112 protein-coding genes, 1 tRNA gene and 1 riboswitch (2 of these 114 cut by a window edge) are annotated in these 115,343 nt (G+C 44.7%); of the genes, 91 read left to right on the forward strand and 22 right to left on the reverse strand.

From position 1 onward, the window contains the following. The 7 genes from QT716_RS00610 to QT716_RS00640 form a co-directional block, all read left to right on the forward strand. Positions 1–1,128, forward strand: the 3' portion of a protein-coding gene (locus QT716_RS00610; RefSeq protein WP_317933730.1) for an aldehyde dehydrogenase family protein. Its footprint begins 351 nt before the window's first position; only the last 1,128 of its 1,479 coding nucleotides appear in the window; its start codon lies beyond the left edge, outside the window; it ends in the stop codon at positions 1,126–1,128. A gap of 15 nt (positions 1,129–1,143) precedes the next feature. Then, entirely contained in the window at positions 1,144–2,310 is a 1,167-nt protein-coding gene (locus QT716_RS00615; RefSeq protein ID WP_317933731.1) for a saccharopine dehydrogenase family protein, read from the forward strand. Between the two features lie 26 nt (positions 2,311–2,336). Further along, positions 2,337–3,527 carry an acyl-CoA dehydrogenase family protein gene (locus tag QT716_RS00620; RefSeq protein WP_317933732.1) on the forward strand — a complete coding sequence of 397 codons (1,191 nt, stop codon included), beginning with the start codon at positions 2,337–2,339 and terminating at the stop codon, positions 3,525–3,527. 53 nt (positions 3,528–3,580) lie between these two features. Then, on the forward strand, positions 3,581–4,852 hold the full coding sequence (locus QT716_RS00625; protein WP_317933733.1) for a serpin family protein: 1,272 nt from the start codon (positions 3,581–3,583) through the stop codon (positions 4,850–4,852). A gap of 185 nt (positions 4,853–5,037) precedes the next feature. Beyond that, positions 5,038–6,141 (forward strand): NAD/NADP octopine/nopaline dehydrogenase family protein, encoded by a 1,104-nt coding sequence (locus QT716_RS00630; protein ID WP_317933734.1) that lies wholly within the window; start codon positions 5,038–5,040, stop codon positions 6,139–6,141. Positions 6,142–6,297: 156 nt separating this feature from the next. Beyond that, positions 6,298–6,867, forward strand: a complete 570-nt coding sequence (locus QT716_RS00635) for a TetR/AcrR family transcriptional regulator (RefSeq protein ID WP_317933735.1) — start codon at positions 6,298–6,300, stop codon at positions 6,865–6,867. Between the two features lie 66 nt (positions 6,868–6,933). Next, positions 6,934–9,138, forward strand: coding sequence for a YhgE/Pip domain-containing protein (locus QT716_RS00640; protein WP_317933736.1), 2,205 nt, complete (start codon positions 6,934–6,936; stop codon positions 9,136–9,138). 281 nt (positions 9,139–9,419) lie between these two features. Here QT716_RS00640 and QT716_RS00645 read toward each other — a convergent pair whose 3' ends face one another. Then, the gene (locus QT716_RS00645; protein WP_317933737.1) at positions 9,420–10,301 is read right to left on the reverse strand and encodes an SDR family oxidoreductase; all 882 of its coding nucleotides are present in this window, start codon (positions 10,299–10,301) and stop codon (positions 9,420–9,422) included. Between the two features lie 135 nt (positions 10,302–10,436). Between QT716_RS00645 and QT716_RS00650 the strand changes: the two genes are divergently transcribed. Both QT716_RS00650 and QT716_RS00655 read left to right on the forward strand, forming a co-directional pair. Beyond that, positions 10,437–11,222: a hypothetical protein gene (locus QT716_RS00650; RefSeq protein WP_317933738.1), complete on the forward strand. Its 786-nt coding sequence runs from the start codon at positions 10,437–10,439 to the stop codon at positions 11,220–11,222. Further along, positions 11,219–12,523 (forward strand): glycosyltransferase family 2 protein, encoded by a 1,305-nt coding sequence (locus QT716_RS00655; protein WP_317933739.1) that lies wholly within the window; start codon positions 11,219–11,221, stop codon positions 12,521–12,523. The genes QT716_RS00650 and QT716_RS00655 overlap by 4 nt, the downstream gene beginning before the upstream one ends. Positions 12,524–12,594: 71 nt before the next feature. Here the strand turns inward: QT716_RS00655 and QT716_RS00660 are convergent, their stop codons facing one another. Next, positions 12,595–14,244: an EAL domain-containing protein gene (locus QT716_RS00660; RefSeq protein WP_317933740.1), complete on the reverse strand. Its 1,650-nt coding sequence runs from the start codon at positions 14,242–14,244 to the stop codon at positions 12,595–12,597. 128 nt (positions 14,245–14,372) lie between these two features. On the opposite strand from QT716_RS00660, the gene QT716_RS00665 reads away from it, so the two are divergent. The 3 genes from QT716_RS00665 (at position 14,373) to QT716_RS00675 (ending at position 19,020) form a co-directional block, all read left to right on the forward strand. Next, positions 14,373–15,275: an EamA family transporter gene (locus QT716_RS00665; RefSeq protein ID WP_317933741.1), complete on the forward strand. Its 903-nt coding sequence runs from the start codon at positions 14,373–14,375 to the stop codon at positions 15,273–15,275. Between the two features lie 189 nt (positions 15,276–15,464). Continuing rightward, a complete protein-coding gene (locus tag QT716_RS00670) occupies positions 15,465–17,237 on the forward strand; it encodes an ABC transporter ATP-binding protein (RefSeq protein ID WP_317933742.1) in 1,773 nt (590 codons plus the stop codon). Then, positions 17,191–19,020, forward strand: coding sequence for an ABC transporter ATP-binding protein (locus QT716_RS00675; RefSeq protein ID WP_317933743.1), 1,830 nt, complete (start codon positions 17,191–17,193; stop codon positions 19,018–19,020). Before QT716_RS00670 ends, QT716_RS00675 begins: the two co-directional genes overlap by 47 nt. A gap of 134 nt (positions 19,021–19,154) precedes the next feature. On the opposite strand, the gene QT716_RS00680 is transcribed toward QT716_RS00675, so the two are convergent. Continuing rightward, complete coding sequence (locus tag QT716_RS00680; protein WP_317933744.1) at positions 19,155–19,625, reverse strand: YusW family protein; 471 nt, start codon at positions 19,623–19,625, stop codon at positions 19,155–19,157. Positions 19,626–19,711: 86 nt separating this feature from the next. Further along, positions 19,712–20,731, reverse strand: a complete 1,020-nt coding sequence (locus QT716_RS00685; protein WP_317933745.1) for a DUF2804 domain-containing protein — start codon at positions 20,729–20,731, stop codon at positions 19,712–19,714. Between the two features lie 120 nt (positions 20,732–20,851). Between QT716_RS00685 and QT716_RS00690 the strand changes: the two genes are divergently transcribed. From QT716_RS00690 to QT716_RS00700, 3 genes are all read left to right on the forward strand, one after another. Then, positions 20,852–20,923, forward strand: a tRNA-Ala gene (locus tag QT716_RS00690). Between the two features lie 93 nt (positions 20,924–21,016). Then, complete coding sequence (locus QT716_RS00695) at positions 21,017–21,502, forward strand: amidase domain-containing protein (protein WP_317933746.1); 486 nt, start codon at positions 21,017–21,019, stop codon at positions 21,500–21,502. Between the two features lie 85 nt (positions 21,503–21,587). Continuing rightward, positions 21,588–22,169, forward strand: a complete 582-nt coding sequence (locus QT716_RS00700) for a nitroreductase family protein (protein ID WP_317933747.1) — start codon at positions 21,588–21,590, stop codon at positions 22,167–22,169. 56 nt (positions 22,170–22,225) lie between these two features. Here the strand turns inward: QT716_RS00700 and QT716_RS00705 are convergent, their stop codons facing one another. Beyond that, positions 22,226–23,623 (reverse strand): dipeptidase, encoded by a 1,398-nt coding sequence (locus QT716_RS00705; protein WP_317933748.1) that lies wholly within the window; start codon positions 23,621–23,623, stop codon positions 22,226–22,228. Between the two features lie 250 nt (positions 23,624–23,873). Here QT716_RS00705 and QT716_RS00710 point away from each other — a divergent pair, with 250 nt between their 5' ends. The 3 genes from QT716_RS00710 (at position 23,874) to QT716_RS00720 (ending at position 27,444) form a co-directional block, all read left to right on the forward strand. Beyond that, entirely contained in the window at positions 23,874–25,124 is a 1,251-nt protein-coding gene (locus QT716_RS00710) for a hemolysin family protein (RefSeq protein WP_317933749.1), read from the forward strand. Between the two features lie 110 nt (positions 25,125–25,234). Beyond that, positions 25,235–25,780: an RNA polymerase sigma factor gene (locus QT716_RS00715; RefSeq protein WP_317933750.1), complete on the forward strand. Its 546-nt coding sequence runs from the start codon at positions 25,235–25,237 to the stop codon at positions 25,778–25,780. A 188-nt stretch (positions 25,781–25,968) separates the two neighbouring features. Then, entirely contained in the window at positions 25,969–27,444 is a 1,476-nt protein-coding gene (locus QT716_RS00720; protein ID WP_317933751.1) for a phospholipase D family protein, read from the forward strand. 88 nt (positions 27,445–27,532) lie between these two features. On the opposite strand, the gene QT716_RS00725 is transcribed toward QT716_RS00720, so the two are convergent. Further along, a complete protein-coding gene (locus QT716_RS00725; protein WP_317933752.1) occupies positions 27,533–27,715 on the reverse strand; it encodes an SE1832 family protein in 183 nt (60 codons plus the stop codon). Positions 27,716–27,743: 28 nt separating this feature from the next. Beyond that, on the reverse strand, positions 27,744–28,805 hold the full coding sequence (locus tag QT716_RS00730; protein WP_317933753.1) for a hypothetical protein: 1,062 nt from the start codon (positions 28,803–28,805) through the stop codon (positions 27,744–27,746). Positions 28,806–29,062: 257 nt separating this feature from the next. On the opposite strand from QT716_RS00730, the gene QT716_RS00735 reads away from it, so the two are divergent. The 8 genes from QT716_RS00735 to QT716_RS00770 all read left to right on the forward strand — a co-directional run bounded on the left by QT716_RS00735 (position 29,063) and on the right by QT716_RS00770 (position 38,380). Further along, positions 29,063–31,015, forward strand: coding sequence for a cation:proton antiporter (locus QT716_RS00735; protein WP_317933754.1), 1,953 nt, complete (start codon positions 29,063–29,065; stop codon positions 31,013–31,015). A gap of 103 nt (positions 31,016–31,118) precedes the next feature. Then, positions 31,119–31,679: an NADPH-dependent FMN reductase gene (locus QT716_RS00740; RefSeq protein ID WP_317933755.1), complete on the forward strand. Its 561-nt coding sequence runs from the start codon at positions 31,119–31,121 to the stop codon at positions 31,677–31,679. A gap of 116 nt (positions 31,680–31,795) precedes the next feature. Then, positions 31,796–33,967: a DNA topoisomerase III gene (locus QT716_RS00745; protein ID WP_317933756.1), complete on the forward strand. Its 2,172-nt coding sequence runs from the start codon at positions 31,796–31,798 to the stop codon at positions 33,965–33,967. 80 nt (positions 33,968–34,047) lie between these two features. Beyond that, positions 34,048–34,626 carry a hypothetical protein gene (locus QT716_RS00750; RefSeq protein ID WP_317933757.1) on the forward strand — a complete coding sequence of 193 codons (579 nt, stop codon included), beginning with the start codon at positions 34,048–34,050 and terminating at the stop codon, positions 34,624–34,626. 67 nt (positions 34,627–34,693) lie between these two features. After that, positions 34,694–35,167 (forward strand): aminoacyl-tRNA deacylase, encoded by a 474-nt coding sequence (locus QT716_RS00755; RefSeq protein ID WP_317933758.1) that lies wholly within the window; start codon positions 34,694–34,696, stop codon positions 35,165–35,167. A gap of 159 nt (positions 35,168–35,326) precedes the next feature. Next, complete coding sequence (locus QT716_RS00760) at positions 35,327–35,959, forward strand: YitT family protein (protein WP_398291840.1); 633 nt, start codon at positions 35,327–35,329, stop codon at positions 35,957–35,959. An 83-nt stretch (positions 35,960–36,042) separates the two neighbouring features. Next, positions 36,043–37,116: a hypothetical protein gene (locus QT716_RS00765; protein ID WP_317933760.1), complete on the forward strand. Its 1,074-nt coding sequence runs from the start codon at positions 36,043–36,045 to the stop codon at positions 37,114–37,116. Between the two features lie 73 nt (positions 37,117–37,189). Further along, the gene (locus QT716_RS00770; RefSeq protein ID WP_317933761.1) at positions 37,190–38,380 is read left to right on the forward strand and encodes a glycine C-acetyltransferase; all 1,191 of its coding nucleotides are present in this window, start codon (positions 37,190–37,192) and stop codon (positions 38,378–38,380) included. Positions 38,381–38,462: 82 nt separating this feature from the next. On the opposite strand, the gene QT716_RS00775 is transcribed toward QT716_RS00770, so the two are convergent. Together QT716_RS00775 and QT716_RS00780 are read right to left on the reverse strand one after the other, a co-directional pair. Next, positions 38,463–38,633 (reverse strand): hypothetical protein, encoded by a 171-nt coding sequence (locus QT716_RS00775; protein WP_317933762.1) that lies wholly within the window; start codon positions 38,631–38,633, stop codon positions 38,463–38,465. A gap of 14 nt (positions 38,634–38,647) precedes the next feature. Continuing rightward, the gene (locus tag QT716_RS00780; protein ID WP_317933763.1) at positions 38,648–39,313 is read right to left on the reverse strand and encodes a hypothetical protein; all 666 of its coding nucleotides are present in this window, start codon (positions 39,311–39,313) and stop codon (positions 38,648–38,650) included. A gap of 187 nt (positions 39,314–39,500) precedes the next feature. On the opposite strand from QT716_RS00780, the gene QT716_RS00785 reads away from it, so the two are divergent. Next, positions 39,501–40,445 carry an L-threonine 3-dehydrogenase gene (locus QT716_RS00785; protein ID WP_317933764.1) on the forward strand — a complete coding sequence of 315 codons (945 nt, stop codon included), beginning with the start codon at positions 39,501–39,503 and terminating at the stop codon, positions 40,443–40,445. Between the two features lie 433 nt (positions 40,446–40,878). Here QT716_RS00785 and QT716_RS00790 read toward each other — a convergent pair whose 3' ends face one another. The 5 genes from QT716_RS00790 to QT716_RS00810 form a co-directional block, all read right to left on the reverse strand. Further along, positions 40,879–42,234, reverse strand: coding sequence for a YjiH family protein (locus QT716_RS00790; RefSeq protein ID WP_317933765.1), 1,356 nt, complete (start codon positions 42,232–42,234; stop codon positions 40,879–40,881). Positions 42,235–42,404: 170 nt separating this feature from the next. Continuing rightward, positions 42,405–43,073 (reverse strand): bacillithiol biosynthesis deacetylase BshB2, encoded by a 669-nt coding sequence (gene bshB2 / locus QT716_RS00795; protein WP_317934225.1) that lies wholly within the window; start codon positions 43,071–43,073, stop codon positions 42,405–42,407. Between the two features lie 22 nt (positions 43,074–43,095). Continuing rightward, complete coding sequence (locus QT716_RS00800; RefSeq protein WP_317933766.1) at positions 43,096–43,446, reverse strand: YojF family protein; 351 nt, start codon at positions 43,444–43,446, stop codon at positions 43,096–43,098. A gap of 128 nt (positions 43,447–43,574) precedes the next feature. Further along, positions 43,575–44,408 carry a bifunctional hydroxymethylpyrimidine kinase/phosphomethylpyrimidine kinase gene (gene thiD, locus QT716_RS00805; protein WP_317933767.1) on the reverse strand — a complete coding sequence of 278 codons (834 nt, stop codon included), beginning with the start codon at positions 44,406–44,408 and terminating at the stop codon, positions 43,575–43,577. A 77-nt stretch (positions 44,409–44,485) separates the two neighbouring features. Continuing rightward, positions 44,486–44,734: a hypothetical protein gene (locus tag QT716_RS00810; protein WP_317933768.1), complete on the reverse strand. Its 249-nt coding sequence runs from the start codon at positions 44,732–44,734 to the stop codon at positions 44,486–44,488. Between the two features lie 144 nt (positions 44,735–44,878). On the opposite strand from QT716_RS00810, the gene QT716_RS00815 reads away from it, so the two are divergent. The 5 genes from QT716_RS00815 (at position 44,879) to QT716_RS00835 (ending at position 47,259) form a co-directional block, all read left to right on the forward strand. Then, entirely contained in the window at positions 44,879–45,661 is a 783-nt protein-coding gene (locus QT716_RS00815) for a DUF4230 domain-containing protein (RefSeq protein WP_317933769.1), read from the forward strand. Positions 45,662–45,666: 5 nt separating this feature from the next. Next, the gene (locus QT716_RS00820) at positions 45,667–46,344 is read left to right on the forward strand and encodes a uracil-DNA glycosylase (protein ID WP_398291849.1); all 678 of its coding nucleotides are present in this window, start codon (positions 45,667–45,669) and stop codon (positions 46,342–46,344) included. A 71-nt stretch (positions 46,345–46,415) separates the two neighbouring features. Continuing rightward, on the forward strand, positions 46,416–46,556 hold the full coding sequence (locus QT716_RS00825; protein WP_398291852.1) for a uracil-DNA glycosylase: 141 nt from the start codon (positions 46,416–46,418) through the stop codon (positions 46,554–46,556). Further along, positions 46,553–46,840: a YwdI family protein gene (locus QT716_RS00830; protein WP_317933772.1), complete on the forward strand. Its 288-nt coding sequence runs from the start codon at positions 46,553–46,555 to the stop codon at positions 46,838–46,840. The genes QT716_RS00825 and QT716_RS00830 overlap by 4 nt, the downstream gene beginning before the upstream one ends. Before the next feature lie 38 nt (positions 46,841–46,878). Next, positions 46,879–47,259, forward strand: coding sequence for a DUF423 domain-containing protein (locus QT716_RS00835; protein WP_317933773.1), 381 nt, complete (start codon positions 46,879–46,881; stop codon positions 47,257–47,259). A 57-nt stretch (positions 47,260–47,316) separates the two neighbouring features. On the opposite strand, the gene gerQ is transcribed toward QT716_RS00835, so the two are convergent. Both gerQ and QT716_RS00845 read right to left on the reverse strand, forming a co-directional pair. Next, positions 47,317–47,706, reverse strand: a complete 390-nt coding sequence (gene gerQ, locus QT716_RS00840; protein WP_317933774.1) for a spore coat protein GerQ — start codon at positions 47,704–47,706, stop codon at positions 47,317–47,319. An 18-nt stretch (positions 47,707–47,724) separates the two neighbouring features. Next, positions 47,725–48,144 (reverse strand): cell wall hydrolase, encoded by a 420-nt coding sequence (locus QT716_RS00845; RefSeq protein ID WP_317933775.1) that lies wholly within the window; start codon positions 48,142–48,144, stop codon positions 47,725–47,727. Between the two features lie 676 nt (positions 48,145–48,820). On the opposite strand from QT716_RS00845, the gene QT716_RS00850 reads away from it, so the two are divergent. Further along, positions 48,821–49,774: a nuclease-related domain-containing protein gene (locus QT716_RS00850; RefSeq protein WP_317933776.1), complete on the forward strand. Its 954-nt coding sequence runs from the start codon at positions 48,821–48,823 to the stop codon at positions 49,772–49,774. Between the two features lie 436 nt (positions 49,775–50,210). On the opposite strand, the gene hemQ is transcribed toward QT716_RS00850, so the two are convergent. Beyond that, entirely contained in the window at positions 50,211–50,963 is a 753-nt protein-coding gene (gene hemQ / locus QT716_RS00855) for a hydrogen peroxide-dependent heme synthase (RefSeq protein WP_317933777.1), read from the reverse strand. A gap of 212 nt (positions 50,964–51,175) precedes the next feature. Here hemQ and QT716_RS00860 point away from each other — a divergent pair, with 212 nt between their 5' ends. Next, on the forward strand, positions 51,176–52,018 hold the full coding sequence (locus tag QT716_RS00860; RefSeq protein ID WP_317933778.1) for a lipoate--protein ligase family protein: 843 nt from the start codon (positions 51,176–51,178) through the stop codon (positions 52,016–52,018). A gap of 47 nt (positions 52,019–52,065) precedes the next feature. Here the strand turns inward: QT716_RS00860 and QT716_RS00865 are convergent, their stop codons facing one another. Then, positions 52,066–52,701, reverse strand: a complete 636-nt coding sequence (locus QT716_RS00865) for an RsfA family transcriptional regulator (protein ID WP_317933779.1) — start codon at positions 52,699–52,701, stop codon at positions 52,066–52,068. Between the two features lie 173 nt (positions 52,702–52,874). Here QT716_RS00865 and QT716_RS00870 point away from each other — a divergent pair, with 173 nt between their 5' ends. Together QT716_RS00870 and QT716_RS00875 are read left to right on the forward strand one after the other, a co-directional pair. Then, a complete protein-coding gene (locus QT716_RS00870) occupies positions 52,875–54,173 on the forward strand; it encodes an HD domain-containing protein (RefSeq protein ID WP_317933780.1) in 1,299 nt (432 codons plus the stop codon). Positions 54,174–54,188: 15 nt separating this feature from the next. Then, on the forward strand, positions 54,189–54,695 hold the full coding sequence (locus QT716_RS00875; protein WP_317933781.1) for a YwgA family protein: 507 nt from the start codon (positions 54,189–54,191) through the stop codon (positions 54,693–54,695). A 55-nt stretch (positions 54,696–54,750) separates the two neighbouring features. On the opposite strand, the gene QT716_RS00880 is transcribed toward QT716_RS00875, so the two are convergent. Continuing rightward, positions 54,751–54,936 carry a 2-hydroxymuconate tautomerase gene (locus tag QT716_RS00880; protein ID WP_317933782.1) on the reverse strand — a complete coding sequence of 62 codons (186 nt, stop codon included), beginning with the start codon at positions 54,934–54,936 and terminating at the stop codon, positions 54,751–54,753. Between the two features lie 68 nt (positions 54,937–55,004). On the opposite strand from QT716_RS00880, the gene QT716_RS00885 reads away from it, so the two are divergent. Continuing rightward, on the forward strand, positions 55,005–55,541 hold the full coding sequence (locus QT716_RS00885; RefSeq protein WP_317933783.1) for a YwhD family protein: 537 nt from the start codon (positions 55,005–55,007) through the stop codon (positions 55,539–55,541). Positions 55,542–55,606: 65 nt separating this feature from the next. On the opposite strand, the gene QT716_RS00890 is transcribed toward QT716_RS00885, so the two are convergent. Further along, positions 55,607–56,221 carry a hypothetical protein gene (locus QT716_RS00890; protein ID WP_317933784.1) on the reverse strand — a complete coding sequence of 205 codons (615 nt, stop codon included), beginning with the start codon at positions 56,219–56,221 and terminating at the stop codon, positions 55,607–55,609. Further along, positions 56,214–58,271, reverse strand: a complete 2,058-nt coding sequence (gene mtgA, locus QT716_RS00895) for a monofunctional biosynthetic peptidoglycan transglycosylase (protein WP_398291863.1) — start codon at positions 58,269–58,271, stop codon at positions 56,214–56,216. Before mtgA ends, QT716_RS00890 begins: the two co-directional genes overlap by 8 nt. A 163-nt stretch (positions 58,272–58,434) precedes the next feature. Between mtgA and QT716_RS00900 the strand changes: the two genes are divergently transcribed. The 22 genes from QT716_RS00900 to QT716_RS01005 all read left to right on the forward strand — a co-directional run bounded on the left by QT716_RS00900 (position 58,435) and on the right by QT716_RS01005 (position 86,009). Continuing rightward, positions 58,435–58,872 carry a DUF1934 domain-containing protein gene (locus QT716_RS00900; protein WP_317933786.1) on the forward strand — a complete coding sequence of 146 codons (438 nt, stop codon included), beginning with the start codon at positions 58,435–58,437 and terminating at the stop codon, positions 58,870–58,872. Beyond that, a complete protein-coding gene (argS, locus tag QT716_RS00905; protein ID WP_317933787.1) occupies positions 58,869–60,536 on the forward strand; it encodes an arginine--tRNA ligase in 1,668 nt (555 codons plus the stop codon). Before QT716_RS00900 ends, argS begins: the two co-directional genes overlap by 4 nt. A 704-nt stretch (positions 60,537–61,240) precedes the next feature. After that, positions 61,241–61,427, forward strand: a riboswitch (cobalamin riboswitch). A 117-nt stretch (positions 61,428–61,544) separates the two neighbouring features. Next, entirely contained in the window at positions 61,545–62,549 is a 1,005-nt protein-coding gene (locus tag QT716_RS00910; protein WP_317933788.1) for an ABC transporter substrate-binding protein, read from the forward strand. An 11-nt stretch (positions 62,550–62,560) separates the two neighbouring features. Next, positions 62,561–63,541: a FecCD family ABC transporter permease gene (locus QT716_RS00915; RefSeq protein ID WP_398292078.1), complete on the forward strand. Its 981-nt coding sequence runs from the start codon at positions 62,561–62,563 to the stop codon at positions 63,539–63,541. Next, positions 63,541–65,010 carry an adenosylcobinamide amidohydrolase gene (locus QT716_RS00920; RefSeq protein ID WP_317933790.1) on the forward strand — a complete coding sequence of 490 codons (1,470 nt, stop codon included), beginning with the start codon at positions 63,541–63,543 and terminating at the stop codon, positions 65,008–65,010. The genes QT716_RS00915 and QT716_RS00920 overlap by 1 nt, the downstream gene beginning before the upstream one ends. After that, positions 64,998–65,966, forward strand: coding sequence for an adenosylcobinamide-phosphate synthase CbiB (gene cbiB / locus QT716_RS00925; protein ID WP_317933791.1), 969 nt, complete (start codon positions 64,998–65,000; stop codon positions 65,964–65,966). Before QT716_RS00920 ends, cbiB begins: the two co-directional genes overlap by 13 nt. Beyond that, positions 65,953–67,608, forward strand: coding sequence for a threonine-phosphate decarboxylase CobD (gene cobD / locus QT716_RS00930; protein WP_317933792.1), 1,656 nt, complete (start codon positions 65,953–65,955; stop codon positions 67,606–67,608). Before cbiB ends, cobD begins: the two co-directional genes overlap by 14 nt. Further along, entirely contained in the window at positions 67,608–68,444 is an 837-nt protein-coding gene (locus QT716_RS00935) for a cobyric acid synthase (protein WP_317933793.1), read from the forward strand. Before cobD ends, QT716_RS00935 begins: the two co-directional genes overlap by 1 nt. Beyond that, positions 68,441–69,202 carry an adenosylcobinamide-GDP ribazoletransferase gene (cobS, locus tag QT716_RS00940; protein ID WP_317933794.1) on the forward strand — a complete coding sequence of 254 codons (762 nt, stop codon included), beginning with the start codon at positions 68,441–68,443 and terminating at the stop codon, positions 69,200–69,202. The genes QT716_RS00935 and cobS overlap by 4 nt, the downstream gene beginning before the upstream one ends. After that, entirely contained in the window at positions 69,175–69,762 is a 588-nt protein-coding gene (locus QT716_RS00945; RefSeq protein WP_317933795.1) for a histidine phosphatase family protein, read from the forward strand. The genes cobS and QT716_RS00945 overlap by 28 nt, the downstream gene beginning before the upstream one ends. After that, complete coding sequence (locus QT716_RS00950) at positions 69,714–70,106, forward strand: bifunctional adenosylcobinamide kinase/adenosylcobinamide-phosphate guanylyltransferase (RefSeq protein ID WP_317933796.1); 393 nt, start codon at positions 69,714–69,716, stop codon at positions 70,104–70,106. The genes QT716_RS00945 and QT716_RS00950 overlap by 49 nt, the downstream gene beginning before the upstream one ends. 14 nt (positions 70,107–70,120) lie before the next feature. After that, a complete protein-coding gene (locus tag QT716_RS00955; RefSeq protein WP_317933797.1) occupies positions 70,121–70,717 on the forward strand; it encodes a cob(I)yrinic acid a,c-diamide adenosyltransferase in 597 nt (198 codons plus the stop codon). Continuing rightward, positions 70,714–71,394, forward strand: coding sequence for an alpha-ribazole-5-phosphate synthase (locus QT716_RS00960; protein WP_317933798.1), 681 nt, complete (start codon positions 70,714–70,716; stop codon positions 71,392–71,394). The genes QT716_RS00955 and QT716_RS00960 overlap by 4 nt, the downstream gene beginning before the upstream one ends. A 511-nt stretch (positions 71,395–71,905) precedes the next feature. Continuing rightward, on the forward strand, positions 71,906–74,056 hold the full coding sequence (locus tag QT716_RS00965; RefSeq protein WP_317933799.1) for a (Fe-S)-binding protein: 2,151 nt from the start codon (positions 71,906–71,908) through the stop codon (positions 74,054–74,056). A 193-nt stretch (positions 74,057–74,249) separates the two neighbouring features. Next, the gene (locus QT716_RS00970; protein ID WP_317933800.1) at positions 74,250–75,443 is read left to right on the forward strand and encodes an acetyl-CoA C-acetyltransferase; all 1,194 of its coding nucleotides are present in this window, start codon (positions 74,250–74,252) and stop codon (positions 75,441–75,443) included. 438 nt (positions 75,444–75,881) lie between these two features. Continuing rightward, a complete protein-coding gene (locus tag QT716_RS00975; protein ID WP_317933801.1) occupies positions 75,882–76,733 on the forward strand; it encodes a 3-hydroxybutyryl-CoA dehydrogenase in 852 nt (283 codons plus the stop codon). A 14-nt stretch (positions 76,734–76,747) separates the two neighbouring features. Beyond that, positions 76,748–77,884 (forward strand): acyl-CoA dehydrogenase, encoded by a 1,137-nt coding sequence (locus QT716_RS00980; RefSeq protein WP_317933802.1) that lies wholly within the window; start codon positions 76,748–76,750, stop codon positions 77,882–77,884. Between the two features lie 216 nt (positions 77,885–78,100). Next, positions 78,101–79,240 (forward strand): acyl-CoA dehydrogenase, encoded by a 1,140-nt coding sequence (locus tag QT716_RS00985; protein WP_317933803.1) that lies wholly within the window; start codon positions 78,101–78,103, stop codon positions 79,238–79,240. Between the two features lie 16 nt (positions 79,241–79,256). Further along, positions 79,257–79,889 carry a TetR/AcrR family transcriptional regulator gene (locus QT716_RS00990; protein WP_317933804.1) on the forward strand — a complete coding sequence of 211 codons (633 nt, stop codon included), beginning with the start codon at positions 79,257–79,259 and terminating at the stop codon, positions 79,887–79,889. 36 nt (positions 79,890–79,925) lie between these two features. Next, positions 79,926–83,195 carry a fused isobutyryl-CoA mutase/GTPase IcmF gene (gene icmF / locus QT716_RS00995; RefSeq protein WP_317933805.1) on the forward strand — a complete coding sequence of 1,090 codons (3,270 nt, stop codon included), beginning with the start codon at positions 79,926–79,928 and terminating at the stop codon, positions 83,193–83,195. Between the two features lie 479 nt (positions 83,196–83,674). Continuing rightward, positions 83,675–84,226: a DNA-directed RNA polymerase subunit delta gene (rpoE, locus tag QT716_RS01000; RefSeq protein WP_317933806.1), complete on the forward strand. Its 552-nt coding sequence runs from the start codon at positions 83,675–83,677 to the stop codon at positions 84,224–84,226. Positions 84,227–84,407: 181 nt separating this feature from the next. Further along, positions 84,408–86,009 (forward strand): CTP synthase, encoded by a 1,602-nt coding sequence (locus QT716_RS01005; RefSeq protein WP_317933807.1) that lies wholly within the window; start codon positions 84,408–84,410, stop codon positions 86,007–86,009. Positions 86,010–86,116: 107 nt separating this feature from the next. Here the strand turns inward: QT716_RS01005 and QT716_RS01010 are convergent, their stop codons facing one another. Continuing rightward, positions 86,117–86,632 (reverse strand): DUF2529 family protein, encoded by a 516-nt coding sequence (locus QT716_RS01010; RefSeq protein WP_317933808.1) that lies wholly within the window; start codon positions 86,630–86,632, stop codon positions 86,117–86,119. 139 nt (positions 86,633–86,771) lie between these two features. Here QT716_RS01010 and QT716_RS01015 point away from each other — a divergent pair, with 139 nt between their 5' ends. From QT716_RS01015 to spoIID, 32 genes are all read left to right on the forward strand, one after another. Beyond that, positions 86,772–87,131 (forward strand): response regulator, encoded by a 360-nt coding sequence (locus QT716_RS01015; protein ID WP_317933809.1) that lies wholly within the window; start codon positions 86,772–86,774, stop codon positions 87,129–87,131. Between the two features lie 113 nt (positions 87,132–87,244). Next, the gene (locus tag QT716_RS01020; protein WP_317933810.1) at positions 87,245–88,102 is read left to right on the forward strand and encodes a class II fructose-bisphosphate aldolase; all 858 of its coding nucleotides are present in this window, start codon (positions 87,245–87,247) and stop codon (positions 88,100–88,102) included. Between the two features lie 111 nt (positions 88,103–88,213). Continuing rightward, positions 88,214–88,861 carry a fructose-6-phosphate aldolase gene (fsa, locus tag QT716_RS01025; protein WP_317933811.1) on the forward strand — a complete coding sequence of 216 codons (648 nt, stop codon included), beginning with the start codon at positions 88,214–88,216 and terminating at the stop codon, positions 88,859–88,861. A 19-nt stretch (positions 88,862–88,880) separates the two neighbouring features. Then, on the forward strand, positions 88,881–90,161 hold the full coding sequence (locus QT716_RS01030) for a UDP-N-acetylglucosamine 1-carboxyvinyltransferase (protein WP_317933812.1): 1,281 nt from the start codon (positions 88,881–88,883) through the stop codon (positions 90,159–90,161). A gap of 103 nt (positions 90,162–90,264) precedes the next feature. Further along, complete coding sequence (gene glpX / locus QT716_RS01035; RefSeq protein WP_317933813.1) at positions 90,265–91,230, forward strand: class II fructose-bisphosphatase; 966 nt, start codon at positions 90,265–90,267, stop codon at positions 91,228–91,230. A gap of 257 nt (positions 91,231–91,487) precedes the next feature. Continuing rightward, a complete protein-coding gene (gene rho / locus QT716_RS01040) occupies positions 91,488–92,771 on the forward strand; it encodes a transcription termination factor Rho (RefSeq protein WP_317933814.1) in 1,284 nt (427 codons plus the stop codon). Between the two features lie 745 nt (positions 92,772–93,516). Continuing rightward, positions 93,517–93,729, forward strand: a complete 213-nt coding sequence (gene rpmE, locus QT716_RS01045) for a 50S ribosomal protein L31 (protein WP_317933815.1) — start codon at positions 93,517–93,519, stop codon at positions 93,727–93,729. Positions 93,730–93,830: 101 nt separating this feature from the next. After that, complete coding sequence (locus QT716_RS01050; RefSeq protein ID WP_317933816.1) at positions 93,831–94,433, forward strand: thymidine kinase; 603 nt, start codon at positions 93,831–93,833, stop codon at positions 94,431–94,433. Between the two features lie 198 nt (positions 94,434–94,631). Beyond that, on the forward strand, positions 94,632–95,708 hold the full coding sequence (gene prfA / locus QT716_RS01055; protein WP_317933817.1) for a peptide chain release factor 1: 1,077 nt from the start codon (positions 94,632–94,634) through the stop codon (positions 95,706–95,708). Continuing rightward, the gene (prmC, locus tag QT716_RS01060; RefSeq protein WP_317933818.1) at positions 95,701–96,552 is read left to right on the forward strand and encodes a peptide chain release factor N(5)-glutamine methyltransferase; all 852 of its coding nucleotides are present in this window, start codon (positions 95,701–95,703) and stop codon (positions 96,550–96,552) included. The genes prfA and prmC overlap by 8 nt, the downstream gene beginning before the upstream one ends. A gap of 48 nt (positions 96,553–96,600) precedes the next feature. Then, positions 96,601–97,185, forward strand: coding sequence for a stage II sporulation protein R (locus tag QT716_RS01065; RefSeq protein WP_317933819.1), 585 nt, complete (start codon positions 96,601–96,603; stop codon positions 97,183–97,185). A gap of 60 nt (positions 97,186–97,245) precedes the next feature. Then, positions 97,246–98,286: an L-threonylcarbamoyladenylate synthase gene (locus QT716_RS01070; RefSeq protein WP_317933820.1), complete on the forward strand. Its 1,041-nt coding sequence runs from the start codon at positions 97,246–97,248 to the stop codon at positions 98,284–98,286. A gap of 118 nt (positions 98,287–98,404) precedes the next feature. Continuing rightward, the gene (locus QT716_RS01075; protein WP_317933821.1) at positions 98,405–98,905 is read left to right on the forward strand and encodes a manganese efflux pump MntP; all 501 of its coding nucleotides are present in this window, start codon (positions 98,405–98,407) and stop codon (positions 98,903–98,905) included. 56 nt (positions 98,906–98,961) lie between these two features. Continuing rightward, on the forward strand, positions 98,962–99,405 hold the full coding sequence (locus QT716_RS01080; RefSeq protein ID WP_317933822.1) for a low molecular weight protein arginine phosphatase: 444 nt from the start codon (positions 98,962–98,964) through the stop codon (positions 99,403–99,405). Then, a complete protein-coding gene (locus tag QT716_RS01085; RefSeq protein ID WP_317933823.1) occupies positions 99,402–100,694 on the forward strand; it encodes a methyl-accepting chemotaxis protein in 1,293 nt (430 codons plus the stop codon). Before QT716_RS01080 ends, QT716_RS01085 begins: the two co-directional genes overlap by 4 nt. A 170-nt stretch (positions 100,695–100,864) precedes the next feature. Then, a complete protein-coding gene (gene rpiB / locus QT716_RS01090) occupies positions 100,865–101,305 on the forward strand; it encodes a ribose 5-phosphate isomerase B (protein WP_317933824.1) in 441 nt (146 codons plus the stop codon). A 16-nt stretch (positions 101,306–101,321) separates the two neighbouring features. Further along, on the forward strand, positions 101,322–101,867 hold the full coding sequence (locus QT716_RS01095; protein WP_317933825.1) for a TIGR01440 family protein: 546 nt from the start codon (positions 101,322–101,324) through the stop codon (positions 101,865–101,867). Between the two features lie 57 nt (positions 101,868–101,924). Next, positions 101,925–103,178 carry a serine hydroxymethyltransferase gene (glyA, locus tag QT716_RS01100; RefSeq protein ID WP_317933826.1) on the forward strand — a complete coding sequence of 418 codons (1,254 nt, stop codon included), beginning with the start codon at positions 101,925–101,927 and terminating at the stop codon, positions 103,176–103,178. Positions 103,179–103,571: 393 nt separating this feature from the next. Then, positions 103,572–104,201, forward strand: a complete 630-nt coding sequence (upp, locus tag QT716_RS01105; RefSeq protein ID WP_025785593.1) for a uracil phosphoribosyltransferase — start codon at positions 103,572–103,574, stop codon at positions 104,199–104,201. Positions 104,202–104,242: 41 nt separating this feature from the next. After that, a complete protein-coding gene (gene wecB / locus QT716_RS01110) occupies positions 104,243–105,346 on the forward strand; it encodes a non-hydrolyzing UDP-N-acetylglucosamine 2-epimerase (RefSeq protein ID WP_398292081.1) in 1,104 nt (367 codons plus the stop codon). 703 nt (positions 105,347–106,049) lie between these two features. Next, the gene (locus tag QT716_RS01115) at positions 106,050–106,421 is read left to right on the forward strand and encodes an ATP synthase subunit I (protein WP_317933828.1); all 372 of its coding nucleotides are present in this window, start codon (positions 106,050–106,052) and stop codon (positions 106,419–106,421) included. 29 nt (positions 106,422–106,450) lie between these two features. Further along, positions 106,451–107,161 (forward strand): F0F1 ATP synthase subunit A, encoded by a 711-nt coding sequence (gene atpB / locus QT716_RS01120; protein ID WP_317933829.1) that lies wholly within the window; start codon positions 106,451–106,453, stop codon positions 107,159–107,161. Between the two features lie 67 nt (positions 107,162–107,228). Then, positions 107,229–107,453, forward strand: a complete 225-nt coding sequence (gene atpE, locus QT716_RS01125; protein ID WP_317933830.1) for a F0F1 ATP synthase subunit C — start codon at positions 107,229–107,231, stop codon at positions 107,451–107,453. Between the two features lie 261 nt (positions 107,454–107,714). Then, complete coding sequence (gene atpF / locus QT716_RS01130) at positions 107,715–108,266, forward strand: F0F1 ATP synthase subunit B (protein WP_398291894.1); 552 nt, start codon at positions 107,715–107,717, stop codon at positions 108,264–108,266. Continuing rightward, on the forward strand, positions 108,263–108,799 hold the full coding sequence (locus tag QT716_RS01135; RefSeq protein WP_317933831.1) for a F0F1 ATP synthase subunit delta: 537 nt from the start codon (positions 108,263–108,265) through the stop codon (positions 108,797–108,799). Before atpF ends, QT716_RS01135 begins: the two co-directional genes overlap by 4 nt. Positions 108,800–108,826: 27 nt before the next feature. Continuing rightward, positions 108,827–110,338, forward strand: coding sequence for a F0F1 ATP synthase subunit alpha (gene atpA, locus QT716_RS01140; RefSeq protein ID WP_317933832.1), 1,512 nt, complete (start codon positions 108,827–108,829; stop codon positions 110,336–110,338). Positions 110,339–110,392: 54 nt separating this feature from the next. Next, on the forward strand, positions 110,393–111,250 hold the full coding sequence (gene atpG, locus QT716_RS01145) for an ATP synthase F1 subunit gamma (RefSeq protein WP_317933833.1): 858 nt from the start codon (positions 110,393–110,395) through the stop codon (positions 111,248–111,250). A gap of 45 nt (positions 111,251–111,295) precedes the next feature. After that, on the forward strand, positions 111,296–112,711 hold the full coding sequence (gene atpD, locus QT716_RS01150; RefSeq protein WP_317933834.1) for a F0F1 ATP synthase subunit beta: 1,416 nt from the start codon (positions 111,296–111,298) through the stop codon (positions 112,709–112,711). A 24-nt stretch (positions 112,712–112,735) separates the two neighbouring features. After that, positions 112,736–113,131 carry a F0F1 ATP synthase subunit epsilon gene (locus QT716_RS01155; RefSeq protein ID WP_317933835.1) on the forward strand — a complete coding sequence of 132 codons (396 nt, stop codon included), beginning with the start codon at positions 112,736–112,738 and terminating at the stop codon, positions 113,129–113,131. A gap of 107 nt (positions 113,132–113,238) precedes the next feature. Further along, positions 113,239–113,472, forward strand: a complete 234-nt coding sequence (locus QT716_RS01160; protein WP_317933836.1) for a DUF1146 family protein — start codon at positions 113,239–113,241, stop codon at positions 113,470–113,472. Between the two features lie 366 nt (positions 113,473–113,838). Beyond that, complete coding sequence (gene murA, locus QT716_RS01165) at positions 113,839–115,140, forward strand: UDP-N-acetylglucosamine 1-carboxyvinyltransferase (protein WP_317933837.1); 1,302 nt, start codon at positions 113,839–113,841, stop codon at positions 115,138–115,140. Positions 115,141–115,311: 171 nt separating this feature from the next. Then, a protein-coding gene (gene spoIID / locus QT716_RS01170; RefSeq protein WP_317933838.1) for a stage II sporulation protein D crosses the window boundary here: on the forward strand, positions 115,312–115,343 show its beginning. The gene runs 916 nt beyond the window's last position; 32 of the gene's 948 nt are visible here — the first part of the coding sequence; its start codon is at positions 115,312–115,314; the stop codon falls past the right edge of the window.

The raw sequence follows: 115,343 nt of genomic DNA on the forward strand, positions 1-115,343 counted from the left end.
CTTTTCGGCGAAACGGTACCATCTGAATTGGACAACAAATTCGCAATGAGCGTCCGTGCTCCAATCGGTGTTGTGGGCTTGATCACTCCTTGGAATTTCCCGGTTGCAATCGCTACGTGGAAGTCATTTCCCGCTATCGTTGCAGGCAACACCTTCATCTGGAAGCCCGCGACGGAAACGCCAATGATGGCGTACGAAATGGCACTCATTTTTGAAGAGGCGGGCTTGCCTGAAGGGGTCGCAAACGTTGTATTCGGAAGCGGAGGCACAGTTGGGACCGCCATGATTGAAAACCCGGATGTCCGTGTCATTTCATTTACCGGATCTACAGAAACAGGACGACGTGTCGCAGAACTGGGCGGCCGTCATTTGAAAAAGGTATCCCTTGAAATGGGGGGCAAGAACGCCATTATCGTCATGGATGATGCGGATATTGACTTGGCCGTTGAAGGCATCCTCTGGAGCGCATTTGGAACCGCCGGACAACGATGCACTGCATGCAGCCGCGTCATCGCACATACAGATATAAAGCAGGAACTTGAGCAAAAGCTGCTGGAAGCGATGAAAGACTTGACGATTGGTGATGGAGCAGACGAATCGAATAAGATTGGTCCGGTCATTAATGCGAAAGCACTCGAGAAAATCGGCTATTACGTGAACGTCGGAAAAGAAGAAGGGGCGAAGTTGCTAGCGGGCGGAAATACAATGACAGAAGGCCATTATACAGGCGGGCACTATTTCGAACCCACACTATTTACTGACGTTGCAGCAGATAGCCGACTTGCGCAAGAAGAAATCTTCGGCCCTGTTATTTCATTGATTGAAATCAGCAGCCTGGAAGAAGCAATTGAAGTGAACAATAGCGTCGTATATGGCTTGTCCAGCTCGATATTCTCTCGTGATGTCAACAAAATCTTCCAAGCACAACGTGACCTGGATACCGGAATCGTTTATGTGAATGCCGGAACAACAGGTGCCGAGATCCATTTACCGTTCGGCGGAACAAAAGGAACAGGCAATGGTCACCGTGACTCCGGTGTTGCGGCGCTCGACGTCTTCACGGAGTGGAAGAGCATTTACGTAGATTTCAGCGGAAAGCTGCAGCGCGCACAAATCGATAACAACTAAAAGGAGGATGATTGGATGAAAGTCGTCGTATTAGGTGCAGGGTTGATGGGGAAAGAAGCCGTTCGGGACTTAGTAAAGAATGATGAGGTAACAGCCGTCTATTTAGCGGATCAAGACGTCCGGAAAGCGGAGAACTTCGCCGATGACCTCCTATCAGATAAACTGAGTATTTTAAACCTGGATGCGCGCAATGAATTGCAGCTGAATGAAGTGATGTCACTCGGTGACGTTGTCATCAACGCACTGTTCTATACGTTCAACGAACAAGTTGTAAAACAAGCTATTGCAGCGGGTGTGCATTGTGTGGATCTTGGCGGTCACATTGGCGGAGCGACAGATGCGGTTCTCAAGTTGCGAGAAGAGGCAGAAGCACGCGGTGTTACAATTATTCCTGATCTAGGAGTCGCACCTGGGATGATCAATATCCTGTCGGGCTATGGGGCTGACAAACTAGACAAAGTCGAATCCATTCGTCTGTATGTTGGCGGCGTTCCTGTTCATCCTGAACCTCCTTTAAATTATAATATCGTGTTTTCTTTAGAAGGTGTGTTTGATCACTATACAGATTCATCACGTGTTATTCGTGATGGAAAAGTCATTGAACTTCCATCGTTGTCAGAAATAGAAACCGTTCATTTCGATGAATTTGGGGATATGGAAGCATTCCACACTTCTGGTGGGACTTCGACATTACTTGAATCCTTCCCGGACGTGCAAACACTTGAATACAAAACAATCCGGTATCCAGGACACGCTGAAAAATTCCAACTGCTCGTAGACCTTGGATTATTATCTAGGGAGTCGACGATTCAAGTCGATGGGAAACCGCTGCGTGTCCGGGATGTGATGCGTGCACATTTAACACCTCAATTGCTGCTAGGAGAAAAGCAAGACGCTGTGCTGCTTAAAGTAGAAGTCAGTGGTGTTGCATCAGGAATGGCAGCAACTTACGAATACAATATGACTGTGAAGAAAGACACGGAAATGAACGAAACCGCAATGGCGCTTGCAACTGCTAATACAATTTCCGTTGTCGCACAAATGATAGGCAATGGTACGATTACGAAACGCGGCGTCTATCCGCCTGAAGCAATTGTTCCAGGTTACTTATATATGGAGGAAATGGACAAAAGAGGCGTTCATATCGCGGAAACAATCCACACTGGAGAGGCTTCACTCTAATCCGAGCACGGTAAGGAGGAACAGAGATGGATTTCAACTTTACAGAAGAGCAGCAGCTGCTGCGTAAAACGGTAAGACGTTATGTTGATGATCGAATCCTTCCGAATATCGCGAAATGGGATGCAGAAGGTGGTTTTGACTCCGAGGTCTGGAAAGAACTTGCAGACCTCGGGTTCATGGGGACGTGTATTCCTGAAAAGTATGGCGGCAGCGGTATGGATTACAATGCTCTTGCCATTTTGTGCGAGGAGCTGGAACGTGGGGACACCGCGTTCCGGACTGCGGTGTCCGTTCATACAGGCCTGAATTCACTGACCCTCCTCCAATGGGGGACCGAAGCGCAAAAGCAAAAGTTTCTTGTCCCCCAAGCCAAGGGAGAGAAAGTGGGCGCCTTCGGTCTGACAGAACCAGGGGCGGGCTCCGATGTAGCAGCCATGGTCTCAACTGCAGTTCGTGACGGAAATGAATACGTACTGAATGGTCAGAAAACCTGGATTTCCCTATGCGACAGCGCAGATCATTTTCTAGTATTTGCCTATACGGATAAATCCAAGAAACACCATGGCATTTCGGCTTTCATTGTAGAACGTACAATGCCCGGCTTTTCATCCAAAGCCATCAAAAACAAATATGGCATCAAAGCTGGAAATACAGGTGAGCTGTTTTTTGAAGATGTCCGTGTTCCTGCTGCCAATTTGCTCGGAGAAGAAGGAGAAGGCTTCAAGATTGCCATGTCTGCACTCGATAACGGACGCTTTACAGTAGCTGCAGGGGCTGTTGGCCTTATTCAGGCGTGTATGGAAGTGAGTGTCGCTTATTGCGCAGAACGCAGTACGTTTGGCAGGCCGATTGGGCAGCATCAGCTCGTCCAGCAAATGATTGCACGAATGGAAGCGGGCTATCAAATGAGCCGACTGCTCGTTTACCGGGCCGGGGAGATGAAAAATGCTGGTTTGCGTAATACACGCGAGACTTCATTGGCAAAATGGCAAGCATGTGATTTTGCCAATCAGGCGGCGGATGATGCGTTCCAAATTCATGGAGCGTATGGATATTCGGATGATTATCCGGCAGCACGATTCTTGCGTAACTCAAAAGCCCCGGTGATCTATGAAGGTACCCGAGAAATCCATACAATTATGCAAGCGGAATATGTTCTTGGATACCGGCAGGACAAGCCGCTCCACAACATGTTGCCGGCATGGCCATTTGAGTGAACTATGTAACCTTTCTGTACTCAAACCGACTCATCTAGTAAAGGAGATGGGTGATGATGAACAAAAAAGCGATACTTTCGACAGTAATCAGTACGGCGCTCCTCTTAACGGCATGCGGCACTGTGAAGGCACCCACGAAAAAGGGGGAACCAGAGCCAGAAAAAATCACCGCTTCTTTCGGAAAAGAGGACTACTTGAATTTAAGTGGGCCAACAAATGATTTGGGGATGAATTTGGTCCCTAAAGCAAAGCCGGATGACAATGGAAATGTCTTCGTGTCTCCTGTCAGTCTATTGATGGCGTTATCGATGCTTCAAAATGGAGCAGAAGGCCAAACGAAGGAAGAGATAATAAAGGCGATGCAAGCGACTGGAATGGACGCTGAATCGATAAATCGCGCGAATGCATCTTTGCTGAATCACATTCAACACTCAGCTGATGATTTGACACTTCAGACAGCAAACTCTATTTGGGTGAATGATCAGTATACACTTCAAGACAAATTCAAGAAAATCACCCATGATTACTATTTGGCAGAGGCCGAAGCCATTGATAGCAGCAATCCGAAGTCTGCAGATCGGATGAATGAGTGGGTTCAAAAAGCTACGAATAATAAAATCGGAGAAATCGTCCAATCGCCGCTTGATGATAGCCTCGTTCTATTTTTGTTAAATGCAGTGTATTTTAAAGCATCATGGACCTATCCGTTCGATGAAAGCTTAACAAAGAACGATGAATTCCAACTCACGGACGGATCAGTAACGGAAGTTCCATTTATGCAGTTGAATGAAGAGCTGCCGTATTTAGAAACGGAGCAGTTTCAAGCAGTTTCACTGCCTTACGGTGAACAAGGAAATATGAAAATGGATATTTACGTTCCTAAAGAAGGTCATTCTATTGATGGGGTTCTATCTTCTTGGACAGCTGAGAACCGTGAAAACTGGAATGACTCATTTGAAGGTCGTCCGGGATCTGTACGTTTGCCTAAGTTTCAGCTCGACTATGAAGTTTTATTGAATGATGTACTTCAGGAATTAGGGATGGAAAAAGCATTTAGTGATGACGCAGAGCTAGGAACCTTAGTAGAAGAGGAAAAAGAACGATTGGTTGTCAGTAAAGTATTACAGAAAACTTACCTATCTGTAGACGAAAAAGGGACTGAGGCAGCAGGGGTTACTTCCATTGCAATCGACACGACGTCTGCGCCAGCCGGAGAACCTTTCGAATTCAATGCAGACAAACCGTTCTTCCTTACAATCCGTGATCAGAAAGCGGACATCTTGTTGTTTGCGGGAAAGATATCCAATCCGGCGTCAAATAATTAAGAGTGAAAAGTCTCGTGCCGTTAGAAGGCGCCGAGACTTTTTTACAGGAATAACTAGTTATCTTTAATTCTGATAAGTCGAACAAAATAGTCTTTTAAGTAAATCTATGATGGTATTAAGTGGTTGGAAGAAATCAACAGTTTTATAAAGAATATGAAAGATTTTCAAGAGAGGGGAAACTAAAATTGAATATTACGATTGTTGGTTCAGGACACGGAGGTTCTACTGCGGCAGCTTGTCTAGCGCGCGATGGTCACCAAGTCAGTATGTTGAAGCTAAGCAATCAGCCAAACGAACATTTTGCTAAATTGGAAGAAACAAAGTGCATTACCTTGAAAGAGGGAGACGGACAGCAAACTTATCCACTTCATGCTGTGACACGCAACCCTGCAGAAGTTATACCACAAGCAGATATTATCCTCATTTATTATGTCTCAAATTACCACAAGTCCCTCGCGAGCGCTCTTGCTCCACATTTACAAAAGCACCAAACCATTTACATTTGTCCGGGGTATCTTGGAAGTGTTTACTTCTTGAATGAATTAAAACGAATCAATAGAACGGAAGACGCACCGCTGTTTGTTGAAGGCGAAACGTTGCCATACAGCTGTAGAATCACAAATTCCGGTGAGGTTACGCTGTACTCAGAAAACTATGGTCATCCGATTGCGTCCATTCCTGCAGATCGGGTACAAGAAGCATGCCATACATTAAAACCGATTCTAGGGAACTGTATTCCGCGTGAGAATATCGCAGAAGTTGCACTGCATAACCCTAATTTGATTATGCACACAGTCGGGATTGCATTGAACGCTGCCTATATAGAGAACTCAGAGGGACAATTTTCGATGTATACAGAAGGGTTCACTCCTTCCACATGGAAAGTGGCGCACCAGTTGGATAATGAAAAAATGGAGATGTTAGAGAGAATTGGTTCTAAACGACGTACGTATATCGAAGAATTCAAAGTACGCACATTTACGGAACCAGAACTCCATTCAGATGACGAAGCATTTGCCATCTACGCAGACAGTGTGAAAGATTTGCATACGAAATCAGTGAACAACCGTTACATCACGGAAGACGTGCCCATGGGTCTTGGGCTGCTTCATTCACTTGGGAAGCACTTGGGCATGCCAACACCAGTTGCCGATTCGATTATTACATTAGCAGGTACAATGGTTGGGGATGATTACTTCCTGGAAGCCCGTACTGTTGAAGAACTCGGATTTACAACTGCAGAAGAATTGTTATCATTCATCGGTGTGAACAAAACTACCGAAGTTTAAAAGTTGTTTTGAAAACGAAGGGAAGAGCCCTTCGTTTTTTATTTTTAGAGTCTAGGCAAAAGTCCCTTGCATTCTATTTAAAGAAAGCGTACTATAGGGATTGACCAAATGACCGTAATTGAATAACGGTCATTTTACAATGAAAGAGGTGGGCACATGGATCGCAGGACGGAGATTTTACAAGCCGCTGCAAAATCCTTCTCACTGTTTGGCTACAAAGCGACCACGATGGACCAGGTCGCTAAAATTGCAAACGTTGGGAAAGGGACAATCTACACGTTCTTTGCAAACAAAGAAGAACTGTTTAACGCCATTGTCGTCGGAATGATAGAAGAGATGAGGACAGAAGCGGAAGCGGCCGCAATTGAAGACGGTACATTTGAAGAAAATGCACATGCTCGCCTAATGTCGATTTTGAAATTCAGAACGACGCACCAACTGTATGCCAAACTAATTGACGAAGGAAAAGAAATCCGGACGCCTGCTGTGCAAGAAGTGTTAGCGGATATCGAAACACAGATTGTAGAATTCATTGCTGAAAAAATCCAAAAAGGCATTGATCGCGGTGAAGTCAAATCATGTAATGTCGAGATGGTTGCCTATTTGTTGTTTAAGTCGTATATGGCACTCGTTGTAGACTGGGGAAAAACCCATAATCATGAAATGAAAGAAACCGAAATTATCGATTTGCTTAGCAGCACCATTTTTAAAAGTCTCTTAATTTGAGACTTCTTTTTTCAAGCATTAATGACCGAAAACCAAAAGTGGTCAACCAGTCAAGGAGGATGAAAGATGAAGAAAACAATGACAGGCGCAGAATGGAAGCAGTTATTGCGCACACGTAAAATGATTGTGCCAATGATTGCGATTTTATTCATTCCGGTATTATATGCAGGAATGTTTTTATGGGCGTTTTGGGACCCTTACGCAAACATGGATGCATTACCCGTCGCGGTTGTAAATATGGATGAAGGTGCAGAATTTGAAGGGAAAGAGTTAGACCTGGGGAATGAACTTGTCGACAAACTTGTTGATAGTAAGCAGTTTGACTTCCAAAGTATCTCTGAATCACAAGCTAAAAAAGGTCTTAGCGACCAAGATTACTATATGACAATAGAAATTCCGGATAACTTCTCGCAACATGCGACTACTTTATTGGACGAAACACCGGAAAAACTGGCACTGGTCTACAAGCCGAACGAAGGATACAACTTCCTGTCCGCTCAAATTGGAGAAACTGCGATGGATCGCATAAAAGCGGAAGTGAACGAAAAGGTTTCATCGACCTATGCAGAACAGCTTTTCGACTCCATTAAAGAAATGGGAGACGGGTTTGGCGATGCAGCAGACGGTGCAGGTAAACTTCACGACGGATCCGGGAAACTTGTTTCGGGAACAGATGATTTAAAAGGCTATTTAGAACAGCTCGCTTCCAGCACGGTGACACTTGCTGATGGATCGAACAAATTGAAAAAGGGTGTTATCGAAGCTGCAAATGGCGCATCTTCTTTAAATTCTGGTCTTGGAACATTAACGCAAGGTGTTAACGAACTCCAAGGCGGTGCGCAAAAAGCATCGGCGGGTGCAAACGACTTGAATGCAGGACTGGCACAATATACACAAGGTGTGAACAAACTTGCAAGCAGTTATCAACAAATTGGTGCAAAAGAAAAAGAGTTCGGAGCAGGTGTGAATAACCTAGCTGAAAAATCAGGGTCATTGAATGCAGCTGCTGGTCAGTTAACTGGCGGCGCGCAGCAAGTTAACGCTGGAATCGGACAATTATCTGAACAGCTTGCACCTATTTTAGCTTCACTTCCGGAAGAACAAAAAGCTGCATTGCAGGGCGCACTTCGCGAATTGCAAGCGGGCAGTGCGCAAGTAGCAGGCGGTCTTGGTGAGTTATCACAAGGAACTGCAGCGCTGCAATCTGGTGCGAAGGAATTGAATGGTGCTGCGGGTCAATTGGCTGGTGCACATGCTCAAGCTCTTGCAGGTGTGAACGAGTTGAACAGTAAATCGGGTCAATTGCTTGATGGGTCATCGGCACTTGCTGAAGGCAATAGTGCATTACAGGCAGGTGCAGGTAAACTTGCTGCAGGTGCATCTGCTGCAAAAGAGGGATCTAGTAAGTTAGTAGGCGGTTTGAACGCGCTGACAGAAGGGTCACAAACGTTAACGGATGGTACAGGTACACTTGCTTCAAAGTCTAAGGATTTAGCAACGGGATCTGCAGCGCTTGCTGACGGAGCGAAAGAATTGAACGAAGGGACAGGGACACTTCAAGAGAAATTGACTGAAGCAAACGAGACGGCTTCTGAAGTAAAACCGTCAGACAAAACGTATGATATGGTAGCAGCCCCAGTGGACGTAGAAAAAGCAGCGGTCAATGAAGTGCCAAACTACGGTACAGGATTCGCACCATATTTCCTATCACTAGGATTATTTGTAGGTGCGTTATTACTTTCCATCGTATTCCCTCTCGTTGAACCGGCAATTTCCCCAACAGGACCGTTCCGCTGGTTTACGAGTAAAGTGTCAGTCCTTGCAGTAGTAGGACTTATTCAAGCATTGATTGCAGTGGGTGTCATTAAGTATGGTCTGGGTATGGATACCATCAACACACCGATGTTCATCTTGACAGCAGTCATTACAAGTTACACATTCATCGCACTTGTGCAGCTATTCGTTTCGGTATTCAGTGACGCAGGACGGTTCATGGCGATTCTCGTATTGATCATGCAGCTTGTCACAAGCGCAGGAACCTTCCCATTGGAATTGATTCCAGAACCGCTTCAGATTTTCAATAAATTCTTGCCGATGACGTACTCTGTTCAAGCATTCAAAGCATCCATTTCTACAGACGACATGACACATCTATGGACGTCGAATGGTATATTGCTTGGGTTCATGGTCGTATGTCTCGCATTGACAGCAGGTTATTTTGCTTTGCTGTTCAACAAACGTCATTCGAAAACAGAAGTTGTAGAAGCATAAAAAACGAGTTAAAGCCGGGAGATGCAACATGCGTCTTCCGGCTTTTGTGGATAAAGAATAAAATGATCTGAAAAGTTATCGACGGATTGGAGTGAAGTTATGCCCGATTGGGGATGGAATCCCACTTATCCACAGTGAATTCTATCGGTAGCTATACAAATTGGATTTTGGTTGTAGGTTATCCACTGAAAAAGTATATGACGTTCGAAAAAAATACAACGCATTCAATTGAAAAAAGCAGCGGCTCCAGTAATTAAAGAGCCGCTGCTTTTTCAATTTAGTTAGGATCCAACAAAATCTCCGCCATCCACGTGAATCGTTTGACCGGTCATATAGCTAGAGTCATTTGATGCAAGAAATACATATGCCGGTGCATTTTCAGCAGGTTCCCCCCGTCGCTTCATAGGAGTATCATCCCCGTGCTTTTCAACCGTTTGCGCATCGAAAGTAGCTGGAATAAGAGGGGTCCAGATTGGGCCAGGTGCGACTGCATTCACACGGATCTTCTGGTCGGCTAAGTTTAAAGCGAGTGAACGCGTGAAGGTAGTAATGGCACCTTTTGTCGCTGAATAATCGAGTAAGCCAGGCGAACCATTATAAGCTGTAACTGAGGACGTATTAATAATTGAGTCGCCTTTTTTTAGGTGCGGAAGCGCGGCCTTAGTTAAGTGGAATAAGCCGAAAAAATTTGTTTCGAACGTTTCGCGCAGTTGGTCGCCGGAAATATCCAGCAGTGATTTTTGTGGGAATTGCTTTCCGGCATTATTAACTAGCACGTCGAGTCCGCCAAGTTCTTTAACGACTGCTGCCACTAATGTTTCGCAATTCTCTTCTTCACTAATATCAATTCGCTTTGCAAATGCTTTCCCGCCATACTTTTCGATAAGCTTCACAGTAGTATTCGCATCGCCATCTTCTTCTGGACTTAAATAGGCGATTGCTACATCTGCTCCTTCTTTAGCGAAAGCTACGGCAACTGCTCGGCCGATTCCGCTATCTCCGCCTGTTATTAAAGTTCTTTTACCCTTCAATTTTCCGGATCCTTTATAGTTTACGTCATCATAGATAGGTTGGGGCGACATTTCCGATTCCACGCCGGGCTGTTGTTGTTGGGTTTGCGGTACTACTTCCTGATCGATTTTTTCATATTTATTCTCTGGCATGTGTCAAATCCTCCTCAATTAGTTGTGTAATCTAAGTATTCCCAAAAGAAAAGCTGGCAAACCGTACGGGTTTCTGAATATACTAGTAAAAAGAAATACTAACTATTGCACTAATCCAATTGAGGAGGAATCGACATGAACAAAGTCTCGGTTTGGCAACGATTTCAAATGCCTTTCGCTGCATCGATTTGGCTTGTTTCTGCAGTTGTGTTACTTTGGCTTCTTCAAGATACTGAAAGCTCATTTTATATAATGATTTTATTTGCAGTTTCTGCGATTGTCTTTTTTTCTGTTTCAGACAGAGCAGCATTCTTCCTTTATATTTTATTAACACTAGCAACGGTCTTTTACTTTTTATATCGGGCATTTGCAGAAGGATGGACGCCCGGAGAGCAAGCAACTGGTATTGCAACTCATTTCTTATTTTTACTTCATCTATTTGCTTTGTATAGCATTGCAAAATACGTTTACGGCTATCGTAAAGAAAACAGTGCGTTGAAAAACAAAGTGCAGGAACTTCAAGAATATATTTCTGAACAAGGTGTGTTGACAAAACGAGAATTCGAGAAGCAATCTGAAATTATTTTATCCACTATGGCGCGTCATAGTGAACGAGGATATTTCATACAAGTGGATCTTTCTGCTATTCGAAAAACAGCACGAAGACAGGCGTTACTCGGTTGTTCTGCCGTTATTTCCGAGACGTTAAGGAAGCATTATGACCTAGTAGGTAAATTGGATGACCAAACAATTGTCTATTTGCTTCAAAATATTCAAGAAGATGGATTTGTCATAGTCCAAAAACGTGTACAAGAAGCGCTGCAGCAACAAATTGAAGAGGATGCGTACAATAGAATTAAATGGAATATCCGCCAAATTGAAGGCCAGCGTTCCATAGAAGAATTGCTGGTGATTTCATGAGCAAGCGACTCATTGGGTTACTCGTGATTACGGGTATCTTTCTAATATGTCTGATTCTGGCGGCAATTTTTAATATTAAAATCGTTTTGTTCTTCACAACTGCCTTATTTTTAGCGTTACTTGGCTATTATTCACTACTGACGCTTGCTGGACTTTACAATCGACTAAAAGGCAGGCAAATTCCTGAACTTGATCATTATCCAGGCGTTGATATATTAATACCGGCGCATAACGAAGGAGTCGTTATTAAAGACACAATTGAAGCAATGATTGCACTTCGTTATCCAGGAGACTTACAAATATATGTATTGAATGATAATTCTTCAGACGAAACCGGTGACATTGTAGGGGATTTTGCCGATACATTCAAAAATGTTCATCACATTCAGGTACCTCCTGGTGAACCGAAAGGGAAGTCTAGAGTACTTAATTATGGACTCAGTATTTCGACAAACAAATACTATTGTGTCTACGATGCAGACAACCAGCCGGATTCAGAAGCGCTTGTAAAACTTGTTGCAACAGCTGAAGAAAATGAAAAGTCCGCGGGTGCAGTCGGTTACGTTCGGACCATCAACGAAAAGAAAAACTGGCTGACTCGAATGATTTCAATCGAATTTCAAGTGTTTCAGCTACTTATGCAATCTGGACGTTGGCAACTCTTCAAAACAGGATCCCTGACCGGAACGAATATGCTTGTGAAACGAAGTGTCATTGAAGAACTCGGGGGATATGATCCGTATGCAATTGCAGAGGATGCTGAACTGACGCTGCGAATAACGAGAGCCGGCTATTATTTGCCGGTTGTTCCAGACTCTATCACTTGGGAGCAAGAACCGGAAACCTTGGGTGTCTACTTAAAGCAACGCACGCGATGGCTGCAGGGAAATTTGTATATTGTCGAAAAAACGTTAACTGAACCAGGTTATTTTAAAGGTAAGTTGCTCGTGCATTCGATTCATCAATTACTCGTATACGTTATTTTTTGGCTGTTCTTGATCATCTCGTATGTATGGTTTGCGCTCGGGATCTTGAATATATTCTATATTGAGTACACATACCCGTTACTGTTCATCTGGTATTTAGCGTATATTGTCTATACGACCCAGCTATTTGCAGCTCAAGCAACGCAGCGAACCTTTACGCCGCTGAATGTATTTATCAGTGTGATCATGTATTTTACGTATGCGCAGCTGTTTTCGTATTTGTTTGTAAGAAGCTTGATTTTATATGTGAAAGCAAAGAAGAACAGACAGGTGATTGGCTGGGACAAAACAGAGCGATTTAAGTCGAAGGATTAGGGTATATCAATAAAAAAGAGCAATTCCGATTTGTCCATGTCAGGATAGCGGAAAAGCTCTTTTTGTTAGGTTTATTTCAAAATGCTCTCAGCTAATACAGGAGTACCGATGTAATATCCTTGGACCGCGTCCACGCCCATAGTAGTAAGTGCGTCGAATTGAGCCTTCGTTTCAACGCCTTCAGCGATTGTATATAAGCCCATCGATTTACCGAAGCGAATCATACCTTCAACTAATTGTTGGGTTTTAGGGTGTGTGAGAAGAGCGTCGGTATAGACTTTATCGATCTTAATTTTAGAGATAGGCAAGTGCTGCATATAACGGAAAGAGGCGTAACCTGTTCCGAAGTCATCGAGAATGAAACTCACTCCCGCATCTTGTAATTCTTTCATCTGCTGAATGATCGATTGTTCTTCCTCAGCTTGGAATGCAAACTTCTCCGTGATTTCTAACTCGAGCTGACTCGGTACACATGCGTTTACCTGGAGTATGCCGAGAATATTATTTTTCATGGGCTGATTGGAAAACTCACGAACCGATGTATTGACGGAAACATGAGGCGCTCCCTTAAAATCATTGAGCTTAACCGCAAGTTGTGCAGCCTCAGTTAATACATAAGAACCAATGTTAGTTATCAATCCATTTGCTTCAGCAATTGGAATTAACTCATCTGGCGACACAGTTCCAAGCTCTTCATCCTCCCAACGGACGAGTGCCTCGTAGACTGTAATAGTTTTTTGAGCAATATCATATTGGGGCTGATATACTACTTGAAGTGCATTATGGTCAAGAGCTGTTAATAGTTTCCGATTAATAAGGGAACGCCTATCCAGCACTTTGTGAGAAGAGGCAGACAATGAAGTAATTCTGCCGCCGCCTTGCAGACGAACTTCTTCTAATGTCATGGAAGAAGCCTCTACTAAATTTACAAAACTCTTTTGGTCTTCTGGATATCGAACGATACTGCCGCTAATTGACAGCGGCAGGGCTTCACTGCCTACATAAATCGGCTGTTGTTTTAGGAAATCTAAAAAGCCTTGCACATACCAATCACCAAAAGGAGTTAACACAACAAACTGGCTGCTGCCTGTACGAGCGATTGGATTGTCTTGGAAGTACCGCTTTAATCGGTTGGCAAACGCTTGAGTCAGCTCTGTTTCAGCGGTGCCTGCTTGAAGTTCTTTAAGTGTATAATAGTGGTCAATAGACAAATAGACGAATGAGAAACTTTTTTCTTCCTGAATCATTTCGTTCACGAGAACTTCTAACCGGTGGCGGCTCATCAAATTTGTCTCTAAGTCGATGAATGCAATTTGTTCGAGGCGTTCCTTCAACTCCACGGATTCCGTAATGTCTAGCTCTAGGAATAAGGCGCTTAACAGCGTATCTTCCTCAGACATCGTTGGAATGGCAAGCATATTTGTATAATAGGTTTCACCTGTACGTTTTGACTTCTTAGCGGTGCCAAACCATGTCTTGCCTTCTTGCAGCTCGCTCCAAATCGTATGCAAGGAAGTTTGTGCCGTTTCCGACTCATCAAACATTTGCCAAATTGTTTTTCCTAAAATGCGTTTTGGTGTCCAACTGCTTGTAGTCAGGAAGTTTTTGTTTACTGAAGTGATGAGACCTTCATCATCAGTTTGGGTTACCATATAGTAATGGTTGAGACTGTGAAGAATATCTGATAAGTTCAGCTGACTGTACTCTTGTAAATTTGTCACGGCAAGCACTCCTTTCGACTAGTTCATAAGACTAGTATATAGGAGTGTAAACAACTTTACACCTATAAATGATAAATAAAAAAGAGTAATTTGATATAGATAGATTTTATAGAAATGAAGGTGAATAGATGGAACGGCTAAAAGGACTAGCAATGATAATTATCGGTGCGTCTTTATGGGGGTTGTCTGGTCCAATGATGGAATGGACACTGGACAATAGTGGTATGTCGGTATCGTTCTTATTAACTGTTCGCCTTCTGGTGGCGGGCTTAATAATTATTGCTTACTTAAAATTGAAAGGTAAAAAAGTTATGCGGCCATGGCGCCAAAAAGTATGGGCTCGTCAAATGGTGATATTTGGTGTTTTAGGTATGCTAGGCGTTCAATTTGCATTTACATCAGCAATTGCTGAAAGTAATGCCGTCATCGCTACACTTTTTCAGTTTCTATCACCTATTTATGTAATCTTATTCGTTTCGTTCCGTCAAAAGTTCATACCGCCAATTGCCCAAATTATTGGTATGGTGGTGACGCTGGGCGGACTGTTCTTACTTTTGACGAATGGTTCGTTATCGGGCTTTTCGTTAAGCACGAGCGCAGTGTTTTGGGGTGTAGCAGTGGGCTTTGCGTTTACATTCTATACACTGTATCCTGTTCGCCTTATGCAAGAGTGGGGTGTTCTGCTATCTATAGGCTGGGCCATGGTAGTTGGCGGTGCTGCTCTTTTTGTCACAAACTTCTTGACAATGTTCCGGGAAATCCCATACTTATTCGATTGGAAAATAGCTTTGATGTTACTCGGGATAATTATTGTAGGAACTGTAGCATTTTTACTGTTTTTAGCAAGCATGAACTTCATCTCCCCTATTGAGACGAGTATTCTTTCAAGCTTCGAGCCGCTGACAGCTATGATTGTTTCTGTAGTCTGGCTAGGCGCTGTCCTAGGGGTGTGGCAACTTGCGGGAGCAGTTACCATGTTGCTTGGTGTTACTGGAATTTCCATAGCCGGTGGCAGAGTTAAAAAAGAATAAATAGAATTCTGCTGTCCTAAAAGTCTTCGTGGCTTTTTAGGGCAGCATTTTTAGTTTTATTGCGCATAAACCAAAACTGTTTCCGGTGCGTCAGATTATTCTGTTCAATTGCTATACAGTCTAAGGAGAATATGGCATACTTATGATAACTAATTCGAGAAACGAAACAGTTCAGGAAGGACGATGCTCATGAAGACTGTGTTTTCCTATGCAAAACCATATAAATGGCCAATTATCATTGCATTAATCTTAATGCTGATCGAGTTAAGTGTTGAACTTATACAACCGTTACTTATTGCAAAGATTATTGATGATGGAATAACAGCAGGCGATCGTGACACCATTATTCTATATGGAAGTATTATGATGGGGCTGGCAATTGTGGCATTAGTGTCAGGAGTTACGAATTCGTTCTTTGCAGCACATGCAGCACAAAGTTTTGGATACGATTTGAGACAAGCATTATTCAGACAGATTCAATCATTTTCAATGGCAACATTTTTACGTTTTCCTACCTCATCGCTGATAACCCGACTAACAAGTGATGTTACAATGGCGCAAAATATATTGTTCATGGGCCTTCGTATTTTGCTGAGAGCGCCGCTTGTTGTAATTGGCAGTTTGGTGATGGCAATGCTGGTTAACGTGAAGTTGGCTTCATTCCTTCTAATTGGTATTCCGTTTCTATTCATCTTCCTATTTGTCATGGCCAGAAAAGGAGTTACCTATTTTGCCAGCGTACAACGACGTTTAGACCGCGTGAACCGTGTTATACAAGAGAATTTACAGGCCGTCCGTCTTATTAAATCTTATTTAAGAGGCGTTTATGAGGGCAGTCGCTTTTCCAAAGTTGCTGACCATCTTAGAAAAGATACAGTGAAAGCATTTCGCATGATGGAATTGATCATGCCTGTATTACTTCTTATTATGAATGGCAGCTTAATGCTGGTTCTATGGTTCGGTGTTGGAGTTGTCAGTACTGGAGATGCCCAAGTGGGTGAAATAGTAGCAATCGTTAACTACGCTTTCCGCATTACGGGCGGATTTTCTATGTTTTCATTTCTAATCGTCGCTTTCTCGCGAGCGCAAGCTTCCTCAGTTAGAATGGAGGACGTATTGTTAGCAGAAGATGACCGGGAAGTTATTGAACCGGGAGTAGTAGAGAATGGCGAAGAAAAGCGGGGGGCACTATCTTTCATTAATGTATCTTTCCACTATCCCAGCCATCCAGAAAGTGTGTTATCTAACGTCTCATTCACTATTGATCCAGGAGAAAAAATCGCTGTTATGGGTGCGACAGGTTCAGGGAAGTCAACGATGCTGAACCTGATTCCGCGGATCTTTACAGCAACGTCAGGAGAAATTTTACTTGATGGAAAAAACATTAATGACTGGCCGCTAGAAGAGCTGCGGAGTGCGATTGGTCTTGTACCACAACAATCTGTTCTTTTTACAGGTACTATCCGCGAAAATTTGGCGTGGGGTGATCCGGAGGCAAGAGTAGATGAACTGGAAGCCGCAGCAGAAAAAGCCCAGATCCATTCTTCCATCCAGCGATTTCCTGCAAATTATGATACCCGAGTGGGACAAAAAGGGGTTAACTTGTCAGGGGGGCAGAAGCAGCGTTTGTCTATTGCACGGGCACTTGTCCGAAAGCCTGCAATTTTGCTTTTAGATGACAGCACAAGCGCGCTTGATGTGAAAACTGAGAATGCATTATGGGAGGCGTTAGAGGACGAAAGGTCTACAATGATTGTCATTACACAAAAAATACACACAGCTCAAGGCGCCGACCGAATTCTATTGCTCGATGAAGGAGAAGTAGCTGCATACGGCACCCATGAAGAGCTTATGGAACTATCGGCACTGTACCGAAAAATTGCCGAATCTCAGTTGGATGAGGAGGTGGCAGAGGATGGAAAAGAACATCAGGAAACCCTTCGGTTACGAACCGATCATTAAACGTGAAGATTTGAAAAAAGGTTCGAAACGTAAAAAAGAAGAGGTAGGGGACTGGAAGAAAGCGCTGTTGAATATTTGGCGTCTTGTGGATGAACAGCGCGGGCTGCTGATTACTGTTCTAGCACTAGTATTAATCAGTTCGATTCTTACATTGCTCGGGCCATTCCTCATTGGTAAAACGATTGATAATTTCATTATCCCTATGAAAACGGAAGGTCTTGCCACTCAAATCGGCTTCTTGCTGGCGATTTACGCAGGAACGTCGCTGACGATGTACTTCCAAAACTTTTGGATGGTTGGAATTGCGCAGAATACAGTATATAAACTGCGTGCTGGACTATTTAATCATTTACAAAAGCTCCCCGTATCTTTTTTCGACAAGCGACAGCACGGCGAGTTAATGAGCCGCATGACGAATGATATTGAAAACATAAGTCAAACATTGAATTCCTCATTCATCCAAGTGTTTTCAAGTATTTTAACGCTCGGTGGAACTCTGGCGGTCATGTTGTATCTCAGTCCATTGTTGACAGCGCTGACGATGATTATTGTTCCCGTCATGTTTATTGCAATGCGGTGGATTACTCGCCGCACAGGAATTCTCTTTAAGGAACAACAGCGTGCAATTGGAGAATTGAATGGGATGATTGAAGAAACCATTTCAGGACAACGAATAGTAAAAGCGTTTTCACAAGAACAACGTATGAAAGAAGAATTTGCAGAAAGAAGCGATAAGCTCCGTCGTACGGCATTTTGGGCGCTGACTTACTCTGGATTCATACCGAAAGTGATGAACATGCTTAATAATGCGGCGTTTGCGATTGTAGCAGGGGTTGGCGGTTTACTTGTACTCCGCGGCGATGGAATTGTGACTATTGGAACAATCGTCGTGTTTGCAGAGTATGCGAGACAATTCACACGGCCTCTGAACGACTTGGCAAATCAGTTTAATACGGTACTGTCTGCCATTGCGGGCGCTGAACGTGTGTTTTCGATAATGGGAGAGGACGAAGAACGTGATACCGCAGAGAACAATGGAGATATCCAATTAAAAGGTGATGTCGAGTTCCGCAATGTTTCGTTCGGTTACGCACCAGATACAGATGGCTATACGATAGATGATGTGTCGTTACATGTGAGAGAAGGAGAGACTGCAGCGCTTCTCGGGGCAACAGGTGCTGGTAAAACGACAATTGTCCAGCTGATTGCCCGCTTCTATGAAGTGGACAAAGGGAAAATTTTGATCGATGGTATTCCGATTGACGAACTTCCTCGAACTACGTTGCGCAGTCAGACCGCATTTGTCTTACAAGACCCGTTTCTGTTTGAGGCGTCAGTTAAAGAAAACATTCGTTATGGAAAACTGACTGCGACAGACGAGGAAATTGAAGCCGCTGCGAAGAAAGCGAATGCTCATGAATTCATCAGCAAGCTTGAAGAAGGCTATGATACGATGCTAACTGCTGACGGCAGTGAAATTTCACAAGGTCAAAAACAGTTGATTTCGATTGCACGTGCATTTGTCGCCGATCCAGTGTTGTTATTATTGGATGAAGCAACGAGCAGCATCGATACGGTTACCGAACTAGAAATCCAAGCGGCATTGGAGAAACTTATGGAAGGGCGTACGAGTTTTGTCATTGCGCACCGATTAAATACAGTAAAAAAAGCGGATACGATTTATGTATTGGACCAAGGGAAGTTAATTGAGTCGGGGAATCAAACGGATTTAATCGCTCAAAAGGGAATTTATTATAATATGTTGCAGCAATCTAAGTTATAGGAAAAGCGCTCTGGGTCTTTTAAAGCGCTTTTTTCAATAGATGGTGAGTTAAACTTATGACAAATCGAGAATGGAGAACTTAAATCTGACACGTATATAAATACTAGAAAAAAACCACCATAAGCGGTGGTTTTTTACTTCTGATCTTTGTAATTTAATTTTTTCCCATCATCGAATTCGATTTCAAGTTCAAACTTGGAATACTCATCGATCTGATAGTATTCCAAAATTTTGTCCCGTGCTTCTTCGCCAGACATATTACTTTCAAGGTTCGTCGTAATGAACATTTTATCAAGCTCGTCCATCGCTTTTGCGCCTTCTAAGTCAACCTTGGTCATTTTGTTTTCATACTCGGGTTTGAAATCCTCTTCGACTTTGTACTCGGCATCGACCGCATCTTCGTTGTTTACATCGATTTCCAGGTTAAAGTCATTAAAACCATATGCATCGCCAGTTTCACGATTTCCGCCTTCTTTTTCTTGGTCGGTAATAATATCCGCTTCTTCTCGATTGTCTTTTTCTGCGTTGTCGCCCATATTTCCGCAACCAGCCACTAACAGCATGCTTGCAAACATTACGGTGCCCATTGATAGCAACTTATTCAACCTATCACGTCCTTTCTAAGAAAGTTCGACTGCTTGATAGTACTTTACCTGTTTTCAAACGATACTAAACAGAATATCGGAAAGAGTTACCATTTCGCTTTAAATGTTTCGCATGATCCAAGAAGTTGCCGGATGGATAAGGATTCGCCTGAATCTAATCGAGCTTTCCCATTGAAATAGCCAAAGGTCTGAACGAAGTCAGCCTTTATGCCCCTCCTGCGTGCTGCTGCTTCTCGTTCGAAAAATGGTGTAAAGGTCAGGTCAATGCAATCTGTAAACTTAGTATGGATCGTCCAAGGCTCCATCATACGCTCAGGATTCAAAGAGAAGATTACGTCTTCGTGAATTTTAGTCATATCACCATCTACGAATACGGCGTTTTCCGTCAACCCTGTTCCGTCAGTCCATTGGCCGCCTAAATTCAGCCCAATTCTTCTCCCGCCAGACCGTTGTGAGGCCATCGCCCATTGCCATTGTGTTTCTTTTGGCCAAATTCCGCGAGTGAAATTAAATACGGTAAAACAATAATCCGGGTTAAAATCATAACGTTTCTCACCGATTTTTAAAAAGCCGGATGTCGGTAATGTATGTTGTTTTGAAGTGAATTGAAACGTATTTCTATTTCTAGGAATCACAACATTTAAAGATGCCTCGTGTGCACAATTTCCAATATGTACATCGGCATGCAGCGTTTCATTGTCAAAGTCGGCAATCGAGACATAAAGATGTGTTGCGTCAACTGTTTGAGTCACGTGAATGGACAGTCGGCTATCTACAAATTTAATATCCTCATGGACGCCTTCCGGCATTTTAACATGGCGGGCAAAAGGCAGTGTAATTCGTTTTTCAAAAAAACGTTCTGTCTCATAATCGAGAAAGTAGACAAGACAGACAGCGCCAATGTCAAAATGAGCGATAGTCGCGGTAAACAACACTTCTTCGCCGAAAATTGTCCATGTATTCCACTTTTTCTTATGGGGGAACTGACCTTTCAGGTTGCTTTGGATGATCGGCTTCTGAGAATAGCCGATAGCATCAGGATTCAATAATCCTTTGGATTCGCAAAGCAATACTGGAGTTGTCAGTTCGCGTTCTGCATGCTGCATATGCCGTCCTCCTGACTATTGTCTTCTATCGCGCTTCTTGCTATACTTCTAATTGTAGCAGAGTAAGGCAAAATTAGCGTTATTCAACTATCATTTTCACTTTCTAAACCGTTTTATAAAGGGGCATTAGTTCAGCGGGAGAATACTTCGCTGGCAGCGAAGGGGTCACCGGTTCGAATCCGGTATGCTCCATATGAGTGGCGTCCGCTGTGCGGGCGTTTTTTATATACAATTCAAGGATGAAATCTTCATGACTTACATAAGATAGGTCAAGGAGGCGAATCGATGTATGACCGCGAAGCCGCAGTATGGTATGCGAACAAATGGTGGGATGGACGTAATCCTCAATACCCTTCATTTGATGTTGATTGTACAAATTACATCTCGCAATGTTTACGGGCGGGCGGAGCACCTATGCACGGTGGACCGGCACGTGATCGTGGATGGTGGATAACGGATTCAAATTGGAGCTTTAGTTGGTCAGTAGCACACTCGCTGCGTTGGTATTTAGCGGGCTCGACACGTGGATTGACCGCAGTCCAAGTAGGATCTGCAGAGGAGCTTGGACTTGGGGACGTGATTGCCTACGACTTTCAAGGGGACGGAAGATTCGACCACACTACGATTGTGACTGCGAAAGATGGAGCGTCGCCTCTCGTGAATGCTCACACGTATGATGCGTTAAAAAGAAGCTGGGACTATAAAGATTCCTATGCGTACCGTCCAGAGGCCAAATACGTTTTCTTTCGAATAAATGATCATTTCTCATGAAATTAAACCAATCATCGCAATTCATATATGATTCTCAGCTTTAAGGTATACTAAACTTATTATCGTTAAAAAAGGAGACACAACAATGGATGAACAAGCATTATCAGTGAGAGACGCAATAATTACTCGCAGATCGATTAAAAGCTTTAATGGACAGCCTGTTGAACAACGTGAAATTACCGATATTTTAGAGGATGCAATATGGGCACCGAATCATGGTAACCGCAATCCATGGCGTTTCGTACTCGCTGCAGAAGAGGAATATCAACAGTTTCTAGATATCCTCCGTGATTTCGGTATTCCGAAATGGAAAGAGTTATCGGATGAAACGCTTGAAAAGCAAATGAGTAAATTTACAAATGCAAGTGCAGCCATGTTTGTCATTGTTCCAGAAGATGCTCGACAAAAACAGCGTCTAGAAGACTTTGCAGCAGCAAGCATGCTTATTCAAAATATCCAATTATTAGCGTGGGATAAAGGAATCGGAACGTGCTGGAAAACACCAGGATTCCTAGACGATCCGAAATTCCGTTCACTTCTTGGTATTCAGCCAGGTGAACGAATGATTAGTATGCTTCAATTTGGTCATTTTGATGAGTCACCGAAAGCAAAACCCCGTACGGCAGTTGAAGAGCTTGTAACCTTTTGGCAGCCGACAGAATCTTAATAGTAAAAAGACCTTCCATCGGATGCTTGCGCATCGGGCGGAAGGTCTTTTTAAAATTATTTCTTTAATTCATCTTTAGACAGCTCGGAAAGTTCTTGGTAATAGTCTCCAAGTACACGCAATCCTTTGTCGAAGTTCTCAAGTGTCAGGTGCTCGTTCGGTCCGTGTAAGTTTTCAGTTTCGAGACCGAAGCCCATGAGGACGACAGGTAAACCAAGAATGTCATCGAAGTCTGCAACAATCGGGATTGAACCTCCACCACGTGTGTACACTGTTGGTACATTGTATACTTTTTCATATGAACGGCTTGCCGCTTTAAGAGCTGGATGATCGAAAGGCGTAATGAATGGAAGACCTTGATCAAATGGCGTTACAGTCACTTTCACACCTTCAGGTTTATGCTTTTCAACGTGTGCTTTTAGTTTTTCTACAATTTCAGCAGGGTCTTGATCAGGAACAAGACGGCACGTGATTTTAGCGCCTGCTTCTGCTGGCAAGACCGTCTTAATACCTTCACCGCTGAATCCGCCGAATACACCATTCACTTCAAGTGTTGGCCGGGCAGATGTACGTTCTAGGAAGGAATAGCCAGCCTCTCCATGTAAAGCAGGAACTTCCATCTCATTTTTCAACTCTTCTTCATCGAAGTTCAATTCTTTGTACGCTTGGCGTTCTTCATCACTCAATGGTCGAACATTATCGTAGAAGCCATCTACAGTAATGGTTCCTTCTTGGTCATGGAAAGATGCTAAGATCTCTGCAATTGCGTGGATCGGGTTTTGAATACCGCCTCCATATACGCCAGAGTGCAAGTCGCTTTTAGCGCCATATACATCAATTTGTACACCGCTCAGCCCGCGAAGTGCGTAACAAATCGCAGGTTGACCAGGTGCATAAAGTGCTGTATCTGAAATGACGATCGTATCTGCTGCTAACTTTTCTTGATGCTCTTTAATGAAAGGAACTAGATTCGGACTGCCGACTTCTTCTTCTCCTTCAATGATGAATTTCACGTTAAGCGGCAATTTGCCATCGAGTTGCATGAGGGCTTCAACTGCTTTAACGTGCATGAACACTTGTCCTTTATCATCAGTAGATCCTCTGGCGAACATCTTGTCATCCCGAATTTCGGGTTCGAATGGCGCGCTCTTCCACAAATGCAACGGGTCGACAGGCTGAACGTCATAATGTCCGTAAATTAAAATTGTAGGCTGACCTTCTGCATGAAGCCAGTCTGCATAGACAACTGGATGACCTTTAGTAGGTTCGATGGAAATATTCTCAAGTCCAGCTTCTTCAAATGATCCGGCCAGCCAGTCCGCAGCTTTCTGCATGTCCGGTTTGTGTTCAGATAAAGCACTGATACTTGGAATGCTCAAAAATTCTTTCATCTGATTAAGATGTGTGTCGCGGTTCTTCACGAAATACTCATTCAATTGATCGATCGTTGCCATGAAATTACCTCTTTTCGATTGATATGTGTTTAGAATCTGCTTATTCCCTAAGTATACCAGAACCGAAACAGATTCTAAAAACAGGAGACTTATGATAGGGGTCCCACTGGTTCTTATGCTATACTATTTCAACAGCTATGAAATCGGAAACAAACCATAGCCTTGTTCGGTTATGCAACCTTAACCTCATGTAGCACGTCATAACATGCAAATCGAAACGAACTAGGAAATTTTTCGGGAGGAATCGCACTTGTTCATCGCACTTGCTTTCTTTTTGGTGATGTCTTTTATCTTATCAGGAAGTGAAACTGCACTAACTGCCGTTAACCGGATGAAAATCCAAATGCGAGCAGAGCAAGGGGACCCAAAAGCGATCCGGCTTCGCTCACTCGTTTCGAAACCCGATCGGATGATTACCGCAATCTTAATCGGTAATAACATTTCCAATATTATGATGCCGACAATTGTGACCATGATTGCCATCGACAAAGGGTTGAATGTAGGTCTTTTAACAGGGATTTTAACAGTTGTTCTCATTATATTTGGTGAAGTTTTACCGAAAACCATTGCTGCCACATTTGCAGACAAGCTAGCTTACACAGTCGCTCCGGGCATTCGAGTTCTTGTTAAACTTCTCACACCGTTAACGTATTTACTTGCTCTCTTTACCAATCTGTTTATACGGATTTTGTCTAAAGGAACTGTGACTGAGGCTACGTTAACAAAAGAAGATTTAAGATCGATGGTCGATATTGCGTCAACAGAAGGAACTTTCCAGCAAGACGAATCGTTACGTTTAAAAGGAGTGCTCGACTTTCCTGAAAAAGACGTTTCTGATGTTATGGGAACCCATAGAACTGATGTAGTTGCCTTACCTTTGGATTCAACATATGAAGACGTTCGCAGTACTGTATTGGAATACTTTTACACCCGTTATCCAATTTATGAAGAAAGCATCGATAAAATCATCGGTGTATTTTATTCGAAAAGGCTGATCGAATGGTCCATTACACCAGAAATTCCTTTTGAAGAAATGATTGACCGTGACCCGCTGTTTGTTGTACAGACAGCAAGTGTGGAAAAAGTGTTTAAAATGATGCTGGCTCACAAAAAGCACATGGCAATTGTTCTCGATGAGTACGGCGGAACACTTGGTATCGTTACACATGAAGACATCATTGAAGAGATGATTGGTCAAGAAATTGAAGATGAAACTGACGAAGCGGAAGACGCGCTCGTATATGAACATACTGAGGACACGCTTGTTTGCCAAGGACGGCTTGAAATCGAAGATGCGGTACAAATGCTTGGAATGGATTTACCAACGGAGAATGATACGATTGGCGGATTTGCTTTCCAAGAGCTTGACCACGTCCCGGAACCTGGCGAACGGTTCACATACGGACCCTTGTTATTTGAAGTAGAAGAGATGGATCGCAATCGAATTGTGAGACTAAGAATAACGCGGCGGCCTGAAGAACTGACAGTAGATGAAACGTAAAGCAGGACAACCTTACACGTTTGTAAGGAAACTGAAAGAAACTCCGATAGTTCAGCCATTTGTTCTAGTGCATACTAAGGGTAACAGCTAGAACACGGAGGCGTTATCGGATGAACCAAACACTTGATGAATTACATGAAGAATATGGAAGATACTTATATCATTTATGTTTAAAACTAACGCGGAATAAAGAAGAAGCAGAAGACTTAATGCAAGATGTATGGGTTAAAGTCGTCCGTACGAGTGACCGAATGGATGGCGTTGACCGTATGAAAGCATGGTTAACCACGATTTGTATGAATACATTCAGAGATCGATACAGAAAAGACGTGCGCCGCAGTAAATATGTGATGAATCAACCGGATACATTGGATATTCCACTTCTCGATCTTGTTCCAAGCGGAAGCCCGCTGCCAGGAGATATTGTCGAGCAGCAAGATCTTCGAGCAGCAGTACGCAGTAAAATCGACGAACTCGATGGGATTTACAAGCTGACGATTGAATACTTTTATGTAAACCAATATTCACTCATTGAAATTGCTGAAAAGATGCAAGTATCGATTGGAACTGTTAAATCTCGTTTGTTCCGGGCGAAAAAGTATTTAAAAGAGTTATTGACACAAGATCAGTCTGTTAATGAATTAGTAATTGCTTAACAAGACTACGGTTGCTCCTGAAGTGAATTTGTTTTAGACAACACCATATAAGTTTTACTAAATAATAAGAGCTATTCTTAAAAGTCACAATTGTGATTTTTAAGGATAGCTCTTTTTTTTCTCAATATTGTTTGTAATGATAGAGGAAGGGAATGTTATACTGATGGAATTGGAGCGGGGGTGCCGTATTGGCGAGAAAGAAACATAAACGAAAGAGATTTACGAAGAGACAGAAACAAATTCTATGGTTAGCCTTGGCTGTTTTCATCCTGATCTATATCGGGGTCATTTTATATCATACATACAAGCCATTACCTAAGGGAATCAGTTACGAAGGTGATGTACATCGAACCGATGACATAGAGATTTTTACAGATTTAACGTATTCAAAAGATAAGAAGAAAGAGAATATGAAACATGACCTGAATATATTTGACGAAGTTTACGCCATTATAGACAGCGCAGAGGAATTCATCGTCCTCGATTTCTTTTTAATGGATCATTATTCAGATGAAAAGCTGGATTTCCCGAAAATTGCTGAGACCATAACAGAAAAACTGATACGTAAAAAGAAAGAGAATCCCGAAATGCCCATTGTATTTGTTACCGATCCCATCAATAACGGGTATGGATCTTATGAATCAAAATGGTTTAAGAAACTTAAGGATGCAGGCATAGACGTAGTTTACACTGAACTGGATCCGCTTAGAGATTCAATGCCGCTTTACTCAGGTTTGTACCGAACGCTGTTCCGCTGGGGGGACATTGGAGGTAAAGGTTGGATTCCAAACGCAATGGCATCAGAAGCACCGAAATTCCGCCTGGCTTCGTATGTGAAGCTGCTAAATGTGAAGGCGAATCATCGAAAAATGATTGCGACTGAAAAGTCCGGACTTGTTACGTCCTCAAACCCTCACGATGCGAGCGGATTTCATGGAAACGTAGCCTTTAAAGTGTCAGGACCGATTATTAACGACTTAATAGAAGCCGAAGAAGCGGTAGTGAACTATTCAACTGGGAAAACAGGCCAGACATTGCCGCGAATTGATGACGAAGAACCAGCGGACGGGGAATATGCCATTCAATATGTAACTGAGAAAAAAATTAAAAGTGTGCTGCTGGACGATTTAGCGGCTGCACAAAAAGGCGATCGTGTCCGAATGGGCATGTTTTTCATCGCAGAACCAGCTGTAGTAAAAGCGATTACAGAAGCGGCGAAGCGCGGCGTTGAAGTACAGCTCATTTTAGATCCGAATGAGAACTCATTTGGTAACCAGAAGTCAGGATTGCCGAACCGTCCTGTTGTACAGAAGTTAGTGGAAGACAGCAACGAAGACGTTGAAGTTCGATGGTACAACACCGTCGCGGGCCAGTATCATACGAAACTTGTGATGATTGAACGCGGAGACAGTGTCTATGTATTAAATGGATCTGCCAACTTAACAGAGCGCACGCTGGATAACTATAACTTGGAGAATGATTTATATGTTATTGCACCTGTGGACAGTGGGTTTGCAAAAGAACTTGATGCGTATTTCAATCGATTATGGACAAATGAGGATGCTCTTTTCACGTTAGATCTAGAAGAGTATCAAGACACATTTACAAGGCCGCAACGTGTTATTTATGCATTGCAAGAGTGGCTGAAGCTCACATCTTATTAACAATGAAATTCTAAGAAAATATAAAAATCCTCTTATCTAATGCGGATAAGAGGATTTTTAGGTTTCATCGGAATAGAGAGACAACCCGTTAAAGTGCGGCTAACTGTTGGTTAAGCTCAGCCAAACGGTCTTCCATTTTAGCAAGCCGAGCTTCTGCTTTTTGTACCGAGTCGCCATGTCCGGTGGATTCCAGTTTTTCGATATCACCCTGTAAACTAATGTAATCCATTTTAAGTTCTGCAATTTCTGATTCAATTTGTGATTTAGTCATGTGTGTTGTCCTCCCTCGACATTTTCCCTCAGTTTACCACATCACGTAACGGTTTGCCGGGGACTGCTCGCTTTGGGTGGTCTAGTAAATAGCGTACAGTTTCAAAAACAGTATCCGCTTCACTTCCTAGTGGTAACGCAAGTTGACGATCGATATCCCGTTTACGAAGCGAATCGTGCAGGAGCGGTTCCATGATGGCATTCAATAGATTCGATTGCTTCACTTTACGTCCCAGTCCTAGATGCGTGAATCCATCGCGATCTACAGGGAATTGCAGTTCTGACTCAAATGTACTTTGCGCCAGAACAATGCAAGGGACACCCAGGGTTGCGACGTCATACGGCATATAGCCTCCTCCGCAAAGAACGATATCTGCTTCTGCTGCTAATTCTAAGAAATCATGAGGCTGCTTTTTAATAGTGGTATTGCGGCGACTAAGTGCCATCATCTGAAGCGTACTTGCATCATGCTCATACGATTTACCGAGTAAGATGGTAACGGCAAGAGGGATTTGTAAATTCATGACGTGGCGGAAAGCGCGAAACGTCAAATTGCCGGGATCTTTATCACCGAACGCAATAAGCAGACGGGGGGGATCGCCGAATGACTGCTGATCACGTTTTGTACGCAAGTCCGCGACTCGCACATCTGGTAAGAACGTACCAATGCCTGTTTTAATATGGTCTGGAACGTTTAACGAAGTTTCATCATATAATGTTTGGATTACGAAGTCGGCTGCTTGTCCGCCTTCTCCAAAATCGTCAAAGTGTAAAATTGAAGGGACGAGGCGGCGAAGTTCTTCTACCTCCTCTTTTACAGAGTTTCCAGTATCACATATGAGTAAATCCGGTTTCAGAAAAGTTACGACTTGAAAAAGGGTACGATGGTTACGGGCCTCCATGGATCGATACTTAGCAGGAATATCGGGAAGTGGACTTTCAGAGATGAAAACGACCGTGGCTTCAGTGGACAGTTCTTCAGCAATTCGTAACGCTCTCCGTAACGGAAAGCCATTTTTTTCTTCTGTAGATGAAAGACAGAGCGCAATTAGCTTATTCGTTTCGTGTGTAATGGGAATCATCCTTTCCATGCAGTCTCTTCACCTCCCACTCTATGAAGAGGCTGCTGAAGTTATGAATGATTCTATTTAAGAGATTGTTAAATTTGAGGAAATACGTTCAGGTTTGCGCTGTGTAGTACTTTTCTGGCCGCATAGGGTATGGAAGAGTGAAAGGTGCTGCGTGAAGAACAAATAGTTCATTGAAAAACTTCAAAAAAGTTGTTTCATAGAACCAGTGTGGTACACTAAAACGAAATTTGAACTCGATAGGAGTGGCGAAACCCTCAATGTTTGGATCATTAACTGCAGATCTCATGCTCGTTGTGCTGATCGGCATACTTTCCCAATGGGTCGCCTGGAGATATCGGCTTCCTGCAATCGTCGTTATGGCGATAGCCGGGTTGCTTGTAGGGCCAGTGTTTGGATTCATCAACCCGAAAGAATCGATGGGAGACCTTTTTAGCCCGATTATTTCGTTCGCGGTTGCCATCATATTATTTGAAGGAAGTCTTAACCTCGACTTCAGAGAAATTAAAGGATTCAGTAAACCGCTCACGCGCATTGTCACATTCGGCGCGTTCATTGCCTGGATTGCAGGTTCACTTGCAGCCCATTACTTAGCCGGTCTATCTTGGGCAGTTGCTTTCATTATTGGAGGACTGTTTATCGTAACTGGGCCGACAGTCATATTACCGATGCTCAGACAGGCGAAACTGAAGCCGCGGCCTGCCGCGCTTTTGAAATGGGAAGGAATTATTGTCGATCCGTTTGGTGCGTTACTTGCTGTGTTTGCATTTGAATTCATAAAATTCATCAATGGGCAAGAAACGTTAGCGGCACTCGGATTATTCGTAGCAGCATCCGTGTTTGCGGTATTTATCGGCTGGGCGTCCGCACGTATTCTTGGCTATGCGTTTGAAAAAGGAAACGTACCGGAGTTTCTTAAAGCGCCTGTCTTGTTTGCGGTCGTTTTATTTGCGTTCGTCATATCAGATGAATTGATGCATGAGACCGGGTTGCTCGCAGTAACGGCTATGGGGATTGTGATGGCGAATATGCACTTGACGTCTATTCATGATATTCGTCAATTTAAAGAAAACATTTCTGTATTGCTGATCTCAGGAATCTTTGTCATGCTGACGGCTTCGCTCAATCCACATATTCTCATCGAGATTTTTGACTGGCATATCATTATTTATGTAGTCGCGATGCTATTCATCGTCCGTCCTTTGTCTATTTGGGTATCGACAATCGGAACGGATTTGTCGAATCGGGAAAAGAATCTGCTTGGCTGGGTAGCGCCACGGGGAATTGTGGCACTCACCGTATCAGGATATTTTGCGTCAATCCTGCTTGAAAATGGCTACAAGGACGCGGAGTTACTTACTGCACTTACGTTTGCGCTCGTGCTTTCTACAGTAGTGCTGCATGGATTCACGATTGGACCATTTGCCCGCCGCTTGAAGTTAACTACTACAGATGAGTCAGGCGTACTGATTGTTGGCGGTACTAAATTTGCGGCAAAGCTCGCCGAGTCCATTCAAGAAACAGGAAATGCTGTATTGTTGATGGATACTTCTTGGGCGGGATTGTCCCATGCGCGGAAACTTGGATTATCCAGTCATGTCGGTGATATTTTAACCGAGCAAACGGAATATCATTTAGACCTGACACCTTATCGCTATATGCTTGCGATGACGAAAGCAGATACGTACAATGCTCACATTTGTGCAGATTTCCTTTACGATGTAGGACGCGAGAATTTATTTCAAACGTCATTCCATGTAGGTGAAGGTGTCGAGTCGTTCAACGTTACTGGCGGCAACACATTATTTACCCCTGCTCTATCGATTTATGACTTAGAAGAACGGATGAACGCAGGTCACGTTTTCCGTAAAACGGTGCTTTCTAAGCAGTATAGTTACACTCAGTATTTAAGGGAGCGTGACGATCGCTCCGTACTCCTGTATATACTAAGGGCGGACGGAAGTGTTGAATTTTATACACCTATTACAGAGCTTCAGGCTGCACCTGGGGATACGATAGTTGCGCTGTCACACCCGGTTAAACAAATTGAACGTGCAAAAGAGAGAATTGCTGAAGGAAAAGGGGAAGATGAAGTATTGCATCATCAAGTCGAAAAACGATTCGTAGAAGAGTCTGGGAAAACGAAATCTTCCTTACCTGGTGCTGCGCCTCCCCCAATTCAAGGAAACCTGCCGCGGAAACAGTCAGACTGACTTCAAGGATCTCTTTAGGAAATTCATCAAGCTAATTGCAAGTCAATTCTCCTTCAATCTGATAGGATTAATAGAGACATTATTATTAGGAGGTACGGTCATTTTGAAAGTTTTGTTTGTGGACGGGACCATTATCGGCAACAAAACGGGTGTCGTGCTCGAAACTGTGCAGCACTATATAAAAGAAACAGGTTGCGGTTTTGAAATGGAGAGATTGAATTTCTCTGATTACGATCACCAGTTTGTCGATGGACGCCCCGCTGAAGAGTATAATGAAGACATGAAACAACTGATTCGGAAATTCGAAGAGGCCGATGGTTATATTATCGCGACTCCCGTATTTCAGGCATCCATTCCAGGGGTACTAAAAAATGCGTTTGATATGCTGCACCCCCGTACGATGCGCTACAAGCCAGTTTCTATCGTAGCAAATGGCGGCACGCATCAACATCATCTCGTTGTAGAAAATCAGATGAAACCGATACTCGATTACTTCCGTTGTCTCGTTACGCCAAATTATGTGTATACGCATCGGGATCACTTCGATGAAAATAGTAAAATCATTGACGAAGACGTTCACGATCGCTTGAAAGAATTGGCGCGCGTGTTCGTGAAGTATACAGAAATGGGTAAAGAACTCACCCACGGTATCATAGACGCATAAATAAGTAAAAACGTCCGTCCGCACGGAAATTCCGCGGGATGGACGTTTTTCGTATGTCAGGACTGAAGAAACTGCGTCAATTGCGTATAATGGAATGAATGAAAGGGGACTGAACGATGTCTAAATCACTAGTACTTGCAGAAAAACCATCCGTAGCACGCGATATTGCGCGTGTGCTCGGTTGTCATAAAAAAGGGAATGGATTTCTTGAAGGAGATCGGTATATTGTCACATGGGCACTGGGTCATCTCGTAACACATGCCGACCCTGAAGGATACGGCAGTGAATTTAAAGAGTGGAAAATGGAGCACCTACCGATTATTCCGGAACCGTTTAAGCTAACGCCTATTAAACAAACAACGAAACAATATAACTCTGTAAAAGCACAGTTGCGCCGTAATGATGTGAAAGATGTCATTATCGCAACAGACGCAGGAAGAGAAGGGGAGCTTGTGGCTCGCTGGATTTTAGAGCTGGCGAAAAATCGTAAGCCTGTTAAACGATTGTGGATTTCATCTGTCACAGACAAAGCTATCAAAGACGGATTTGCGAATTTGAAAGACGGAAAAGCATACGAACATCTTTACCAGGCTGCGGCTGCGCGTGCTGAAGCAGACTGGGTCGTGGGCATTAACGCAACACGTGCCTTAACCGTAAAACATAACGCACAATTATCTACAGGCCGTGTGCAAACACCAACTCTTGCAATGATTGCTGAACGAGAGCAGGCAATTCAAAAGTTCCAGCCAAAACCTTTTTGGGGGATGCAGGCGTTAACGGAAGCGGGACGATTCACTTGGCGTGATGGCAGCGGACAAACGCAGTCGTTCGATGAAGCGTTTATCGACAGTAAAATGAGTGCTTTGGAAGGCGTTTCTGAAGGGAAGATATCAGATTTGAAATCCACTCCTAAATCACAGCCGGCTCCACCGCTGTTCGATTTAACGGAATTGCAGAAAGAGGCCCACCGACGCTGGTCTTGGTCAGCGAAAGAAACTCTATCGACTCTGCAAAACCTCTATGAGCGGCATAAAGCGGTTACGTATCCGCGAACAGACTCGAAGCACTTAACTGCTGATATGACGAGTACGTTAAAAGACCGAGTGAAAGCTGTTGAAATCGGTCCATATCGTAAAGCGGTCAATGCGTTGTTGCGAAAAGGTGCTGTTAAACCGCAAAAAGGTGTCATTAACGATAGTAAAGTTTCGGATCACCATGCGATCATTCCAACAGAAGAAAGCCCATCACTACATGCGCTTTCGGACAAAGAACAACGCTTATATGACATTATTGTAAAACGATTTCTGGCTGTGTTTTATCCGCCATTCCAATACAATCAGCTCAGTGCGGAGTTGCAAGCAGGCAGTGAAACATTTGCACTCAAAGGACGTACGATTACAGACGAAGGATGGAAAGCAGTATATTCGTCAGATGAAGAAGAGACGGATACAGACGCATTGCCAGCATTGAAAAAGGGGGAAACTCTTAAAATCCGTGCGTTTTCAAGAACGGAAGGAAAGACGAAGCCCCCTGCACGATTCAATGAGGGAACGCTGCTTGCCGCAATGGAAAACCCAACACAATTCATGGCAGGTGAATCTAAGGAACTTATTAAAACATTGGGTGAAACAGGCGGTCTTGGAACTGTTGCAACGCGGGCAGACGTGATTGAACGGCTGTTTGGGATGTTTGTCATTGAAAAAAAGGGGAACGATATTTACACTACTTCTAAAGGGCGCCAGCTTTTAGAACTCGTCCCTGAGGATTTGAAATCACCTGCGTTAACCGCAGAATGGGAGAGCGATTTAACGAAAATTGCTGCAGGAAAACTGAAAAAAGAACAATTCATCAGCAAGATGATCGATTTCTCGAAAAAGACTATTGTGGACATTAAAGCAGATGACACCAAGTTCAAGCATGATAATGTAACGGGTAAAATGTGCCCGGACTGCGGGAAGCCTATGCTTGAAGTGAATGGGAAACGCGGAAAGATGCTCGTCTGTCAGGACCGTGAATGCGGTCATCGCCAAACTGTATCGAAACTGACAAATGCACGCTGCCCGAATTGTAAGAAGAAGTTAGAGCTTCGAGGACATGGAGAAGGTAAGATTTTTGTTTGTAAATGCGGATACCGGGAAAAGTTATCTTCATTTGAAAAGCGCAGAGCCCAAACAACGGGTAAAAAGGCTGACAAGCGGGATGTCCAGAAGTACCTTAAGAAGCAGGAGAAAGAGGAACCTGAGAACACCGCAATGGCAGATGCGCTAAAGAAACTATTTGATAAGTAATAATTGAACACTATCGCCTCATGAAGGCACTGCCGATATGCTGTATAATTAAGTAACTAATTTAAGGCGGAGGTGAGTTTATGGTTACCATTTCAATGAACCCTGCAGTGACGGAAACGAATCGCTATGCTTCGTTGAAAAAACGTTCGGCAGAAGCGGCATATACGAAAAATGCGGAATACGCAGGCGGTAATGAGCAAAAGCGCAACGAGGCAGAGCAGCAGCTGACTGCATCTTCTGAACTGATGAGAGCCCGCAAAGCGGATGACTTTCAAAAACTAGGTGCGGGACAGCTGAAACAAATCACCTTACCTCTTGGCAAAACACTAGAAGAAACAATTTCCAGCTGGCAGGAAATTAGACGCGATGCATTGACCGGGTTTGACCCTGCTGAGATGGACCTTCAACTTGCAGCAGCAGCCTCCGCTAAAATCATGGAAACGGAAGGGCAATTGGCACTAGAAGAGCGCATGCGCTCTTTGGAATCACAAGAAGAAAGTGCCGGGGAGTCGAACAGCCCAAATGTCGTTAACGATTTATTTCTGACAGAAACGATGCAAAAGCGTTATAATCACGCCGCCACGGCCTATGCAATACAAGTAAATGCAAAACAGCAAGGATATGAAGTAGCAAGTCCTGCATACTCACTTATTGCATAATGGGAACAATCTGTCCGCCGCTCTTAGCGGCGGTTTTTTGACTTCAAGCTCAAGGGGGGAACTCATTATGGCTAAGAAGAATAAACATATAAAAACGAATGCAATTCGGATTCTAGAATCCGCTGGTATTCCACATGAATTGTTTGAACGGGATTTGTCTGAAGATGTGAATGCGGCGGCGGACGGAGGAGCTGATTCAGATGTTTACAAAACATTGGTGACAACAGCCGGGCCATCTCGTAATTATGTCTTTGTCATTCCGGTTATACGCGAACTTGACTTAAAAAAAGCAGCCCGTGCCGCAGGTGAAAAGAAGTTAGAAATGTTACCTTTGAAACAACTGACAGAAGTAACGGGCTATGTACGCGGAGGGTGTTCAGCAATCGGGCTCAAAAAACCGCTTCCTACATTTCTAGATCATTCTGCGGAGTCAAAAGATGCAATTTACGCAAGTGCAGGTAAACCGGGATTTCAAATGAAACTTCATCCAGTCGACTATGCAAAAGTAACAAGTGCACCATTTGTGGATTTGTGTAAGTAACGTTTGCAGATGTCACTGTTATCGATTCTCTAGCATGAACGTGTCTAAAATTTTTGAAAGCTAGAAACCTTTGCCCGCAATTTGTCGAACCATGCTACAATTACGTAAACGAATTCGTCGCTGATAAGGGATCAGCGGCATGCAGAAAGAAGAATGTGGATGCTTACGTTAAAAAAGTGGCGATGGATCTTTTTCGTAGTGGGTCAAATGATCTTATCCTTAGGTATCGCAATGACGATAAAAGGCCAGCGACTCGGGATTGGCCCATGGGATGTGTTACATGTAGGATTATATGAAAACATCGGGCTTACAATCGGTTCGTGGAGTGTTATTACAGGGTTAATCATTGTGCTGATAACAGCAGCATTTCAAAAGAAATTACCGAAATATGGAACATGGTTGAATATGCTTCTGCTCGGGTCATTCATCGATCTATTCAACTGGTTATTACCTGACGTTTCAACGATGACTGCTCAAATCTTTATGTTTGTCTTTGGTGTCGTGATTATGGCGTACGGTATTGGACTTTACGTTTCACCTAATATGGGGGCGGGTCCCCGAGATAGTTTAATGCTTTTAATCGTGCACAAATTCAATGTGAGTGTAAAAGTAGTCAGAACTTCTATTGAAGTGATTGTTGCGCTGCTTGGCTGGGCGCTTGGTGGGCCGGTTGGGATCGGAACTGTTCTAATTGCTTTGCTCATTGGGCAATTCGTCCACTATGCAATGCCGCAATGTCAGCGTCTTTTACTTCGCGCTGCAGGCGAGCAAAGTACAGAAGCATTATTATGATGAAAAGCAGAGTCTTCGTGACTGTGCTTTTTTTCGTGTTCATTTCATAAGCTATCCTGAAGAGTTAAGAAAGGGTGGTTATAATGAACGGAACACTTACCGAATCAATGGGGACGGCTTATACGGGAGCGGGTCTATCCCATAAATATGAATATCTCATTCAAAATGCAGAGAAAACAATATTCATAAAGTCACCCCCGACGTTTGCGCTATCACATGTACTGAATGAGCTGGCGGCAATGTATGTGAAACGGGGATATGATGTCGATCGATTTAGGAGTCCGCTGCATATCGAAAAAACGGATGGTATATATGTAAAAGGACCAGAACTATTTTATTTGACAGCATCGCATCCAATCTCACTCGAGCCGACACAACTTGGAGAGCGCCATCGCGTTGTAAGTTTCTATGATGTCTATGACGAGAATAAGCTGCGCATGAATAACAGTCAAATTGCGGAGTATATGGAATCTGCTGCAACCTACCTGGAAAAAGCACTCGAATCCCTTACTGAAGCAAAAGCCATTCATGATGAATGGGAAGCTGTCAATATTCGCAGAATGGATTGGCAAGCGCATGAGGCAAAAATCCAAGCATTGGCCAGTGATTTATTCGGATCACTGGATTTACGTAAAAAAGCGCTTGTCACACATCGTATAATTGGATCGCTATCTTCAAAAGGTGCACATGACTTCATACCATCCATTACGAAATCCTTGAAACGAAGAATACTGATTAAAGCGTTGCCAGGTACCGGTAAGTCCACCATGATGAAAGCGCTTGGAGACGAAGCGGAAAAAAGAGGAATCGATGTGCTTTATGGGTGGTGCGGGTTAGATGCAGGAAGTATCGATCTTGTTCAATTTCCTGAGCTATCCGTCTGTTTGTTTGATGCGACAGAGCCCCATGCCTACGACGTGGATCGAGAAGGAGACGAAATTCTTAGTCTTGTAGATATGTGTGCACCGGATGAAGCAGCAGAAATCGAAATCGACGATATCCGAGTACGTTACAAAGAAATGATAGGAAAAGCTGCGGCATATATGCACTCTTACGCTCGCCAAACTAGCCTGATAGATGCTGGGATGGATAGTGCCCTTGACCAAGAATTATTCAATAGCAAAGTAAGCGTACTGACAGAACTTCTTGCGCCGTAGCACCCTTGTCGTTACGGGTTAGGGCATAAATATGCTACACTAGTAGCATCATGTGTCTGAAAGGAAGATCATTTTGTCTAAAATATTAAATGCGTTTCTAGACGAGAATTTGCAAGAACTTCGTGATCAGGGGCTTTATAACGAAATTGAGCCAGTGGAAGGTCCGAATGGTCCAATCATTAAAATCAAAGGAAAAGATCTTATCAACTTGTCTTCCAATAACTATCTTGGATTGGCGACAGATGAGGACTTGAAAAAACTAAACATTGCAGCTGTGAATAAATATGGTGTTGGTGCAGGTGCCGTACGAACCATCAACGGTACACTGGACATCCACATAGAATTGGAAAAGAAATTGGCCGAGTTCAAAGGAACAGAAGCTGCGATTTCATTCCAATCTGGATTTAACTGTAATATGGCAGCAATTTCAGCTGTCATGAACAAAAATGACGCGATTTTGTCGGATGAATTAAACCACGCGTCCATCATCGACGGCTGCCGTCTATCAGGTGCTAAAATTATTCGTGTGAAGCACCAAGATATGGACGATTTGCGTGCGAAAGCAAAAGAAGCGACTGAATCAGGTCAATACGGAAAAGTCATGTACATTACAGACGGAGTCTTCTCGATGGATGGTGATATCGCAAACCTTCCGGGTGCTGTTGAAGTCGCGAAAGAATTCGACCTCATCACGTATGTAGACGACGCACACGGTTCAGGCGTAACGGGTAAAGGGAAAGGTACTGTAAAGCATTTTGGTCTTGAAAAAGAGATTGATATGCAAATGGGGACACTGTCGAAAGCAGTCGGCGTTGTCGGCGGTTATGTAGCGGGTACGCAAAAACTGGTTGACTGGTTGAAAGTCCGTTCACGGCCGTTCTTGTTCTCGACAGCAGTACCGCCAGGCGACGTTGCAGCGATTATGGGCGCACTTGACAAAATCAGTGCATCGACTGAACTGCATGACAAGTTATGGGAGAACGGCGACTATTTGAAAGCGGGTTTGAAAAAACTCGGCTTCAATATCGGAAACTCTGAAACCCCTATCACGCCTTGTATTATTGGAGAAGAAAAACTGACCCAACAATTCTCCAAACGTCTTGCTGAAGAAGGCGTCTACGCGAAATCGATCGTGTTCCCGACAGTACCAAAAGGGACAGGCCGCGTTCGTAACATGCCAACAGCTGCACACACGAAAGAAATGCTCGATGATGCACTTAAGATTTATGAAAAAGTAGGTAAAGAACTTGGTGTTATTCAATAAGTGAACTGATCCTCACCTGATGTAACTTTACAAGATAACTAAAAAGCAGTCTGGAAAAGGAATAATCCTTTCCAGACTGCTTTTATTTTGTTTTTAAACCAACAGGTTTTGAAACCTCTTCATGATATACGGTAATCAGTTCACCATCGGCGAGTTCAAGGTCATATTGAGTACGGTCATCCGCACGAACTAATACAATAAGCCCTTTTCGACCGTCATGCAGCTCAACATAAGTTTCTTCTTCGTAAATCATGGCCATCCCTCCTCTCAGATAATGGGAGATACTTGATCTTGACGTTTGAATAGAGAAACCAATACGTAATACTGAACACCGCGCGCGTGGGAGGTCGCTAATTCAACTTCTCTTCTGTACGCAGTTTGATTACCCGACTGCTTGGCAATACTTGCTTGCAGTGCATGTCTCATCCATGGCTTTTTAATAGCGGGCTGGATAGCTTCAGCGCGCTGCAAGTTGCCTTCTAACAAAAGGGCGCTCGCAGTGTAATAATTTACATAATCGGATGTCGGTAAATGGATCGCAATCCGATGGAGAGCTTCTGCATCCTTCTGCCAGATAGCAAGATTTGCACCATAAATCGCTTGGATTTTAGGCTGTTTTTGTGTCTGTAGAATATTTTCAATTGTGTCGATCACCATTTCATCCGATTCATGCCCGATTGCATAAGCGTAGGCGAACAAGGAATTGAATCGATTCTTTGTTAAAAAAGCATCGAGACGTTTCATATCTTTTGTTCCATACAGGATATAAAGCGGCCACCCAAGTGTTACTGTCAGATATACAATCATGACAATCAAGAATACTGCCCAAAATGGAATATTCGCAAATAATAGGACGATAGTGAGGACGATTCCTCCACCAAATAGTAAAAGCCAGCGAGCAACTCCGCGGATAAGAAATGGATTATCTTTCAAGCGATACACCCTCCAATTATTTATATTATAACACAAAATTCGAATAAAGAGAGCAGATGTTATTCCGATGATTGTATTTATCAGCAGAACAGTTTATAATCAATTTGAGCTAATAAAACTAGAAATTTTATTTTATTGATATAAATTGTCCGCCCCAAAAACACAAACAATCATAGGAGGTATACATATGAAAAAAATCATGGTAACTGGTGCACTTGGTCAAATTGGTTCTGAATTGATTTCGAAATTACGAGCAGAGTATGGAACGGAAAACGTGTTAGCAACTGACATTCGTGAGCCTTTAACGGAAATGGATGGACCGTTTGCAATTCTGGACGTAACGGACGGAGCAAAAATGACGGAGCTTGCAAAAGAATTCGGTGCAGACACGCTTATGCACATGGCTGCATTGCTCTCTGCTAGAGCAGAAGAGAATCCAATGCTCGCTTGGAACTTAAACATGGGAGGACTTGTGAACGCGTTGGAAACAGCACGTGAACTAAATCTTCAGTTCTTCACACCTAGTTCTATCGGCTCATTCGGACCATCAACACCGAAAGACAACACACCGCAAGATACATTGCAGCGTCCAACTACAATGTATGGTGTAAACAAAGTGTCTGGTGAATTGTTATGTGATTATTTTTATCAAAAGTTCGGCGTAGATACACGCGGTGTTCGTTTCCCTGGTCTTATTTCATATGTTGCCCAACCTGGCGGCGGTACAACGGATTACGCGGTGGATATTTTCTACAAAGCAGTGGAAGAAGGCAAGTATACTTCGTTCATCGCAGAAGGAACTTACATGGATATGATGTATATGCCAGATGCGCTGCAAGCGATTGTAGACTTAATGGAGACAGACGCTTCAAACTTGAAACACCGTAATGCTTTTAATGTAACAGCGATGAGCTTCGAACCATCCGAGTTAGCAGCGGCTATCCAAAAACACATGCCAAACTTCGAAATCAGCTATGACGTCGATCCTGTTCGCCAATCAATCGCAGACAGTTGGCCAAATTCGCTTGATACATCTGTAGCAGAATCTGAGTGGGGCTTCAAATCCACGTACGATCTTGATGCAATGGTTGCAGATATGCTAGAAAAAATTCATGAAAAAGTGAATGCTTAATATTGATAGAACCCCTTTGCGCCTTCAGGTGTGAAGGGGTTTTGTATGAAGTGAAAGACGACGGGTAGGGCAGGACAGATATCGGCATGCGCTAACAAAGCTAGAGGAATGCTCATAAGCATGGGAAAGCGCTCATAAAGCTGGAGGAATGCTCATAAACCCGGGAAAGCGCTCATAAAGCTGGAGGAATGCTCATAAACCCGGGAAAGCGCTCATAAAGCTGGAGGAATGCTCATAAGCACGGGAAAAAGTGCTGATAAAGCTTAGAGGAATGCTCATAAACTCACAAATGTGCTCATAACCTCTCGCACCTGCTCCATTGCGAAAGTAAAACTGTTTCCACATTTCTGAATCCAATGGTTGGTCAGCTCTTCCTAATGCAAAAACACCCCCATGCAGCCAAACAGGCGCATGGGGGTGTTTCCAATTTAACTCAAAATAATAAGTGAGCAACGCCTGCAACGATTGGCAGTGCGATCACTGTGCGAAGTAAGAAAATCACAATTAAATCCCAGATGTTGATGGGAATCTTAGTTCCAAGAATCAATCCGCCGACCTCTGACAAGTAAATGAGCTGAATGACTGAAATGGTCGCCACTGTGAATAATGTAATGGGATCAGAAATCATTCCGTCTGCAAGAAGTGCAGGAAGAAACATGTCTGTAATCCCGACAACCATCAGCGAGCCAGCTTCAGCTGCTTCAGGAATGTGAAGAAGGTTTAAGTAGGGAACGAATGGCTTCCCAAGAATCGTGAATAGACTGGTATACTCTGCAAGCATCGTCGCAATCGTCCCAAATGCCATAACAATTGGTGCTACGCCAATCCACATATCCAGAACATTACGGAAGCCATCACCTGCAATTTTACCTGCTGAGCGGTTCTTACCAGCAGTTTCAAGTGCATTCTCAATACCATGCGTGATGACGTTATATCCTTCCGGCAGACTTTCTTCTGTTCCTGTCTGTGGAGTACCATCGATGAATTCATCCGGCTTCTTCGAAAGCGGATAAATTCTAGGCATAATCAAGCCAAGAACAATTCCGATGAATGCTACTGTCAAATAAAAGGGAACGAAGTAGTTTTCAAGACCGACAGTTGTGATGATAACAATAGAGAAGGTGATTGAAACGATGGAGAAAGTCGTTGCTATAACGGCTGCTTCACGTTTCGTATAATGACCGTCTTCATATTGCTTACTCGTCAGCAAGACACCGATCGTTCCGTCTCCAACCCAAGATGTTAATGCATCAATGGATGATCGACCAGGAAGCTTGAACAACGGACGCATAACTTTTACCATCATCGTTCCGAAGAACTCCAGTAAACCAAAATTTAAAAGAAGCGGCAAGAACAAACCTGCAAATAGGAAAATCGTATAAAGGAAGGAAACAAGTCCATCAGGTGAAAGCAAAAGCCCGCCTGTATTTTCACTCCATACAGCTTCCGGTCCAAGTTTAAACGTTACCATAACAGCGAAAATTGCACCGACAACGCGTGTCAGCGTCCAAAATGGTGTTACCTTGAATAATGTTTGCATAAAAGTAGGTTTTGATGTGCGATCTGCCGAAACAAATAAGTATAATACCGACCCAACTGCTGAAATAATGATTAGCACCATCGCAGCGAATGGCATTGCGGGTTCTATAAATCCAGATAGTTTATCTGCAAGAAACGCAATTGGAACTTTCCAGCCATCCCCGATCTTCAGTGGAATCATGAATAATATGACACCAATAATAGATGGAACTAAAAACAATAACCAGTTGGATAATGACGCTTTTTTCATAGAGTAGGCTCCTTCTTAATTAGTTGTGCATACTATGTATATTTATTCATATTAATGAATGAATATCTGAAAGTAAACAAGAAATTTTCTCCAAAGCCTTATATGTATACCCGGACTCACTAGCCAAAAACTAGGAGTCCAGGAACCACCGCATTTGTAAGCGGTTACCTTCACTTAAAGGAATATGTGTAGAAATGTTCTGTCTTTAGCCATTTTAACGCATCAGCGTCTTCCGCGTCCAGACGTTTTTGCATATCTTCGATCATCCAGACAGTCTGAGATGCATGAGCATTCATAGCTCCAAGTTTTTTCTCTGTCACACCGGACACGTCATGGTGCACATCAGGGTGTCCAATTAGCTCAACTGTTTTGTTGTCAAAAGCAATTGTATACAGTTTTGGACGATCCGATTCTGGCATTCTTCCGAGAGCTTCCACTACTGCGCGACCTGTTGCATCGTGATCTGGGTGTACTGATAATCCCGGGTAGAATGAAATGACGAGGGAAGGATGCAATTCGTCTATCAAGTCTGAAACCATTTTAACCATTTTTTCATCGTCTTCAAACTCAACGGTCTTGTCCCGGAGTCCCATCATTCGCAAGTCTGTCAAGCCCATTGCGTCGGCAGAAGCTTGGAGTTCTTTCTTTCGGATTGCAGGCAAAGTCTCGCGGTTCGCAAATGGGGGATTGCCTAAGTTTCTTCCCATTTCACCTAGCGTCAAACAAGCGTATGTGACAGGGACACCCATTTCGATATATGTTGAAATTGTTCCCGAAACACCAAATGCTTCATCATCCGGATGCGGGAAAATGACTAATACATGTCGTTCTTTTTCCATCATGGTTGGTCCTCCTTCTATATTAATACGTAAACGGAGTTTCACTAATTTCAAGTGCGACGGCCAATTTACCATCTGGTCCAAGGCCAGCCATTAGGAGACGTCCGTGTTCGTCTAATTCATAATGTGTAATTCCTTGTGCGTAAATCCATCCTGAAGGCAGTTTTAAGCCGATTCGGTGAGGGGAGTCACCTGCTACTTTTCCAAGTTCATAGTTTACGACAATATTTCGGATGAACGCCCCGGCATTAAAGAACCCTTCTTGAAAATGCGCAGCATAGGAGCCATTTGTGGTCTCTAAATGAATATAAACATCCTTGCCCGCAAAGGAATCGATCAAGCGTTGGAGCTGATCTTGTTGTACAATTTCCACATTACTTCCTCCTCCGGCTAATTTTTTACTCTGCTTTCAATTATATCGGGAAACGGGAGCAATTGCGATTATGCCGTTTCATCCACAAAAAAAGCATCGCGGAATGGATTCCCGCGATGCTTTGGTGATTATACTTCAGTTGTTGTAATTTCAGGTCCGCCAAACCGACTTTTTGCACCGTGCATCACTGGACCTACATATTCGTTCAGCTTCCATCCATTTGCGATGGCAGCTGCAACAAAAGCTTTTGCTTCAATTACGGCTTCTTTAATATCTTTACCATTCGCTAAATTCGCTGTAATCGCTGCAGCAAATGTACATCCTGCGCCATGGTTATAATGTGTATCGGTTTTCTCGGATTCTAATAGAAGATGAGTCTTGCCGTCATAGAACAAGTCTGCTGCTTTATCGTGCTGCAACTGCTTTCCGCCTTTAATGACGACATTACGCGCGCCAAGTGAGTGGATCTTCTCGGCTACAGCTTTCATTTGCTCGACTGTTCCAGGTGTTTTCATACCTGCCAGTTGTCCTGCTTCAAACAAGTTCGGAGTCACGACTTCAGCACGTGGGAGCAAATACTCGATCATGGCATCGACAGTTCCGGGATTCAATACTTCATCTTCCCCTTTACAAACCATTACAGGATCGATGACAACATGTGGGGATCCCCATGCTTTAATCGCTTCTCCAGCTGCTTGAATAACTTCTTCAGTACTCAGCATTCCTGTTTTTACAGCGTCAATGCCTGTTGAGAGAGCAGTCTTAATCTGTGAGTTGACTACATCGATTGGAAGTGAATATACATTATGGCTCCAATTGTTGTCGGGATCCATCGTGACCACAACAGTCAGAGCTGTCATGCCGTAGGTGCCAAGTTCTTGGAAGGTTTTTAAATCAGCTTGTATGCCAGCACCGCCGGAAGTGTCGGATCCTGCGATCGTCAATGTCTTTTTTAATGTCATAATAATAGAAGACTCCTTTACGAATAGGGTATACTTTCAGTGTACTCAAATAGAAAAGCAAATACAAATTGAGTGTATTACGCTCGTGAAATCTTTAGAAGGATGAACCCAAGTCCGCTTCCGCCGAGTAAACAACAGACACTGCCAATATAATGTTCAGACTGTAGAAGACCTATAGTCAGCGCGATTAAAAACAAAATAGCGATACCAAAAATGCCATAAAAGAATAGCATTCCGGCACTTTTAGTGGACTCAGAATACGATTCTCCATCCTTTGCCGCTGCAGTAATACGTTTCACCTTTTCGCGTATAGGAACGTTGGACAAGGCAATCCCTCCCTTAGCGCAATCATACCATGATAGAATCAATACCTGAACGTGAAATTTTCTATATATAATGATGCAGATTGTTTTTATTCAAATGAAAAGATAGATCGATAACTCGAAACGTTTTTAAAAAGGGGGACTTACATGAAGGGCAAAAAAGGTACGAACGATGAGCGGAAATTAGAAGAAATCGAAAAGCTGCTAAAAGAATTAAAATCATCGGACGCAGAGAGTGCGGTAACTGTAGAAGAAGCCTATGGCCGACCGAAGAAAAGACGCAGAAGCTTATGGAGCATTCTGATGTTGTTTTTCTCCTTATGGCGAAAATCATTTCTTATTATAGCGCTTATCGCGATTTTACTTGTAGCGTCTTTACCGTTCATCGCATTCTACTTTGTGAAACAAGGAAGTACGTTCACAGAACAGAAAACCAGTTTCGTAGAACAGATAAAGGATTTGAATGAATTAGCTACAGCGGAAGCTCATACGAAAGTCATCATTGAAAGAAAAGATAATAAACTGTTTGGTCAGAGTATCGGGCTGGATATACCAGGTACAAATCGTCAATTATTAGTAGTAGTGCCAGGTATCATCAAAGCAGGCGTAGATTTTTCAACAGTAAGTGAGAAAGATATAGTTATTAGTGAGACAAACAAAACAGCAAAACTGACGTTGCCCAAACCAGAATTTCTAGGCGGCGCTGAAATTCTCTTTGATCAGGTTGAGGTGTATTCGTATGAGGGGGTATTCCGTCAAAAAGCGGATATTAAAGAGGGGTATGATCTCGCTGAAGAAGCGAAGAAGTTGATTCGAGAAGAAAGTGCTGGACAAGGGGTCTTGGAAACTGCGGAGCGTAATGCAGAACAAACACTGAAAGAAATGTTTTCCTTTGCAGGGTATGACGTGATGATCCAATTTAAGGAGTGAGTCAATTGAAACCACATTTCGGAAATCAATGGGATGAAGAACTGAAAGAAGCATTCGATGCGTCTTCTTATCAGCAATTGCGTCAATTCTTGAAAACGGAATATGCGCATCAAGTCGTTTATCCAGCAATGGATGACATTTGGAATGCATTTAGGCACACGCCTTACGAGAATGTGAAAGTCGTTATTCTGGGTCAAGATCCTTATCACGGTTCAGGACAAGCTCACGGACTTAGCTTTTCTGTTCAGCACGGGGTTCGTACACCTCCAAGTCTTCGTAATATTTTTAAGGAACTTGAAAGCGACGTGGGTTGTTCGGTACCTGAATCAGGATCATTAACAGGTTGGGCCGACCAAGGTGTGCTGCTCTTAAATACCGTGCTGACTGTTAGGGAATCAGAAGCCCATTCCCATCGAAAACAAGGGTGGGAAACATTTACCGATACAGTTATTCGAAAGTTGTCCGAGCGGGATGAACCCATTGTATTTATATTGTGGGGGCGTCCTGCACAGGAGAAAAAACGGCTCATCGATTTGACAAAACATGTTACGATTGAGTCAGTGCATCCGAGTCCATTGAGTGCCAATCGGGGATTTTTCGGATCCCAGCCGTTTTCGAAAACAAACAAATGGCTGAGTTCTTGGGGTGAACGTCAGATTGACTGGTGTAAAACGGAGCGTTAGTAAACATATCCGCAGAAAGGAAAGGAGCTGCTGCCATGACTGTGAATTGCTTTCAATGCCAAAATTTTTATGTGACCTGGGAACCAAGCCACCCGCGTGGCTGTAAAGCGTATGGATTCAAAACACGTGAGCTGCCTTCTGCAGTGGTTTTGCGTTCTTCAGGATTGGAATGTATGAAGTTTGAACCGAAGAAAGGAAGCGGTGGCGCATGATTTCGACTACGCGCGTTCTTGACGAAATGCAACGGCAGCTAACACACGCTAAATCATCCTCAAATGAGGCGGCAGTGCGTGAGTCGATTGCAGCAATACAATCGTTGTGCGGACTGATTTTAGCGAGTAATGGGGAGCAGACACAAACTATTCAAGCATCCCCTTCATTTACTGAGATGAAACCTCGGGAAGGGTCTGTCCCTTTGCAAACGGGTCCTCAATCTCTTGAAGGACAGCCGCTCGAAGAAGAGGACGCAAACGGCGGTTCGTTATTCGATTTTTAAAGTAAATTTGTAAATTATGTAGAGAGAAGGAAAACACAATGCCATTTTTCATTATTGCCGGTGCGGTAAACGGTGCAATAGCTGTAGCGCTTGGAGCTTTTGGTGCTCACGCATTAGCTGATAGATTATCTGCACACTACTTAGACGTTTGGGAGAAGGCTGTCACCTATCAAATGTTCCATGCGATTGCATTGCTGGCTATCGGAATTTTGATGAGTCCTGCATTATTTGGTTCATCGACTGCCTTATCATGGGCAGGGTATTTACTGCTCGCTGGAATCATTATTTTCTCTGGAAGTTTATATGTATTGAGCTTATCTGGAATTGGGATTTTAGGTGCCATCACGCCGATTGGCGGCGTTGCATTTATCGCCGGATGGATCATGCTAATTGTAGCAGCTGCGAAATTTAGTAACTGAAGAACATAAAACACCTGCACCACCTCTGAAAAAAGAGGCGGGACAGGTGTTTTTTGGTTACGGTCGCTGTGGGAAATAATTGAGTTCTTCGTTGAACTCTGCATAGTCGAAGTAAATCATTGGGAAGAGGAACCGTTTGCCAGTACTTTGTTCACTTAGGATTACGTGATCCCGGCCCGCGGCTTCAACCATGCCAGTGACAGCTTTTACGTTCGTTCCAGCCTCCATCGCATTTTCGAACGAAAAATGGAACGTCCCAACTTTCCCTCGGTTTAGCCGTAAGATATTCTCGATGTATGATTCCTCACGAAATGAACCTGCTGGCGGGCGTCCGCTGGGAATAGTGACTTGGGGTGGTACGTTTTGTTGTTGCTGCTGGTGTTGCTGTGGTGGAAAGGCGTATTGCGGTTGCTGCTGGTAGTTCGGTGACCATTGATATTGAACCATGCTGTCATCCTTTCAAAGTTAAATGTTCGGGCAGTCTTGTTCGGTTGGCGAGAAGAAACAATGTGATTTGTAACGCCCCGTATTGTATTGTCCATACCATTGTTCCGGACAATCCCCCTCAGGCATGAAAAACCAAAGCGATCGTTCAGCTGGCCTGAAGCGTTCTCCATTCACCGCACGTCTAGCCAATTTACGATCCTGCTCCCGTGCCCGTTGATAAAAATAGCCTTTCGTTGTTGCTTCAAAGCCGCCGGGCCGTTGAAATACCATATCGTCCAAGTTTCGAATTTCTGTAAAATCGAGACAGTCAGATCGCACTCGATTCACGCCGACATTGCCGACCATCAACATACCGAGCTGGCCCTCGCCCTCTGCTTCCGCACGCATCAAGCGCGCCAGCAAATCGATATGCTTATTAGTCGTCTTAATGACCGCCATACGACAACCCCCTCACACGTATCCTATGAACGAAGTCAGCAAAACATACCAAACAAGACTCTGCTTTTTGGTATGTTTGGATAAAGTCGGTGCGGGAGCATAATCATAAGGAAAATGCATATGAAGTTTTGAATGTATTCATAAGTTGTTGGAAGTGCTCATAAAGGGTAGGGAGCGCTCATAAAGTTTGGAAAGTGATCATAAAAAGTGTGAAGCGCTCATAAAGTTAGAAAAGTGATCATAAAAAGTGGAAAGCGCCCATAAAGTTTGGAAAGTGATCATAAAAGGTGTGAAGCGCTCATAAAGTTAGAAAAGTGATCATAAAAAATGGGAAGCGCTCATAAAGTTTGGAAAGTGATCATAAAAAGTGGGAAGCGCTCATAAAGCTTGAAAAGTCATCATAAAAATTGAAAAACGCTCAGAAAAAATGTCCATTTCCAGATTATCGACCATTTTTCAAACGACTCTACAAAATAGAAGCGTAGCGCCACAAATCAAGTCTTTACAATGTTTTCACAGTCTTTAATTGATGTAAAGATGCCATTTAAGCACTTATTGTAAGTTCCAAATTTCAAGTTTGGACCTCAAAAACAACCCAAAATGCTATCTTTGCAAAATCTATTCCATTCTGGCCGAGAACAAGCTACACTCTATGAAAATGAAAGGAAGGTTGCCAATGCTTTATAAACAACGGACAAAACCAAAACAATTAGAAGGACTACAATCACTAGCGAGAAGATTGACTCCCGCACACGAAAAGTACCGGTTCATCCAGGAAGAATTATACAAGATTCTTGCTGGTCATGGCGGCGAGCTTGAATACGACCGATGTATGAAAGAGGTTCATACTGACTTTCCACATGCAATATTGCATGACCTCAGTCTTAGCCAAAATGGTGTGCAATTCCAAATCGATTCGTTATTCATTGCTCCTGACCGAATCATCATTACAGAAGTTAAAAATATTGCAGATAAAATCATAATCAAAGCAAATCCAACACAATTTCTTAAAGAGTCGCAAACTGGGTCGCGAAACGTATTTCGAAATCCAATTGCAGAAGTAGAGCGTAAGATACACTTCCTAAATAGTTGGCTGCGCGCAAAAGACATTCACTTACCCGTTACTGGCCTCATCACGTTCGCACATAATAATGAAATCCTCATCGAAGAGCCACCAACCATACCGATTCTGACGAATTATGAAGCGCCCGCTTTTTTCCGAGAATTGCCTATTGAATCCACGATATTAGCTAAATCTGACATTCAAAAATTAGCGCATGTCTTGCTAACAGATCACCAAGATTACAATCCGTTTCCACTTGCTGCGAGATATGGCATTCATCCTAACGAATTAAAAAATGGTGTTCTCTGTGACAATTGTCCAAATGAACAAGCGATTGTGCGTGAAAAAGATCTGTGGAACTGCCCCATATGTGGCAATAAAAGCCGGGAACCTTATGAGCAAGCTATCAAGGAGTATTTCATGCTGATTGGGAAGCAGTTGACTAATCGCGAGTTTTGCAGATTTACAGGGCTTACATGCCGCCATACAGCAAAACGGCTGTTGTCCAGTCCGTTACTGCGTAAGGAGGGAACGCGTAAATCGACAAAGTATACGCTCACCACGTAAAACCAATACTGATTGGCCGCGCTTCGCCTTGCGAAGCGTTTTCTGTTTGGACTTTCTTTATCGCAGGGGATTGGTGCTCATAAAAATGGAAAAGCGCTCATAAACTCCGCGGAACGCTCATAAAAATGGAAAAACGCTCATAAACTCCGCGGAACGCTCATAAAAATGGAGAAATGCTCATAAACTCGGCGGAACTCTCATAAAAATGGAAAAACGCTCATAAACTCGGCGGAACGCTCATAAAAATGGAAAAGCGCTCATAACCTCTGCGGAACGCTCATAAAAATAGAAAAGCGCTCATAAACTCCGCGGAACGCTCATAAAAATGGAAAAATGCTCATAAACTCGGCCCATAACCCGCGGCAAACTCCTCACAAAACACAAAAAAGCCATCCTAGGATTCACACCCGGGGATGGCCCAAATTCAACTATATCTTCACACTGTAAAGAAATCAGCGCGTGTATCATCTTGCAAAATCGTGCCTACGAAGAACTCGCCAAACTCACTGTAGCGTGCGCTCACTTCGTCAAAACGCATTTCGTAGATTAGCTTCTTAAACTGAAGTACGTCATCTGCGAACAAAGTAACGCCCCACTCGTGGTCGTCGAATCCGACAGAACCAGAAATGATTTGCTTCACTTTTCCAGCGTAGCTTCGGCCGATTAAGCCGTGGCTGCGCATCATTTCTTTACGGACATCCATGTCGAGCATGTACCAGTTGACATCGCCTTCGCGCTTCTTGTCCATTGGATAGAAGCACACGTACTGACTGCGTGGAAGTTCAGGGTACAAACGTCCGCGAACGTATGGGTTTTGATACGGATCTTCATCCGAATCTCCACCAGCTAAGTAGTTGGAAAGTTCCACTACTGAAACGTATGAATACGCAGGCAAAGTAAAGTCTGCGATTGTGAGCTTGTTGAACTCTGCTTCAAGCTGCTGCAATTCGTCCATTGTAGGACGCAGCGTCATGAGCATGAAATCGGCTTTTTGACCGACAACTGTATAAAATGCATGGCTGCCTGTTTTGTTTTCGTCCGCTTGGTTCAGCTTATCTAGAAACGCGACGAACTCGTCAACCGCATGTTGGCGCTCTTCTTTAGAAATAAGTTTCCAAGAGGTCCAGTCCATTGTGCGGAAGTCATGTAATACATACCAGCCATCCAGCGTTTGTGCTGCTTCAATCATGAGAAATCGAACTCCTTTAAATTGAGATTCGTACGGGTGAACGGAGAAAAATCTCCGAGGCAGCCGTTCTTTTCCAAGTGTATCATATTGCGTAACTGGAATTCAGCCGGGACAATGGATGTCACTATTTTGACACGCAAACTCAAGTGGAAGCGAGAGTCGTTCTGGTGTAGACTGAGGACATTACTTAATCTGCATACAGGAGCTAACTTATGAAAGACATCGATCAGTATTTAACGATTCCAACTTGGCGGTTTTTAGATGAATCGCTTTCGGCTAGAACACGGTCAGCATTAGAGTCATTTGCAGCAGATGATACACTTTGCCAGCTCGTAGGTCAGCAGGTAAGCGTGCCGACCGTTCGCACATGGGTACACGACAATACGATTGTGCTGGGAATTCAAGACCATCGCCTGCCCCACTTAGAACAGGCCTTGCCTGCAATCCATTCAGCAGGATACCGAACAATAGTCCGAAATTCCGGAGGACTAGCTGTTGTTCTGGATGAAGGTGTGCTCAATATTTCCATTGTGCTATCTGAACAAAGCGGCTCAATCGATATTTCAGTCGGTTACGATGTGATGTTAGCCTTCGTTCGTATGCTTTTCCCTGAAGTGGCGGATAAAATCGAAGCATACGAAATCGTAGGATCCTATTGTCCAGGCAGTTATGATTTGAGTATTGACGGTAAAAAGTTTGCTGGGATTTCTCAACGACGTTTGCGGCAAGGGGTAGCCGTCCAAGTCTACTTATGCGTTGAAGGAAGCGGCAGCGCGCGGGCTGCCCTTGTGAAAGAATTATACGGAACAGGGCTTGGCGGTGAAGAGACAAAATTCAAGTATCCAGTTATCCGACCTGAAACGATGGCTTCTTTATCCGAATTGCTCGGTGAACCGCTTACCACAGGTGACGTGAATCTCAGAGTCCAGCAACTTTTGAATGGTCTTGCAGAGAACGTCCAAGCTGGAGGATTCCGGGAAGACGAGATGGAATTGTATACGTATTATTTAAATCGGGTAGTTGAACGAAACGCAAAAATGATTGCGCGAGGCTAAAAAAGTTTCCTTTCATCCTGCCAATCAATTAAAAGAAGAACCGCCTATTAGTGAGTCATAGGCGGTTCTTTCATGATTAAGTTCCCGTTTTGCTCCATTTTGAATGCAGGAGCGGTATGTTCGTTCTCTTCGTTCAATGTAACGAGGCGACGTGCGCGATTCATGATTTCAACAAACTGTTCATAATCATCACGGATCATTTTGTTGTCTTTCTTCAAGAGCTCAACGGTCTTTTCAAGTTCAGCCACCCGCTCTTGCGCGGCTTTAGCAGTTTGCTGCCAACGTAACGCATCATTATTCGTACCGCCTGAGTGATGCATACGAATCAGGAACGCAATGACCGTGTCCATTGATAACGCAGACAGCGGAACCGATGCTGCACGCTGCTCCTCTTCACTTGCAGGTACTGAGTAAAGCGGCGTTGCACGTCTTTTGAAATCTGTGCCAAGTACGCGTAAAGCCTGCTTTCGTTCTTTCTTTGCTTGTGCTAACTCTTTCTCGTAATCTTGTCGGACCACTGCGTTCCAGCGAAACCCGCATGCAGCCGCTGTTCGATTCAACGCATCGCCCACTTCTTCAAATGCACTTAACTGAGTACTTCCTTCTCGTACATGTCGGAGCACCGTATCTGCCAATAACTTGTCGTTTTCTTCTAACCATGCATCTTGTCTAATTTTAACCATCTCCAATGCCTCCCATAATTCGTTCTCTCTTTCTACCGACAGCATGGTCAGTACAAGAGAAATTTATACAGAACAAAAGATTAATACTTTCAACTTTTTTAAATGTGCCATTTGCCGCTGTTGAAAGAACGGAAATTTGGTATACTGGAAGGAACGTTGAACGGAGGTGCGAAATGTCGTACGAGCATGAAAAGCTGGCAGAAGAAAAGGTGTTTAAAGACCCGGTACACCGCTATATTCACGTGCGCGATCGCGTCATTTGGGATGTTATCGGCACACGGGAATTCCAACGGCTTCGCAGAATCCGGCAGCTCGGAACAACCTATCTCGTATTCCACGGAGCTGAGCATAGTCGTTTTCAACATTCACTCGGTGTCTATGAAATTGTCCGCCGCATTATCGATAGCGGATTTGGCGGACGTCCAGAATGGAACGAAGACGAAAGACTTGTAGCGCTTTGCGCAGCATTGCTGCATGATCTCGGTCATGGTCCGTTTTCGCATGCTTTCGAAAAAGTATTCGACCTTGACCATGAGAAATACACCCAAGCAATTTTGCTCGGTGATACAGAAGTAAATGCAGTATTGCGCCGTGTCAGTCCAACATTTCCGCAGCGCGTGGCAGATGTGGTAGGGAAGACGTATAAGGACAAGCTCGTAATTAGCTTAATCTCTAGCCAAATCGATGCCGATCGTATGGATTACCTACAAAGAGACGCGTACTATACAGGCGTTCAGTACGGTCATTTTGATATGGAACGGATCTTGCGAGTCATGCGTCCGGAAGAGGAGCAAGTCGTCATTAAATCGAGCGGTATGCACGCTGTGGAAGATTACATCATGAGCCGCTACCAAATGTACTGGCAAGTTTACTTTCATCCCGTTTCGCGAAGTGCGGAAGTAATCCTTATAAAAATTTTACATCGAGCGAAAGAATTGTATGAAAAAGGGTATGAGTTTAAACAGGACCCAATCGCATTCCGTTCTTTTTTCGATAAAACCATAACGCTTGAAGACTATGTTTCTTTAGACGAAGGCGTGCTATTTACGTATTTTCAACTTTGGATGAAAGAACAGGATCCTATTCTTTCGGACCTTTGCGATCGTTTTATTAATCGTAAACTGTTTCAATATTCTGAGTTCGACCCTGCGAAAGAATACCGTAAAATCGGTCAGCTCGATTCACTTTTCAAGCAAGCAGGGATTGACCCTGACTATTATTTAGTCACGGATTCTTCTTCGGATTTACCTTATGATTTTTATCGGCCAGGTGAAGAGAATGAGCGCGTCCCGATTTATTTACAACTTCCAAATGGGGAGTTGAGCGAACTGTCACGGTCGTCCGATATTGTCGATGCGATTTCAGGTAAACGACGCACGGACCATAAAATCTATTTCCCTGAAGATCTGCTAGAAGCAGGCAAAGAGGAAAATCCTCTATATCAGGAAATTTTACAGCTGGTGAGAGGCTAGAAAGGAGCGTGCGCAATGCTTGCGGAACACGCGAAAATCGTTCAGATGATCTCTTTGGCGGATGAAGTGAACGGAAGAAAAAAGTTGCAGAAGATGGTATACATATTGAAAAAAATGAATTTTTCATTTGTAGAGAAATACGAATTACACATGTACGGCCCCTATTCAGAGGAGCTGACACTGCGCGTTGAAGAGTTGTGTGAAATGGGCTTTTTGCATGAAAAATGTACAGACAAAGGCTCTTACGTCCAATATACGTATCACGCAACCGAAGACGGGCTCAAGTTCTCCGAGACAGGAGATGCTCCAACAGCATCACTTGCACCCTGCATCAGCAAGTTAAATGACCAGAGTTCACGCTTTTTGGAACTCGTGTCTACGTTGCTTTATTTCGATCACTTAGAACGCACTGAACAAATTGAAAAAGTTCGTATCGTTAAAAATAAATTGAACTTTTCAGATGAAGAAATGGATGCTGCGTTTGACTTCATCGCTGAAATGGCAGCGTGTGCTGTCGCATAATTCAATGCACTAAAAAACCGGTTGCCTAAGAATCTCCTTGGGCATCCGGTTTTTCTTATTGATCGCTTAGACGTTTTCCACCAACAGCGTAGTGGTTTTTAGGCATTTCTTCGATGAACACAACGACTTTTTCACGGGGAGCGTTTGCTGTTTCCATCACAGCCTCCGTTACTTTTTCAACCATTGCCTTTTTCTGTTCTTCAGTACGGCCTTCAAGCATTTTTACAGTTACATACGGCATACAATTTCCACCTTTCCAATAATTTCGGTATAGTAGATATACTACCAGATGGAAAGGGGTTTGCGGAAATGGCAGACGAACAACAACCAAAACCTAAACAAAAGTTAGGGTTCACCATTATAAAGAACGACCCGACAGACGGTCATAAAGGGTTCGGCATCGGCTCGTTATCACTAGAAAACGTAACGCCCGTAATGGTCGACAGTGAAGAAGAACTTGCATCTATTGAAATTGGAGCGATGCACGCGAAGAGCGATATTGAGCGGGGCATCAAATTTACAACGAATCGCGAAGACTCTGAAGGCGGAAAGTTATATTGGCTTGTCTGGGTAACGATCGACTTCAATGAAAACGGTCCTTATTATGCAGGCGTGACCTCATGCGAAATGATTGTGAACCGTGAAAAACGGAGAGGCTATAAGCTGCTTGCGGATCACGTAAACTTGATGGACAAATCCATGAAGCGCCGCATTATCGTTGACAATATGGATGAAAAATCTAAAAAGATTTTAGCTGGCTTTTTAAAAGAACACAACGAGCAGATGTGGAACAACAGCGAGCCGAAACTGCACATCGATCTTAGCGAATCTTCCCCTCATTTATGATAGGTTTGTGACAAATTATAATTGTTGGCAACATGTAGTTGAATGTCACAACAAAACGAAGTAAACTAAGAGATAGCTTGCAATTGTAAGCTAGGACACTCGGGTTCGCCCGACATAAAAAGCTTCTTGCCCGTTCGACCCAACAGGCAAGAAGCTTTTTTCGTTGTATAAAGCGATTTGTGATCTTTAATGATGCTGGAAGCGCCCGAAAGCGCGGTCAACCCGCCCGAAAGCGCGGCAAACCCGCCCGATACCGCGGGCAACCCGCCCGCAAGCGCAGCGAACCCGCCCGCAAGCGCAGCGAACCCGCCCGATACCGCGGACAACCCGCCCGCAAGCGCAGCGAACCCGCCCGATACCGCGGGCAACCCGCCCGCAAGCGCAACGAACCCGCCCGATACCGCGAACAACCCGCCCGCAAGCGCAGCAAACCCGCCCGCAAGCGCAGCGAACCCGCCCGATATCGCGGTCAACCCGCCCGAAAGCGCGGCAAACCCGCCCGATACCGCAGGCAACCCGCCCGCAAGCGCGGCAAACCCGCCCGATACCGCAGGCAACCCGCCCAATTCCGCGGACAACCCGCCCGCAAGCGCAACGAACCCGCCCGATACCGCGAACAACCCGCCCGCAAGCGCAGCAAACCCGCCCAATTCCAAAACCCGCGCCCCATCATCACTCAAAAAATGAGAAGGGGAACAACTCAAACTCTTTTTCCTTCTTCGTGCCTTTCATGATGGATTCGCGCAGCGTTTTATCCGTACACAGCTGCTTCGGGAGATCCTTTTCTTTCATGTAGACCAGGCGTTGCTTCGTACAACCTTCAACTGCCAACCCGCCCGTTTCGATGTCCACCGTCACCCCCTTCACACCTTTAGGCGGAAGGAATGGTTCCGAGATTATCCCTTCATGAGCTTTCTCCATGAAGTCAATCCAAATTTGTTTAGACGCCGCTTTATCCGATGAATGCTCTAACTGTTTCCCGACATCGAAGCCAGTCCAAATACCGGCAGTCAACGAGGGGGTATAGCCTATTAAATACTGATCGGATATCGTTGTGCCAGACTTCGCTGCATATGGCCGGGATTGTTTAGCCCGCATGGAAATACCTGTTGAAGTTAAATAATCGTTAAATACAGGGTCAAACATGCCCGTCATCAAGTGAGTCAGAACTGAGGCGTTCTGCTCTGTCATCGCACGTTTTTTCGTTTGTGCAGGGTGCTCGTACACAAGATTACCCCGAGAATCCAAGATGGATAAAATCATAACGGGCTCAATCTTTTTGCCCCCTGATGCAATCCGGTTATACGCCTCAGTCATTTCGAAAAGCGTGACAGAAGACGTGCCGAGCGCAACAGCAGGAGACTCCGGGAACTTCACATGGATACCGAGTTTTTCAGCCATCGTGTTGTATTTTCGATATCCGATCTCTTCAAGCGTTTTGACTGCGTAAATGTTGTCCGAAACTGCAATTGCTTGTGCAAGGGAAATGGGGTGGTCACCAAATTTCCCGTTGACGTTACTCGGTTCATAAGAAGAACGTCCGTCGTCATACGTGAAAATGGTTTGCTCTGTGGAAATATACGTCAGTGGATTAAACCCGTCCTCTAGCGCAGCTGCATACAAAATCGGCTTCATTGCAGAACCAGGCTGACGTTTGGCTTGCGTCACACGGTTAAAAGGACTGCTTGCATAATCACGGCCACCGACCATCGCCGTCACTTCGCCACTCTCCGGTTTCATCGCAACGAAGCCAATCTGTAAATCACTTTTCGGCATCCGATCGGCTATAACTTCCTCAGCCGTCTTTTGGTGCATCATATCTAAAGTTGTTTTGATGGTCCAGCCGCCTTCAGCAGGATATCGTCCTTTGTCCGTTAAAATTTGCTCTGCTTCTTGCCATACTTCGTTTAGAAAGTAAGGAGCGATGTCCTTCGAACTGGGCCAGTCTTCGTTTTTGAGCGCAAGGGTTTGCGCAGCTGCGCGTTCTCTTTGATCAGACGATACAAAACCCTGCTCCTCCATTAATCTCAAAACAATTTTTCGTCTCTCTGTAGACTTCTCCAAATTGGCAGCCGGAGAGTAAATCGAAGGACCTTTTGGAATGGCCGCGATGGTTGCTGCTTCTTCAAGTGTTAAGTCATTCGCTGACTTCGCAAAAAAGTACCGGCTGGCTGCTTCCACGCCATACATGCCGTGTCCAAAATAGACGGTATTCAAATAACCTTCCAATATTCTCTCTTTGTCGTAAAATAACTCCATACGGTACGCGTAAAGCGCTTCGTTTGCCTTGCGGACCCAAGACTTTTCGTTGGATAAATACAGATTCCGTGCATACTGTTGAGTAATTGTACTTGCCCCTTCGACTTTCCTCCGTGCTTTTACATCTTTCAACAGAGCGCCGCCAATGCGTTTGTAGTCAAAACCGTTATGCTTATAAAATTTTTTATCCTCAACTGCAACGAACGCGTCAATTAGAGAGGGGGACATTTCATCGATATCTACCCAATAACGCCGCTCGCCTGAAAAACGGTCTCCAATCTGTCGATCATTGCGATCCATGAAGACCGACGCTTCCGGTACGCTCAAAGAAGGCGGGCCAGCGATTTGTGCATAGACTCGCAGACAGACGAGCACTGTAAACAGCGCAGTCCCAGCAGTAATCGCTAACAGCCCTATGAAACGGTAACGTCCCCTGCGTTTATTCTTTTTCACATAGTCCGTACGCCGCATAGTATCCCATCCCTCTCCACGTTCTTTTGCTCGTAGTATGAGAAAGAATAAGGGAAATTAAACGGAAGACTTCAAAAAAGCGTTTCTCGTCAAGCAATGATTGAAATACTATTAGCAGAAAGGCTATAATAGAGAGATATATGAAACTTAAGGCGGTGAACAGATGGGAACGCAAAACACGGCAGTGCCGGTGAAGATTAAGCTAAAGTCGGCAATCCAACATCCCGGACAGGAATCCGATAAATACGAACTTGAAACAAACGGAACAATCGTTGAAAAAGCAGGGAATCGTTACTTGCGCTATGAAGAAGAACAAAATCGGGAAACCATCAAAACAATGATTAAACTCGATCCGGAAGATGCCCTCATCATGCGTACGGGAGCAGTTCAAATGCGGCTGCCATTCGAATTGAACGGTTCTAAACCAGGCACCTATGCAAATGGACCGCTAGCGCTAGACTTACTTGTAGAGACCAAAGCACTTACTATACAGGCTGAACGAACGAAAGGTAAATTTCACGTGCATTACGACATGCACTCCGAACAATCATTGCTTGGCAGTTACGAACTAACTATTCACTATGCGGAGGGAACACTATGAATGCAGTAGAACAGATCCAGCACGAAGTAAAAACCGCGTTGCACAATGCAGTTGTCGCAACGGGCTTAGTTGAAGAAACAGACGTGCCAGCCGTTATGCTGGAAACACCTAAAAATAAAGAGAATGGCGATTATGCCACAAACATTGCGATGCAACTGACGAAGTTAGCGAAAAAGCCTCCGCGTGCAATTGCAGAAGCAATTCTTGAAAAGTTGGACAAAACAGGGACTTCTATTGAATCCATCGATATCGCAGGACCTGGATTCATGAACATCATCTTGAAAAAAGATTACTTGGATGACGTTGTGAAAACTGTAATTGATCAAGCTGCAGAATACGGCCGCAACGATTCAGGCAAAAGCGAAAAGGTTCAAGTGGAATTCGTGTCAGCGAATCCAACGGGTGACCTGCACCTTGGACACGCTCGCGGTGCTTCGCTAGGGGACTCACTTTGTAACATTCTCGACTTTGCAGGTTATGACGTGTCTCGCGAATACTACATTAACGATGCTGGAAAACAGGTGGAAAATTTAGCGCGTTCCGTGGAAGTCCGTTATTTCGAAGAGTTAGGACTAGAGAAAGAAATGCCGGAAGATGGCTACCAAGGACCGGACATTATTGAAATCGCAAAACAATTAGTTGCAGAAAACGGAGATAAGTTCGTGAATGTGTCTGATGAAGACCGTTATGCATTTTTCCGTGAATATGGATTGAAAGTTGAGCTTGGAAAGTTACAACAAGATCTCGCTGATTTCCGCGTTCCTTTTGACGTCTGGTTCTCAGAAACATCGCTTTACAAAGATGGAAAAATCGATGTCGCATTGAACAAACTTCGCGAAAACGGTCACGTATTTGAAGAAGAAGGCGCAACATGGTTCCGATCCACAGAATTCGGTGATGACAAAGACCGCGTCCTTATTAAAAACGATGGATCGTACACATACTTAATGCCGGATATCGCGTACCACGAAGACAAGTTAAATCGTGGATTCGACAAACTCATTAACATTTGGGGCGCTGATCACCACGGCTACATCCCGCGTATGAAGGCTGCAATCCAAGCACTTGGTTATGATCGAGATACGCTGGAAGTCGAAGTGGCGCAGATGGTTCAGCTTTATAAAGATGGCGAAAAGTTCAAGATGAGTAAACGTACAGGCAAAGCGGTCACTCTTCGTGAACTTGTTGAATTAGTAGGCCTGGACGCAACGCGTTACTTCTTCGCGATGCGTTCTGGCGATGCACAAATGGACTTTGACTTAGATTTAGCTGTGTCTAAATCGAACGAAAACCCGGTGTATTACGCACAATACGCGCACGCTCGAATTTCTTCAATCTTGCGTGCAGCGGAAGAAAAAGGTGTATCTGCATCGATTGAAAATGTTTCCCTGTTAAAAGCGGAAAAGGAAATCGAGTTGCTTAAGAAAATCGGGGACTTCCCGCAACTTGTCAGTGACGCAGCCCGCCTTCGTGCGCCGCATCGCATCACGACGTACATTCAAGAACTCGCTTCTACATTCCACAGTTTCTACAATGCGGAAAAAGTATTGGATCCGGATAACAAAGAGCTATCCGAAGCGCGCCTTGCATTGATCACTGCTGCTCGCACAACAATTGCGAACGCATTGAAACTAGTCGGCGTCGCAGCACCCGAACGTATGTAAACTATATTTTGTTAGCCCTCCATTTTATATGGAGGGTTTTTTGTTGGGAATCAAACAAGTGGCGCTGCCAATTAATCCCTAAAACTAGCTTGAATTGTAGTCTATTACCGATAAATTCACTCACATTGCCGATTCTTCACTTGAAAGTTCCGATATCGTTGTCTATAGTTCCGATACCCATTGCGAAAGTGCCGATACCCACCGTTAAACTGCCGATTCTCCATTCGAGGAGCGATAGCCCAAACAAATCAAGCGAAGCGCTGCCAATTAATCCCTAAAGTCAGCTTGAATTGTAGTCTATTACCGATAAATTCACCCATATTGCCGATTCATCACTTGAAAGTGCCGATATCGTTGTCCATAGTTCCGATACCCATCACGAAAGTGCCGATAACCACCGCCATAATACCGATTTTCCATGCAGGGAGCGATAGCCCGAACAAACCAAGCGAAGCGTTGCCAATTAATCCCTAAAATCTGTTTGAATTGTGTCCAGTTATCGAGAAACTTTGCGTAGTGTCGGAGAAATCAGCCTAAGTGTCGAAGAAATCCAACCGTGAGTCGGAGAAACATCAGCGAGTGTCAAACAAACATGGCTCAGTGTCGGTCAACCTAAACTTCTACCATTCACATGAGATGACAATATTCGCCAACTCCTCTCGACAATTGCAGACACTTCTGTATAATAAGAATGTATCAAATTACATAACAAACACGAAAAAGGTGCCTTGAGTTTTCAAGGTTAAAAGGGAAGCCGGTTCCAATCCGGCGCGGTCCCGCCACTGTACGTGCCAGTTTATCCACAAAAGCCATCGGAACCATCTTCCGCAGAAGGCGTGGAATAAGCGTGAAAGCACAAGCCAGGAGACCTGCCTATTTCGGTAATCACCCGAAATCTACGAGGATAGACATGGTGAAATTTGGCGACGTCTGCCTTATTTCCAATGCGCTCATCCTCCGAAACTAGAACGGGGGATTTTTGTTTGGACAAAACAGGAGGAACTTCCCATGAAAAAAATGTGGCAGCTTTGGCTGACAGCCGTCCTTGCCGTCTTGCTTCTTACCGCTTGCGGCGGAACAGATGATAGCAAAGACAAAGGAACAGACAACAATACAACAACTGAGCAATCCGACAAAGAGAACGGGTCCGACTCAGAAGCAAGCGAAGACACTGACGCCGCTACCTATCCAATGACAATAAAAGATGCGACTGGCGTAGAAATCACTCTCGAAAAAGCACCGGAAACAATCATTTCTACACTTCCAAGCAATACTGAAATTCTATTTGCGCTTGGACTTGACGACGAAATCGTTGCAGTTGACGACTATTCCGACTATCCGGAAGATGCAACTAAAAAAGAAAAAATCGGAGACATGAACCTTAACATCGAAAAAATCATTTCCATGAATCCAGAAATGGTATTTGGGCACGAAATGTCACTTCCTGGTTCTGAAGCTGGTTACCAGCAAATCCGTGACGCTGGCATCCCGGTTTACATCGTGAAAAATGCGATGAACTTCGATGAAACATACAGCACAATTGAAGCAATTGGCGAAGCGACTGGTAAATCAGAAGAAGCAAGTAAAGTTGTAGAAGACATGAAAGCGAAAGTGGAAGACGTCGTTGCAAAAACTGCCGACATCGAAACGCCTAAACGTGTTATCGTAGAAACATCTGACGTGCCTGAAATCTACGTACCTGGTAAAAACACCTTCATGCAAGAAATCCTCGACAAAATCGGCGCTGAAAACGTCGTAACAGAAGAAGGATGGATCATGATCAGCCCTGAAGAAATCGTTAAACAAAATCCGGATGTCATGGTCATCATGCACGACTACACGCCTGACGTTATCAACAGCGTCAAAGAGCGTGACGGTTTCGCTGACATTACAGCTGTCAAAGAAGACCAAATTGTTCAAGTGGACGCTAACTTAACTAGCCGGACAGGTCCGCGTCTTGCAGAAGGACTTGAAGAAGTCGCTAAAGCAGTCTATCCTGAGGCATTTAAGTGAGAAAACCACTGATCGCCTACATCGTTTCAGCTGCCGTTCTCTTGACGGCAGTGGGACTCGGTGTATCTATCGGATCTGTCCACGTGCCAATTAGTACGCTGTGGAACCAAGGAGCAGATGCGATGGCGACTAATATTTTATGGAAAATCAGAATGCCGCGCGTCATCCTAGCTGGACTCGTCGGCGCCTCTCTTGCCATTGCAGGTGCTGCATTTCAAGGGTTACTTAAAAACCCACTTGCAGATCCATACACCCTCGGAGTGTCATCCGGCGCCTCTGTAGGTGCTGTGATGACACTCTTTTTTGGTATTAGCATTCCATTCCTTGGTCTATACACACTCCCTGTTTTCAGTATGGTGGGAGCCGCCATCACAATGTTTGTCGTACTCGGCTTTGCCAAACTCGTCGATCGCGGTCTTAATATGGAAACAATCATTTTAACTGGAATCATTTTCGGCTCGTTCCTCGGCTCCGTGCTCTCACTTATGATTGCGCTTACAGGTGAAGAACTGCGTCAAATCATCGGCTGGCTTCTCGGAAGCGTCTCAATGCGCGGCTGGAATTACATCAACATGATTCTCCCATTCACCATCATTGGTTCTTTTTTATTGTGGATGAACCGCAGAGAACTGAACGCGATGCTATTCGGAGAAGACAGAGCAAAGCACTTAGGAGTCGACGTCAAACGACGGAAACTTGTCATCTTGATCGGCGGATCGATTCTGACTGGTGCAGCTGTCTCCGTTTCCGGGACCATTGGTTTCGTCGGACTCGTCGTCCCGCACATGACACGTCTGCTGTGGGGATCAGATCATCGGCACTTGCTGACACTTTCGTTCATGAACGGAGCAACACTGCTCATCATTTGTGACCTTCTTGCTCGCACAATTATTTCGCCGACGGAACTGCCTGTAGGCGTCATCACCGCATTCATCGGGGCGCCAGTGTTTGCATTCATCTTTTATCGACAACGGAAAGGAGGGACAGCGTAATGTTACAAGTAACTGGGTTAACTGGCGGCTATGGCAAGGAACCGATTGTCAAAAACGTATCATTTAACGTACAGCCTGGAGAAATCTTGGGTATTCTCGGTCCAAACGGGAGCGGGAAATCGACGCTGCTGAAAATGATTTCAGGCATTTTACCGAAACAGGAGGGATCGGTTGAAATCGGTGGAAAAAATGCAGACAGTTACTCACCGAAAGAGTTCGCACGCAACGTTGCGGTTCTTCCTCAAATGCACGCACACGCATTTTCACACACTGTACGTGCGACTGTTGAACTCGGACGTTACCCGTACCAAACCGGGCTTTTCTCCTCGTGGACCGCTGAAGACGAAGCAGCCGTAACTCACGCTATGGAACGAACAGGCGTGACGCGCTATGAGAATACCTTAATCGAATCGTTATCAGGCGGGGAGCAGCAGCGTGTCTTTGTCGCACAAGCCTTAGCTCAGCAGGCCCCGCTTTTGTTACTGGATGAACCCACGAACCATCTGGATATTGCTTACCAGCAGCAATTGCTTGACACCGTCAGAAGTCTCGCAGCAGACGAAGGAAAAACTGTCGTTTCCGTCTTCCATGACATCAATCTGGCGGCGCTCTATTGCGACCGATTGCTGCTCATGGAAAACGGTGAAATTGCAAAAATCGGCTTGCCGCAAGACGTTGTACGGGAACCCATCATCCATTCCGTCTACAAAGCGGCAGTTAAAACACAAGCGCACCCGGAATTACCGAAACCGCAAATGACATTACTGCCATCCCTAAATGGCAACGCAGCAAAACCTTTCCTTGTGGATGAAACCCAGTTCAACGTTACCGCAGACAGTGTTCAATTTCATGCACCCCAATCACTCAAAACGGTTTCATCCGCCGTCCATAACCCTGGAACGGGCTGGTATACGACGTTCGTCAATCGTCATGTGGATGCAAACTATAATTGCGACGACGTGAAAAAGGAAATGGAAGAGTATCTAGAGAAGAGAGGCCATCATCTCACCGATACTGTCGGTATGATGACTGCCGTTCAGACATTGCACGCTGAAGTTGCGACATATGCAGATGAAGACATTTCAATCGTTATCGCTGTCACAGCAGGTGTTGGCAATGCAGTCGATGTCTCCAAAGCCATTACTAGAGAAGCGTATGTAGGCACCATTAACACATGGATAATCGTCAATGGACGTCTTTCCGATGAAGCATTCATCCAAGCAATGATCACCGCAACGGAAGCGAAAACACGTGCACTTCAAACGGAAGAAGTACTGGATCCGCTGACTGGGACTCAAGCAACAGGAACGTCCACAGATAGTTTACTAGTGGCCGCGACGCAGACAGGTCAAGAACTGCCTTACGCGGGACCTGTCACTGCACTTGGTAAATTGATTGGAGCTGGAGTCTATGAATGTACTGTCCGCGGGATCCAGACTTACAAGGAGGCGAAGGGGTGGAAGTCTTGATAGGATCCCATCTGCTTGCCGTAACACTCGGGTTTTTCCTCGATCAGCTTATCGGAGATCCGCCCAATTGGCCGCATCCTGTCCGTTGGATTGGGACGTATATCACGAAACTAACTACCGCTATGAATAAAGGAAGTAAGCGCAATGCCAAAGGGTTCTTCTTATTACTTTTAGTTGTTCTGCCAGCAGTTCTATTGGCTGCGCTTCTGACCGTCACAGCCTATTGGTGGCATCCAGCAGCAGGTGTGGCAGTAGAGGCGATCTTGATTGCAATCGGACTTGCTCAAAAAAGTTTATGCGACGCAGCGCTTGAAGTCGCAAAACCCCTTACAGCCGGAGATATAAAAGAAGCGCGCGTGAAACTTTCATGGATTGTCGGCCGTGATACAGAAGGGCTAGACGAATCCGAAATCACTCGCGGCGTTGTAGAAACGGTATCGGAAAACATTTCAGACGGCATCACGGCACCGTTATTCTTCGCATTCCTACTCGGTGCACCTGGGATTTGGCTGTATAAAGCCGTGAATACATTGGATTCCATGGTCGGTTACAAAGATGAAAGGTTTAGTCAATTCGGGACGGCTTCCGCACACGCAGACGACGTGCTGAACTTCATTCCAGCGAGAATAACGGGTGCTCTCATCCTCATTCTGTCGAAAAATGAAGGCGGCATCCCGCTTCGCGAACGATTCGAAGGCTGGCGAATGGATGCGCAGAAACACCCGAGTCCGAACAGCGGTTTCCTTGAAGCAGCAACTGCCTGGCAGCTTGGTGTTCAGCTTGGAGGAACAAATACATATAAAGGAATCGTGTCGCATCGACCTGAATTTGGACCGAATTTACAAAAGCTCACATCCGTTCATATCAATCAAACTCTCGTCCAATTGAAACGTGCATCCTTTGGCGTTTGGACGCTCGGTATCATCATTGGAGGAATCAGTTATGTCATTGCCTAACCATGGGGCGAACCCGCACAAATTATACGAATCCTTGAATCTTGAACAACCGGCAGCGCTGCTCGATTTCAGCGAGAATTGTAATCCGATAGGTCCGCCGAAAGCGATTCAAACTACCTGGAACAAACTTCTCCCAGCGATTACCCGTTATCCGGATCCGAACGGAGAACCGTTCCGCTCAGCAGCCGCAGCATTTCATGAAATCGAAGTTCATCAACTCATTCTCGGCAATGGAGCGGGAGAAATTCTATCACTCGTTGCCCGTCAATATCGAGGGAAACGTGCAGTCCTCGTCCATCCGACGTTCTCGGAATATGAAGCGACGTTAACCGCTGCAAGTGCACACATCACACATGTCCAAGCGAGCGAAGAAAACGGATTCGCACTGCCGGTTAATGAACTCAGAGTGGCTATGGAAACTGCGGACGTCTTGTACATATGTACACCCAACAATCCGACCGGTGTTTTGCCAAGCCGAACCGAACTGATCTCACTCATTCAATACGCCGAATCGGTTACCTGTGATGTTGTTCTGGACGAAGCATTCATTGACTGGGTAGATGAATCTCTGTCATTCATCTCAGAGGTTGAGAAGTATCCGAATGTTATCGCCGTCCGTTCGATGACGAAATTATATGCGATTCCAGGCATCCGGCTTGGATACGCAGTCGCACATCCGGATCGAATTGAAACACTAAAACGAAGTGCGCCTCATTGGAACATCAACGCGATTGCGGCACAGCTTGGCACGATTTGTCTGCAGCAGGCGGATTACCGCGAGCGTGCAATTCAACAAGCCGCCAAAGAACGACTTAAGATGACCACCTTTTTAAACGAAAATGGCTGCAAAGTCGTCGATTCTGTCGCAAACTTCATTCTATTTCAGCCGCCTGGACAGGGTGCTGCAAATGACATATTCATTGGGCTTCTCAAACAAGGAATTGTCGTCCGTCATACTGAGAACTTCAAAGGGCTCGACGGTCGCTGGCTCCGAATTGGCATGAAATCTGCCCAGGACATGGAAATTCTACGGAATGCTTTAGCTCCTCTATTGGATAAAACCGGTGGCGCATTAACATTCATAAGCGGTGGGGTGCGAAGCGGTAAAAGCGCATACGCAGAACAGCTTGTGCGAACAGAAGCAAAACAGACAGGAGGACGTCTCGTATATATAGCTTCGGGTACCGCAACGGATGACGAAATGGCAGAACGGATTGCACGTCATCGATTAGACCGAACGGACGATGGCTGGACAACAATTGAGCAGCCGACTCATATTGAAAATGCGCTGCTTCATTTGCAGCCAGGCGATCATGTCCTATGGGATTGTGTAACGACGTGGCTTGGAAACGAAGCGTTCGAAGGTTGGGAGTCAGGAATACCTTGTATTTTGAAGCCGGAGTGCATCCAGGAAAAGGTGAATACACTGCTGGAAACAATCGAGCGTATCCGAAAACGTACGAACCAACTCGTCATCGTCTCAAATGAAGTATTTGACGAACCACTGAAAACGGAGGAAATCACCCGGACATACACACACCTACTCGGTAACATCCATCAAGCCATCGTTGCAAAAGCGGATACCGCGATTGAAATGGATAGCGGGTTGGCGATTGTCCATAAGCAAAGGGGGAAAACGTGATGAAAGGAATCATGGTCATGGGAACTGCTTCAGATGTTGGGAAAAGCCTTGTCTGTACGGCACTATGCCGACTGCTTGCGAATGATGGAATACGTGTCGCGCCGTTCAAATCCCAGAATTTATCCCCCTATACGGAACTCACAAACGACGGGACGCCGATCAGCCGCGCGCAATTCATCCAAGCAGAAGCGGCAAGGGTCGAGCCAACTTCGGACATGAATCCGATTATCTTGCAGCCGGGAGCAGAGGGCATGCTGACGGGTACGTTTTGCGGTAAACCGCTTGAGCCTGTTAGCGGTATGGCTTATCGCGACGTCTATTACGAACAAGCCATCCAAGCGATTGAACGGTCACTCGAATCGTTGCGTGAATCATTCGAAGCAATCGTTATTGAAGGTGCGGGAAGTCCTGTGGAGATGAACTTACTCGAAAGAGACATCGTAAATATGCGGGTTGCTGAATTGGCAGATGTTCCAGTCGTACTTGTTGCAGATATAGATCGGGGCGGGGTGTTTGCATCGATTGTTGGAACGCTCACATTGATGCAACCATCGCAGCGAGACCGAGTGAAAGCGATTGTTATCAATAAATTCAAAGGAGACCCCGCCGGGTTTCAAGAAGGTGTCGAATTCATCGAATCCAACACGGGAATCCCAGTGGCAGGCGTGTTGCCATACAAAAGTGACCATGGAATTGCCGAGGAAGATACGAATCGTCTTCAAACACATGCACCGAATGGGATTGACCCATATGAATCGTGGGCAGAACACGTGCTTCAACATGTTGACTGGCCGCTGTTGAAGCGGATTTGCGGCTTGAAAGAGACAAGCCTATGAACGGGATTCTTCTTGCGCTCCAGTTTTTCACAAGCATTCCAATACGGAATGAACTGCCGATGGAACGGCGGCATGTCACAGCGATGTATGGCGCGCTGCCATTTGTCGGTGCATTGATCGGCCTGGCAATGTTCGCAAGTATTTGGCTAAGTGACTGGCTCGGTTTCGGGGCACTTCTAACGGCTGTGCTGACGTTAACCGTTGGGATCGCGCTAACTGGCGGCTTGCATTTGGACGGTGTTGCGGACACGAGTGACGCCTACTTTTCTTATCGTGACCAGCAACGACGCCATGAAATTCTCGCAGATCCTCGAATCGGGGCTTTCGGAACACTGGGACTCATCGTGTTCATCCTATTGAAATTCGCGCTTTTGCAAGAATTAATTGCTGGGAATCATGTTGATCTAATATTCCTCATCGCAGTTCCGTTTTTCGCAAGAGGTGCTATGGTGCTCTACTTTGTGTTGACAAAACCTGCTAAAACGAACGGTATGGCGTACTTCTTTCTCGAAAAGCTGAATCGCGGGCCGCTAATTGGCTGGACGATTGTATGGATGGCTGGAGGATTAATAGCCATCGCAATTGTTCTCGAAAGTATTGTGTTGCCGATAGGAATAGCCGGTGTAATCGTTCTTGCACTACTGCTTTATCGGTCGTGGACTATTCGGAATTTTGGAGGTGTCACGGGGGATTTAAGCGGGGCATTCATTGAAGGAATGGAGGTCGTGTTATGGATCGCGGTATTGAGTTGGTTGTAATCCGTCATCTTCCGACTGTCGGGAATGCAAAACGTCAATACATCGGATGGACGGACGAATCGATTGTCCCTGCCGCTGTCAAGCCGCTCGATGTTGGGTGTGACCTAGTTTACGGCAGTGACCTATTGCGAGCGCGGCAAACCGCTGAATTGTTGTTTCCGAATGCTGGGTACCAAGCGGACGAACGGTTTCGGGAATGTAATTTTGGTGAATTTGAAGGAAAAACGTATGCGCAGCTTGAAGAGAGAGAACATTACCGAAGTTGGGTGGATGATCCGACGACCAGTGCACCGCCTGAAGGCGAATCGTTGAAGCAGGTGGAAATGCGCGTACTTGAAGCGTTCCGACAACTGCCTCCCGGTGCCCGACTCGTAACGCACGGTGGACCGATTCGATTGCTGTTAGCGCGATTTGCACCGGAACAACGCGAATTCTGGTCATGGAAAGTCCCGCATGGCGCTATTTTCCGCTTTCACTGGGACTCAGAAGAACAGTGGAAGGAGGGGGAACGATGCACATCGTTATCGGAGGCGCAGCTAATGGGAAGCGAAAATACGTAAGCGAACTGATGGCTACGGGGTCTCGCTGGTTGGGGGATGAAACCCCTCTTAATCTAGTAGAGATTTCGCAGTTAGATGCCGATCTGCCCGCTGTCGTTTGCAGCGTTGAACAGTGGATGGCGCAGCATCTTGACGATGAAGAACAAGCCATTCAGGATTTCGTGAAAGCCATTTCAGGAAAAAGTCTAACTATCATTTTGACGGACATTGGCAGAGGAATTGTGCCCATGGATGCGAGTGAACGTGCACTACGTGATGCATGCGGAAGGCTCAACCAGCATTTATTGGAAGAAGCAAAAGAAGTCACACGAATCTGGTTCGGTATTCCACAAAAGTTAAAGTAAAGGGGAGAGTTTACATGAGAATCTATACAAAAACAGGGGACAAAGGACAAACAAGTTTAATCGGAGGACGTGTCGACAAGGACAGCCTGCGCGTCGAAGCGTATGGCACGATCGATGAACTGAATTCATTCATCGGAAAGGCAATGGCAGAGCTTGACTTAGAAACGTGCAAGGACATTTTTGACGACCTGGAAGCCGTTCAGAACGAATTGTTCGATGGCGGCGGAGACCTCGCGAACGTGATGAAAGAGCGCCATTACAAGTTGTCCGATGAGCCAATTGAAGTGCTCGAGCAGCGTATTGACGAACTGATGGAAGAAGCACCGCCACTGGAGAAATTCATCCTTCCAGGGGGAACGCATGCGGCAGCATCCCTTCACATTTGCAGAACTGTCACACGCCGGGCGGAACGAATCACAGTGACGCTTTTGAAGAATGAAGAAGACGTTCCTAGTACAGTTCAGCGGTATTTAAATCGTCTTTCGGACTATTTGTTCGTCGCAGCGCGTATTGTGAACAAGCGCGCAAATGTTTCAGATAACGAATACGTCCGCAGTGCAAAAGTTTTCCGGACAGGAACAAAGGACAAGAAAGATAACGCAAGCGAATGATCGCATATCGAAACGCAATTCAGCTTGGTGATTGGATTGTCACGACGGACAATTCAGGCGGCATCGGAGAGAAAATGGATGATCTCGTTGCCGTTCCTGACCAGATCACTGCACGTTTCGCTACCCGAGTCGCTCTACTAGAACAGTGGGCTGCGGGGGCGGAGCCTGTTGCTGTATTGCTCCATAACTTTAGCGGAAATGCGAGTTGGCATCGTTATTGTGAAGGGATCCGTGATGTGTTCGATGAAATCGGTATTACGATGCCACCAATCAGCGGCAGCAGTGAAACGAATATGTCACTGCGCCAATCCGCAGTTGCGGTGACTCTGATGGGGAAACAGAAACTCGAGTCTAGCGAATCAACCGGAGATTGGTATACATATGGAACACCACTCGTAGGTGAAGAGGTGCTCACAAAGGAATCTGAAATCGCGTCGCTGACGGTCCTGGACGAAGCGCGTCGCACTGGTCTCATACAGCGGCTTTGGCCAGTCGGCTCGAGTGGGGTTTTGGCGGAATGGCGAGCAGCCACGGGGAATCCGGATTGCGATGCCGCCAGTCCGCTTGACGTAACTTGCTCGGCAGGACCCGCGACAGTAGTGCTGCTGCAAATTGATAAGGAAAAACTACCGAACGCAAAGCGGCACTTTGGTACGCTGCTGCATGCTTTAAGATGAAACCGTGAGCGCTGCTTCATCACAATCTTGAGGTTCAAAGGATTGATTGGCAGCGCTTCGCTTGTTTCGTGCGGGTTTGTAAGTGAGTTTGTTGGATTCACTGGAAGTTGAAATCCAAGTGTCCGCTCCAAAATAGAGGGATTTGATCATAAATCGCGAATTATGCTCACAAACCTTGGGAAGTGCTCATAAATCAGTGAAAGTGCTCATAAACCAGAGAAAGTGCTCATAAACCTAGGGAAGTGCTCATAAACTTGTAAATGTGATCATGAACTTCAGAAACCACCCATAACACCATCCACACGAAATGCTCGAGGGACAACCTGGCTGCAACTAGTCAACCTAATCCGAGTCCAGTCAGTACTTCATCAGAATTCACCGTTATTTCAAAATTTTCGTTGACTGAATGCTCATTCATATCTTAAACTAATAAGGAACGTATCGACAAACTGCCTCAATTCATCTAGACTAGTAAGAACATTCACTACATACAAACAAAGGGGAGGACATCATGACACCTTTATTAATCGCCAACTGGGTTTTGTTCCTAGGTGTTGTCGCATATGGGCTGGCGCTGTTTACTTACTTAATTAAAACACGCACGCAATTCATCCGACTCGGGCAAAAAGAAGACTTTGATAACAATGTACAAAAGCGCTTGAAAGAAGTTTGGGTTAACGTATTCGGACAAAAGAAATTATTGAAAGATAAAAAGAGTGGCTCCATCCACGTCATGTTTTTCTATGGATTCCTGCTCGTTCAATTCGGTGCAATTGACCTGATCTGGAAAGGATTGAAGCCGGATTCACACTTACCATTCGGGCCCGTGTACCCATTCTTCACATTTTTCCAGGAGATTGTTGTAGCGGTTATTCTCGTAGCGGTCGTGTGGGCATTCTACCGTCGTTACATGGAAAAGCTTGTACGCTTGAAGCGCGGATGGAAATCTGGACTGGTCCTTATCTTTATCGGATCCCTCATGATTTCAACACTTGTCGCTAACGGCATGAATATGATTTGGCATGGCCACTCGACAACGTGGACGGAGCCTATGGCGTCAGGAATTGCAAGCGTTTTCAGTTTCTTGCCTCCGACGGCTGCAGCTGCAATCTTCTTCGTCGCATGGTGGGTTCACTTGCTTACATTGCTCACATTCCTCGTGTATGTGCCGCAATCGAAGCACGCACACTTGATCGCTGGACCTGTCAATACGTACATGATGCGTTTCGACCGTCGCGGCAAGTTAGCGCCCATCGATTTTGAAGCACTAGAAGAAATTGAAGACGAGGATGAAATGCCAACACTTGGTGTCGGCAAAATCACGGACTTCACGCAGCTGCAAATGATTGACTTGTATGCATGTGTTGAATGTGGCCGCTGTACGAATATGTGTCCAGCTACCGGAACAGGAAAAATGCTGTCACCGATGGACTTGATCACAAAACTGCGTGATAACTTGACGAACACAGGGGCATTGACAACGAAACAGAAACCATGGGTGCCGACTTTCATGTTTAACAACACGAAAGGAAACCAGATTGCACTAGCTGCAGGTCTTGAAGGCGCAACAATGGACGACATTTACAATCCATCTTTGATTGGCGATGTCATCACTGAAGAAGAAATTTGGGCATGTACGACGTGCCGTAATTGTGAAGACCAATGTCCAGTAATGAACGAGCACGTCGATAAAATCATCGATCTACGCCGCTATCTCGTTATGACAGAAGGTAAAATGGATGCGGATGCACAGCGCGCGATGACAAACATCGAACGCCAAGGCAATCCGTGGGGACTGAACCGTAAAGAGAAAGAGAACTGGCGTGACGGACGTCCGGATCTCAAGATTCCAACGGTAAAAGAACTGAAAAAAGCGGACGAATCCTTCGAATACTTGCTGTGGGTCGGTTCAATGGGTGCCTTCGATAACCGTTCACAAAAAATCGCGTTATCATTCGCTCACTTGTTGAACGAAGCTGGAGTTTCATTCGCAATTCTGGGTAATAAAGAGAAGAACTCCGGTGACACACCGCGTCGCCTCGGAAACGAATTCTTATTCCAAGAGCTTGCGACTGCCAACATTGCTGAATTCGAAAAAGCGGAAGTGAAAAAGATCGTCACGATTGACCCGCACGCATTCAACATTTTCAAAAATGAATATCCAGACTTTGGCTTTACCGCTGAAGTATATCACCATACTGAATTGCTGCATGAGCTTGTCGAGCAAGGTCGTTTGAAACCGCAACACGCCATCGAAGAAACGATTACGTTCCACGATTCGTGTTACCTTGGCCGGTACAATGATGTGTACGATGCACCACGTGAAATTTTGAAATCCATTCCAGGTGTCAACTTGGTAGAGATGAAACGAAACCGCCAAGATGGCATGTGCTGTGGCGCCGGTGGAGGTCTCATGTGGATGGAGGAAGATGCGGGTCACCGCGTTAACGTCGCCCGGACAGAGCAGGCAATGGAAGTGACACCAGGAATTATTTCTTCTGGATGTCCGTATTGCTTGACGATGTTGTCGGACGGAACCAAAGCAATTGAAGTGGAAGAAACGGTCGGAACGTATGATATCGCTGAGCTTCTCGAACGTTCTGTATTTGGAGAAGGAATTGCGGACGGTTCAGAAGTAGAAATGGAACCAGTTCTGCAATAAGAAAAGTTTGCCAGACTGCCAGATTTGTTTTACAATTAGAACAATCGAACTGAACAGAATTGTTGAAATATAGTTGGTCGAAGGGGAAGCGACTTTGCTTCCCCTTTATGCCGAAAGTAAACCGAGCGAGCGTTCAGTCGCTCCTTTTATTCTGAAATGTAAACGCTATCAAAAAACTGGAGGATGATGAAGAATGGCTAAAACAGTATTGATTGACGGTGCACGAACTGCTTTTGGAAAAATGGGAGGGGCTTTGCAAACGCTAACGGCTAGTGATTTAGGCGGAGCGGCTATCAAATCAGCTCTAGAACGTTCAAATGTTGACGTGACAGATGTAGATGAAGTCATTTTCGGAACTGTATTGCAAGCAGGACAAGGGCAAATACCATCACGACAGGCTGCAACAAAAGCGGGTCTGCCATGGAAAGTGAAGACGGAGACGATCAACAAAGTATGTGCTTCAGGTATGCGCAGCGTGACGCTTGGCGATCAGCTAATCCGTCTGGGAGATGAAGAAGTCATTGTTGCAGGCGGTATGGAATCCATGTCAAACGCCCCGTACTACTTGCCAAAAGGCCGTTTCGGATTACGAATGGGAGACGCGACATTGGTCGATGGTATGATCTATGACGGTCTTTCAGATTCGTTTTCACCGGGAAATGTCCACATGGGTACGTTCGGGAACTCAACAGCAGAAGAATTCAATGTGAGCCGTGAACAACAAGACGAGTGGGCGCTTCGCAGCCATCAACGTGCTGTGACTGCGATGGAAAAAGGCGTATTTGCTGAAGAAATCACAGCGGTTGAGATTCCGCAGCGTAAAGGGGATCCAATTGTTGTAGATACAGACGAAGCACCGCGTAAAGATACTTCACTCGAAGTGCTGGCGAAATTACGTCCAGCCTTTGGCAAAGACGGTACTGTAACGGCGGGGAACGCACCAGGGGTAAACGATGGCGCATGTGCACTTGTGTTAATGAGCGATGAACGGGCTGAGCGCGAAGGCAAAGACGTTCTTGCAACAATTATTGGTCACGCGGAAGTCGCGATTGAACCAGAAAACTTCCCGCAAACTCCAGGTCTAGTCATCAATGAACTCTTGAAAAAGACTGGCAAAACGATTGAGGAAATCGATCTTTTTGAAATAAATGAAGCCTTTGCAGTCGTAGCGCTGGCAAGCTCGGACATTGCAAAGCTAGACGCTGAAAAAGTAAACGTGAACGGCGGAGCTGTCGCACTCGGTCACCCAATCGGTGCAAGCGGCGCGCGGATCATCTTGACGCTGGCATATGAACTTAAACGCCGTGGCGGCGGGATTGGAATCGCATCAATCTGCTCTGGCGGAGGTCAAGGCGATGCGATCATGATTGAAGTTTCTAAACAGTAATTGGCTAGGCTGTCGCTCTGGAAGTTTATGGGCGGAAAACACGGTTTATGATCAAAGTCAGAGAGGAAATCAAGGGCTTGCTTCAATGAAGGAGCCAAATGCCCCGCCCTCCCTACAGAAAATGCTTCGCGAAGCGGAGCACACCAATTAATCCTGGTTTTGATTGGTTAAGAGCACTTGGCGCGACAAGGTGAAGACGTTTGTGATGTTGATTGTGCCACGTGCGAAAGGTTATGAGCGTAATTCACGAGTTGATGATCATTTTTCAAGACTTATGAGCAGGACTTCGTGTTTATGAGCACAATTTTAGTTTTATGAGCGAAATGACGAGGTTATGAGCACATTCTATGTTTTATGATCATAATCTCGAGTTTATGATCATTTCTAGATTATGAAATTGGCAACACCATCAATACGACTTTGAAAGGATGAATAGACATGAACATTCAAAACGTAATGGTAATCGGCGCAGGACAAATGGGCGGCGGTATCGCACAAGTTTGCGCACAGGCGGGATTCAACGTGACCCTAAACGATGTCAAAGATGAATCTTATGAAAAGGGAATCGCAGTCATCGCAAAGAACTTAACGCGCAATGTTGAAAAACAACGGATGACAGAAGAAGAAAAACAAGCGGTGCTCGGGCGCATTACAAAGTCACTCGACATCAATGACGCGAAACACGTGGATATCGTAATTGAAGCTGCTGTAGAGAACATGGACATTAAAAAATCAATCTTCAAGCAGCTGGATGAAATCGCGCCAACACATACAATTCTTGCAACAAATACATCTTCGCTGCCCATCACAGAAATTGCTGCTGTCACAAACCGGCCTGAACAGGTCATCGGCATGCACTACATGAATCCAGTACCGGTCATGAAACTTGTTGAAATCATTCGCGGATTATCCACTTCAGACGAAGTGTACCAAGCGGTTGAAGACATGACGAACAAATTAGGAAAAGTACCTGTGGAAGTAAATGACTTCCCGGGGTTTGTCGCAAACCGCGTGCTTATGCCTATGATCAATGAAGCGATTTTTACATTGCAAGAAGGTGTCGCAACGAAAGAAGCAATCGACGAAGTGATGAAACTTGGCATGAATCATCCAATGGGGCCGCTTCAGCTTGCTGATTTCATCGGGCTCGATACTTGCTTATACATTATGGAAACATTGCAAGAAGGCTACGGGGATCCAAAATATCGTCCGTGTGCATTACTTCGTAAATACGTAAACGCTGGCTGGCTCGGCAAAAAATCTGGACGAGGCTTCTACTCGTACTCATAAAAGGGGACTAACCTATGGATTTCCATTTCACCGAAGAACAACAGATGATGCGCAAACTAGTCAAGGACTTTGCCAAAGCGGAAATCGAACCGTTTATTCCGAATCTCGAAGCCGATGAATTCCCTACAGAAATCGTGAAAAAAATGGGGGAACTTGGATTGATGGGGATTACTGTTCCTGAAGAGTATGGCGGTGCGGGGATGGACTTCGTTTCGTACATAAGTGCAATTCATGAGTTATCGAAAGTGCACGCAACAGTAGGGGTGATTCTTTCTGTGCATACATCTGTCGGCACTAACCCAATTCTTTATTTCGGTACGGAAGAGCAGAAAGAGCGTTATTTGAAAAGAATGGCGGCAGGCGAATTACTGGGTGCATTCTGCCTGACAGAACCTGCATCGGGATCGGACGCAGGCTCCTTGAAAACACGCGCTGTGAAAAAAGACGGCGGTTATGTATTGAACGGCTCGAAAGTGTTCATCACCAATGGAGGCGAAGCGGACGTGTATATCGTCTTCGCTGCAACGGATCCTTCGAAAGGGTCCTATGGTTTATCGGCATTCATCGTGGATGGAGATACACCTGGACTGATTATCGGGAAAAACGAAGAGAAGATGGGCATGCATGGCTCGCGCACCGTACAGCTTACATTTGAAGACATGTTTGTACCTGAAGCCAACTTGCTCGGCGCAGAAAACGGCGGATTCAAAATCGCGATGGCGAATCTAGACGTCGGCCGAATCGGTATCGCCGCACAAGCACTGGGAATTGCAGAGGCGGCGCTTGAAGCTGCAACAGATTATGCAAGGGAACGCGTACAATTCGGCAAGCCGATTGCTGCTAACCAAGGTGTCGGATTCAAAATCGCCGACATGGCAACGGCTGCAGAAGCATCCCGCCTTCTCGTTTACCGCGCAGCGCAGTTACGTGCGGAAGGCAAACCATGTGCCCAAGAAGCATCGATGGCAAAATTGTTTGCTTCTCAAACAGCGATGGATAACGCAATCGAAGCCGTTCAAGTATTTGGAGGCTACGGCTATACAAAAGACTATCCGGTTGAGCGCTATTTCCGTGACGCCAAAGTAACTCAAATCTACGAAGGCACGAGCGAGATTCAACGCATTGTCATCTCTAAAAATCTTACTAAGTAATTAATAGATTAGATTTGGAATAAACCCTGGCAGACAATGTGATTAAGCAAGCGAGAAAGTGATCAAGCCGACGTCGAAACCGCTCAAGCAAGCGAGAAAGTGATCAAGCCGACGTCGAAACCGCTCAAGCAAGCAGAAAAATAAGCAAACCAACGCCAATCTAAAAGGCATCAATAAACCTTAAAAACTCATTCACATAGAAAAGGGGAACTCATCATGAATTTTACATTATCTGAAGAGCACGAAATGATACGCAAAATGGTACGCGACTTTGCTGTGAAAGAAGTCGCTCCAACTGCAGCAGAGCGTGACGAAGAAGAACGTTTCGATATGGATTTATTCAAAAAGATGGCGGAGCTAGGACTTACAGGCATTCCTTGGCCGGAAGAATATGGCGGCATCGGCAGTGACTACCTCGCATATGTGATCGCAGTTGAAGAGCTGTCACGTGTTTGTGCATCGACAGGTGTGACACTATCAGCGCACACGTCTCTCGCAGGGTGGCCTGTCTTTAAATATGGAACGGAAGAACAGAAGCAAAAGTATCTTCGTCCCATGGCGGAAGGATCGAAAATCGGGGCGTATGGATTGACAGAACCTCAATCAGGATCTGATGCGGGCGGCATGAAAACCACTGCAAAACTGGATGGCGATGATTATATTTTGAATGGCTCTAAAATCTTCATCACAAACGGCGGAATCGCAGATATCTATATCGTCTTCGCTGTGACAGACGCAGATTCAAAGCACAAAGGGACAACTGCATTTATCGTCGAAGCAGATTACCCAGGTTTTTCAGTTGGGAAGAAAGAGAAGAAACTAGGCATTCGTTCATCGCCTACGACTGAAATCATCTTCGATAACTGCCGTGTGCCAAAAGAAAACATGCTCGGTGAAGAAGGCCAAGGTTTCATCATCGCGATGAAAACATTGGATGGCGGACGGAACGGAATCGCCGCTCAAGCAGTCGGGATTGCCCAAGGGGCGCTTGACCATGCAACGGATTACGCAAAAGAGCGTGTTCAATTCGGTAAGCCGATTGTTGCGAACCAGGGAATTGGATTCAAATTGGCGGATATGGCTACTGCAACAGAAGCATCCCGTCTATTGACGTACCAGGCAGCATGGCTTGAGTCGAATAACCTTCCATATGGTAAAGCATCTGCGATGGCCAAACTGATGGCGGGTGATACGGCTATGAAAGTAACAACTGAGGCCGTTCAAGTTTATGGCGGTTACGGTTACACGAAAGACTATCCAGTGGAGCGCTTCATGCGTGATGCGAAAATCACACAAATCTATGAAGGAACACAAGAAGTGCAGCGACTCGTCATCTCCCGTATGCTGACGAAGTAAGAAGGGGGAACAGAGGATGGAACTGAAGCATGAAGTGAAATCGTCTGTCAAAGACGGTGAATTGATAGAAAAACGGCGTGAACAGATCATTCAAGGGGCTGTCCGGCTGTTCAAGCAAAAAGGGTTCCACCGCTCCACCACACGTGAAATCGCAAAAGAGGCAGGTTTCAGCATCGGAACACTGTATGAATACATCCGCACAAAGGAAGACGTACTGTACCTCGTCTGCGACACAATCTACGACGAGGTGCAGCATCGTCTATCGGGAATCGCGGATGAAGAAGCGACAATCGAAGGGCTGAAGCGCGCAATTGACGTATACTATCGACTTGTCGATGATCTGGCAGACGAATTTGTCGTCATGTATCAAGAATCCAAGTCATTGCCGAAAAAAGCGCTCGAGTATGTACTTGAAAAAGAGCGGGCGATGACAGGATTGTTTAACGCCCTGCTTACTGCATGTGCAGAAGCTGGGGAACTTCGCATTACAGACAAAAGCATTGGGCTCGCTGCGCACCACATCGTCATTCAAGGGCAAATGTGGGCGTTTCGTAGATGGGAATTGCAGCACATGTACGACTTAGATGGTTACATTGAATTTCAAACCGATCAATTATTAAACGGACTGGTAAAACCAGTTCAGGGATGAAGGATGTAAGATAACGTAAAAAAGGGGTGCTCGAATATGGCAACAGCTGAAACACAGCAAGAAATCTATAAACCGACACATCATGTACGTTTTGTAACAGCATCCAGCCTGTTTGACGGTCACGATGCAAGCATTAACATCATGCGGCGTATTCTTCAGTCGACAGGTGCGGAAGTCATTCACCTTGGACATAATCGTTCTGTAGAAGAAGTCGTCAATGCCGCCATACAAGAAGACGTACAAGGAATCGCGATTTCATCGTACCAGGGCGGTCACGTGGAATATTTTAAATACATGCATGACTTGCTCAAAGAGCGCGGCGCCGGCCACATTAAAATTTATGGCGGCGGTGGCGGAGTTATTATTCCGAAAGAAATCAAAGAACTGCACGACTACGGGATTGCATGGATTTTCTCACCTGAAGACGGTCGCAAACTGGGACTTCAAGGGATGATCAACCGCATGGTAGAAGAATGCGATTATGCAACTGAAGTGAAAGACGAAATGTCGTACTTGGAGCAAGTTGAAACTACGAAACCAGAAATCTTAGCGAATCTGATCACATATGCTGAAGAGCATTATGCAGATCGAGACGAAAAAGCAACGGAGCTAATGGAACGAGCACGTGAACTGACGAAGGGGACGCCTGTACTTGGTATAACGGGGACAGGGGGAGCTGGGAAAAGTTCACTTACGGATGAATTGATACGCCGTTTCCTTCATGAGCTGCCTGACCGTAAAGTTGCGATTTTATCAATTGATCCAACGAAACAAAAAACGGGCGGCGCGCTGCTCGGTGACCGGATCCGGATGAATGCCATCTTCAACAAACGTGTATTCATGCGCAGTCTTGCAACTCGCGGATCGCGAACAGAACTTTCCGGGGCACTGAAAGACGTGCTCGATATCGTCAAAGTAGCGGGCTATGACCTGATCATCGTGGAAACGAGCGGAATTGGTCAAGGGGATGCAGAAATCGATGAAGTCTCAGACGTTTCGATGTACGTCATGACAAGCGAATTCGGTGCGCCTTCACAACTTGAGAAAATTGACATGATCGACTTTGCAGATTTGATCGCCATCAATAAATTCGAGCGTAAAGGTTCGGAAGACGCTTTGAGTCAAGTCCAAAAGCAATATCAGCGCAGCCGACTGCTTTTTGATCAGCCTTTGGAGTCGATGCCGGTTTATGGCACAATCGCTAGTCAGTTCAATGACAAAGGAACGAACACGTTATTTGCTGCGATTGTAGATACGCTCAACAAAAAGTGCGGCAGTGACTGGACAACTTCTTACACGGAATTCGTGAAAACGCAAAAACAGAATGTCATCATCCCGAACGACCGCTTGCAATACTTGCGGGAGATTGCGAACACAGTTCGTGGCTATCACAAACATGCAGAACAGCAAGCGCACCTCGCGACACGGTTGTATCAGCTAGAAGGAGCGCTCGCAGAAGTACATGAGAAAACTCCTGACGATGCACTAGTTAAATCACTTGAAACACTTCACGACAATGTGCGTGATGAGATGACAGCTGAATCCCGACGTATTCTGGATAACTGGAACACGCTGAAAGAGTCGTATGCACAAGACGAATTCGTAACGAAAGTTCGGGATAAAGAACTCCGTACAGCTCTTACGACAACGAGTTTATCTGGATTGAAAATCCCTAAAGTCGCGCTGCCGAAGTTCAAAGATTACGGCGAAATCATTCGTTGGGTTTATAAAGAAAACGTCCCTGGTTCGTATCCTTACACAGCAGGCGTATTCCCGTTCAAGCGTGAAGGGGAAGATCCGAAGCGCCAGTTTGCAGGGGAAGGAACTCCGGAACGTACGAATCGAAGGTTTCATTATTTGTCGAAAGATGACGATGCAAAACGTCTGTCCACTGCATTTGACTCCGTGACACTTTACGGGGAAGACCCGGATGAGCGTCCGGACATTTACGGAAAAGTAGGAGAGTCTGGCGTCAACATCTGTACATTAGAAGACATGAAGAAACTCTATGATGGATTTGACTTATGCGCGCCTGCCACATCTGTTTCGATGACAATCAACGGTCCAGCACCGATCATCCTTGCGATGTTCATGAACACTGCGATTGATCAGCAAGTGAAGAAGCAGGAAGAAGAACTGGGTCGTGCGTTAACCGTCGAGGAATTCACGGAAGTACGGGAAGGCACGCTGAAAGTTGTTCGTGGAACCGTTCAAGCTGACATTCTGAAAGAAGACCAAGGACAAAATACATGTATCTTCTCGACAGAATTCGCGCTCCGCATGATGGGGGACATCCAGCAGTATTTCATCAACAAAAAGGTCAGAAACTATTATTCTGTGTCCATTTCGGGTTATCACATTGCTGAAGCCGGCGCGAATCCGATTTCTCAGCTCGCTTTCACACTTGCAAACGGCTTCACGTACGTTGAGTATTACTTGAGCCGCGGCATGAATATCGATGACTTCGCACCGAACTTATCGTTCTTCTTCTCGAACGGTCTCGATCCGGAATATACAGTCATAGGCCGTGTCGCACGCCGCATTTGGGCGGTTGCAATGCGTGAAAAATATGGCGCTAACGACCGCAGTCAAAAGCTGAAGTACCACGTTCAGACTTCTGGCCGTTCGCTCCATGCACAAGAAATTGACTTCAATGATATCCGGACAACATTGCAAGCACTTATGGCATTGCAAGACAACTGTAACTCGCTGCACACCAATGCCTATGATGAAGCGATTACCACACCAACAGAAGAATCCGTTCGCCGTGCAATGGCGATTCAGATGATTATTACAAAAGAGCACGGACTATCGAAAAACGAAAATCCGCTTCAAGGATCCTTCATTGCAGAAGAACTGACGGATCTTGTCGAAGAAGCAGTCCTTCAGGAATTCGACAAACTGAACGACCGCGGCGGTGTTCTTGGTTCAATGGAAACGCAGTACCAACGAGGAAAGATTCAAGAAGAATCTATGTTGTACGAGATGAAAAAGCACTCAGGCGAATTACCAATCATCGGTGTCAACACTTATTTGAACCCGAACCCGCCGTCTGAAGAAGACATCGACAGCATGGAACTTGCACGCGCTACACAAGAGGAAAAAGAAACGCAGATTAAAAACTTGCGCACGTTCCAATCCGCGCATAGCAGCGAAGCTGAACAAGCGCTGGCTGACCTCAAGCAACTTGCCATCTCTGGCGGTAACATCTTTGAGGCACTCATGGACACCGTCAAAGTCGCAAGTCTCGGTCAAATCACTAATGCCTTATACGAAGTAGGCGGCCAATACCGCAGAAATATGTAAAATACACCGAAATAGAGCGTGGGATTTCCCATGCTCTTTTTAGTACGTATATCTTTATAACCTGGTTCACCACGAAGGATATGACAGCTTTCACCCGAAAGGCAACGATGTCCACAATATGAAATGAAGGCTCGTCTCTTGCGACGGTTTGGATGAGAGAAGATTTTATCCCACTCTAAATTATTTACAGTGGATTTTAAGCATGATTTGGACGTATACTATAAAGAATGGCCGAAAAGGGGTGAGGTAGTTGAAGATGACGCTTCATCTTGTTATTATTATCACATTAATTGTACTGATATATCTACTCTATGGTGAGGGATTCGGTGCAGTGCCCTTCCTACTCACGGCCGTATATTTATTGTTTATCAGCTGGAAAGAGCTAAAACGATTCCGCAGTAAAAGAAAAACACAGTAACAAAGCAACACCGTTAGATACATGAACGAGTGACAGAAGACATAGAAAGGACGTGCGTCTCGTGGATTTTAAAAACATGACAAAAGAGCAACTAAAAGAAGAATCACTTATCGACATTACTTATGCGATCTTTGACGATCGTCGTGAACCCATCTTATTTCAAAAACTAATGGACGAAATCCGCAGTTTAGCTGGATACACTAAAAAAGATATGGAGTCACGTCTGCCGCAGTTTTATACAGACCTTAACATCGACGGACGCTTCATGGCCATGAACGACGGAGGCTGGGCGCTGCGTGAATGGTACCCAGTTGACCAAATCGAAGAAGAAACAGCGCCAGTCGTAAAGGTACGTAAGAAAAAGAAAAAAGTCTCAGACGATGACGATGAAGACTTAGAAGAGTTGGAAGACTTGGACGAAGAAATCTTCGAAGAAGACTATGAAGAACTTGGTGACGAAAAATTGGACGATGATGACGAAGACGATGTAGAGGACGACGAAGACGAAGTCGATGACCCGGCAGAAGGTCTTGAAATCATTCCTGATGAAGACATCGATCTAGACGAAGAAGAGGATGAGGATGAAGAAGAGGACGAAGACGAAGAATTATAATCGTTCCTTGACTTACAAAGTCATCCGCTATACAATCTAATTGGGCTCCTTTTTAAAGGACAAACGAACGGATGTTTAAGCGCTCCTTCTGCAGAGAATACTGCAGCAGGGGCGTTTTTTCGTTATTGAACCTTGTCAAATCAGCTTTTCCCGACTATTACACACATTGGAGGAATCATTCATGACGAAATATATATTCATTACAGGCGGTGTCGTTTCCTCACTCGGAAAAGGCATAAACGCAGCTTCACTAGGCAGACTTCTAAAAAATAGAGGCTTGCAAGTAACAATGCAAAAGTTTGACCCATATATTAACATCGATCCAACTATGATGAGCCCACTTCAGCACGGTGAAGTATTCGTCACGCAGGATGGTGCAGAAACGGATCTTGACATCGGTCACTATGAGCGCTTCATCGATATCGACCTAAACCAGTACTCCAATATCACGATGGGTAAAGTGTATTCACTAGTGCTTCAAAAAGAACGAAATGGCGAGTATAACGGCGCAACTGTTCAGGTCATTCCGCACATTACAAACGAAATCAAAACACTTATCAAACGCGCGGGACAGGAAATGCACGCAGATGTCGTCATTACTGAAATCGGCGGCAGTGTAGGGGATTTCGAATCACTTCCATACCTAGAAGCAATTCGTCAAATGAAAACAGATCTAGGAAAAGACGATGTTATGTATATCCACAACACGCTTGTCCCTTATCTGAAAGCGGCTGGGGAAATGAAAACTAAACCAACCCAGCACAGCGTAAAAGAATTGCGCAGTCTTGGAATTCAGCCAAATATGATCGTTCTCCGCAGCGAATACGCAATTCCGCAAGAAATGAAAGATAAAATTGCTCTATTCTGCAACATTAAGCCGGAAGAAGTCATCGAAGCAACAGATGCTGAAACTTTGTATGAAGTACCACTTCGTTTACATGAACAAAAAATGGACGATATCGTCGTGGATTTCCTTGGCTTAGACGTGAAGCAGCCTGAAATGGATGAAATGAGAAAACTGGTTAGTCTGGTAAAGAACTTGTCTAAAACAGTTCGCGTCGCGCTAGTTGGAAAATACGTTGAGCTCCAAGACGCATACATTTCACTTGTAGAAGCACTTTACCATGCAGGATATGCGTTTGACGCAGATGTCGACATTAAGTGGATTAATTCAGAAGAAATCTCGAAAGATAACGTTGCAGAATTGTTGGCTGACGTTGACGGATTGCTTGTTCCTGCAGGTTTCGGCGAACGTGGTGTGGATGGAATGATCCATGCAATTGCGTATGCCCGTAAAAACAACTTACCATTCCTAGGAACAGGACTAGGTATGCAGCTCGCGGCAGTTGAATATGCACGCGATGTAATGGGCTTAGGACAAGCGCATTCTGTAGAATTCGATGCTCACACAACAGATCCTATCTTCTTGTTACACCCGGACTACCGTAATGGCCGTGAAGACGAAAGCACGTTGCGTCTTGGCAGTTATCCTTGTGAAGTGAAAAAAGGATCTAAAGCATTCGAAGCCTATGGCGAGGAGCTAGTTGAAGAGCGTCATCGTCATCGTTACGAGTTCAACACAGCGTATCAAGATCGGTTTGAAAAGGCGGGGCTTGTGGTTTCAGGAATTAGCCCGGATGAGCGTTTAGTTGAAATTATCGAATTGCCTAACCATCCATTCTTCATCGGATGTCAGTTCCACCCAGAATTCGTATCACGTCCAACACGTCCTCAACCGCTTATCAAAGGCTTTGTCGAAGCAGTACTCGCTCGTCAAAACTAATAAGTTAAAAAATCCCTCTTTAGCATTTAGCAAAAGAGGGATTTTTTTAATGTTATCAATATCAGTAATTCATCAATTGATATACATAGGATTATTTCAGGTACTTATTACAAGTCCGTCAGCATTTCATCATAAGAAAGTTTGACTGCTTCGTAAACAAATAACGAAGCCAGCAAGTGCGGCTGAACAACGCGGTCTCCTTCGTCATTTGGCAGCAGGCCTTTAGTTATCCCAGTTGAGATGTAAGCATCTGCGAGCTCTGCTAATTCATTTGTTTCGGATGCTTTATCTGCCGCGACTGCAGCAAAAGAGATCGCTTGGCTTGATAAAAACCGGGCAAACTCAAGAGCCTCTTCATCATGAGCATTTCGTGTGAATAACCAAACGCGATCCGTGGATTGGGGATTTACGTCAGCCGCCATTCGAGTTGCATACGCAAATGATTCCGCGCCTTCAGTTGCATTTGTTAAAATCCCGTTCATTTCTTTACTGCCGTAAATGACAACTTGCCCGTCTCCAACAGCTGCCTGTGCCAGCAAGCGTGCAGTATCTTCAATCGCCTCTTCTTGCTTAGTTGCGATTCGCTGAAGAAGACCAGCAATTTGTGTCGTTAACATTTTCATACGCTCACCTCCATAAGAATAGTATAGGGAATTCAAAAGTGTTTGGCGATAAAAGAAGGAGTTACCAACCTTTTGTCAAATTAATAATAATATTCGAGGTTTATAGAACATTGGCTCAAATAGTAGAGGGGGTCACTCAATGAAGCTGCTAATCGTGGACGATCAAGCTGGAATTCGTCTACTTCTTAAAGAAGTCTTTAAAAGTGAAGGATACGACATAATACTTGCATCAAACGGAAAAGAAGCGTTGATGCGAATGGAATCCGATGCACCAGACTGCGTCTTGCTGGACATGAAAATGCCCGGTATGGATGGCAGTGAGGTTTTGCAAAACATGAAAAGTAAACGTCCAAAGCTTCCGGTTATCATGATGACAGCTTATGACGATATTGAATCTGAGAATTCGCCTGTACTCCATTTAGCTGATCATTATTTTACCAAACCTTTCGACATACATGAAGTGAGAAGTACAATTAACGAGATGATGCGAGAAAAATAGGAATGACTCCTTAAGTGGAAGTGGCGGTGTTTTTTTGATATGATAGAACAGGTATCTATCAAATTAAAACATTTCAACACATTCTGTTTCAATATTCGAAGGAGGAACTCCATTTGGCACTCGTATCCATGAAAGAAATGATGATTAAAGGTAAACGTGAAGGTTATGCAATTGGGCAATTTAACCTGAACAACCTTGAATACACACAAGCGATTTTAAAAGCTGCTGAAGCAGAAAAGTCCCCAGTAATTCTAGGTGTATCTGAAGGTGCAGCTCGTTACATGGGTGGTTTTACAACGGTCGTTCACATGGTGAAAGGTCTTATGCATGACTACAAAATCACTGTACCTGTTGCAATCCATTTAGATCATGGCTCTAGCTTTGAAAAGTGTAAAGAAGCGATTGACGCTGGATTTACATCGGTTATGATCGATGCCTCATCGAAACCTATCGAAGAAAATATTGAAATCACGAAAAAAGTTGTAGAATATGCACATCCTAAAAATGTCTCTGTCGAAGCTGAACTTGGTTTAGTTGGTGGTCAAGAGGACGACGTGATTGCTGAAGGAGTTATGTATGCAAATCCTGCAGAATGCAAACGACTTGTCGATGAAACCCAAATTGACTGTTTAGCACCTGCATTAGGCTCAGTTCACGGTCCTTATAAAGGGGAACCCAACCTAGGGTTCAAAGAAATGGAAGAAATTTCGAACCAATCTGATCTTCCGCTCGTCCTTCACGGGGGAACTGGAATTCCAACGAAAGATATTCAACGTTCTATCTCACTTGGGACTTCTAAGATTAACGTGAATACTGAAAATCAGATTCAAGGAACGAAAAAAGTTCGTGAAGCACTTGCAGCGGACCAGGAAGTTTACGACCCGCGTAAATTCTTGACACCTATGCGTGAGGCAATCCAAGAAACAGTAATAGGAAAAATGCGCGAGTTTGGAAGTTCAAACAAAGCGTAACAGTACTTCCATTTTGAACGGCTAATAGTACTAAACAAAAAAACAATAGGGGGAGACATCCCGAAAACGGATGGATCTCCTCCTTTTCAATTTGAGAGGGGTAAACGAATTATGAAGTTTTTCATTGATACAGCAAACTTTGAAGAGATTAAAGAAGCACACAGCTGGGGGATTTTGTCTGGCGTTACAACAAATCCATCACTCGTAGCAAAAGAAAATATTTCTTTCCACGATCGTTTAAAAGAAATTACAGCGCTCGTTCCAGGTTCTGTCAGCGCAGAGGTTATTTCTCTCGATGCAGAAGGAATGATTAAAGAAGGACGGGAATTGGCTGCAATTGCACCGAATATTACAGTGAAACTTCCAATGACAGCTGAAGGCTTAAAAGCATGTTCAGTATTTTCAGCTGAAGGAATCAAAACGAATGTAACGCTTATTTTTAGTGCAAACCAAGCACTTATGGCAGCGCGAGCTGGAGCTACATACGTTTCTCCGTTCATTGGCAGACTTGACGATATCGGACAAGACGGTCTTGCTTTAATCGAAACGATTGCGGATATCTTCACAATCCACAATATTGACACTGAAATTATTGCGGCATCTATCCGCAGTCCACAACAAATTACAAACGGCGCACTTGCAGGTGCTCATATCTCAACAGTGCCGTTTAAAGTACTTCAGCAGCTGTTCAGCCATCCACTGACAGAAAAGGGAATTGACCAATTCTTGAAAGATTGGGAAGCCCGCGACAACAAGTGATTGTGTAAAGGAGATTGAAATGGAAGTATATAAAATAAAAGGCGGTACCTCTCTTAAAGGAAATATTAAAGTCAGCGGTGCAAAAAATAGTGCAGTCGCATTAATACCTGCATCGATTTTAGCGGATACTCCTGTCACAATTGAAGGGTTGCCCGAAATTTCCGATGTCCATACATTGCAAAACCTATTAGAAGACATCGGCGGAACAGTCGACTTTACAGATGGAACAATGACGATTGATCCAACTGAAATGATTTCCATGCCGCTTCCAAATGGTAACGTGAAAAAATTGCGCGCCTCTTATTATTTAATGGGTGCAATGCTTGGGAAATTTAAAAAAGCGGTTATTGGACTTCCAGGTGGCTGCCACTTAGGTCCAAGACCGATCGATCAGCACATTAAAGGATTCGAAGCACTTGGCGCTAAAGTTACAAACGAGCACGGTGCAATCTATTTACGTGCGGATGAATTAAAAGGCGCTAAAATTTATCTCGATATCGTCAGTGTGGGTGCAACTATTAATATCATGCTTGCTGCAGTAATGGCTAAAGGCCGCACAGTCATTGAAAATGCTGCAAAAGAGCCAGAAATTATAGATGTGGCAACATTATTATCGAATATGGGAGCAAATATTAAAGGTGCTGGAACAAACGTCATTCGCATTGAAGGCGTGGAGCGTTTAAGCGGCACAAGGCATACAATTATTCCTGACCGCATTGAGGCTGGAACGTTCATGATCATGGCGGCAGCTGCGGGAGACGGTGTCACAATCGATAACGTCATTCCATTGCACGTTGAGGCGGTCACCGCTAAACTTCGTGAAATGGGCGTCGTTGTAGAAGAGGACGAGGAAAAGATCTTTATTCCGAAACCGAAATCACTACAGGCAGTCGATGTGAAAACACTTGTTTATCCTGGTTTTCCAACAGATTTACAGCAGCCGTTCTGTGTGTTATCGACACAAGCTGATGGGGCATCGATGCTGACGGATACGATTTATTCGGCACGCTTTAAGCAAATTGACGAGCTCCGTACGATGAATGCGAGCAGCAGAGTAGAAGGACGCTCTGCGATCATTCATGGGCCGACGCCGCTTCATGCAGCGAAAGTGAAGGCGAGTGATTTGCGCGCGGGTGCGGCACTGGTAATTGCAGGGTTGATCGCTGAAGGCGAAACTGAAATTCAAGGAATTTCACACATTGAACGTGGTTATGGCGGCTTGATTGAGAAACTGCATGGTCTTGGCGCTGACATTGAAAAAGTGGAAGTTCCTGATGAAGACGATTCGCAAAGCAAATAATAAAACAGTTTAGTGCTCATGAAATCGTGTGCTATAATAGGTTGAACGATTGAGACGGTCATACCATCTGCAACTTTGCAGAAAAACGGGAGGAATTCTAGAGATGGAACGCAGTTTATCGATGGAACTTGTACGTGTGACAGAGGCGGCGGCAGTTGCTGCATCGCACTGGATGGGACGAGGTTTGAAAAACGAGGCGGACGACGCAGCGACAACAGCAATGCGAACAGTATTCGACACAATTCCTATGCAAGGCGTAGTTGTGATCGGTGAAGGTGAAATGGACGAAGCACCCATGCTATACATTGGGGAAGAGCTTGGAACGGGCCATGGACCATTTGTTGATGTTGCGGTTGACCCGCTTGAAGGGACAAACATCGTAGCCTCAGGCGGCTGGAATGCACTCGCGGTCATCGCTATCGCGGACAAAGGAAATCTCCTGAATGCTCCTGATATGTATATGGACAAAATTGCTGTCGGTCCAGAAGCTGTCGGTAAAATCGACATAAACGCTTCTGTGACGGATAACTTGAAAGCTGTTGCGAAAGCTAAAAACAAAAAGTTGAATGAAATTACGGCAACGGTTCTGAATCGTGAACGTCATGCAGATATCATCGAGGAAATCCGTTCTGCGGGAGCTCGTATTAAACTCATCAATGATGGTGATGTAGCAGGAGCTATTAACACAGCGTTTGAAGGTACTGGCGTTGACATTCTATTCGGTCTTGGCGGCGCACCTGAAGGTGTTATTTCAGCAGTTGGTTTGAAATGCCTTGGAGGAGAAATTCAAGGTAAACTGATCCCGATGAATGACGCAGAACGCGAGCGTTGCGTGAAAATGGGTATCGATGTCGATAAAGTCCTTTATATGGATGATCTTGTTAAAGGCGACGACGCAATCTTTGCGGCAACGGGTGTAACAGACGGCGAGCTTCTTCGCGGTGTGCAATTCACTGGCGGACATTCAAAAACGCATTCACTTGTAATGCGTTCAAAGTCTGGAACTATTCGTTTTGTAGAAGGAAGACATAGTATGGACAAAAAACCTCATCTTGTGATGAAAGACTAAGAACCACTCCAAACTGCCCGGCACAAACGCCGGGCAATTCTTCTGTATCTTTGCAGTTGACAACTGTATCCCCAGAATACTTACCCTAAATCTAAATCTCTGTTTGTTACAATAAAAGAGTGCAATTCGTTTTGTTTTTTGTGAACTCGTTCCTGAAGAACAAATTGTGTCATTGCTGACTGCCTTAAGACACCTATCCAAGGTACGATCTACCCTTGTTTCTAACAGAGTCAAACTTTAAAAGAGTGGTGCGAATAATGACGATGATAACCCTAGCTGACTTGGAAAACATGACGCTAAAAGAGCTGTATGCTCTTGCCAAACAATACAAAATCAGCTATTACAGCAAACTGACGAAAAAAGAACTGATCTTTTCTATTTTAAAATCACGTGCCGAACAAGAAGGCTTTTTCTTCATGGAAGGCGTTCTAGAAATCATTCAATCCGAAGGTTATGGCTTCTTGCGTCCGATCAATTACTCGTCAAGCTCTGAAGACATTTACATCTCTGCTTCTCAAATCCGCAGATTCGATTTGAGAAATGGCGACAAAGTCACAGGAAAAGTGCGCCCGCCAAAAGAAAATGAGCGGTATTATGGTCTTCTTCAAGTGGAAGCGGTAAATGGTCAGAACCCTGAAGTAGCTAGAGAACGTGTTCACTTCCCGGCACTTACACCTCTATATCCAACACGACACATTAAGCTTGAAACAGAATCACGAAATTTATCCACACGAATCATGGACTTAGTTTCACCTGTAGGATTCGGACAGCGCGGTCTCATTGTTGCACCGCCAAAAGCAGGGAAAACGATGCTTCTTAAAGAAATTGCCAACTCCATTACAACGAATCATCCCGATGCGGAATTGATTGTTTTACTAATCGATGAACGTCCCGAGGAAGTAACGGATATCGAACGATCAGTCGATGCAGACGTCGTAAGCTCTACATTTGACGAAGTTCCTGAAAACCATGTTAAAGTAGCAGAGCTAGTACTGGAACGCGCAATGCGCTTGGTTGAACACAAACGGGATGTCGTCATTCTGATGGACTCCATTACGCGACTTGCTCGGGCATACAACCTAATTATTCCGCCGAGCGGACGGACATTATCAGGCGGAATTGACCCGGCTGCTTTCCATCGTCCAAAACGCTTCTTCGGAGCTGCCCGTAACTTGGAGGAAGGCGGCAGCTTAACAATCCTTGCAACTGCACTAGTCGATACAGGATCACGTATGGACGAAGTTATTTACGAGGAATTCAAAGGAACAGGCAACATGGAACTTCATCTGGACAGAACACTGGCAGAGCGTAGAATCTTCCCGGCAATCGACATTCGTCGCTCGGGTACACGTAAAGAAGAGCTCCTCGTTCCTGCAAACCAGCTTGAAAAACTATGGGCAATCCGAAAAACATTTTCAGACGCACCTGATTTTGCAGAACGTTTCCTAAAAAAACTGCGCCAATCAAAATCCAACATCGAGTTCTTCGAGAAGTTGAACGGTGATATGAAAAATCAGCGTAACGGTAAAGGGTTACTCTAAAGCGGAGGCGGCTATGTAGCAAAAGCGAAGCGTTAGGAGCAGCACTATCCTAAGGTGAAAGGCTTGGCAGCATCCCCGAAAGTTTAAATAAATAAAAAGCAGGCAGCCAATCGATGGCTGCCTGCTTTTTTACCTCCAGATCAAGATTGAATCTTCAACTTCGCCGATGATGGGCGACTGGCGGCGAGTTTATGAGCGTTTTTCAAGATTTATGATCACATTCTAGAGTTTATGAGCGGAATTCGGAATTTATGATCATATTTCTGAGTTTATGAGCGGAATTCGGAATTTATGATCATATTTCTGAGTTTATGAGCGGAATCGGGAATTTATAATCACATTTCTGAGTTTATGAGCGGAATCCGGAATTTATGATCACATATCTAAGTTTATGAGCGGAATCAGAGATTTATGATCACATCCCAACGTTTATGAGCGGAATCGAGAATTTATGATCACATTCTAGAGTTTATGAGCGGAATCCGGAATTTATGATCACATTCTAGAGTTTATGAGCGGAATCCGGAATTTATGATCACATTCCCTTGAATGGTGATTTACTACGTAACTTTCTCAAACAAAAACCTTGCGCACATCCAAACAATTTGATAAAATTAACTCATATGATTCATATACGACTGACATACACGGGTCGTGTAAGGCATCTGTCTTTTACTGGAAAGGCGAAAGCCGACCAGAATAAAAACTCTGTACCAGATGGTCCAGGGCGAGAGGAGAGAGACCGATGAAAGTAGGAATTCACCCAGATTACAAACTATCAACTGTTTCATGTTCATGTGGTAACACATTCGAAACAGGTTCTGTCAAAGAAGACATTAAAGTAGAAGTTTGTTCAGAATGCCACCCATTCTACACTGGACGTCAGAAATTTGCTGCAGCGGACGGCCGTGTCGACCGCTTCAACAAAAAATATGGCATCAAAGAAGAAGGCAAGTAAGAACGGCTTTCCAGTTCCCGTCCGGTGCATTGCGCCGGGCGGGAATTTTATTTTAACTTGCATTTATCCTTATTTTTCCGACATACGAAAGGGGATTCACCATGTACGTATCTATGCAAGGCGGATGGATTGAAGTCATATGCGGCAGTATGTTTTCAGGGAAATCTGAAGAACTGATTCGTCGGATTCGCCGTTCCCAATTTGCTAAACAGAAGATTGCAGTATTTAAACCCGAATTGGACGACCGTTACAGTGAAGAAGCTGTCGTCAGTCACAACGGAACAACTGTGATTGCATTGCCTGTCGCATGTTCTGCGGACATCGTTTCACAAGTAACGGACGACTGTGATGTCATAGCAATTGATGAAGCCCAATTTTTTGATGACGGAATTGTTGATGCTGTCATGGAGCTGGCAGATCATGGATTCCGTGTAATCGTTGCCGGACTCGATCAGGACTTCCGCGGGGAACCATTCGGTCCAATGCCTAGAATTATGGCGATTGCTGAAATGGTCACGAAACTCCAAGCTGTTTGTACGATTTGCGGTTCACCTTCAAGCCGAACCCAGCGTCTCATCAATGGTAAACCTGCGGGATTTGATGATCCTGTCATTTTAGTAGGTGCGGCAGAAGCTTATGAACCAAGATGTCGCATGCACCATGATGTCCCAAAAGGCGTTTCTATTCAGTCGCACGCAGAATGATATGTGCGGATTTTCATAAAAGCCTGCAAAACAGGGTGTCGCAGGGGGCAGTGCTTACTGACCTTCTAGGCATCCTTTTCTTGATTTCGGAAGTAATTCATCAAACACTGCACATTCCCCTATTGCTTCTAGTATATTTGAAGCCAACAATCCCGTACAATAACATTAAGACTAAACTACTTAAGAGGTGAACCTACCATGTATGACAGACTTCAAGCCGTCGAAGATCGATATGAGAGACTTAACGAATTGCTGAGTGATCCGGATGTTGTAAGTGATATGAACAAACTCAGAACGTATTCTAAGGAACAATCAGACCTCCAGGAAACGGTAGAGACCTATCGTGAATACAAACAAACGCTAGAAGAAAAGCAAGAAGCCAAAGAAATGCTGGAAGAAGCGACAGACGCGGATATGGAGGAACTCATAAAAGCTGAACTGTCGGAGCTTAACGACTCCATCGAAGTATTGGAGGATCGACTCAAGCTATTATTAGTTCCAAAAGATCCGAACGATGATAAAAACGTCATCATGGAAATTCGAGGAGCGGCAGGCGGCGACGAAGCCGCACTATTTGCAGCTAAACTTTACCGTATGTACAGCCGCTTTGCGGAATTAAACCATTGGAAAATTGAAGTAATGGACTCCGCACCGACTGAACTCGGAGGATTTAAAGAGATTATCTTCATGGTAAGTGGAAAAGGCGCGTATTCTAAACTGAAATTTGAAAACGGGGCTCATCGTGTACAGCGTGTTCCGGAAACAGAATCCGGTGGGAGAATTCACACTTCCACAGCAACGGTCGCTGTATTACCAGAAACTGAAGAAGTTGAAATTGAATTGCATGATAAAGATATACGAACAGATACGTTTGCTTCTTCCGGACCAGGAGGACAATCCGTTAACACAACAATGTCAGCTGTCCGGCTGACACACTTACCAACCGGCATCACGGTTTCAATTCAGGATGAAAAATCACAAATCAAAAACAAAGAAAAAGCGATGAAAGTGCTGCGTGCCCGGGTTTACGACAAATTCCAATCCGAAGCACAGGCTGAATACGATGAAAAACGTAAGTCAGCTGTCGGAACAGGCGACCGCTCGGAACGAATCCGAACGTACAACTTCCCTCAAAACCGGGTAACCGACCATCGAATCGGTTTGACAATTCAAAAATTGGACCAGATTATCGAGGGTAAAATGGATGAGTTGATGGACGCGTTAACACTGGAAGATCAGGCACGCAGATTAGAAAGTCTGGAATCGAATGATTGAGACAATCCATCAAACGCTTAAACGCTTGGAGATTCAACTTGCCAACCGACAACTGGATCTAAATGCCGCATTGTTATTAATGGAACACGTGACAGAGTTATCACGTGCTTCATTGCTCGCGGAATTAAGAGAACCATTGACGGAACCGAAAGCAAAACGATTCGAAGTGCTTGCTGCAGAACTGTTAACGGGTAAGCCGGTTCAGCATATCATCGGACAGGAATGGTTTTATGGACGGCCGTTTATTGTTTCTGAAGACGTTCTGATTCCGAGGCCAGAAACAGAAGAACTTGTCCAAGGGGCTTTAGGACGAGCTGCTAAGATATTTGGGGATGAATCGATTCTTGCAGCGGATATTGGGACAGGCAGCGGAGCCATTGCCGTAACATTTCAACTCGAATATTCAAACGTAAGGATGACGGCAACCGATATTAGTGAAGCAGCGCTGACGATTGCTAGAAAAAACGCTGAGAAGAACGGGGCGCACATTAATTTTAGACAGGGTGACCTAGCGCAGCCGCTTAGCGGTGAAAAATGGGACGTTATTTTATCGAACCCTCCTTATATTGATCAGGAAGAAGCGACTTCTATGTCACCGACTGTGGTGAACTATGAACCTCACAGCGCTTTATTTGCAGAAGAGAGCGGTCTTGCACTCTATCGAAAGTTATCCGAAACCCTTCCTAGTATTATGAATGAGAGAGCATTGATTGGATTAGAGATTGGTTACCAGCAAGGTGCTGCTGTCCAATCATTATTCCAGAAAGCGTTCCCTAAAGCGAAGGTCGAACTCGTTCAAGACTTGAATGGAAAAGACCGAATGATATTTTGTGAGATTCAGTGAATAAACTCTTCCAAACCTGTCCACAATGAAGGACAGGAGGGGATGAACATGTTACCAGATTATCCACAGTTCGCATCACAACCAACAATTACTCATGAAGTGTCTTATAAATGGAGAAAGAGAGCAATTGCACTTATTGAATTTGTTCTTATATTGATTATGCTTCAAGCGATTCTTTCACTCTTTCAAGAGCATTCGAGTGAAGAGCCGATCCGCTATCGAATTCTTGCACACTCTGATACAACTGCCGACCAAGAAGTTAAAGCAAGAATCCAACAAGAAATTGAACCGATGATCGCGGGCGCTATCGCGCGTGCTGCAACGGAAGCAGAATTGCTGGTGGAGCTAGCTAAGCTTGAAGCAGATATGCTAACTGTAGCGGAATTGAATTCACCGGATCGTCCAGTAACACTCGAAAGAAAAATGGCATTGTTTCCTGCGAAGCGATCTGAATTTGGAATTTATCCTCAAGATGTGTACGATGCGTATATTTTAACAATTGGAAGCGGTCGTGGAACGAACTGGTGGTGTTCAATTTTTCCGAAGGTCTGTTATGCAGAAGAAACTGAAAAAGAGAGCGAAGAAGAAGTGAAATTCTTTGTGTGGGAGTGGATAACTTCTTGGTTTGCATAAGGATATCCACTGAAAAATGTGGGTAACTTGTTGAGGAGCGGTAAAAAGGAGGATGAGATTATGAACACACACATCGTGAAAGTGGATAAATGTGTGGATAACGATGAAAGTTATCAACAAACTGTGGATTGTTTGAGAAATGGAGGACTTGTCGCGTTTCCAACCGAAACAGTGTACGGACTTGGCGCTCTTGCTACAGATCCTGATGCGACAAAAAAGGTTTTTGAAGCAAAGGGCCGACCGTCGGACAATCCGCTAATTGTACATATTGGAACAAAAGAAGAGGTTAGCTTGTATGCTGACCCTATTCCTGCAAGTGCTAGCGAACTAATGGACGCGTTTTGGCCAGGGCCTCTCACTTTAATCTTTCATGAAAAACCAGGTGTTATTGCGAAAAGTGTAACAGTAGGAAAGGGCACAGTCGGTCTGCGTATGCCGGACCATCCAGTTGCCCTTCGGCTGCTTCGATTGTTAGGTGGTCCTCTTGCAGCTCCGAGTGCGAACCGAAGCGGGAAACCTAGCCCGACAAAAGCAAGTCATGTAGCGCAAGATATGGATGGAAGAATCCCGTTCATCCTGGACGGCGGTGCGACGGGTGTGGGTGTAGAGTCAACAGTCATCGATATGACATCGACGCCTCCAGCCATTTTGCGTCCAGGAGGCATCACGGCAGAAATGATCGAAGCAGTCATTGGTCCTGTCCGTTCGGAAACAAGTGCTGCGGAATCCGAAGCACCTCGTGCACCCGGTATGAAGTATAAACATTATTCACCCAATGCCCCAGTGTGGCTGATTGAACCAAATGGTGAGACGATTGATAACGCTGTTAAATCGTTTTCTGCTGACAGCCACAAAGTTGCGGTCATCGGACCGGATGAACTGACGACCGATGTCCCCGATTGGTACTTCGCCACAGGTAAGCGCGCAGACTTGAGTCAGTTAGCTTCGAATTTATATGATGCACTCCGAGCTTGCGATGGGACAGCTGCAGATATTATTTTAGCTGTAGAAGCACCCCTTGAAGGAATGGGAATAGCTGTCATGAATCGATTGAATAAGGCTGCGGACGGCAAGCGGTATTCTGTGGATAAATTCCAATAATACATCTTGTGCGTTTTTGTGAGATGGTTAAGGTACGGTAATTTAATAGTTTTCATGAATGACCTCCCTAGGCGCCGCATAAGATGGACTGGCGTAAACTCTGGGGAGGTTTCTTCTATTGGTAGAATTCGTTGCAGCGCTAGTTACCACAATTGATATCCTCGTTATTTACACATTACTCGTTGTAAGGAAACGAAAATGGTTAGTGGCCTTGTGGACTGCATTTTTAAATGTGTTATTTCCTTTAGTCGGTTTTGTGGCAGGGGAGTTTTCTGCGGAAATTTTTACCGACTGGAGCAGCATTCTATCAAGTGTGATTCTTGGATTAATCGGCTTGCACATGATTCTGCAAGAAGAGGATCCAAAAAATATGAAAGTTACGGGGCCCTTACTCATCGCGGTTGCAGTAAGTCTTGATGGATTTTCTGTAAGTATGTCTTTTGGATTAATGCACTTAAACAAATACCTCTTCATCTTATCAACAGGCATCTTGTCATTAGTTCTTTCCTACGCTGCATTACGAACGAATTTTACAATATCCCCTCGCTCTAGAAGTATATTACGGCAATTTGCGGGTATTGTATTAATTTGTATGGGGATATTGTCATGGATTTCATGAAAATAACTATTCCGATTTCATGACAAATCAGGTAGTATGAAGATAGGTGATAAATGATGAATATTTGCTTTATTTGTACAGGAAATACTTGCAGAAGTCCTTTAGCGGAAGGAATTTTAAAATCAAAAAAGATTCCAGGTGTCGTAGTTCGTTCGGCAGGTGTATATGCGACAGACGGATTGCCGATTTCTAATCATTCACGATCTATTTTGGAAGAACATGGGATGCCGGCCGCGCCGTCATCACGAACTTTTACAGAACAGGATATGGAATGGGCAGATTTGGTTCTAACGATGACAAATTCTCACAAAGACATTTTAAAAAGAAGGTTTGTTAATGAAGCTAGTAAAATACACACTTTGAACGAGTATACAGGTACCAGCCCATACGACATTCAAGATCCATACGGTGGAGACTTAACTAGTTATAAACAGACATTTGAAGAGCTGTCCGAACGAATTGACGTGCTCGCTCGCAAGCTGATGGGGGAAAAAAGATGAATGAAGAAAAGAAAAAGTTTGGACTTAAATGGAAACTTGTCTTATTCGTAACCATTCTCGCGATTGTCACGTATTCGACGAGTGCAGTATTTATTAATTTTATACAACCTCAATTTTTTCCGAATGTAAGTCCGATGTGGTTCGGTATTTTGACGTATGCAATGGGTATTTTTTGGTCTGGTGTGCTTGCGGCACTTTTCAGTACAATCTTAACTAGGCCGCTGCAAAATCTAGAGAAGGAAGCAATGCGAATTGCGGAAGGAAAAATCGGGACTGATATTGAACTGCCTAATTCGTCCGATGAAATCCGATCCGTTGCCGAAGCGTTCCAACAGGTTGTAGTCAATTTGCGTGAAATTGTAGGGCAAATTGAAACGAACTTTGAGAAAACTTCCCGTTCTGTAGAAGTGTTACATAACGAAACGGGTTCTGCATCGAAACAGGCAGAGCAAATTGCGTCGACGATTGTGGAAATCTCTGCAGGAGCAGAGGCTTCAGCAGTGGCGATTCAAGAGACGGCAGAAGCGATGGAAGACGTTCGAGCTATTGCGGCGGACGTCAATAGCCGTGCGGATGAATCCTCTAATCAGTCGAGTGCGATGCTTGCAGAACTCACGCAGACGACGGACGCATATCACGCGCTGGTTGTCGGGATTCGTGAAATGTCTACGCAAAGTGAAGCATCACTGTCTACAATTCAAGAATTAAATCGCAATGCACAAAAGATTGGTGAAATCGTCCAATTGGTCGGCGGTATTGCGAATCAGACGAATTTATTGGCATTAAATGCATCGATTGAGGCTGCGCGAGCTGGTGAACACGGAAAAGGTTTTGCTGTTGTTGCAGAAGAAGTTCGTATTCTTGCGGATGAAAGTTCGAAGGCGGTAAAAATGATCGGCGGACTTGTCGGTACAATTCAATCGGATGTAGCAAAAGTAGTGAAGGAAATAGAGTCACAAGTGAAAACTGCTGTTCAAGAAGCGGATCGTGCAGACGAGACGAACAAAAGTATTGTCGTAATGGCTTCAACCGTGACCGATATGGCAAGCTCTATAACAGGCATCACGGAACTCGTAGAACACCAGCTGAAAACAATTGAACAAACCGCCCAGCAGTCACAAGAAGTTGCGGCAATTGCGGAAGAAACTTCAGCAGGTGCGGAAGAAGTGCAAGCAGCAACTGAAGAACAAGCTCAATCCATTGAACAGACTAATAATTTGGCAAGTGAACTGAAAGTCCAATCAGAAGCACTTTACGGAGTTATCCGTCAATTCGATACTTCACGATGAATAATGAGTAAAAGCCGGCCTGCGCGCCGGCTTTTTGTATGGTGTAATTGGATGGAATGGTATGCATCACAGCGAAAATTCTATGAAATTTACTAATGTACTTCCTACTGTGTTTTTCTTTGTAACAATGATAGAATTAGTTGTAAGTATATTATGAAAAGAGGGACGCAATGAAACTCGCGATTTCTTCCGATCATGGCGGAAACAATTTACGTCATGAAATCACACAACTATTAACTGAATTACACATTGAATTTGAAGACTTTGGTCCAGAGTCTGGGCAATCTGTCGACTATCCAGACTATGCAGCAGAAGTCACAGCTGGCGTGGCATCAGGAAAGTTTGACCGCGGTATTCTAATTTGCGGCACAGGAATTGGAATGTCCATTGCGGCTAATAAAGTGAACGGCATCCGCTGTGCACTTGTCCACGATGTATTCAGCGCCAAAGCGACTCGAGGCCACAATGATTCTAACGTGTTAGCGATGGGCGAGCGCGTAATTGGACCTGGTCTTGCACGTGAAATTGTACAAACTTGGTTAGAAACACCTTTCGAAGGCGGCCGTCACGAACGTCGTATCGAAAAATTGATGAAACTCGAAAACAACTAAGAAAGTGGGGATCGGCATGGATGCGTATATCTTATGGAGGCTTCAGTTAGAGCAAGTTCTTGCCGAACTAGCTGAGCAAGCCCCGCCAGAACCGAATACATTTTTCGTTGTCGGCTGTTCGACATCGGAAGTAGCCGGTAAACGAATTGGCACAGCGGGAGCGCTAGAAGTTGGAGAAGCGCTCTATGGCCCCCTTTCTCAATTTGCTGAACAGTACAAGCTGCATCTTGCCTTTCAAGGTTGCGAACACATTAACCGTGCAGTAACCATAGAGCGGAAAGCAGCTCGGAAGTTCGGACTTGATGAGGTCTCTGTCATACCGGTTCGAAGTGCAGGCGGAGCAATGTCTGCGTATGCGTACGAACATTTGGAAGATGCTGTGGTCGTTGAATCTGTGCGAGCACATGCGGGTATCGACATTGGACAAACTTTGATCGGCATGCAGTTAAAGCCAGTCGCTGTTCCCGTCCGTACATCTGTGAAACAAATTGGTGAAGCAGTCGTTACCTGTGCGACCACCCGACCGAAACTGATCGGCGGTGCGCGAGCGCAGTACGAATAACTCAAGCTGAAAATGCGAGAGATAGTAAGAACAATAGACGCTAAAGGGGAAATGATCATGGATTTGAGCAATGTGAAACGCGAAGATAGTGCTGTTTTTGAAGCAATTATGGCAGAAAAAAATCGTCAAAACGCTAATATCGAATTGATTGCATCAGAAAACTTTGTCTCTGAAGCGGTTATGGAAGCGCAAGGTTCTTACCTTACAAACAAGTATGCGGAAGGGTATCCAGGTAAGCGTTATTATGGCGGATGTGAACACGTGGATGTTGTTGAAAACCTTGCACGTGATCGCGTCAAAGAACTATTTGGTGCAGCGTATGCAAACGTTCAAGCACACTCAGGAGCACAAGCCAACATGGCGGTATACTTCACAGTACTCGAGCCGGGAGATACAGTTTTAGGAATGAATTTATCTCATGGAGGACATTTAACACACGGCAGCCCGGTAAACTTCTCGGGTAAGTTATACAACTTTGTGGATTACGGCGTAAGTGAGACGGACGAGCGCATTGACTACGAAGACGTTCGTCAAAAAGCACTTGAGCATAAGCCTAAAATGATCGTAGCGGGTGCAAGTGCATACCCGCGTGAAATCGACTTTAAAAAGTTCCGTGAAATCGCCGATGAAGTTGGCGCATTCTTAATGGTAGACATGGCACACATCGCTGGACTAGTTGCGGTTGGTGAGCATAACAGCCCGGTCCCGCACGCACATTTCGTAACATCGACAACGCACAAAACATTGCGCGGACCACGCGGCGGACTGATTTTAGTAAATGAGGAGTTTGCTGAGCAATACGGCAAAAAAATAGACAAGACGATCTTCCCGGGTGTTCAAGGCGGTCCATTGATGCACGTAATTGCTGCTAAAGCGGTTGCATTCGGTGAAGCGGCTCAACCAGAGTTCAAGACATACATTCAACAAGTGAAAAAGAATGCTGTCGCTCTAGGTGAAACGCTTGTTGCAGAAGGAATCGACATCGTTTCTGGCGGAACAGACAATCATTTACTACTCCTCAACTTGACGGGCCTAGGAATGACGGGCAAAGTCGCAGAGCATGTATTGGATGAATGCGGAATTACAGTGAACAAAAACACGGTTCCATTTGACAAAGAAAGCCCATTCGTTACTTCAGGTATCCGTATTGGGACGCCAGCAGTAACATCTCGCGGATTCAAGGAAGACGATATGAAAGAAGTCGGCGCAATTATCGCAAAACTTCTGAAGAATCACGAAGACGAAGCTGTGAAAGAGGAAGCTAAACAACGAGTGAAAGCACTGACAGATAACCACAAGCTGTACGCATAAAAATTACCGGAACCGCCATCTCTGGATGGCGGTTTTTTCATGGATAGAATCGTGGCGGACTAAAATCAAGAGAAGCGCTACCAATTAATCCCTTAACCCGGGTGAATTGTGTCCCGATATCGACAAACTCTGGTTAGTGATGGAGAAGTGATGATTAGTGATAAAGAAACCTGCCCAATGTCCGACAACCGGCGCGATGTGTCGGACAACCAGAGCGAACTGTCGAACAAACCCTATAAATTAATCCACTAACCAACACTACTGATAAATACACAAAATAACTCCACTGCAGTGCCGTGTAAATCTTCTACCAATTCAAAACTTCACACCAGCCAACCACGAACGACATCATTCTGTTATACTGTATGGGATAAAGTAAAAGGAGCGATCTCAATGGCAAAAGTACACGTATTCGATCACCCGCTCATCCAGCACAAACTAACATTCATCCGCGACGTTAACACAGGAACAAAAGAATTCCGCGAACTCGTAGACGAAGTTGCAACACTAATGGCATTTGAAATTACACGAGAGCTGCCTCTTCAAGAGGTGGACGTTGAAACGCCGGTTTGCATGGCGAAATCCAACGTACTGGCAGGTAAAAAGCTCGGAATCGTACCCATCCTGCGCGCAGGAATTGGTATGGTAGACGGCATACTTAAACTAATCCCGGCAGCAAGAGTGGGACACGTTGGTTTATTCCGCGACCCGGAAACACTTCAGCCACACGAATATTTCGTGAAATTACCTTCTGACGTATCTGAACGTGAACTTATTGTTGTAGATCCAATGCTCGCAACAGGCGGAACAGCAGTCGAAGCTGTAAATTCACTTAAGAAGCGTGGAGCAAAACACATTAAATTCATGTGTCTAATCGCAGCTCCTGAAGGCGTAAAAGTTTTTACAGATGCACACCCTGACGTTGACGTCTACATCGCAGCACTTGATGAAAAACTGAATGATCACGGATACATCGTACCTGGACTCGGCGACGCTGGGGACCGCTTGTTCGGAACCAAATAATTGGGGAAGGCGTGAACACTTTGAAACGCAAATGGAAAGTAATGACTATTTTTGGAACGCGTCCGGAGGCCATCAAAATGGCTCCACTCGTTCTCGAACTACAGAAGCATGAAGAAGAAATCGAATCGATCGTGACCGTAACGGCACAGCACCGTGAAATGCTGGACCAAGTGCTAAAAACATTCGGCATCACACCTGATTTCGACCTGAACATTATGAAAGATCGTCAAACCTTAATCGACGTCGCTACCCGCGGACTCGAAGGACTTGACCGCATTATGAAAGAAGCACAGCCGGATATCGTACTTGTTCATGGAGATACGGCGACAACATTTGTTGGAAGTCTTGCTGCGTTCTATAACAAAATCGCAGTGGGTCACGTGGAAGCTGGTCTTCGCACGTGGGACAAGTACTCTCCATACCCAGAAGAGATGAACCGACAGCTAACAGGTGTTATTGCAGACCTGCACTTTTCACCAACTGAAAAGTCGGCTCAAAACTTACTAGATGAAGGTAAGCCGGAAAGTCGTATATTTGTAACAGGGAATACGGCAATTGATGCACTGCACACAACAGTGGACGATACGTATTCACATCCGATATTTGAAAAACTCGGTGACGACAGACTCGTTTTGCTTACAGCACACCGTCGTGAAAACTTAGGTGACCCAATGCGTAACATGTTCCGTGCTATAAATCGTCTGCTTGACAAGCATGACGATATTCAAGTGATATATCCAGTCCACATGAATCCTGCAGTCCGCGAAGTAGCAGACGAACTGCTTGGAAACAATGACCGGATTCACTTGATTGAACCACTGGAAGTTGTTGACTTCCATAACTTTGCAGCGCGTTCGCATATTATCTTAACTGATTCTGGCGGCATTCAAGAAGAAGCACCATCACTTGGAAAGCCTGTTATCGTTCTTCGCGACACAACAGAGCGTCCTGAAGGTATCGATGCAGGGACCCTTAAACTCGCTGGAACAGACGAAGATACAATCTTCAACTTATCGGATGAACTCTTGTCTAACCAAAAAGCTTACGAAGAAATGTCGAAAGCTTATAATCCTTATGGTGACGGCCATGCATCCGAAAGAATTGTAGAAGCACTTAAAACGTATTTGAACGAGCAAAACCAATAATCTAATACAACGAACAAAAAGCAGCGGTTTTAAGCCTCTGCTTTTTATTATCAAAATAATGTATAAGACTTCTATCTTGGTCTCACACTCTAATAGAAGCAAAGCTCGATAAAAATCTCTGAGTTAGAGTTCTACTTTAAGATGTACACGATTGAATAAAAACAGAGGAGAGTAAAAGAGGTAAGAAGTCGGCGTTCAATGCATAGTTATTAACAAACAGAAATTAAGGGAATTCCCTAATTTTTAAAAATGCAAGTAATATCTATGAAAGTGTGACGATTGTTTGACAGTCACAATAGTATGTGAAGAATTTCACGGGAATCAATTGACATCAAAATACCGCTATTGTATGCTTACAGAGGGTAATAATGATAGGGTTTATACATAGATAAATCAGCTAATTGCGCTCGATTTTCAGCTAAGTTCTATCATCAACTCGTAGCCTATCGCACTCAGAAATGTGGGCATTTGTGCGATAAGTTGGACAACGTGTCCTGGTGAACGCCAAGCAGACGGTCTTCCACTTACCTTTCTAAGACTCGGATAACTTCCGATGCTGTCGGATTAGTAAGCTGTTGCCGTAAACCTAGGGGCGATCCAAAACGTACCAACCTGCGAACCTGCTCGCTGTTCGACACGTACTTCGTACAATCGGACGATCCAGCTTCTAACTAAACTTATCGTAATAGGAGACTCACCTACCATGCAGACAATGCGGGAAATTTACACAAGGCAAAAGAGGGCTCTATTTTTTTTGCTCGCATTGCTAATACTAGGGTGGGCATTTACGGGAGCTAAGGAGATTTTTGCTGGGCTGTTGCTCGGACTAGTCTTCGGATTGTACAATTTCTTGATACTCGTCAGGAGAATGAAACAATTCGACAAGAAAATGGATCAGGGCAAAAGGATTTCGCTCGGTTCGGGATTGCGTTTCGCTTCCGCAGTGGCTGCGGCCGCCATCGCGATGTCGATGCCAGAATACTTCAATCTGATCAGTACTGTGATCGGTTTGATGATTCCATATGCCCTATTGCTTATCGATGGGATTTTCTTCAATGCGAAGCATCAATCTTAAACTGATCACAAAAGGGAGGTGAACCAAACGTGGAACATGAAAATCCGCAGGAGGTCCTGTTCGGTATTAGCTATAACCCGGCCAATATCATAATGTTGTTCGTCACATGTCTGATCGTTTTCATCATTGCAGTGCTCGCTACGCGAAAGATGCAGATGAAACCGACGGGAATGCAGAACTTCATGGAATGGATCATGGACTTCGTCAAAGGAATCATTAAAAACAACATGGACTGGAAAACAGGTGGCCGTTTCCACGTACTCGGCATCACGCTTATTATGTTCGTGTTTGTTGCCAATATGCTTGGACTTCCATTTTCAATCCAATGGGATCACAAGTTGTGGTGGAAATCACCTACAGCTGACCCAGTCATCTCAATGACGTTGGCGGCAACTGTTGTAATCTTGACGCACTTCTATGGTGTAAAGATGCTCGGTGTAAAAGGATACTTCAAAACTTACACTCAGCCGATGGCTTTCTTGGCACCGCTGAAAATTATTGAAGAGTTCGCAAACACGCTGACACTCGGTCTGCGTCTTTACGGTAACATCTTTGCAGGGGAGATTCTGATTGGTCTTCTTGCAACACTCGCAGCTGGCAGCATCGGCGGATTCGTCGGAGCGATCATTCCTGCACTTGCTTGGCAAGGGTTCTCGATTTTCATCGGAGCAATCCAGGCATTCATTTTTGTTATGTTGACGATGGTTTACATGTCACACAAAGTGACAACAGACCACTAAACATAAAGCCCGCTAGCGGGTGAACAAGTAACAACAAACCAAACAACACTTAGGAGGAAATAACACTATGACAGGTTCAATAGGTCTATTAGCAGCAGCTATCGCAGTTGGTCTTGGCGCACTCGGCGCTGGTATCGGTAACGGATTAATCGTATCACGTACAGTTGAAGGGATCGCGCGTCAGCCAGAACTTCGCGGAGCTCTACAAACTACAATGTTCATCGGTGTTGCATTGGTTGAGGCATTGCCAATCATCGCTACAGTTATCGCGTTCATCGTTATGAACCAATAGTCTTTAAAGTTTCTAATCGGTTTAACAAGTGCGGATAGGGCCAGGGCTGCGAAGCGGTCTTGCCAGCCTGTATAATCCCATTTTGTTAAATAACCACTTTATAGCAATCATAAACAATGGCGAAGAATGGAATAAGCTGGATCCTTCGCCATTCGTTTATGTCAGAGAACATCTCGAGTCGCAGACAACCTTTGCGACTCATCATTCTAACCAATATGCAGTTTAACTAGTAGGTAAGTTTTTGAAGGGAGTGAAACAATCGTGTTTTTGGATACCTTCGTCCTCTTGTCAGCAAACCCTGACGCAGGATTCTTGGCCAGCCTGAATAATCGGCTGAACTTAGGTGACATTATTGCAACAGTAGTATTCTTTACTATTCTCATGCTTCTTTTGAAGAAGTTCGCATGGGGACCGTTGATGGGAATTATGGATCAGCGTGCTGAAATGATTGCAAATGAAATCGAATCGGCAGAACAAAGCCGTGTAGAATCAAAGAAATTGCTAGAAGAGCAACGTGCTCTTTTAAAAGAAGCACATGCAGATGCGCTTGTTATTGTTGAAAACGCGAAAAAGCAAGGCGAAGCACAGCGTGAAGAACTCATTCAAGCGGCACGTTCAGAAGTGGGCCGCATGAAAGATAACGCAGCTGTTGAAATCGTTACAGAGAAAGAAAAAGCAATCGCGGCTGTCCGCGAAGAATTCGTATCTCTTTCTATCATGGCGGCATCTAAAGTACTCGGCAAAGAAGTATCCGAGGAGGATAACCGCGCATTGATCGAAGAAACGATTGTGAAGGCAGGGGAAGGTCAATGAGCCGTTCAATCGTAGGAGAACGTTATGCAATTGCACTGTTTAAAGCAGCACAAGAGCAAGGCGTTCTGATCTCAGTTCATGAAAACGTGATAGAACTTCAAAAAGCTCTTAGCACTAACGAAGAATTCTCGGAACTCATGAGCATGCCTCAACTGTCTTTACAAAAGAAACGCAGTCTTATTGCTGCAGTTCTACCAGGTGCTGAGCAACTTTTGCTTAATGCACTTTACGTGATGCTTGATGCAAATCGTATGGATGAACTTAATGATGTACTTGAAGACTTCCACCAACTTGCAAATGGCGCATCGGGTGTTGCAGAAGCAACCGTATACGCAACTCGTGAGTTGACAAGTCAAGAACAAACTGCAATTTCCAGCGCGTTTGCACGCAAAGTGGGCAAGCAGTCGCTTCACATTACAACAATTATTGAACCACAATTGATCGGAGGCATCCGCCTTCAGATCGGAAACCGAATCTTCGACAGCAGTATCAGCAATAAGCTGAACAATCTGCAACGTACGTTGATTGGGTAAAATCTTGAAAGATGAGGGGTGACATACATGGGCATCAAAGCTGAAGAAATCAGCACACTGATCAAGCAGCAAATTGCAGGTTATCAGTCTGAGATGGAAGTTAGCGAAGTTGGTACTGTTCTTAACGTAGGTGACGGTATCGCCCGTGCTCATGGTCTCGACAATGTCATGGCTGGAGAACTTCTTGAGTTCTCTACTGGTGTACTTGGTATGGCGCAAAACTTGGAAGCGAACAACGTAGGTATCGTTATCCTTGGACCATACAAAGATATCAAAGAAGGCGATGAAGTACGTCGTACAGGCCGTATCATGGAAGTTCCGGTTGGAGAAGAATTGATTGGACGCGTAGTCAATTCACTTGGACAACCAGTTGATGGACTAGGTCCGATTAACACAACAAAAACACGTCCGATTGAAAGCCCAGCGCAAGGCGTTATGGCTCGTAAATCGGTTGATGAGCCACTTCAAACAGGTATCAAAGCGATTGACGCGCTTGTACCGATTGGCCGTGGACAACGTGAATTGATCATCGGTGACCGCCAAACAGGTAAAACAACTGTTGCGATCGATACAATTCTAAACCAAGCAGATCAGGATATGATTTGTATTTATGTAGCAATTGGTCAGAAAGAATCCACAGTACGCGGTGTAGTTGAAACGCTTCGTGAAAAAGGCGCTCTAGATTATACAATCGTCGTAACTGCATCGGCTTCTCAACCTGCACCACTTCTTTACCTAGCTCCTTATGCGGGTATTACAATGGGTGAAGAGTTCATGTTCCAAGGCAAGCACGTCTTGATCGTCTATGATGACCTTTCAAAACAAGCTGCTGCTTACCGTGAGCTTTCCTTGTTGCTGCGTCGTCCTCCAGGCCGCGAAGCATACCCAGGAGATGTATTCTACTTACACTCTCGTTTACTAGAGCGTGCTGCAAAATTGAACGACTCCCTTGGTGGCGGTTCAATCACAGCATTGCCATTCGTTGAAACACAAGCAGGAGATATCTCTGCATACATTCCAACGAACGTAATCTCAATCACAGATGGTCAGATTTTCCTTCAATCGGATCTATTCTTCTCGGGCGTTCGCCCAGCGATCAACGCTGGACTTTCCGTATCCCGGGTAGGTGGATCTGCACAGATCAAAGCTATGAAAAAGGTTGCAGGTACATTGCGTCTTGACTTAGCTGCGTTCCGTGAACTTGAAGCATTCTCTGCATTTGGATCATCACTTGACCCAGCTACTAAAGCAAAACTTGACCGCGGACACCGTACGGTTGAAGTATTGAAGCAAGACTTGAATAAGCCAGTTAAAGTTGAATATCAGGTTGTCATTCTTTATGCACTTACACGTGGATTCCTAGATGATGTACCAGTTAAAGATATTCTTCGCTTTGAAAGTGAAATTACAATTTGGCTTGAAAGCAACCACACAGAAATTTTAGAAACTATTCGTACAACGAAGGGTCTTCCTGCGGACGATGCATTTGCAGCTGCAATCAACGAGTTCAAAAAGAACTTTACAATGTCTGAAGATTGATTTCTGCGATTGTAACGATATTAGGAACTAAAACAAAAAGGTGGTGAATAGCCAATGGCCTCATTACGCGAGGTAGAACAGCGCATTAAATCAACGAAGAGCACCCGTAAAATAACAAAAGCAATGCAAATGGTCTCTGCTTCAAAATTGAGCCGTGCGGAGTCAAATGCAAAGCAATTTGTTCCATACATGGACAAGATTGAAGAAGTAGTCGGATCGATCGCTTCTGTTACTAAGAATTCCGGACATCCAATGCTGAATACCCGTCCAGTCAAAAAAACGGGATATTTAATCGTCACATCTGACCGCGGACTTGTAGGAGGATACAACTCCCACATCCTGCGTAAAGCGAAACGAGCAATCGAAGAGCGCCATGCGTCGAAAGACGAAGTTGTGCTTATCGTGATTGGAAGTAAAGGAACTGACTTCTTTAAACGTCTCGGATTCGAGGTGGAAGATACTCTAATCGGTGTTTCTGACCAGCCTTCGTTTGAAGAAGTTAAAGACATCGCGAATAAAGCTGTTGGCATGTTCACGGAAGGCAATTACGATGAGTTGTATCTTTATTACAACCATTTCGTCTCCGCCATCTCCAACGAACCGACGGAACGGAAATTGCTTCCGCTTACTGATTTAGCACCTGCTGGCGTGAACTCGTCATACGAATTCGAACCTTCTGCAGAGGAGATTCTTGAATCCTTATTGCCGCAATATGCGGAGAGTCTCATTTACGGCGCAGTGCTTGACGGTAAAGCGAGCGAACATGCTTCCAGTATGACAGCAATGAAAACTGCTACAGATAATGCTACTGATTTGATAGATGACTTGACGCTCGTATTCAACCGTGCCCGCCAAGCAGCGATTACACAAGAAATTACCGAAATCGTTGCCGGTGTTGCAGCGCAAGAATAGGACGTAACAAAAAAAGAACGTACCAGTACGACAGGAGGGAAAAGCATGAGTAAAGGACACATCCTTCAGGTAATGGGTCCGGTTGTTGACGTTCGTTTTGCGGACGGCAACCTTCCAGAGATCTATAACTCCCTGAAAGTCCAAATCAATCGCCCAGGTGCTGAAGCAGAAACGCTTACACTTGAAGTTGCCTTGCACCTTGGAGACGATTCTGTACGTACGATTGCGATGTCCTCTACAGACGGTTTGAGACGCGGCGAAGAAGTAACAGATATGGGCGCGCCAATCTCAGTGCCTGTTGGAGACATTACACTCGGACGAGTATTTAATGTTCTTGGTGAGGAAATCGATCTTGGAGAGCCGATGGCAGCAGACGTTCAACGTGATCCGATTCACCGTGAAGCACCATCGTTTGAATTCCTTTCAACTAAAGTTGAAATTCTAGAAACAGGTATTAAAGTTGTTGACTTGCTTGCTCCTTATATCAAGGGCGGTAAGATTGGTCTCTTCGGTGGTGCAGGTGTAGGTAAAACTGTACTTATCCAGGAATTGATCAACAACATCGCACAAGAGCACGGCGGTATTTCGGTATTCGCTGGTGTTGGAGAGCGTACTCGTGAAGGAAACGACTTGTATTTTGAAATGACAGACTCAGGCGTTATTAAGAAAACAGCGATGGTATTCGGTCAGATGAACGAGCCGCCTGGTGCACGTATGCGTGTTGCCTTGACTGGTTTGACAATGGCAGAACACTTCCGTGACGAACAGGGCGCTGACGTTCTTCTCTTCATCGATAACATTTACCGTTTCACTCAAGCCGGATCTGAAGTTTCAGCCCTACTTGGCCGTATGCCATCTGCGGTTGGATACCAGCCGACACTTGCAACGGAAATGGGTCAGCTTCAAGAGCGGATCACTTCTACAAACAAAGGTTCAGTTACATCAATCCAAGCGATCTATGTACCAGCCGATGACTATACAGACCCAGCTCCTGCTACGACGTTTGCTCACCTTGATGCAACGACGAACCTTGAGCGTAAATTATCTGAGATGGGTATCTACCCAGCGGTGGATCCTCTTGCTTCAACATCACGCGCATTGAGTGCTGATATTGTTGGTAAAGAACACTACGAAGTTGCAACACAAGTACAAGAAACGTTGCAGCGTTACCGTGAACTTCAAGACATCATCGCAATCTTAGGTATGGATGAGTTGAGTGAAGACGACAAGCAGGTTGTTGACCGAGCTCGCCGTATTCAGTTCTTCCTGTCACAAAACTTCCACGTTGCCGAGCAATTTACGGGCCAAAAAGGTTCGTACGTTCCGGTTGCTGAAACTGTATCTGGCTTCAAGGCAATCCTTGAAGGTAAATACGACCACCTTCCTGAAGATGCATTCCGCCTTGTCGGACGTATCGAAGAAGTTGTGGCGAAAGCAAAAGAAATGGGCGTAGAAGTCTAATACTAGGGACCAGGAGGGAAAGTTATGAAGATAAAAGTTAATATCGTCACTCCCGACGGCCCTGTCAGCGAAACAGAAGCGGATATGGTGATTGCAGTCACTGAAACGGGTGAACTAGGTGTTTTGCCAGGTCACATCGCAATGGTGGCACCGCTTGACATTGGTGCACTGCGTTTGAAAAATGGAAATAAGACAGAACACGTAGCAGTCAATGGTGGATTTTTAGAGATTCGCCCTGATGTCGTTACTGTTCTTGCACAAAGTGCAGAACTTGCTTCCAACATCGACGTAGCACGTGCTGAACTTGCGCGACGCAAAGCAGAAGTTGAACTCCAGCAAAAGAAGGATAAGGTGGAGCAGCACATGGCTGAACTAAGCTTGCGCAGGGCCATTAACCGTATTAAAGTTTCCGGCATGTAAGGCGGATACGAGCAAGTCGGACAGAAGGGAAACTTCTGTCCGATTTTTTAATAATCTATTATTAAGTACTTCTATTACAATGGAGTGCGTCTCGGGAGTAGATGTATATGGACGTGTTCGGAGTCAATCCACTACTAGCACTAGGATCACATATTTTTTTCATTGGAATTTCGTTCTTTGCTTTGCAAGCGATCTTACCACAAGCGATTATTCGTAAAAATCGGGTGTTTCAAACACAGTTATTGTTTATCTTGTTGAGTATTGCCATTGGATCGACTGTATCAAATTTCTTTTTAGACATATCCTATTGGTCAGGAAGACTCCCATTCATGTTTGGATGATCCGTCTTATCGCCGCGAAGACAAAAGGATGCCTTTGGGGCGATGAGACGAATCGAACATTAGAATTCGATTAAAAAGGTTTATCCTGTAAAATACGAGGGAACAAAATGGAATGTAACCTGTTTGTAATATTCATACCACGCGGATTGAGTAAAATACCCACACGGGACAAAGATGCTGTACATAATTTAGACTATGGCCATCATTTGTCGGAAAGAGTCACAATGACGCTTGTTAACAGAGTCAAGTCGTTGTACAATGAACTGAGTTTGATTTGATTTTTTTACTCACATAACTAACTGACTTTGGATATTTAAATTTGACATGATATGAAAGAATTAAAACTTTGAGTCGGAGGGGCTTGTTTTGGATAAAATTATTATTAATGGTGGGCATCAATTGCGTGGAACAGTGCGCGTTGAAGGAGCTAAGAACGCGGTGCTGCCGATACTCGCGGCTGCGTTGCTTGCTACCGAGGGTGTAAACGTCATCCGCGAAGTTCCGAATTTATCGGATGTACGCACAATTAATGAAGTACTTAAAAGCCTATATGCTAAAACAGAATATAAACCTGAAATCGGTGAGCTGATCATTGATTCTTCAGAAACGCTTACAAGTGAAGCGCAGTTCGAATACGTACGCAAAATGCGTGCATCCATTCTTGTAATGGGTCCGCTTCTTGCACGTAATGGCTTTGCACGCGTTGCTATGCCAGGAGGATGTGCAATTGGATCCCGTCCAATCGATCAGCATTTAAAAGGCTTCGAAGCAATGGGAGCAGATATCTCATTTGGTCACGGGTTTGTAGAAGCACGTGCTGAAAACGGTCTTCAAGGTGCGAAAATCTATCTCGACTTCCCTAGCGTAGGCGCAACTGAAAATATTATGACAGCGGCTGCACTTGCTAAAGGAACGACAACGATTGAAAACGCGGCTAAAGAACCTGAAATTGTTGATCTTGCGAACTTCATCAATGAAATGGGCGGTCGGGTAATTGGTGCCGGAACAGATGTTATTCGTATTGAAGGTGCGGAAAAGTTAGTAGGGGCTGTACACAATATTATTCCTGACCGCATCGAAACAGGAACGTTCATGGTTGCTGCTGCAATTACAGCAGGAGACGTCATCATTGAAAACGCATTGCCGGAACACAATGCTGCATTGATCTCTAAGCTTCAGGAAATGGGAGTCGTCATTACTGAGCTTGATGAAGGAATTCGCATTACGGCAGAGCATCCACTTAAATCAGTGGATTTAAAAACGATGCCGCATCCTGGATTCCCTACAGACATGCAGTCACAGATGATGGCACTCATGCTAAAATCTGAAGGCACTGGCGTGTTGACAGAAACTGTATTTGAAAACCGCTTCATGCACGTTGAAGAATTCAGACGTATGAATGCTAATATCAAAATCGAAGGTCGTTCTGTAATCATGAACGGACCATCAGACTTTCAAGGTGCAGAAGTCGCAGCAACTGACTTGCGTGCGGCAGCAGCTCTTATCCTTGCAGGATTAGTAGCCGAAGGCGTTACACGTGTCACTGAACTCATTCACTTAGACCGTGGCTACGTCAATTTCCATCAAAAATTGAAAGCATTAGGCGCAGATATCAGCCGCGTCTCAAGCGAATCTGAAACAGCAGACTCAGAAATCGTGCATTCATAATATAAACTAGAACTGTCTCCTTATAGGGGGCAGTTTTTTTGTGTTTAGCTTTATCGAATCAAGGATGTAGACTTTGCCGACTGTTCAGGGAAGAAGACTGTCTTTGTTTATTACTCCAATATATCCTTCAAGCAGAATCATATTTTATAGAAAACCAACATAGCATGCTACATGGACAAACGATTACTAGTAGTATTCATCAT

Origin of the sequence: Sporosarcina aquimarina (assembly GCF_033253705.1) — a bacterium.
Classification (GTDB): Bacteria; Bacillota; Bacilli; order Bacillales_A; family Planococcaceae; genus Sporosarcina; species Sporosarcina aquimarina.

Excerpts from the sequence above, each read along its gene's own strand:
- QT716_RS00615 (WP_317933731.1), top strand. The coding sequence starts at position 1,144 with ATGAAAGTCGTCGTATTAGGTGCAGGGTTGATGGGGAAAGAAGCCGTT.
- QT716_RS00620 (WP_317933732.1), top strand. The coding sequence starts at position 2,337 with ATGGATTTCAACTTTACAGAAGAGCAGCAGCTGCTGCGTAAAACGGTA.
- QT716_RS00625 (WP_317933733.1), top strand. The coding sequence starts at position 3,581 with ATGATGAACAAAAAAGCGATACTTTCGACAGTAATCAGTACGGCGCTC.
- QT716_RS00635 (WP_317933735.1), top strand. The coding sequence starts at position 6,298 with ATGGATCGCAGGACGGAGATTTTACAAGCCGCTGCAAAATCCTTCTCA.
- QT716_RS00640 (WP_317933736.1), top strand. The coding sequence starts at position 6,934 with ATGAAGAAAACAATGACAGGCGCAGAATGGAAGCAGTTATTGCGCACA.
- QT716_RS00645 (WP_317933737.1), bottom strand. The coding sequence starts at position 10,301 with ATGCCAGAGAATAAATATGAAAAAATCGATCAGGAAGTAGTACCGCAA.
- QT716_RS00650 (WP_317933738.1), top strand. The coding sequence starts at position 10,437 with ATGAACAAAGTCTCGGTTTGGCAACGATTTCAAATGCCTTTCGCTGCA.
- QT716_RS00655 (WP_317933739.1), top strand. The coding sequence starts at position 11,219 with ATGAGCAAGCGACTCATTGGGTTACTCGTGATTACGGGTATCTTTCTA.
- QT716_RS00665 (WP_317933741.1), top strand. The coding sequence starts at position 14,373 with ATGGAACGGCTAAAAGGACTAGCAATGATAATTATCGGTGCGTCTTTA.
- QT716_RS00670 (WP_317933742.1), top strand. The coding sequence starts at position 15,465 with ATGAAGACTGTGTTTTCCTATGCAAAACCATATAAATGGCCAATTATC.
- QT716_RS00675 (WP_317933743.1), top strand. The coding sequence starts at position 17,191 with ATGGAAAAGAACATCAGGAAACCCTTCGGTTACGAACCGATCATTAAA.
- QT716_RS00685 (WP_317933745.1), bottom strand. The coding sequence starts at position 20,731 with ATGCAGCATGCAGAACGCGAACTGACAACTCCAGTATTGCTTTGCGAA.
- QT716_RS00695 (WP_317933746.1), top strand. The coding sequence starts at position 21,017 with ATGTATGACCGCGAAGCCGCAGTATGGTATGCGAACAAATGGTGGGAT.
- QT716_RS00700 (WP_317933747.1), top strand. The coding sequence starts at position 21,588 with ATGGATGAACAAGCATTATCAGTGAGAGACGCAATAATTACTCGCAGA.
- QT716_RS00705 (WP_317933748.1), bottom strand. The coding sequence starts at position 23,623 with ATGGCAACGATCGATCAATTGAATGAGTATTTCGTGAAGAACCGCGAC.
- QT716_RS00715 (WP_317933750.1), top strand. The coding sequence starts at position 25,235 with ATGAACCAAACACTTGATGAATTACATGAAGAATATGGAAGATACTTA.
- QT716_RS00725 (WP_317933752.1), bottom strand. The coding sequence starts at position 27,715 with ATGACTAAATCACAAATTGAATCAGAAATTGCAGAACTTAAAATGGAT.
- QT716_RS00730 (WP_317933753.1), bottom strand. The coding sequence starts at position 28,805 with ATGGAAAGGATGATTCCCATTACACACGAAACGAATAAGCTAATTGCG.
- QT716_RS00735 (WP_317933754.1), top strand. The coding sequence starts at position 29,063 with ATGTTTGGATCATTAACTGCAGATCTCATGCTCGTTGTGCTGATCGGC.
- QT716_RS00745 (WP_317933756.1), top strand. The coding sequence starts at position 31,796 with ATGTCTAAATCACTAGTACTTGCAGAAAAACCATCCGTAGCACGCGAT.
- QT716_RS00750 (WP_317933757.1), top strand. The coding sequence starts at position 34,048 with ATGGTTACCATTTCAATGAACCCTGCAGTGACGGAAACGAATCGCTAT.
- QT716_RS00755 (WP_317933758.1), top strand. The coding sequence starts at position 34,694 with ATGGCTAAGAAGAATAAACATATAAAAACGAATGCAATTCGGATTCTA.
- QT716_RS00760 (WP_398291840.1), top strand. The coding sequence starts at position 35,327 with ATGCTTACGTTAAAAAAGTGGCGATGGATCTTTTTCGTAGTGGGTCAA.
- QT716_RS00765 (WP_317933760.1), top strand. The coding sequence starts at position 36,043 with ATGAACGGAACACTTACCGAATCAATGGGGACGGCTTATACGGGAGCG.
- QT716_RS00775 (WP_317933762.1), bottom strand. The coding sequence starts at position 38,633 with ATGATTTACGAAGAAGAAACTTATGTTGAGCTGCATGACGGTCGAAAA.
- QT716_RS00785 (WP_317933764.1), top strand. The coding sequence starts at position 39,501 with ATGAAAAAAATCATGGTAACTGGTGCACTTGGTCAAATTGGTTCTGAA.
- QT716_RS00790 (WP_317933765.1), bottom strand. The coding sequence starts at position 42,234 with ATGAAAAAAGCGTCATTATCCAACTGGTTATTGTTTTTAGTTCCATCT.
- bshB2 (WP_317934225.1), bottom strand. The coding sequence starts at position 43,073 with ATGGAAAAAGAACGACATGTATTAGTCATTTTCCCGCATCCGGATGAT.
- thiD (WP_317933767.1), bottom strand. The coding sequence starts at position 44,408 with ATGACATTAAAAAAGACATTGACGATCGCAGGATCCGACACTTCCGGC.
- QT716_RS00815 (WP_317933769.1), top strand. The coding sequence starts at position 44,879 with ATGAAGGGCAAAAAAGGTACGAACGATGAGCGGAAATTAGAAGAAATC.
- QT716_RS00830 (WP_317933772.1), top strand. The coding sequence starts at position 46,553 with ATGATTTCGACTACGCGCGTTCTTGACGAAATGCAACGGCAGCTAACA.
- QT716_RS00835 (WP_317933773.1), top strand. The coding sequence starts at position 46,879 with ATGCCATTTTTCATTATTGCCGGTGCGGTAAACGGTGCAATAGCTGTA.
- gerQ (WP_317933774.1), bottom strand. The coding sequence starts at position 47,706 with ATGGTTCAATATCAATGGTCACCGAACTACCAGCAGCAACCGCAATAC.
- QT716_RS00845 (WP_317933775.1), bottom strand. The coding sequence starts at position 48,144 with ATGGCGGTCATTAAGACGACTAATAAGCATATCGATTTGCTGGCGCGC.
- QT716_RS00850 (WP_317933776.1), top strand. The coding sequence starts at position 48,821 with ATGCTTTATAAACAACGGACAAAACCAAAACAATTAGAAGGACTACAA.
- hemQ (WP_317933777.1), bottom strand. The coding sequence starts at position 50,963 with ATGATTGAAGCAGCACAAACGCTGGATGGCTGGTATGTATTACATGAC.
- QT716_RS00860 (WP_317933778.1), top strand. The coding sequence starts at position 51,176 with ATGAAAGACATCGATCAGTATTTAACGATTCCAACTTGGCGGTTTTTA.
- QT716_RS00865 (WP_317933779.1), bottom strand. The coding sequence starts at position 52,701 with ATGGTTAAAATTAGACAAGATGCATGGTTAGAAGAAAACGACAAGTTA.
- QT716_RS00870 (WP_317933780.1), top strand. The coding sequence starts at position 52,875 with ATGTCGTACGAGCATGAAAAGCTGGCAGAAGAAAAGGTGTTTAAAGAC.
- QT716_RS00875 (WP_317933781.1), top strand. The coding sequence starts at position 54,189 with ATGCTTGCGGAACACGCGAAAATCGTTCAGATGATCTCTTTGGCGGAT.
- QT716_RS00880 (WP_317933782.1), bottom strand. The coding sequence starts at position 54,936 with ATGCCGTATGTAACTGTAAAAATGCTTGAAGGCCGTACTGAAGAACAG.
- QT716_RS00885 (WP_317933783.1), top strand. The coding sequence starts at position 55,005 with ATGGCAGACGAACAACAACCAAAACCTAAACAAAAGTTAGGGTTCACC.
- mtgA (WP_398291863.1), bottom strand. The coding sequence starts at position 58,271 with ATGCGGCGTACGGACTATGTGAAAAAGAATAAACGCAGGGGACGTTAC.
- QT716_RS00900 (WP_317933786.1), top strand. The coding sequence starts at position 58,435 with ATGGGAACGCAAAACACGGCAGTGCCGGTGAAGATTAAGCTAAAGTCG.
- argS (WP_317933787.1), top strand. The coding sequence starts at position 58,869 with ATGAATGCAGTAGAACAGATCCAGCACGAAGTAAAAACCGCGTTGCAC.
- QT716_RS00910 (WP_317933788.1), top strand. The coding sequence starts at position 61,545 with ATGAAAAAAATGTGGCAGCTTTGGCTGACAGCCGTCCTTGCCGTCTTG.
- QT716_RS00920 (WP_317933790.1), top strand. The coding sequence starts at position 63,541 with ATGTTACAAGTAACTGGGTTAACTGGCGGCTATGGCAAGGAACCGATT.
- cobD (WP_317933792.1), top strand. The coding sequence starts at position 65,953 with ATGTCATTGCCTAACCATGGGGCGAACCCGCACAAATTATACGAATCC.
- QT716_RS00935 (WP_317933793.1), top strand. The coding sequence starts at position 67,608 with ATGAAAGGAATCATGGTCATGGGAACTGCTTCAGATGTTGGGAAAAGC.
- cobS (WP_317933794.1), top strand. The coding sequence starts at position 68,441 with ATGAACGGGATTCTTCTTGCGCTCCAGTTTTTCACAAGCATTCCAATA.
- QT716_RS00945 (WP_317933795.1), top strand. The coding sequence starts at position 69,175 with ATGGATCGCGGTATTGAGTTGGTTGTAATCCGTCATCTTCCGACTGTC.
- QT716_RS00950 (WP_317933796.1), top strand. The coding sequence starts at position 69,714 with ATGCACATCGTTATCGGAGGCGCAGCTAATGGGAAGCGAAAATACGTA.
- QT716_RS00955 (WP_317933797.1), top strand. The coding sequence starts at position 70,121 with ATGAGAATCTATACAAAAACAGGGGACAAAGGACAAACAAGTTTAATC.
- QT716_RS00960 (WP_317933798.1), top strand. The coding sequence starts at position 70,714 with ATGATCGCATATCGAAACGCAATTCAGCTTGGTGATTGGATTGTCACG.
- QT716_RS00965 (WP_317933799.1), top strand. The coding sequence starts at position 71,906 with ATGACACCTTTATTAATCGCCAACTGGGTTTTGTTCCTAGGTGTTGTC.
- QT716_RS00970 (WP_317933800.1), top strand. The coding sequence starts at position 74,250 with ATGGCTAAAACAGTATTGATTGACGGTGCACGAACTGCTTTTGGAAAA.
- QT716_RS00975 (WP_317933801.1), top strand. The coding sequence starts at position 75,882 with ATGAACATTCAAAACGTAATGGTAATCGGCGCAGGACAAATGGGCGGC.
- QT716_RS00980 (WP_317933802.1), top strand. The coding sequence starts at position 76,748 with ATGGATTTCCATTTCACCGAAGAACAACAGATGATGCGCAAACTAGTC.
- QT716_RS00985 (WP_317933803.1), top strand. The coding sequence starts at position 78,101 with ATGAATTTTACATTATCTGAAGAGCACGAAATGATACGCAAAATGGTA.
- QT716_RS00990 (WP_317933804.1), top strand. The coding sequence starts at position 79,257 with ATGGAACTGAAGCATGAAGTGAAATCGTCTGTCAAAGACGGTGAATTG.
- icmF (WP_317933805.1), top strand. The coding sequence starts at position 79,926 with ATGGCAACAGCTGAAACACAGCAAGAAATCTATAAACCGACACATCAT.
- QT716_RS01005 (WP_317933807.1), top strand. The coding sequence starts at position 84,408 with ATGACGAAATATATATTCATTACAGGCGGTGTCGTTTCCTCACTCGGA.
- QT716_RS01010 (WP_317933808.1), bottom strand. The coding sequence starts at position 86,632 with ATGAAAATGTTAACGACACAAATTGCTGGTCTTCTTCAGCGAATCGCA.
- QT716_RS01015 (WP_317933809.1), top strand. The coding sequence starts at position 86,772 with ATGAAGCTGCTAATCGTGGACGATCAAGCTGGAATTCGTCTACTTCTT.
- fsa (WP_317933811.1), top strand. The coding sequence starts at position 88,214 with ATGAAGTTTTTCATTGATACAGCAAACTTTGAAGAGATTAAAGAAGCA.
- QT716_RS01030 (WP_317933812.1), top strand. The coding sequence starts at position 88,881 with ATGGAAGTATATAAAATAAAAGGCGGTACCTCTCTTAAAGGAAATATT.
- glpX (WP_317933813.1), top strand. The coding sequence starts at position 90,265 with ATGGAACGCAGTTTATCGATGGAACTTGTACGTGTGACAGAGGCGGCG.
- rho (WP_317933814.1), top strand. The coding sequence starts at position 91,488 with ATGACGATGATAACCCTAGCTGACTTGGAAAACATGACGCTAAAAGAG.
- rpmE (WP_317933815.1), top strand. The coding sequence starts at position 93,517 with ATGAAAGTAGGAATTCACCCAGATTACAAACTATCAACTGTTTCATGT.
- QT716_RS01050 (WP_317933816.1), top strand. The coding sequence starts at position 93,831 with ATGTACGTATCTATGCAAGGCGGATGGATTGAAGTCATATGCGGCAGT.
- prfA (WP_317933817.1), top strand. The coding sequence starts at position 94,632 with ATGTATGACAGACTTCAAGCCGTCGAAGATCGATATGAGAGACTTAAC.
- prmC (WP_317933818.1), top strand. The coding sequence starts at position 95,701 with ATGATTGAGACAATCCATCAAACGCTTAAACGCTTGGAGATTCAACTT.
- QT716_RS01065 (WP_317933819.1), top strand. The coding sequence starts at position 96,601 with ATGTTACCAGATTATCCACAGTTCGCATCACAACCAACAATTACTCAT.
- QT716_RS01070 (WP_317933820.1), top strand. The coding sequence starts at position 97,246 with ATGAACACACACATCGTGAAAGTGGATAAATGTGTGGATAACGATGAA.
- QT716_RS01080 (WP_317933822.1), top strand. The coding sequence starts at position 98,962 with ATGAATATTTGCTTTATTTGTACAGGAAATACTTGCAGAAGTCCTTTA.
- QT716_RS01085 (WP_317933823.1), top strand. The coding sequence starts at position 99,402 with ATGAATGAAGAAAAGAAAAAGTTTGGACTTAAATGGAAACTTGTCTTA.
- rpiB (WP_317933824.1), top strand. The coding sequence starts at position 100,865 with ATGAAACTCGCGATTTCTTCCGATCATGGCGGAAACAATTTACGTCAT.
- QT716_RS01095 (WP_317933825.1), top strand. The coding sequence starts at position 101,322 with ATGGATGCGTATATCTTATGGAGGCTTCAGTTAGAGCAAGTTCTTGCC.
- glyA (WP_317933826.1), top strand. The coding sequence starts at position 101,925 with ATGGATTTGAGCAATGTGAAACGCGAAGATAGTGCTGTTTTTGAAGCA.
- upp (WP_025785593.1), top strand. The coding sequence starts at position 103,572 with ATGGCAAAAGTACACGTATTCGATCACCCGCTCATCCAGCACAAACTA.
- wecB (WP_398292081.1), top strand. The coding sequence starts at position 104,243 with ATGACTATTTTTGGAACGCGTCCGGAGGCCATCAAAATGGCTCCACTC.
- QT716_RS01115 (WP_317933828.1), top strand. The coding sequence starts at position 106,050 with ATGCAGACAATGCGGGAAATTTACACAAGGCAAAAGAGGGCTCTATTT.
- atpE (WP_317933830.1), top strand. The coding sequence starts at position 107,229 with ATGACAGGTTCAATAGGTCTATTAGCAGCAGCTATCGCAGTTGGTCTT.
- QT716_RS01135 (WP_317933831.1), top strand. The coding sequence starts at position 108,263 with ATGAGCCGTTCAATCGTAGGAGAACGTTATGCAATTGCACTGTTTAAA.
- atpA (WP_317933832.1), top strand. The coding sequence starts at position 108,827 with ATGGGCATCAAAGCTGAAGAAATCAGCACACTGATCAAGCAGCAAATT.
- atpG (WP_317933833.1), top strand. The coding sequence starts at position 110,393 with ATGGCCTCATTACGCGAGGTAGAACAGCGCATTAAATCAACGAAGAGC.
- atpD (WP_317933834.1), top strand. The coding sequence starts at position 111,296 with ATGAGTAAAGGACACATCCTTCAGGTAATGGGTCCGGTTGTTGACGTT.
- QT716_RS01155 (WP_317933835.1), top strand. The coding sequence starts at position 112,736 with ATGAAGATAAAAGTTAATATCGTCACTCCCGACGGCCCTGTCAGCGAA.
- QT716_RS01160 (WP_317933836.1), top strand. The coding sequence starts at position 113,239 with ATGGACGTGTTCGGAGTCAATCCACTACTAGCACTAGGATCACATATT.